This is a genomic window from Citrobacter sp. TBCS-15, from assembly GCF_005280815.1.
Taxonomy (GTDB): domain Bacteria; phylum Pseudomonadota; class Gammaproteobacteria; order Enterobacterales; family Enterobacteriaceae; genus Citrobacter; species Citrobacter werkmanii.
In genome coordinates this window covers 747,001-838,711 of sequence record NZ_SZWK01000102.1, presented here as the reverse complement: position 1 = coordinate 838,711, position 91,711 = coordinate 747,001, and the positions used below count along the sequence as shown (strand labels likewise).

Here is a 91,711-nt window from a genome sequence, read left to right as displayed (position 1 = left end):
CTGCCAGTGGGTCATCCGGCCCATCACGCCGTGGGTGAACTGCACCGCCACGTCATCCAGTTGCCAGGCAACGGGCCTGCCGCTCAGTGGGTCATAGCGGTGTTCCAGCCGACGACCGTTGATGGTTTCAGCGATAACCTGACCATCAGCATCGTATTCAAATTCCACCCGTGAATCCGGGGTACAGGCGCTGATAAGGTGAAATTCCGCATCATAACGGAAGTCGGAGGTGGCGATTATCTGCTCCGCTTCCTCCCGCCGTTGCCTTACCTGTCGCTGAAGAAGCCGGTCACCGCTGTCATAATATTCACGGATAATATGGTTGTCAGGATAGTGTGTGGCAGTACGCCGCCCGGCGGCATCGTACTCATAATGCAGCGTCCGGCCACTGAAATCCGTTTCACTGATAAGCTGACCGGCAGCATCCAGGGTGTAAGTCCAGCGTTCTCCGGCGGCATTGATAACCTGCTTCAGCCGGGTGAGGCCGTCATAAATAAAGCGGTAGCACTGCCCGTCAGGACGCGTCAGTGTTTTCAGCAGGCCAAAGCTACCGTACTCATAGTGCGTGGTTTTTCCTTCACCGTCGGTAAAGCTGGCAACCTGTTTTCCGGAACTGTGATCATATTGTTGTTCCACGCCGTCCGGCAGGGTGAGGTGCGTAACACTCCCGGAGAGGCTGGCGTGTTGGTTACTGTGGCGGTAAGTGGTTTTTTGTTGTAGCGGATCGCTGACGGTCAGCAGGCGTCCAAGCATATCCTGCTCAAGCCGGATTTCTCCCTGCGCCGGATCTGCGATGCAGTTCAGGCGGTGCAGGGGATCGTAGCCATAATGCCAGGTCTCACCGTCCGGCAGTGCCTGTCGTAATACTTCTCCGTGGTCACCGTATTCCCAGTGACGCTGCCGCCCCTGCGGATCGGTCATTTCCAGCAGTCCGCCGTGTTCATCGTAGTGGAACAGCCAGGTTTTATTACCCGGCCCCTGAAAACGGGTCAGATTACCGTGGGCATCATACTCATAGTGCAGCATGATGCCCCCCGGCAATGACAGCCGGGTGATGTCACCGTAGAGGTTATACTGCCAGGTGGTGGTTCGCCCCAGCGCGTCGGTCTGAGACTGCCGTTTACTGTGCGCCCATTCCGTTAGTGTTTCCCTTCCCAGAGGGTCTGCCTCACGAACGACCAGGCCGTCATCGTTATACCAGTAGGTTGTGACGCCGCCTTCTGCATCGTGATAGCGGTTCCTGCGTTCTGCATCGTCGTAGGTAAAACGGTCGTTGAAGTAGCCTTCCGGCGTGCGGGTTTCTGTAACCCGTCCCTGTGCGTCGTAGAACAGATCCACCTGCGTACCGTCGGCATCCCACCAGTGCAGCATCCGGTTTTCCGGACTCCAGGTGTAACCCTTATGACTGAACTGAAAGGTGTCGCATTCTGCCAGCATTCCCTGGTCATCATACTGACAGGTGACCAGTCGCTGTATTTTCCCCTGAGAATAAAGGTCTATTGCGGTAACACGCCCGTTCAGGCTGCTCAGCGTCAGCTCATAACCATCGCTGTGCCGGACGCAGGTCAGTTGCCCCTGCTGGTAAACGAAGCTGATGGTGTTGCCATAGCCGTCACAGATCGCGGACAGGCGGCGTATTGTCCCGTTGATTTCGCCAAAAATCAGCGTCTGGCGGGCCTGACGGTCAAACACGGTGAGTTGATTGTGAATATCACCGGAGAGCACGTAATGGCCCATGTGACTGTTAACCGCGTTTCTTAATTGTCCGTCGTGGGGCAGGGAGTAGACCAGCGTGACGCCTTCATGATCGGTAAAACGGATAGTTTTTGCGTCCAGCTCCAGAAAACGCGACCATTCGTCCATCCATTTGGGTCCGAACAGACCACAGACCTGTGAACTGGTGCGGTGAAAGCGGGAGAGGCTGAGCGGTAACGTACCGGGGAGTGAGAGCACCGAAAGATGCTGGAGAAAATCGCCGGTAACGATATCGACAGGTTCACCCGGCGTACTACAGTTACGAGTGCACTGGCTATTAGCTTTATTGTTTTTAGGTGTTTCCCCTTGAACAGGAAATTGCCCTCCTGGAGCATTTGGGGTTTTTACGGCGGTACTGGCAGCGGCACCTGCGTCTTCCACTGCGTTTGTGGTTTTTGCAGCAGCGGCGGCGGTTTCTGCCGACCGTGTTGCTGCGCCGGCTTCTTCTACTGCCATTTGGGGGCCATTTCTTGCCAGCAATGCGCCCCCCAGCAAAGAACCGATAACCAGTTCACTTCCTTTAACCTGGTCAGTATTCAGCGTTTTCCATGTTTCCGCCGCCTCTCCGCCCATTTGCTGGATAGCTGCATCAGATGCGCCAGGGACCCGACTATAAATATCGCCTGCGTGTAGCATCGCAGCGATAAGCTCACTGTTCATTACTCCGTCAGGTGTATCGTCAGTGACAAAATCAGACACAACATCTTTAATTTTTTGTGTCGCTGCTCTTCTGGACTCCGCTTCCTGAACATAGGACTCGCCGAGCATTTCCAGGAAACCTTTTTCTTTCGCTGTTTCCGGGACAACTGGCGGATTTGCCCCCGTCACCGGAACCTGAGGTATGGCGGGCTGGCCGCAGATAACGCCGGGGGTATTTTTGTTATTCATCCAGCATATATCGCCGTTCCGTAGTATTGGAAAACCACCGGCGGTGACGCTGGCGCTGTGCTCCAGGGGTTCACAGATGCTCCCCACGGTTCCGCTTTTTATGCCGCCGGCAACACCCGGTTCATCTCCTTGTGTCATCGGGGCAAAACTCTGGTCCATTACCACCAGAGGGGTATTGTTTGTCCTGACGGTCGGTACCGGGAGCACGGCCTGTAACAGTTGTGCAGTGACTGGGTAGGGGATCGGGGGCGTGGAGTCTCCGCGTGGCGTTTTACAAACATCCGGACTGAGCGATACCATCGTCCATTGCGGACTCTGGCTGGCAGTGGTGTTTTCGGCCATTATTTTTCTTCCTGAACGGGATTTGTCACGTAACGCGCCTCTATGACGCGTATCGGGGCATGGGTGCTAATGAGGTATCGCCAGGTGATAGACAGTGTCATTTTGTCTAAATCCAGGATCAGGGTGTCTGCATTCATCCACTGGGGGATCAGGGTTCCGTCCGTCATACGCAGTAACACTGCTGCTCTGTGTGGTGGGGTTTGAACGGTTATCCGGCCCTTGGGATGCAATCCCTGTAGCTCAAAGCGCAGTCCTGGAGAGGGCCAGGGTATTTGTTGATCCAGTGGCGCACCATTCCAGTAACCAAAATCGAAGTCTCCCGGTAAACCAGGGTGTCGAGAATCCAGCCAGTGTTGATTGTAGGTTCCCGCTTTTCTCAGCCTTGGCTCCCAGCTACGGGCTAAAAATCCCGTTCCGGCAGGTTGAAATTCAGGCGCAGATGGATCCATCCTGCCATCCAGACAGCGTTGAAATTCATTTAGTGTGAAAGGATGGTCCGGATTCATGATCTGTGGAGCGGGGACGCGTGTCAGTCGGGTAGCATCAACGTACCAGCGTTCTGTATATCCTTGTCCCTGTGGATTGGTTACACACACGGTGTGGGCGAGCGGCGGGCTATCAGTCTGTGGGTGTTCGGCTTGTTGACGGGCAGTAAGCTGATTTTTCGCGGGTACATTTCTGGCGGCATCACTCTCTTTCTCGATTCGACACTCCCCGCCAAAGGCATATTGATAATCCAGGGGGAGAGTAGTGAAGGGGGTGGGATCTGAAAGCGACCATTGTCCGGTCAGTGAGTTACGGAGCAGAAATCGCTCACCAATGACATGAAGTCGCTTATCCAGTAAAACTTGCCCCTCTGGAGTAATAAGCTGAATACCGACATCAACATCTGTTGCGGGAATGTCAGCAGGAGCATTGACGGTTGCGTTGAGAATAACGTCACAAAGCGGCTTGAAGGGAGCCAGATCGTTTTCCTGTAAGACTCTGGAAGCGTTGAGTTCACCTTCATACTCATCCGTCAGGCAAAGAGGCATGGGGGGATTTACCAGTGGCTGTGCCTGGAAAACACCTTCGGCGCACAGCTCCAGCGAAAAGCCAACCTTCAATGCAACAACGTGATATGTCTCATCCTGCTGATCGAGCATTCTGTACTGCATCACGGAGAAAGGGGTGAGATTGCGAAATTCCATTTCAGCGCCTCAGTTGATGTCCACTGGCATACCGTTAATTTGGACTGGTCCCTTGGCACTAAAGTCAAAGGCGGTTCCGATGATGGTGATCACTCCGGAAGCATCCATCGTGATGGAGCTGGCCCCGCAGGTGAAAGTAATGGATGTGGTGGAACTCACTGTCAGTGGTCCACCTACGGTGACTGACTTTAACAGCCCAACCTCTTCGGTCTGCGCCAGAGCGACGGTGGTATTCATCTCCCCGACAACGGTTGTCTGATAGGCCCTCCCACGGTGACTGATTTCAATAACCCAACAGTCTCCCTGCTAGTCAGGCCGGTAAATTCTTTTTTATTTTTCAGCGTGGTGGTTCTCTGATTGCTCAGAACGACCTGCCGTAAATTGTGACCAATCAGTACATTGCGGTCTTTTTTGATTCTGACTTTTTGATCGTTGCCGATATTTTCCGTGTGATCGTGGAGCACAGTCGTACGACGGTCGTGTAATACTTTGGTGTCCATGTCTTTCTGAGCGTGCATGGACAACAACTCATTATCCGTACTATCTTCAAACATCAGTTCGTTATATCCGCTTCCCTGATATGTTTTTGAACGGATAGCCATCTGTGTTTTGGTTCCGGGCAGATCGCCTGGAGAACGGTTAGTCTGGTGGTAGGTTCGTCCCATAATGATGGGCTGATCTGGGTCGCCATTGAGGAAATCAACGATCACTTCCTGCCCGACGCGTGGGATAGCCAGATGACCAAACCCGGCACCGGCCCATGCTTGTGATACCCGTATCCAGCAGGAGCTGTCCTCATTTTTCTGATGATATCTGTCCCAGTGAAATTTCACACGAACCCGACCATGCTCGTCGCAGAAAATTTCTTCTCCTTCAGGACCGGTGACAATTGCGCTTTGCGGGCCATCAACTCTGGGTTTGGGTAAAGGTTGTGACCGCCAGGTTCGATCCGCAGGTATTACAGTAAAATCGTTGGTGAGTGAGGTTCCCTGCCCTTGACTGCCGTGCTGTGCTTGAGGTTGTATTCCCGTCAGCGTACTACCCGCCACTTGCCACTCTCGGTTAAGGTCGGCTGTTGGGTGTCCTGACAAGGTAAAACGTGTACCAGGCCATAGTTTTGGGGAATTACTGGCACAAGTGGCCGTTTCAGCACTGCTGCGCCAGCCATCCATTTTATAGCGGGCAAAATCTTGACCGTGTTGTTGATCTTTAAAACGGCCCGGATAATCAAACAGTTCGTACTGTGACCTCTGGCCGTTAAGATTGTCGGCTTTATGAGTATAGAGTCCTGGCCAACCAGGGACTTTAAAGGTGTAGTCCTGACTCTGTACTGAAGAGTGTGTGACAGTGGCTTCATAGCGGAACACACTAATGGATTCAGGGGTGACTTCCATTGTTGCGTTTGGGTTAAATAGGAGTGGGGTGGATATGGAGTGCAATCCGGCAAAATTGTCGCATAGGGTCAGCGTCTGATGCGGCCCATTAGCACCTGGAGACAGATTTTCAAAAAAGAAGATTCCTTCCTCAGACCACAATCGTGTCAGAAAAGCGAGATCTGACTCATTATATTGTACGCAGAATTCACGTGGCGGGTGGTTTTCATAAAAGTGAGACTTCCACTCTGTTACGCCATTTTCTCTCAGTAGAATATCGGAGATGGTCTGGATGTCCTGTTGCTGGAAAATACGGAAGTTCTTGCGCAAACTACAGCGCCAAAGTGGAGGGGAAATGGTCAGATGATAATTTGTCTGCCACCCATTATTATTTCCCAGGACCATTGCAGTGACAATGCCGTTGATATAGCGTTGTGGAATATTACCTTGCCAGATAGTCAGAACGACATTTTTTTCCAGAAAATCCGAAGCGACTAGATTTAATTTAGTACTGGAAACATTTACGTCCATCACAAACGGACCAGAGTATTGCTGGTAAAGAGTGAAATCTACCACGGCCAGTGCTGTATCTTCCTGACCATCAATATTTAACGTAAAACGCAGTCCTTTTAATGACATATGACCTCCCTAAGGACGGAGAAATACCCGTATTGTTGATGAGTTACATGATATAGACGATGTAACGCATGAATTAAGGTTCGTTTGATATGGGAGCGATGAATGAGTGATAATAAAAATAGAATATTTTCCGAAGAGAATTACTTGCAACTTTTTTGTGACAATTCTCTTTCTTTTTTAGCTTCCAATATCAGACGTAAAGTGCGAAGGAATGAAATTATTCTATAAAATGAGTTGCTGTTTATAGTATATCGACATAAATACAAAACAAATAATTGTAAAAAAAATGTATTAAGCTCCCTCATTAACTGATAAAATTCTGAGTTTTGTATAAGTATTGAAAAAATACCAGCCAATGACAATGATATATTAAAAAGATAAAAATAGCGTATAAAGATCAATCCACTGGTATAGCCTCGTCCTAATCCATAAGGTATAAAAGCAACATATATACCTGCAAATGGGATAATGGATAAGCATAATATTGAGCTCACTTCAACGGGAAGGTTAAAGTGATATATTATCGATGTCCATCCCCATGGGGTCGAGGCTGCCAGTAACATAACGATAATCCCTATTGAAAAAGGGTTGGGACGTGAAAGTCTGAGCCATTGAAGATTGAGTGCATTTTCCTGCTCCGGGGTCGATTGTTTGAGTAACGCCGCCCCTCCATCTTTGATCAAGCAGTCCGTTTGTTTTCCTTCGTCAATTAATCGAAGGAACTGTGTGCCCAATAACACTCTCGCTATATTCATTTAATTAATAGTGTCCACGGACTGTAATAATCCAAAAATATATTCACCAGAGGTGCTAATACTTTCCGGGGAATGTATAACACCACTGACCGCACTACCAGAAACCGCCATTGCGCTGGTCATCGCACTAATGAGTTGTTTTATTAACTCTCCGTGAAATCCTTCTGTAGGATATCGTCTGGGATATTTTCCCGCGCGGACCATTGCTTTCATCGCTTTGTTAGATATTCCCGGGTTAAGTTGTTTTATGATAGCTTCAGTCAGACGAACCCTCTCCATTCTGGGATAACGCTTTAACCAGTCGATCACGTTCATTGAAGAGGTTGATTTCATCATTTTGTATGTCATGACCACTTCTTTTAGCGGACCGGCAAGCGAGACCAGTGAAATTAAATCGAGCGCAGTGGAGGTGGCCGTGTACCATCCCTGCCGATCAATCCAGTCAACATTTTGGGCATCGTTAAGTCCTATATCATACAAACGCCATAGGCCATTAGCACACTGCACTGCTGTGGCAATCGTTCCGGCAGTTGCCAATACAGCCAGAGGAGTACTCATTCCGCCCGTAAGCGGTACGGCTGAAAGAGAAGCAGCACATGCGACAGCTGTGAGTATACAGGCTCCGCAGGATAGTGCCGTTGACGCAATTTCTGCTCCAACTGATGGATCTTTTACGGCTTCTTTGACGCTTTTCTCCATCCCTTCACGAGATAAATACGTGGTTTGAGTCACAATGATATGGGTTATTTGATTCAGTCCCGGAGTGGAGGAGCGTTTTGAGGGGCGAACTAAAAATGAGCGATAACCGTCGTTGTATATAATGCCTGCACCATAAAAATCACGCTGGCAGTCAAGTGCATCAGCCAGTGCGTCGAAATTAAAATCTGTCCCCTGAGTTTGCCCCAGCAAGCGAGACCACTCATATTCAGGCAAATCATTACTTTCAGGATTAAATAAATTAGGCACCTTGCCCTCACATTATCAATTCACTAACTGAATTAGTTGCAATGACCGTACAACGTTACGCTTGTTTTCAGGCACGCTACCGCCGAGGTTTCCGGCGTCTGCCATCTCCCGTATGCAAAACGTAACTCGGTACTGATACTGCTTGTTATGGCTAATGACTTTAAAAACAGCACCCTGCCATGACGGCAGAATGCTGCTGGTTTTGACTTATGCTTCCAGTGGTGCGCGCCAGTCATCAGCCCCTGAAGTACCGGCTGAAACGTGTTCCCACTCAATTTTGCGGTAAGCCAGAGAGACTTTTACCAGTTGAGTGAATTCACGTTTGGTGTCGTCCTGGCAGTGCGGCATGTGACAGTCGATATCCACAATGGTGGAGTCGGTCAGGCGGGTGGTGAAGAAATGTTCCTGCTTACCTTCCACGGAGGTGCGATACCAGTGCAGTTCGGTGGTTGGCAGCATTTCTCCGGAAGCCAGTGCGTTGTACAGCAGTGGAACCGCTTTGTTCAGCGCCACGGTGAAGATAAACGGCTTGTGAGAACGCTGGCCACTGGGCTGACCTGATTGCGGATCGGTCGGGACGGTGACGTTGTGGCTGAATTCCTGCACCAGCATCTGGTCTTCATGGCCCTGAACGTAGATATTGCCGACAGATTCAGCAGTAAATGCGCGATCGGTAATCAGTCCCTGAGTTTGTCCTTTAATTGAGATGTAACACGGTGTTGGCATTTCCTTAACTCCTTTGCATTATTTATATTTATGCTAATTCCCATCAGCACGTTCAATATTTCTTAACAAACACAAAAGCATTGCTCACGCCAATACTTTTGTGTTTGTCCCTGAGTCGCATTCGTTGTGCGGTCGGTAAAAATGATGGTGCTTTTAAATTCATTGCTCATTAGTTCCGGTGCTTCTCTTTTATCTTTCAGCCATAGGTTGTTCTTGAATTAATATTATTTAATCCATTTTTCTCCTGCGCTATAAAATCAAAATAACCATTCATTTATTTTTGTGATGTAATCCTTGTTCGTATTTACTCTAATCATTGTAATTAAACTTTTTCTTATATATTCAGTTAAAACATGTGGTTGTATTGTGTTTTTTTTTGTTTGTATTTAATCCTGCATATACCATATCCCAGATGAAATACTTGATTATGTGTCATTCGTCACGTCGGTGTGTATTATGTGTCGAAGGTTAGGAAAATTGTTTTAAAATTTCATTCAGGGAGTATGATACTCCCTGATCGATGTTTTTGTCATGGCGGATTTTTATTTCCGTTGCTGGCTATTGTCTTTATGGATAATTCTACCATTAATGGTCTGAATAAATATCTATCATCATTTTATGGAATATATACATGAGCAATCATAATGACGGAAGTATAGCGCCTAAGGAACGTATTAATGTCCGCTATGTTCCAAGGACGGATGGTCAGGCGGCTGAAGTGGAATTACCTCTCAGTCTGCTGGTTACCGGGGATTTACTGGGAAGGCCGGATGACACCCCTCTGGATGAACGCCAGCCAGTCGCTGTTGACCGAAATACATTAAACGCAGTACTGGCCCAGTCTGGCATTGAACGGAACGTTTCCGTGCCGTCGGTGCTTAGTGAAAAGGCTGGCGCGCGTATGGATATCAGCCTGAAAGTCAATTCGATGGCCGATCTCTCGCCGGACAGCATCGCCAGCCAGGTGCCTGAGCTGAAAAAAATGCTGGAGCTTCGTGAGGCGCTGGTTGCCCTCAAAGGGCCGATGGGCAATATCCCGGCATTTCGCGCTCAGTTGCAGGCACTTCTGGATAACGAGGAAACCCGCGAACAGCTGATTCAGGAACTGGGGCTGGCCAGCCAGAAATAACTTTGCACAAGGATTTCACTATGTCTTTACAGGAAGAAGTTGCTCCCGTCAGTGCCGCGCCAGAGGCAGGAACGTCATTGCTGGACAATATTATGGCACAAAGCCGTTTCCAGCCTGAGTCTGAAAGCTATGGTATTGCCCGTCAGGGCGTGACCGCATTTATCTCGGCCCTGCTGCAGAATGAAGCTGAGTCAGTCGACATTCTGGCGGTTAACGCCATGATTGCGGATATTGACGAGCGGACAAGTCGCCAGATGGATTTGATCCTTCACGACCCGGTGATTCAGGAACTGGAATCACTGCTGCGCTCCCTGAAATTGCTGGTTGAGCGTACCGATCCGCGCGAAAACATCAAAATTTACCTGCTGCATGCCACCAAAGAAGAGTTGCTGGACAACTTCGAATTCGCCCCGGAAATCACCCAGTCTGGTTTCTATAAGCACGTTTATTCAAGTGGTTACGGCCAGTTTGGCGGCGAGCCAGTGGCGGCAGTTATCGGTAATTATGCGTTTAAAAATAATGCGGCAGATCTGAAATTACTGAAATATGTCAGTGCGGTCAGCGCAATGGCGCATGCGCCATTCCTGTCATCCGTTGCGCCGGAGTTTCTCGGTCTGGATTCCTGGACTGAGCTGCCGGGCATTAAAGATGTTGGCGCGATTTTTGAAGGTCCAGCCTATACCAAATGGCGCGCATTGCGCGAGTCAGAAGACTCCCGTTATCTCGGCCTCACTTCCCCACGTTTCCTGCTGCGTCAGCCATACGCGCCGGGCGACAATCCGGTGAAAAGTTTCAATTACCGGGAAAATGTCAGTCGCAGTCATGATGATTATTTGTGGGGGAATACGGCATTCCTACTGGCTGCCAATATGGCGGACAGCTTTGCGAAGTACCGCTGGTGCCCGAATATCATCGGTCCGCAGAACGGCGGGGCGGTTAAAGATCTGCCGGTTCATCTGTATGACGCGATGGGACAGCTGCAGGCTAAAATTCCGACCGAAGTACTGATCACTGACCGCCGTGAATTTGAGCTGGCGGAAGAGGGGTTCATTACTCTGACCATGCGTAAGGGCAGTGATAACGCTGCCTTTTTCTCGGCTAACTCGGTACAGAAGCCAAAAGTATTCCCCAATACCCCGGAAGGCAAAGAAGCGGAGACCAACTACAAGCTGGGTACCCAGCTACCGTATCTCTTTGTTATCAGCCGCCTGGCGCACTACATCAAAGTTCTGCAGCGCGAACAGATCGGCTCCTGGAAAGAGCGTGGTGATTTGGAGCGCGAACTGAATACCTGGATCCGCCAGTATGTGGCCGATCAGGAAAATCCGCCAGCTGAAGTGCGCAGCCGTAAGCCGCTGCGTCAGGCGAAAATTGAAGTGCTGGATGTGGAAGGTGAACCGGGCTGGTATCAGGTGGCGCTCTCCGTGCGTCCGCATTTCAAATATATGGGCGCCAGTTTTGAACTGTCCCTCGTTGGCCGTCTCGACCGGGATTAATCACCATGACGGAACGGGATATCGGAATGCAGGGAAGTTTGTTTGAGCGGGTGGGGAATGCGGCCAGATCGTCGCGCCGCTTACCGTCGCCAGGGCAGTTGTTACAGTCCATCAGACGCAACCTGGAAAACGTTCTGAATACCCGTTCCGGCAGTTGCTATGGTTCGCCGGAGCTGGGCATTCCTGATCTGAATGATGATGCATTGGTCTCCAGTGATTTCCGTCAGGAAATTGGCCGGGGAATTCGTGACTGCATTCTCCGTTACGAACCCCGACTCTTTGATGTGACGGTAGATGCCGATTCACCGGATGTCAGTGCTCCGCAGGAATTACGTTTTCATATTGTGGCGCAGGTGAGTTTTAACGATGCCAGTGATCTCCTGGAGTTTGAGATCCTGCTGGATAACCGCCAGCGCTACCGGGTGGAGTGACAAAATGGCTTTTGAGGAACGTTACTACCGGGAAGAGCTGGATTATCTGCGCCAGTTAGGCAAGCTGCTGGCAGAGGATAAACCCTATCTGGCCCGTTTTCTGGCGGAAAAGGAAGGCGACCCGGATGTGGAGCGTCTGCTGGAAGCTTTCGCTTTTCTGTCAGGGGGGCTGCGACAAAAACTGGAAGATGAGTTTCCGGAGTTTACACACGGCATCATCCGCATGTTGTGGCCCAACTATCTGCGCCCGATACCGTCCATGACGGTGGTTGAATATAAGCCTGAAAATAATCTCAAAGCCCCAGTTCAGGTTTCACGTGATGAACTGGTCACTACACGCCCAAATAACAACCACTCATCTGGACATAAAGGGGCAATAACAGATGAGGAAGATGCTTTTGTTCCTGTCTGTCATTTTACTCTGGCGCGGGATATGTGGTTGCAGCCGTTGCAACTCCTTGATGTCCGTAACGCCAGTACCTTAAAAGAGGGTATTGTTGATATCGATTTTTACAGGGATACGGGAGTAGCTGCCGGAACGGTAGATTTGAATAAACTCACTTTCTGGCTGGGGAACGACGATGACTATACCCGGCATCAGCTCTATCTGTGGTTCAGTGAACGCCTGATGGATGCGGAATTGATTGCGGGTGAGCGTCGCATTGCGTTACCAGAACTGTGGCTGGAAGCCGCCGGGTTTGAACGTGGTGATGCACTACTGCCGTGGCCTAAAAACGTTCACAACGGCTACCGTGTGCTGCAGGAGTATTTTTGCTACCCGGAAAGCTTTTTTTTCTTTCATCTGCGGGATGTCGCGGCATTACCGGAAGATTTTCCTGCGGGTTCTTTTACATTGCGCCTGCATTTTAATCAGCCGTTGCCGGTGGATATCAAACTGCGCGAGAGTTCATTGCGGCTTTACTGCACACCTGCCGTCAACCTGTTTGTTCACCATGCGGAACCGGTCAGGCCGGATGGAAGTACGCCGCAATATCCGCTGAAAGCCAGCCATCAGCACCCGGATGCTTATGATATTTTCCGGGTTAAATCTGTGGCGGGCCAAAGCGCGGAGACAGATGAGCTCTCTGTAAAAGGGAAGAAAACCCGGTCCTGGCCAGAGTTTGAAAGTTTCAATCACCAGCTTGAATACAGCCGCCAGCGTGAGGTGGTGTACTGGCACCACCGGACAAAAACGTCCCTGTTTCATCGTGGCCTTGAGCATGCCATCGCCTTTGTTCACGCGGATGGTAGGCTGCCTGAGCCGTCCATGCTGGAGGGCGAGGTCATTACTGCTTCGCTGGTCTGTACTAACAGGATGCTGCCTGCGGAGCTGCACACTGGCGATATCTGCGTGGCTGTGGGGAAAAACCCGGCCGTAGCCAGCTTCAGCAATGTCACGCGCCCGACGCGGCCATTGTACCCGGTCACGGATGGCGATATGCACTGGTCACTGATTTCCAGTATGAACCTGAATTATCTCTCTCTCCTGGACCGTGATGCGCTGGTACAGATCCTGCGTACTTTCGATTTACCCGGCATCCATCATCCACAGCAGGCCCGGTTGTCACAGCAAAAACTGGACGCAATTGAGAAAATGGAAACTAAACCGGTGGATCGGTTGTTCAAAGGCGTTCCGGTAAGGGGGCTTGCGACCTCGTTGTGGATCAATCCGGCACCCTTTATCTGTGAGGGTGAGGTTTATCTGTTAGGTGTCGTGCTGTCTGAGTTCTTTGCCCTGTACGCCAGCATCAATTCATTCCACTGCCTGAAAATTATCAATACAGAAAGTCAGGAGGTCTGGGAATGGAAGAGCAGCGGCCAGCATGCCCTGATGTGATATTTCCGGCAGATGTGCGCGGCATCAATTTCTATACCCTGCTGGAGTCGCTCTATCGCCGCTACGGCGAACCGGACAGTGAACCTTCTCTGCGTACCGAGCCGAAAGATGAGGGGGTGCTGTTTAAATCTGATGCCAGCATCGCTTTTCCGGGGAGCGATCTGACGTCGCTCACGCGCAGAGATAACGGGCAGTTCACGCTGACCTCAACATTTCTCGGCTTTTCCGGCAGCCAGTCGCCGCTTCCGGGTTATTACCTTGATCGGATGGCACGGGAATCTGCACAGAACGAAGAAGGGCTGAAAGATTTTCTGGATCTGTTCAGCCATCGCTGGACGCAGTTTGCTTACCACGCCTGGCGTAAGTATCGCTACTACATCTGTTTTCGCAATGGCGGGACGGATGTCTTTTCACAGCGTATGTATTCCCTTGTCGGGCTGGGTAACCGCAGTGCACGCGACAGGCTCGCCATCAACCACAGCAAAATGCTGGCCTATGCCGGAATACTGGCGACGCCGGGGCGTTCGCCGGATGTGGTATGTAATCTGGTATCCCACTGTTTTGATTTGCCGGATGTCACGATTGAGAGCTGGCAACTGCGCAAAGTGGCGATCGAGCCGTCAGAGCAGAACCGGGTGGGGGTACGTAATCCGAAGATACGAACCGACGGACATGTCGCCGGACGCTCTGTGCTGGGCGTCAATTTCACACTCGGCGCGCGGGTACCGGATCGCAGCGGTAAATTCCTGCTGCGGATTAACGGCCTGGATATTGCGCGTTACCTGTCGTTTTTACCGGATGGGGATGATCATCAGGCGCTGAAAATGTTTATTTCGTTTCTGTTGCGTGACCAGCTTGCCTGGGATCTGCAATTGGGTCTGGCACCGGAGCAGGCCAGAAGGATGCGGCTGGGGGATAAATCGTGTTCCCGTCTGGGACGGACCAGTTTTATTGGCCAGCCGGTGGCTTCGCCTTCCGTCACTCTCCACATCAGGGAATAAATTACATGGAGTCATATATGGCTGAGGAAAAATCACAGTCTTCCACACTGTCGCTGACGCTTCAGGTAATGAACGGCAATGAACTGGAAAGCGGTCGCGCCGCAAAATGCCTGTTTTCCGGTGACGGCGGCGAGATAGGCCATGCGGAAGGGTGCCACTGGCCGGTACAGGATCGGGCCGGTTCGGTTGCCGGGCGCGCCTGCGCCATTGTGCTGCATGACGGCGCTTTCTGCCTGCGCAGCCTGATGCCGGGGCTGATGATAAACCTGGCGCCAGTGGCCTCCGACGCTGGGCTGGTACGTCTGCGTCAGGGGGATGAAATCAGTCTGGGCGCGCTGGCATTAAAAGTCTTTCTGCACGAAGGCAAACGCATCAGCTATGACGAGCAGATGGCGACGCCGGAAAGCATTGTGACGCAGCGTGACGGTCTGGTGGAGGCGCTGATTTCTACCGACGGCCAGCCGGAATATCCGGGGCTGCAGCAGCGTCACCAGCTGACGTCCACGGTGGTCAACAGCTTTTCCTCCGACCCTTTACAGGTGTTAGAGAGTGAAAGTCTGACCGCCGCACCGGCGACTTACGGGCAGCGGACCGTGCCGTTGTCGGATCTGCAGGCCAATGGTGGACTGGACACCTCTTTTATGGATCTGCCCCCGGTATATGCGGACCCGCGTGATGAAGATGAGTTTACTGCGGCGCAAACGGCGCAGAAACATCTGGCGGTAACGCCGCTGCTGCGCGGGCTGGGCAGTTCGCTCAGCGTGCACAATTCGCAGGACGCCGACGCCTTTCTGGAAGAGAGCGGACGCGCCCTGCAGGCCGCGATTCAGGGACTGCTGGATTTACAGCACAGCCAGAACAGTCTGTCGGACAAACACCTGCGCCCGCTGGAAGATAACCCGCTGCGCCTGAATCTTGACTACGCCACGGCGCTGGAAGTGATGTTCGCCGAAGGCAAAAGTCCGGTGCATCTGGCGGCACCTGCCGCCATTCGCGAGAGCCTGCGTAACGTCCGCCACCACGAAGAGGCCAACCGGGCGGCGATAGCCGAAGCGCTGCGGGTGATGCTGGAGGCCTTCTCGCCGCAGAGCCTGCTGCGCCGCTTTGTGCAGTATCGCCGCAGCCATGAGCTGCGCCGGGAGCTGGACGATGCCGGGGCATGGGAAATGTACCGCCACTATTACGCCGAACTGGCTTCGGACAGGCAGCAGGGATTCGCCATGCTGTTTAACGAGGTCTATGCCCAGGTGTATGACCGGGTATTGCGTGAGAAGCAGCGGGAACCGGAAGCATGAGACGCTTTTTTGTCATGCTGATGCTGGCGCTCAGCGTCAGTGGCTGCACGATGACCAAAAAGATCGGCCAGGTGATTGCCGATCCCGGTATTCAGGTTGGCGATCTGAAACAGCAGTCTTCTGCGGTCACCCTCACGCTGCTGACCGAGCCGGACAGCAACCTGAACGGCGAGGGCGAGCCTGCCCCGGTTGATGTGCAACTGGTGTACCTGACCGATGACTCAAAATTTCAGGCGGCGGATTACGACCTGATGGCCTCCACGCCACTGCCGGAAGCGCTGGGGAAAAACTATCTCGACCACCAGGATTTTACCCTGCTGCCGGACACGCTCAAAACGCTGCCTGACGTGAGTCTGGATGCAAAAACACAGTTTATTGGCATCGTCGCCTATTTCTCCGACGACCAGGCCAGCGAATGGAAGCAAATCGTGCCGGTGGAAGGAACCGGGCATCACTACCGCCTGCTGGTGCACGTACGCCAGAACAGTATTGAAATGAAGACCGAGGACAAATAACGATGGCCACAATGAAAAACCGGGTGCTCTGGCAGGAAGGGATGTTTGCGCTGCCCCAGCACTTTCAGCAGCAGCAGCGCCATAACGACGCGATGCTGTGCGAGCGGCTGGATGCGCTGGGTGATTTTGCCTGGGGATTTACCGGGCTGTCACTGAATACTGAACTGCTGGCGCAGGGCAAGGTGATGATCGACCGGGCGGCGGGCTGTCTGCCGGACGGCACCGTGTTCCGCATTCCTGAACAGGATCTGCTGCCGCTGCCGTATCAGCCACGGGAACTCACCACACCGGAAAGCCAAGATATTTATCTGGCGCTGCCGGTCGCCACCCATACCATCAGCGAAGTACAGGGCATTCGCAGCGCGGGGCAGAGTTCGGAGCGATACAGCGTGGTGCACACCGATGTCCGCGACGTACACAGCAATGACGGCGATATGCAGTCGCTGACGCTGGGCCAGCTGGGGCCGAAAATCGTCAGTGGCGCAGAGGATCTCAGCGCGATGGTGGTGCTGCCGCTGTGCCGTATCCGCAGTTTTCAGGCCGGTGGCGCGCTGGTACTGGATGATGATTTCATCCCGACCTGCCAGACGCTGCGCGTCAGCCCGGTTCTGAATCGCTTTGTCGGTGACGTGCAGGGGCTGATCGCCACCCGCGCCGCCGATCTGGCGAAGCGTATCGGCTCGCCGGAGCAGAGCGGGATCGCGGACGTTGCCGAGTTTATGATGCTGCAGATGCTTAACCGCTGGCAGATGCATTTTTCGCACCGGGCGCGTCTGCATATCCTGCATCCAGAAACCTTTTATCTGGATCTGGTCAGCCTGCTGGGCGAGCTGATGACCTTTACCGAAAACAGCCGTCTCCCTTGTGTCGTTGAACCTTATGACCATCGCGATTTGACGCAGTCTTTTAAAACGGTGATCCCGGAGGTGCGTCGGGCGCTCAATATTGTCCTGCAACCCCGTGCGCAGAACCTGCCGCTGATCTTTACCGAAGGCGTCTATCTGGCCACGGTCAACGATCCGGGTCTGTTGCAGTCCGGTGTCTTTGTGCTGGCGGTTCGCGCCCGGATGCCACATGCCCAGTTAATCCTCCAGTTTACCCAGCAGTCGAAAATCGCCGCCACCGACAAAATCCGCAATATGGTCAGCGTGCAGGTGCCGGGTATTCCGCTGCGCGCGCTGCCGGCGGCCCCCCGTCAGTTGCCGTACCACGATGGCTATGTCTACTTTGAGCTGGAGAAAGGCAGTTCCGCCTGGCAGGACGTGGTGAAGGCGGGTGCGCTGGCGATGCATATTTCCGGGACCTTCCCGGAGCTGGATATGCAACTGTGGGCGATAAGAGGATAAGACGATGAGCGAATTCGTCCTGCCGTCTGAACCGGACTCCGGTCGCCAGTATCGCCTGGCGCTGCGCGGCAACAGCCTGAATCCGATGATCGATGCCGCCACGCCGCTGCTGGGCATGGTGATGCGCCTGTCGGGGATGAACAGCCTGAATATGCCGGAACACCTGTTTGCGCAGGTGGTGACCGACGTGCAGGCGGTGGAGCAACTGCTGCAGGAGCAGGGCTATGAGCCGGGCGTGATTATGTCGTTTCGTTACATCCTCTGCACCTTTATTGATGAGGCGGCGCTCGGCAACGGCTGGTCAAACAAAAACGAGTGGATCAGGCAGTCGCTGCTGGTCCATTTCCACAACGAGGCCTGGGGCGGGGAAAAGGTGTTTATTCTGCTGGAACGCCTGATGCGTGAACCAAAACGCTATCAGGATCTGCTGGAGTTTTTATACCTCTGCTTTTCACTCGGTTTTCGCGGGCGCTACAAAGTGGCGCAGCAGAGTCAGGACGAGTTTGAACAGATATACCGCCGCCTGCACCACGTGCTGCGTCCATTGCTCGGCGATGCGCCGTTTCCGCTGCTGCACCAGAATCAGGTCGCGCAGGGGGGACGCTACCGGCTGATAAAACGCCTGACTGTCAGGCACCTTCTGCTGGGCGGCATGGTTGTGCTCGCCCTGGTGTATCTGTTTTATCTGCTGCGCCTTGACGGCCAGACGCAGGACATTCTTCACCAGTTAAACCGGCTGCTTGCCAGGTAAGGACACCCATGATTCAGATTGATATCTCCACGCTGGTTAAACGGCTGAACCCGTTCTCCCGTCAGGCGCTGGAAATGGCCGCCACGGCCTGTATGAGCCAGCAGGCCACCGAAATCACCGTCAGCCATGTGCTGACCCAGATGCTGGCCATTCCGCGCTGCGACCTGCGGGTGATTATGGAAAGGGCAGAGATAAGCGTGGATGAGCTGGGACAGGCGCTGACGGTGGAGCATTACGCCACCATGCGCCATACCGACAGCTATCCGGTATTCTCGCCGCTGCTGGTTGAATGGCTGCGCGATGGCTGGCTGCTGGCCTCGGCGGAAATGCAGTCCAGCGAGCTGCGCGGCGGTATCCTGCTGCTGGCACTGCTGCATTCTGCGTCGCGCTATGTGCCGCCTGCCGCAGCCCGGTTGCTGACCGGGATTAACCGCGACCGGTTACGCCAGGATTTTGCCGACTGGACGCGGGAGTCGGCGGAGTCGGTCATGCTGAATGCGGATAAATCGGCTCCCACGGCAGTGCGTTCAGAAGAGAGTCTCCTTGCCCGTTACGCCAAAAACATGACTGAAGATGCCCGTCAGGGACGGCTCGATCCGGTGCTGTGCCGGGACAGTGAAATCGACCTGATGATCGACATTCTCTGCCGCCGTCGCAAGAACAACCCGGTGGTGGTGGGAGAGGCGGGGGTGGGCAAAAGCGCGCTGATCGAAGGGCTGGCGCTGCGTATTGTCGCCGGTCAGGTGCCGGACAAACTGAAAAATACCGATATCATGACGCTGGATCTGGGGGCGTTGCAGGCGGGTGCTTCCGTTAAGGGCGAGTTCGAGAAGCGTTTTAAAGGGCTGATGGCGGAAGTGATTCAGTCGCCGGTCCCCGTCATTCTGTTTATCGACGAGGCTCACACGCTGATTGGTGCGGGCAACCAGCAGGGCGGGCTGGATATCTCCAACCTGCTGAAACCGGCGCTGGCGCGCGGCGAGCTGAAAACCATTGCTGCCACCACCTGGAGCGAATACAAAAAATACTTCGAGAAAGATGCTGCCCTGTCGCGCCGCTTCCAGTTAGTGAAGGTGAGCGAACCGACAGCGGCAGAAGCGACCATTATTCTGCGCGGGCTGGCGGCGGTGTACGAGCAGGCGCACGGTGTGCTGATTGACGACGACGCGCTGCAGGCGGCTGCCACGTTAAGCGAGCGCTATCTCTCCGGGCGTCAGCTGCCGGATAAAGCTATCGACGTACTGGATACCGCCTGCGCCCGCGTGGCAATTAATCTGTCCTCGCCGCCTAAACAAATCTCAGCGCTGACCACCCTGTGCCAGCTGTGCGAGGCGGAGATCCGCCAGCTTGAGCGGGAAATACGGATCGGTCTGCGTCCGGACGGTGGCCGGCGCGATGAGGTTCACGCGCAGTATGAAACGGCACAGGCAGAGCTTCAGGCGCTGGATGCCGCGTGGCATCAACAGCAGGCGCTGGTACAGGAGATTATCGCCCTGCGCCAGGCATTGCTGACGGAAGCAGAGGCGCAGGATGAGGACGATGCGGCAAACGACGACGTGCTACCGCAGGCTGATACCGTACCGGAAGAGACAACCGCGGCTGCGGAACGCCTGGCGTCCCTGAGCGCTGAGCTGGATACGCTGCACCATACGCAGCTGCTGGTATCACCGCATGTGGACAAAAAGCAAATTGCCGCTGTGATTGCTGAATGGACCGGCGTCCCGCTCAATCGCCTGTCGCAGAATGAAATGTCGGTTATCACCGATCTGCCACAGTGGCTGGGCGAGACCATTAAAGGCCAGGACCTGGCGATTCAACATCTGCATAAACACCTGCTGACGGCGCGGGCCGATCTGCGTCGTCCGGGGCGTCCGCTCGGCGCGTTTCTGCTGGCCGGTCCCAGCGGTGTGGGTAAAACAGAAACCGTGCTGCAACTGGCTGAGCTACTCTACGGCGGGCGTCAGTACCTTACCACCATCAATATGAGCGAATTCCAGGAGAAACACACCGTCTCGCGCCTGATTGGCTCACCGCCGGGCTATGTCGGCTATGGCGAGGGCGGCGTGCTGACCGAAGCGATTCGCCAGAAACCCTATTCCGTGGTGCTGCTGGATGAGGTGGAGAAAGCGCACCCTGACGTGCTCAACCTGTTCTATCAGGCCTTCGACAAAGGCGAGATGGCTGACGGCGAAGGGCGACTGATCGACTGTAAAAACATCGTTTTCTTCCTGACCTCCAACCTCGGTTATCAGGTGATTGTCGAACATGCGGATAATCCGGACGTCATGCAGGAAGCCCTGTATCCGGTGCTGGCGGACTTCTTTAAACCAGCGCTGCTGGCGCGAATGGAAGTAGTGCCCTATCTGCCACTGTCACGCGAAACGCTGACTACCATTATTGCCGGAAAACTCGCCCGTCTGGACGGCGTGCTGCGAACCCGCTTCGGCGCAGAGGTGGAGATTACAGCGGGTGTGACCGATGAAATTATGCAGCGCGTTACCCGCGCCGAAAACGGGGCCCGCATGCTGGAGTCGGTTATTGACGGCGATATGCTGCCGCCGCTCTCGTTGCTGCTGTTGCAGAAGATGGCGGCGAATACGGCTGTCGCCCGTATCACGCTGGATGTGCAGGACAGTGTGTTTACTGCCGACGTGGAGGATGCGGTAACAGAGGTAGAATGCACGGTATGAGACCTTCTGCCTGCTGGCTGCTGCCCCTGTTGCTGACGGTTTCACCGGTGTATGCCTGTGAGACGGCGGATGCGCAGACCACGCTTAACGTAATGTCGGCCTGCCGGAAACAGCCTGCCGCCCTGGAGCGTCTGGACTGCTATGACCGCATTCTGTCACCGCAGCCTGACACCGGCTTTGCCGGGGCGCTGGTGAAGGCGCGTTATGACGGTGAGGCGCGCAAAAGAGCCTTTGAGCAGGAGGCGCAGCGCGCGGATAACTCCACGGCGCTGCTGCTGACCCGTACCGAAGGTGAGCATCCGGCGGTGATTATCACCACGCCTGCTATCGGCAGCCTGCCGCCGCGCCCGGTGCTGATGTTCAGCTGTGTCGACAATATCACCCGGATGCAGGTGGCGCTCGCATCACCCCGGCAGGATAGCGATATTCCGGTGACGTTGAAAACAGACAACGGCCAGTTCCGTTCGCACTGGTTTGTCCGTGAAAACGGCTATCTGCTTGAGGCCAGCCGGGGGCTGGCGGGAATTGACGAGATTAAACAGTTGTTCGGTGCAAAAACGTTAACCCTGGAAACCGGGAACGGAAGCAGCGGACAACTGACCTTTAACATTGACGGACTGGCGCAGACTCTCGCGCCGCTGCGTGAAGCCTGCCACTGGGCGGGGGAATAACGATATGGATATACATAACCCGGACGTCTGGCTGGCGCATCTGCTGGAAGCGCTGCCGGAAGAAAAACTGGCCAGTAAACTCAGCGATGAAAACCCGCAGTGGGAATATATCGACGGCGAAATTGTCAAGCTGGGTTCGCTGAACCACGCGCAGCTTGATGTCCCGGAACTCCAGCGGCAGGGACTGCAGCTTCTGGCCTCGGAGAGTAAGGATTTTCGCCTGGTGTCACACCTGCTGCGCACCCTGCAACATGCGGGTAACCCGCTACTTGCGCTCAGCGTACTGACACAATACGTCACCCATTACTGGACCATCGCCTGGCCGCAGAGCGCCGCGAATAAGAAACGCTTTGCCGACCAGATCCTGAAACGTTTTGAACCCGGCATGGGGGGATTTGCTGCCACATCCACCCCGGAGCAGCGTGATGCTCTGCTGGGGGAACTGGCAAAACTGGCACAGTGCTGGCAGGCGTGCGGAATGCCGGAACTGGCGTCTGCCACCGATGACCTGTTCGCGCAGTACCAGCGGATGTTTCGTGACAGTTCACCCGCGATGACTACGTCCACGCAGCCTGCGGGCGACATCACCCGCGCCAGCATCCCGACAGCCGTGCCGGTTCCTGTAGCTACAGCACCTGCGCCGGTGGTGAACATCGACAGCCATGACGATAAAGCCTGGCGTGACACGCTGCTGAAGGTGGCTGGCATTATCTGCGAGCGTCAGCCTGCATCGCCGCAGGGATACCGCCTGCGCCGTCACGCCCTGTGGCAGAACATTACCTCTGCCCCGCAGGCGGAGAGCGACGGTCGCACGCCGCTGGCGGCGGTCTCTGCCGATATGGTCGCTGACTACCAGGCTCGTCTTACCCGTGCGGATATCACGCTCTGGCAGCAGGTTGAGCAGAGCCTGCTGCTGGCGCCCTACTGGCTGGACGGCCATCACCTTTCGGCGCAGATAGCGCAGCAGCTCGGCTACACCGACGTGGCGCAGGCGGTGCGTGATGAGGTTCGTCGTTTTGTGGCGCGTCTGCCTGCGCTTGCTTCCCTGCTGTTTAACGACCGTTCGCCGTTTATCAGCGACGCTACCCGGCAGTGGCTGGCCGATGAGCCGCAGAAACCTGCCGCCGTTGCGGTTGCCACGGATGATATGACGCAGCAGGTCTGGCAGTGCTGGCAGGAGCAGGGGCTGGAGGCGGCGCTGGCGCTGGCTGAAAAGCAGCCCGGTAATACGCCGCGCGCGCAGTTTTATCGCCAGTATCTGACGGCGCAACTGCAGGAAGCCGCTGGCATGACGCAGCTTGCACAATACCATTACCGGATGCTGTTTAAGGCCGGACTGCACACGATGTTGTCCGACTGGGAACCGGCGTTGCTGGAACAGCTGGAAACGAAACTCGCGACGGAAACGACGAGCGAATAAAACAGGAGCGTTTTGTGTTCAGAATACCGACTCCCCGTATACCCCCGCTGTTCAGCGGGCTGGCATCTATGCTCAGACCTGCGATGCCCCGGTTTAAAGTATCCGTGGCCTGGCTGCTGGCGCTGGCGTGGGGGATATTGCTGGTATGGGTCTGGTGGAAAGGCCCGACGTGGCGGTTCTACGAGACATACTGGCTGAAACCGCTGACCAGTCGCTGGCTGGCGACGGCGGTCTGGGTGCTGCTGGCCCTCATCTGGCTGACCGTCAGCGTGGTGAAACGCCTGCAGCGGGTGGAAAAACAGCAGAAGCAGCAGCGTCAGGAAGAGGTGGATCCGCTTACCGTGGCCGTCAACGTTCAGCAGCGTTACCTCGACCGCTGGTTGCTGCGGCTGCAGCGCCATCTGGACAGTCGTCGCTATCTGTGGCAACTGCCGTGGTACCTGGTGACCGGTCCGGCGGGCAGCGGCAAAACAACATTGTTGCGCGAAGGCTTTCCGGCAGATGTGATCTATACGCCGGACGCCAGCCGGGGAGCCGACCAGCAGGTCTTTATCACGCCGTATGTCGGCAGACAGGCGGTGATTTTTGATACTGATGGCGTGCTGGCAGATCCGGATGACGGCAACCAGTTACACCGTCGCCTGCGCGAGCACTGGCTGGGATGGTTGCTGCAGAAACGCACGCGCCAGCCCCTTAACGGCCTGATCCTGACGCTGGATCTGCCTGATTTACTGACCGCCGACAAACGCCGCCATGAGCATCTGGTACAGATGTTGCGTGGCCAGTTGCAGGCGATCCGCCAGTCGCTGCATTCCAGTCTGCCGGTCTATATCGTACTCACCAAGCTGGATCTGCTGGCCGGGTTTGCCGCCTGGTTCCGTGCCCTGGATCGCAACGGGCGCGACAGTATTCTGGGGGTGACGTTCACCCGCAATGCCCATGAACGCGATGACTGGCGTCGCGAGCTGGATGCCTTCTGGCAGTCCTGGGGACAGCAAATGAACCTGGCGCTGGCGGACCAGATGCTCAGCCAGTCCGCCCCGGCGGCACGCAGCGCGGCGTTCAGTTTCTCCCGCCAGATGCTGGGGGGCGGGGAGACAATTGCCCGACTGCTGGAAGCGTTACTGGACGGTGAGCACCAGGATATCTGCCTGCGCGGCGTCTATCTGACCTCTTCCCTGCAGCGCGGACAGATGGATGACATTTTTACCCAGTCCGCCGCCCGCCAGTACGGGCTGGAACAGAGTTCCATGGTTGCCTGGCCGCTGGTTGATACCACGCCGTACTTTACCTGCGAGCTGTTCCCGCAGGTGCTGCTGGCCGAGCCGAATCTGGCCGGGGAAAACCGCCTGTGGCTGGCCCGTTCCCGTCGCCGGATGAGTCTCTTTGCCGGATGCGGTGCGGCGGCAGGGCTGCTGCTTATCTGGGGCTGGCATCACGGGTATAACGAAAACTACCGCGCCGGGCAGACCGTGCTGGCGCAGGCGAAGTCCTTTATGGCGGTGCCGCCGCCGCAGGGCATGGATGACAGCGGTTATCTGCAACTGCCGCTGCTGAACCCGGTGCGTGATGCCACGCTGGCCTACGGCGACTGGGGCGACAGAAGCTGGCTGGCGGATATGGGGCTCTATCAGGGGACGCGGGTCGGGCCTTACGTGGAGCAGACGTATCTTAAATTGCTGGAGCAGCGTTACCTTCCGGCCCTGATGAACGGGCTGGTGAAACAGATGAACAGCGCGCCGCCGGAGTCGGAAGAGAAACTCGCCGCATTGCGCGTCATCCGCATGCTGGAAGACAAGAGCGGGCGTAATGACGCGGTGGTGAAGCAGTTTATGGCGAAGCGCTGGAGCGAGCAGTTTCACGGGAAGCGTGATGTTCAGGCACAGCTGATGTCCCATCTCGATTATGCGCTGGCACACACTGACTGGCATGCGCAGCGCCAGCAGGGTGATGCCGACGCGGTCAGCCTGTGGGCACCTTATGGTAACCCCGTCGCCGCGGCGCAGAAAGAGCTGAGTAAGCTGCCGGTTTATCAGCGGGTATACCAGAGCCTGAAAACGCGGGCGCTGGGCGTACTGCCCGCCGATCTCAGCCTGCGCGATCAGACTGGACCGACGTTTGATCAGACATTTATTTCCACCGGCGACAATAAGCTGATCGTTCCGCAGTTTCTGACCCGTTACGGCCTGCAGAGCTATTTTGTGAAGCAGCGTGAGGAGCTGGTGAAGCTGACCGCCATGGATTCCTGGGTGCTGGCCCTGACGCACAATGTGACCTACAGCGAGGCTGACCGGACGGAAATTCAGCGCCAGCTTATTGAGCAGTATATCAGCGATTACACCGCCACCTGGCGGGCTGGCATGGATAACCTGAATGTCCGGGGATATGAAAATCTGGCGGAACTGACCGGTGCGCTGGAGCAGATTGTCAGCGGCGATCAGCCTTTTCAGCGGGTTCTGACGGCGCTGCGTGACAATACCCGTCCGCCGCTCCTGCCTGAAAAGCTGAGCGACAAGGAACGCGCCCAGGCGCAGGCCGAACCTGACTGGCAACTGCTGAACCGTCTGGGGCATGAGTTTGCGCCCGAAAACAGTACCCTGGAAGAGCAGAAGGACAAAGCCAGCACCCTGCAGGCGGTCTATCAGCAACTGACCGAACTGCACCGCTATCTGCTGGCGATACAGAACGCGCCGGTGCCGGGAAAATCGGCCCTGAAGGCGGTGCAGCTCCGGCTGGATCAGAACAGCAGCGATCCGATTTTCGCCACCCGCCAGATGGCGAAAACCCTGCCTGCGCCGCTTAACCGGTGGGTGGGTAAGCTGGCGGAGCAGGCGTGGCATGTGGTGATGATAGAGGCGGTCCATTATATGGAGGTGGACTGGCGCGACAATGTGGTGAAAACCTTCAACGATCAGCTGGCGGATAAATATCCGTTTAACGCCCGGTCGAAAGAAGATGCCTCGCTGGATGCGTTTGAACGCTTCTTTAAACCGGGAGGCGTGCTGGATACGTTCTACCAGCAGAACCTGCAACTGTTTGTGGAAAACAGCCAGGGGCTGAACGGGGAAGACAGTGTGGTGATCCGTGAAGATGTCCTGAACCAGCTCGATACCGCGCAGAAGATCCGCGACATCTTCTTCAGCCCGCAGAACGGGCTGGGGGCGCAGTTCGCGGTGGAAACCGTGGCGCTGTCCGGCAACAAGCGGCGCAGCGTACTGAACCTGGACGGACAACTGGTGGATTACGCCCAGGGGCGCAACTACACGGCGCATCTGGTGTGGCCGAACAATATGCGCGAAGGCAATGAGAGCAAGCTGACGCTGGTGGGCGCGGGGGGCAACACCTCGCCGCGCAGCATTGCCTTCAGCGGCCCGTGGGCGCAGTTCCGCCTGTTTGGCGCAGGGCAACTCACCAGCGTACAGGACGGTACTTTTACCGCCCGCTTCAGCGTGGATGGTGGCACCATGACCTACCGTGTCCACACCGATACGCAGGACAACCCGTTTGCCGGCGGGCTGTTCAGCCAGTTCCGGCTGCCGGATACGTTGTACTGAGGAGGTGGCGACGATGAGTACGGATATTCAGACGATTATCACCGGCCAGGATCCGCGCGGTCTGCCGGAGTTCAGCGCCATGCGTGAGGAGATCAACAAGGTCAGCCACCCGGCGCAGCCGGAGATGAACTGGACGCTGGTGGAGTCGCTGGCGCTGACCATTTTTAAGTCCAACGGCGTGGATTTGCACACCGCCAGCTACTACACGCTGGCGCGCACGCGTACGCAGGGGCTGGTCGGGTTCTGCGAAGGCGTGGAGCTGCTGGCGGCGATGATTGGCCGCGAATGGGATAAGTTCTGGCCGCAGGGTGGGGCCGCGCGCACGGAAATGCTGGACTGGTTCAACGCCCGGACCGGCAATATTCTGCGCCAGCAGCTGGCTTTTTCCGAAGCGGACCTGCCGCTGCTGTATCGCGTGGAGCGGGCGCTGCAGGTGATTTGCGACAAACTCCAGCAGGTGGAGCTTAAGCGCATCCCCCGGGTGGAAAATCTGCTCTATTTTGTGCAGAACACGCGAAAACGCTGCGAGCCTCAGCCGAGAGAGAAAACGGCAAACGCGGCGGCGAAAACCACGGTTCGCACGTTGATGTATATGCCGGAGAGCATGGAAACGGCTGGCGCTCCCGTACCGCCGTTGCCGGAACTGCCAGAGGTGAGGGTAGTCGTCCCCGAAGAGGCAGCCGCAGTATCGTCCCGGACCCGGGGGATATCGGGAAACACCCTCAAAGGTTTTATCGCCGGGATACTCTGTAGCGCGGTTGTCACGGCTGTCGTCTGGTGGTGGCAGGTTTATCCTCTGCAACAGCAGGTGGCGGCGGCACGTGATACGGCGCAGGGGGCGGCAACAGTCTGGCTGGCATCGCCACAACTGAGCGATTACCCGCAACGGCTACAGCAACTGGCCGGTGCTTCGCCGTTGCAGCCGCTGGAAGCCGGTCAGCGAATGGTCCGGATGGCCGACAGCCGCTGGCCGGAGAGTCTGCAGCAGCAGCAGGCCACCACCACGTGGAACGACACCCTGAAAGGTCGCGCGGTGAACAGCCCGCAGATGCTGGGCTGGCAGCAGACGCGGGCAGATTTGCGTTCGTTTGCCGAACTGCTGGTTCAGCGTGAGCAGGCGAAAGAAGGCTTCACGCTCTCTTATATCAAAACCGTGGTTTACCAGGCTGAGCGCTCGCTGAATCAGGACACGCCGCTGGAATACCTTCTGACACAGTACCAGCAGGCGCAGTCTGCCGGAAAAAATACCGGGATGCTGGAAAAACAGATCAACGAACGGCTGGACGGGGTGCTGAGTCGCTGGCTGCTGTTGTCGCAGAGCCAGACGCCGGAAACGCCGGACGGTAAACCAGGAAAATAAAGGAGTATTGCTATGGCAAATCTTGTGTATCTGACATTAAACGGACAGCTTCAGGGGCTGATTTCAGCAGGATGTTCGTCGCTGGCATCCATCGGAAATAAAGCGCAGCTGGCGCATCTGGATCAGATTATGGTGACAAGTCTCAAACATGGACTGAGCCGGGCGCAAAACGTTAATCATCAAACGCTGGATATGAGTAAACCGGTGGATAAATCTACTCCACTATTGAGCAAGGCGATTAATGAGAATGAATGCCTGACCTGTGATTTTGAGTTTTACCGGACTAACCGGTTTGGGATTAATGAATTGTATTATCGGGTAAAACTGATCAACGCCAGAATAGCCAGAATCACGTTACAGGTGCCTCATACCATCCTCAATAGTCAGGGGCAACCGGAAGAGGTTATTTCGTTCAGCTACGAGAGTATTACTCAGGAGCACTGCGTTGCTGGTACGAGTGCATACAGCCTGTGGAGCGAGCGGATATTCTGATGGCGGTATCTGGAGAACATCACATATCGGATCCTGCGGGGATTGCTGATACTTTTTATAAATGCTATCCGGATGCTGTCAGTGGAATTGAAAATGTCCGCTTAATGAAGGGGAAAGAAATTCCTGACTGGCGGTAAATCAGGGTATGGCTGATAATAAGAAACGTCTTTGCCTGTTACTTAACAGTCAGAGCGGAATTGATATCGCAGGAGTCAGTTCCATTAACGGGCGGCAGGTCAGGGCCCATTTGCGTCGCGGGCAATGGCACGGTTTCTGGTCCGGAAAAAGAGATGGGTTAGAGGACAGGATATTTTCATACCGCTGGCTGCCGCCACAGGTAATTGGCGGCAGACAACGTAAAGGTGTGGCATCTGGTTACTGATAGCGATTTACCATATCCTTAACCACCGCGGCGAATGTTTTCTGCTTTAATTGAACTATTTGCTGGTCTGTCACTGATGTTTTTCCGGTCATCGGTTGAAGGGTATTGTATTCATAGTTTACCGGAGACCAGGTCGCCCATTCTCCAGTTGCTACATCTACCAGGGCGAAACGCACCAGGTAACGCAGCGAGTCTGTACTGGACAATTTTTCGTTTCGATAATCTGACCAGACCAGGGTTTTGGTTGTGGTGTCATATTTACCTGACTGTAGTGTGTCCCAGTATACGATGACTACCTTTTGTTGTCCTTTTGCCGCAATATAACGTAGTGCTTGCATGTAATTCATGTTTTCGCTGGCAACGACTTCTCCTTCTTCACTCTTCACCTTATTACAGGAAATAGCCTTTTGTTTATCCGGGATACCGGAAAATGTCGATATCCGGTAATAGCGACTCATTTCCTGCTGCATGATCATTTCCGGTGCGCGATTGCCAGACTGGACCAGGATGACAGCGGAGTTCAGCGGTACGCTGAATTTCTCACCCTCCAGTGCCGCCTGGATATCTTCTTCTGAAACAGCAAGTGTGGTCTCGTTGCCAAAGATATCTTTATCTGTTAACTGGTTGGAAGCATTTTTACTGATGCCACTCTCCTTTATGGAAACATCCTTTTTCTTTGCGTCAATTGGGGAGCGAACACAGCCACTCAATAAAAATATTGCTGCGCATAAATATATTATTGAACAGGTTTCCATATATTTTCCTGGAATGTATGATGGGAATTCATGCAATTATAAAACTCCGATTGTTATTATATCCTGTTATTGATAAATCCAGGAGGATTGTTTTAGTATTCATGAATTATATGAAATGTTATATTTTGATATGAACTGATTATTATTGGTGTGTCTGGTGTCAATTTTATCATTTGATTTTTATTTGCCAGTGGTGTTCCTGTGTGTATTAACTAACGATGATGTTGAGTTCCTCTGGAAGATAAAACAGGAGAATGTGATATGCGTTTTCTTCCTTATCACAGTAACAATTCCGTCATGCCGCTCTGGGTAACGATTGATGAAACCGTTAATAGAATAAAAAGAAAACAAATGAAGGAGTTTCAGACAGTGAGATATGGCGTTATGCGCTATATGGGAACCCAGCGTCGCACTGTGGAGTGCGTACGAGCTCTTCTTAAAATATAGCGGTGAGGGGGGGATTGACTCGCTTCGCTCGCCCTGCGGGTAGATTCCTCGCGGGCTCGTCATCTGTCCAGCTGGCTGCGCCAGTTGTCGAACCCCGGTCGGGGCTTCTCATCCCCCCGCAGGTGTGCAATATGCGAAAAAAAAGCCCGTACTTGCGTACGAGCTCTTCTTAAAATATGGCGGTGAGGCGGGGATTGACTCGCTTTGCTCGCCCCTTCGGGGCAGCCCGTTCGCGACGCTCCCGGTCTGTCCAGCTGGCTGCGCCAGTTGTCGAACCCCGGTCGGGGCTTCTCATCCCCCCGCAGGTGTGCAATATGCGAAAAAAAAGCCCGTACTTGCGTACGAGCTCTTCTTAAAATATGGCGGTGAGGGGGGGATTCGAACCCCCGATACGTTGCCGTATACACACTTTCCAGGCGTGCTCCTTCAGCCACTCGGACACCTCACCATATTGTTGTTCCTGTGCTACCGGAACGGGCGCTAATTTAGGGAAATACCGCCCCGGCGTCAATCAACTTTTTGAAAAAAACGTGCATTTACACAAACTTCAAACAATCTGGAGCTTAAATAAGCGGGAATTGTTTTTTTTGCCAGCACCCTAAAATTTGCTACTCTGAGGTTCCCTCGAAAAATGATGATAATAAGTGCGAGAAAGTTCCGCATAGCAATGCTCAGGAGAAAAGATGGACATAATTTTTTATCACCCAACATTCGATACAAGCTGGTGGATTAATGCTCTGGCAAAAGCAATACCAGGCGCGAACGTCCGTGAGTGGAAAGCGGGTGATAATGCGCATGCTGACTATGCGCTGGTTTGGCATCCGCCGGTTGAAATGCTCGCGGGGCGAAAATTAAAAGCCGTATTTGCACTGGGTGCGGGCGTCGATTCCATTCTCAGTAAACTAAACGCTCACCCGGAGATGTTGGATACCTCGATCCCGCTTTTTCGTCTGGAAGATACGGGTATGGGCCTGCAAATGCAGGAATATGCGGTAAGTCAGGTGCTGCACTGGTTTCGTCGCTTTGATGATTACCAGGCATTAAAAAAACAGGCGAAATGGCAACCTTTACCAGAGTATACCCGCGATGAGTTCACCATCGGGATTATGGGGGCTGGGGTTTTAGGTGCGAAAGTTGCCGAGAGTTTACAGTCATGGGGGTTCCCGCTGCGCTGCTGGAGTCGTACGCGTAAATCCTGGCCTGGCGTGGAAAGCTTTGCTGGTACCGAAGAGCTGGGCGCGTTTTTGAGCCAAACTCGCGTGCTTATCAACCTTCTACCCAATACGGCAGAAACCGTGGGCATCATTAACGCAGGTTTACTCAGCCAGTTACAGGATGGCGCTTATGTGCTGAACCTGGCGCGCGGCGTTCATCTCAAAGAAGACGATCTTCTGGCATCGCTGGACAGCGGCAAGGTGAAAGGCGCCATGCTGGATGTCTATAGCCGTGAACCGCTGCCGGAAACCAGCCCGCTATGGAAACATCCGCGAGTGGCGATGACACCGCACATCGCCGCTGTTACCCGTCCGGCGGAAGCGGTGGATTATATCTCCCGTACGATTTTGAGTCTGGAAAGTGGCAAAGCCGTTACGGGTCAGGTCGATCGCGTACGGGGGTACTAATGCTAACCCGGCAAGTGCCGGGTTTCCGCTAATAAATGGCGGCGATACCTGCTATCCTTGACGGAAAATGACTACAGGAGAGAGTTATGTATCCCGTTGACCTGCATATGCATACCGTCGCCAGCACCCACGCCTACAGCACCTTAAGTGATTACATCGCTGAAGCCCGTCGCAAAGGCATCAAGCTGTTTGCCATTACCGATCATGGACCGGACATGGCGGATGCGCCTCACCACTGGCACTTTATTAATATGCGCATTTGGCCTCGAATCGTGGACGGCGTAGGGATCCTGCGCGGAATTGAAGCGAATATTAAAAATATTGAAGGTGAAATTGACTGCTCAGGTCCGATGTTTACTTCCCTGGATTTGATTATCGCAGGCTTTCATGAGCCGGTTTTCGCTCCACACGATAAAGACACGAATACGCAGGCGATGATAGCCACCATGGCCAGTGGCAACGTACACATTATCAGCCATCCCGGGAATCCGAAATATCCCGTCGATATCACTGCGATTGCTCAGGCCGCGGCAAAATATCAGGTTGCGTTGGAAATCAACAACTCTTCGTTTTTGCATTCACGTAAGGGCAGTGAGGACAATTGCCGCGCGGTTGCTGCGGCTGTGCGTGATGCCGGCGGCTGGGTCGCGTTAGGGTCAGATTCACATACCGCTTTCACCTTAGGAGATTTCGGTGAATGCCGTAAAATTCTGGATGATGTGAATTTCCCGGAAGACCGAATTTTAAACGTTACGCCAAAACGCCTGCTGACGTTTCTGGAATCGCGAGGCATGGAGCCGATCGCGGAATTTGCTGAACTGTAATTGTTACTAACTGGAATATATCAATGAATGAGTTTTCTATCCTGTGTCGTGTACTGGGCTCGCTGTTTTACCGCCAACCTCAGGACCCTATACTGGTTCCTCTGTTTACCCTGATTAGCGAAGGTAAACTTTCCGCCAACTGGCCGCTGGAACAGGACGAACTGTTGGCTCGTCTGCAGAAGAGTTGCGATATGCCTCAGTTGGCTGCGGATTACAACGCGTTATTTGTGGGAGACGATTGTGCGGTGCCGCCTTATCGTAGCGCCTGGGTAGAAGGGGCGAAAGAATCGGATGTGCGTGCATTCCTTTCTGCCCGGGGAATGCCGCTGGCAGATACGCCGGCAGATCATATTGGCACGCTGTTGCTGGCGGCTTCATGGCTTGAAGATCAGTCTGCGGAAGATGAAAGCGAAGCGCTTGAAACCTTGTTTGTGGACTACCTGTTACCCTGGTGCGGCACGTTTCTGGGGAAAGTTGAAGCGCATGCGAATACCCCATTCTGGCGTACTATAGCGCCTCTGACGCGCGATGCTATTGGTGCGATGTGGGACGAATTGCAGGAAGATACAGACGAATAAATGTGATTTTAATCACATTAAACTGCAACTCAATTTATCAACTTGCATAAATTGTGTGCGCGATCGCATTCCCATGCCGTTTTTCTGCTAAAATGCGCGGCATGAATATACTTCTCTCAATTGCAATCACAACGGGCATTCTCTCCGGGATCTGGGGATGGGTGGCCGTTTCTCTCGGTTTACTCAGCTGGGCTGGTTTTCTGGGCTGCACAGCCTACTTTGCCTGTCCGCAAGGTGGGTTGAAAGGGCTGTGGATCTCGGCGTGTACGCTGCTAAGCGGTGTTGTGTGGGCGTTGGTGATTATTAACGGCAGTGCGCTTGCCCCACATATGGATATTGTTGGCTATGTCATGACGGGAATTGTCGCGTTTATGATGTGTATACAGGCAAAGCAATGGTTGCTTTCATTTGTGCCGGGCACATTTATTGGTGCTTGTGCAACGTTTGCAGGGCAGGGAGACTGGCGACTGGTCGTGCCATCTTTGGCGTTGGGCCTGGTATTCGGCTATGCGATGAAAAATAGCGGATTGTGGCTGGCGTCACGCCGTGAAAGTCGGATATCGCCGACGTTGACCAATAAATAAAAAGCGTGAGGATCCCCTCACGCTTTTTATGCCGTAACGATCTATCAGGATTCTGGCGGTACCGACATATGGCGGTATTTAACCAGGATGTCATTATCAACTTGTTTCTTATCCTGCAAATCCCACAATCCGCGATCTATCCCGTCATTAATCAGGAAGATAACGCCGGTTTCAATTGCTGACATCAGGCAAAGCATAACCGGTTCGTTAGAGGTATAACCAATTTCACCCTCCAACAGACGCTGGTAGTCAATGAAGCGGAACACCCCAGCCTGCACTTCATAAGACAGAATGGTTTTGCTGGTATTCACCGATGAGAGGATTTCACCGGTACTGACGTTAACCACGCGCAGGTTTACCGCTATCTGGTCAAGCTGGTATTGCGTATCGGCGCCAATACCGAAATAGCGCGCGCCGACTCCCCCTGATTTAACGTTGCTTTCATAACCGATAATTGACCCTTCCACCATGACGTTTGCAGCGGTCAGGGACTGGAGTGGGATCCGGTTATTAATGGCAACCGTACCGTTTTCCTGAGCCGCGCGAATGATTTTTCGTTCGTTAAGCAAGTTCTGTAACCCCTGACGTTCCAGCGGGACGAACCAACGAGAATCTTTCAATGCGGTGACGAGCATAGCCGTGGCGCTTTGCGGAACGGCGGTAGAGAAGTTACTTGCCGGGTAAGGTTTAAACTGGCCAGTCTCATCCTGAATGTTGTATACCGACACAAATATCTTACCTGTAGGCATAGGTAGATGCGTCAAATCTTTATAGCTTTGGGCTCGGGGCATTAACGTCGGCTTAGCGGCCTCTTGAGGCGGGGCGGTTAAGCATCCGCTGAGTAAAATTACTGCCACCATGATAAGTAAGCGCTGCATGATTTTTTCCTTTCGTGGCTATAATTTAGAAATCGGTTGACTGATTTTGCAAACCCGAAACTTCAATAGTCGACGTTTTCCCTGTTTTCCTGTCCGTGACATTCAATTGCAGTTGCCCATCCCGGTTGGCGATATCAATGATAAAATCATTGGTTACCATCCTCCCCGGTTTACCGGTATTGATATTAGTGAGTAAACCACCGAGTATTTGCGACTGAATAGCTTGAGTAAAATTATCCAGTGCTGATGGGACTTCAACCCCGAAATCATCACCACTCGGATCTTTATACGAGTTCTGCGCCTGGGCGCTATTTAATAAAAAAGAACCGTTGTTTGGATTGCCACCAAAGTTTGGGTTGCGGAACTGGAACGTCATGTTTCCGGCCCAACTTAATGGTGAAATTAGCATGAGCAAAACCACTGCATGTTTGACACGCATGAAAGCCTCCGGACAAAATCATGTTTTAGAATTCATCACGCGCTAAATCGCTTGTGCTTAATAGTGTTTGATCTATTTGCCGGCGATTTAATGCTTCCTCAGTTTCTGCCAATGCGAAGACCACTATTTTGTCGAAGTCTCTTTTCGTCGGGAATAAAAAGGTCTGGAAGATAACGTCCTGATTGACCGTTATAGTAATCCAACTTCCCCAACGTGCACTGGGCCTTTCATTAATGGTTAAGTTTCCTGTGTACTCGCTTTCCCACTTGTCACTAAAGGCCCTATAAAAATCATGGCCAATGGAAGAGACCGTGTGGTCAGTCAATAGTCCGGGAACCTCCACTTCTACAGCTGCGTGTAGATTCCCGGCAGCAAGGACTAAATTTGCTGCCACAATCCAGGTCAAATAGCGTTTCATGGCTTTATCGCCTGAGGTTATCATTGGCCCACGAAACCGCCTGCGTACGATTTTTGACAGCTATCTTTTTGAAAAGGTTATAAAGATGTGTTTTCACCGTATTTTCACTGATAAATAGTGAGCGCGCGATTTCAATATTTGAGGCACCGATACGTAGTTTATTAAGGATCTCTTTTTCACGGTGAGTCAGTAATGCCGACTCCGTGCTGTTGTAACGATAGTTACCGGAATGTGTGATCAGGTAGCTGGCGAGCTTTTGCGAAAAGTAGCATTCGCCGCGCAGCACACCTTGCAAGCCGCTGACTACACGTTGTTCATCTTCGGTTGCGTAAAATACACCATTGATATGCGGCCAGTTTTCAATATCCCGATAGGGATAATCATCTGGGGTATTCAACAATAAAGTCTTTATATTGTTGTTTTTTCTGCTCAAATTATCTTGCCAGTAATGGATCAGTTTTTTATCTGCCTCCATCATATCCATTAAAACAATGCAGCTGGAGGAAATATCATCCAGAGATCGTTGAATATTATGCAATTTTCCGGTTAGCGCCAGTGATTGCTTTAAGTGCTGTAATAACGCAGTTGCCTGCAGCGAAGGTTTAGTGATCAACAATAATGTATGACCATGAATACTATGGACTTCATTAAACATGATGAAACTCCACTTTTTTTAGTCGCACACCTGACAGCTGTCTCTACTAAAATAGAGGCACCAGAAGTACTGACAGATGTTGCACTGCTGTGTAGAAATAAAATATCGACCCAACGGGGTAAAAATATCAAAATAAATGGACTTCAACTGTTTTCAATCTAGCTATTACAAATCTTAAAGCAAGTGTTAAACATGTTACATAATGTAAATTTATATATTAAAATGTGATTTTTGGGTTTTAATTGAGTTTAGATTTGATAGTAAAGTTGTACATTTTAGGCTTATTGCATAGATTTAAAAAATCATACAAATTATAATATCTCATTGATTTAAAATAAAAAAAATTAAAATTTTTCGGCTTTGAATTCCTGATGAATTCAGGTTGTCTCGCCTGAGTTTAAGTTGGACAATTTTAGATTGAAAAAAATGACGCTTGTCACGACTTGTACCGATGTCTATCGCAGCACGATGCTACGAAGCCCGGAAATGGAGGGGGATGCGCTTTTTCTGCCTCTGCATAGAAATTCACTCTTAAGGCTTTAAAAGAAATTAAATTCAAGGCGGTAACGGTATTGTTTGTTGTTAATTAATACTTTGGGGTGAATCCAAATATAAAAATACCACTGGCGGGTGAGTTATTTAAAATGTTTCAACGGACATACTCTTCATCGTAACGTGGCGTTAACAAATGTAAGTCATGTTAACAACAATTTGAGTGGTAACTAATTTAACTTCATGTACGACCAGGTCCAGGGTGACAACATGAAAAACAAGTTGTTATTTATGATGTTTACAATACTGGGTGTGCCTGGGATTGCATCCGCAGCAAGTTATGATTTAGCTAATTCAGAATATAACTTTGCGGTAAATGAATTAAGTAAGTCTTCATTTAATCAGGCAGCCATTATTGGTCAGGTCGGCACTGCGAACAGTGCAAATATTCGTCAGGGCGGCTCGAAGCTACTGTCGGTCATTTCGCAAGAAGGTTCTGGTAACCGGGCGAAAACAGACCAGACGGGATCATATAACTTTGCATATATTGATCAGGTGGGTAGTTCCAATGACGCGAGTATTAAACAAGGTTCTTATGGTAATACAGCGGTAATTATCCAGAAAGGCTCTGGTAATAAAGCAAATATTACCCAGTATGGTACACAAAAAACAGCAGTTGTGGTGCAGAGACAGTCGCATATGGCAATTCGCGTAACTCAACGCTAATCCATTAACGACTTTTAAATCAATCCGATGGGGGTTTACCATGAAACTTTTAAAAGTGGCAGCATTCGCAGCAATCGTAATTTCTGGCAGTGCTCTGGCTGGTGTTGTTCCGCAATGGGGCGGCAATCATCATGGCGGCGGTAATAACTATGGCCCAGATTCTTCAATGAGCATCTACCAATATGGGACAGGCAACGTAGCGAATGCTCTGCAAAGTGATGCGCGTAAATCAGATGTCACCATCACACAACACGGGCGTGGAAACGGGGCTGTTGTAGGTCAAGGTGCTGATGACAGTACCATTAACCTGAAACAGACCGGCTTCCAGAACAGCGCCACTATCGATCAGTGGAATGCAAAAAATGCTGATATTAGCGTGACCCAGTTCGGTGGCCGTAACGGTGCGTTGGTTAATCAGACCGCTTCTGATTCCAATGTGCTGATTCGTCAAGTTGGCTTTGGCAACAACGCCACAGCTAACCAACACTAATTCAGTTTTCTGACTGATAATAAACAGGGCGTGAGCCCTGTTTTTTTTCGGGAGAATATGATGCATACGTTATTACTCATTGCCGCGCTGGCAAATCAAATAACATTCAATACGACCCAGCAAGGCGATATGTACACCATTATTCCACAGGTGACGTTAACTCAACCCTGCGTATGTGAGGTACAAGTTCTTGCCGTTCGTAAGGGGGAGGGGGGACAAAGCCAATCGCAGCAGAAAACAAGCCTTTCGGTCCCCGCTAATCGGCCGATTGAACTAACTAAACTGAGCTTTAATATTTCACCTGGGGATTCGGTCAAAATTATCGTTACCGTTTCGGATGGGCAGTCTCTGCATCTGTCACAACAATGGCCTGACTCAACCAGTCAGCCATAATTTTTGCCGTATTTGCATTAAGGGTGTGGCTGGGAATGCGGTGCTGTTCTATGAATATAGAAACGTACAACGTTTTATTTGATCGTAGCTCGCAGCGGTGAAGGATCATTCAGATCCCTCAAGGATGACTAATCATTGAGGAACCCTTATGTGTACATTTTTTAAACGTATTTTTAGCGCCAGTTTTTGTACGTTATCTTTTTTTACTCTCCCCGCAGTGGCACAGCAAATCTCGTCTGGCGGGGTTATTCATTTTCGCGGTGCAATAGTTGAAGCGCCCTGCGACGTTAGCACTCGACAACAACAGATCGAATTGTCTTGTATACGTAATGGCTCTACCCGTAATACCCTCTACAATCATCAACAGGTCACGACAGCCCCTCAGAATGTGCAGCAAATTGCCACTGTAAAAATGCATTACCTCAATGAACAGAAAAACATGGCGATTCTGAACATTGAATATAAATGAACCATTCTGGCTTAGACATGCAAACTTGTGGTTAAAAAGTGAGATTTCAAGGAAAACCCTGCTGTACACTTAACGAATCGTGTTTTGTCAGGGGGAATTTATGCAATCACGTGTGCATGTGTTACACGGCGATATTACGACGATCGCAGTTGATGTGATTGTCAACGCGGCGAATTCAACGCTACTGGGAGGCGGTGGTGTTGATGGCGCGATCCACCGCGCTGCCGGACCTGCATTGTTGGAGGCGTGTAAACAGGTTATTCAGCAACAGGGACAATGCCCGACCGGGCATGCCGTTATCACGCTGGCGGGGGCACTTCCTGCAAAAGCGGTTATTCATACCGTAGGACCCGTCTGGCAAGGTGGAGAGCATCATGAGGCTGAACGTCTCGAAGAGGCCTATCTGAATACGCTGCAACTGGCCCTGGCCAATGGGTATCAATCCATTGCATTTCCGGCAATCAGTACCGGAGCCTACGGATATCCCCGCGCAGCAGCGGCAGAAATCGCGGTAAACACGGTGTTGAAATTTATTACCCGTCGTACGCTTCCAGATCAAATATACTTTGTTTGTTTTGACGAAGAAAACGCTCAACTCTACAAGAGACTACTTGCCCAGCAAGGTGACAATAACGGACTGATATGACACGACTTGAGCGGGCTATCACGCCACTTTGCGCTAACCACCCTGGAGAATGTGGCATTCTTACGTTGGGTGACAGCCTGGATGCCTTTGCTGCTCGTTATCGGCTAACAGAAATGGCGGAACGTACACTGGATGTGCAGTACTACATCTGGGAGAACGATATGTCCGGGCTATTGCTGTTTTCTGTCCTGTTGGCGGCGGCGAAACGTGGCGTGAAGGTCCGCTTGCTGTTGGATGACAACAACACGCCGGGTCTTGATGACACGCTGCGGCTACTGGACAGCCATCCTAATATACAAGTTCGTCTGTTTAATCCCTTTTCCTTTCGTATCCTGCGCGCCCTCGGCTATTTGACCGATTTTGCCCGGCTTAATCGGCGTATGCACAATAAAAGTTATACCGCTGACGGTGTGGTGACCATCGTGGGCGGGCGTAATATTGGTGATGCCTATTTTGGGGCGGGTGAGCAACCGCTGTTTTCCGATCTGGACGTCATGGCTATTGGGCCAGTTGTCAAAGATGTTGCGGATGATTTTGAGCGTTACTGGCACTGCCGTTCTGTTTCAACGTTACAAAACGTACTTGAGATGTCGGCGTCAGATTCCTTGCAGCGTATCGAACTGCCTGAATCCTGGTATAACGATGATATTACTCGCCGCTATCTGCACAAGCTGGAGACCAGCCAGTTTATGACCAGTCTTGATCAACAGTCGCTGCCGCTGATTTGGGCGAAAACGCGTTTGCTGAGTGATGATCCTGCCAAAGGTGAAGGGAAAGCGCCGCGCCATTCGTTATTACCACAGCGTTTGTTTGATGTGATGGGGTCGCCTGGCGAGCGAATTGATATTATTTCCGCCTACTTTGTGCCAACTCGCGCTGGGGTGGCACAGCTTTTGAGAATGGTAAGGAAAGGCGTCAAGATTGCTATTTTAACCAATTCGCTGGCGGCGAATGATGTGGCTATTGTTCATGCGGGCTATGCGCGATGGCGAAAGAAACTGCTGCGCTACGGCGTAGAATTATACGAACTTAAACCTACCCGCGAACACGTTTCAGTAGTCCACGACCGCGGATTAACCGGTAATTCAGGTTCCAGCCTGCATGCAAAAACCTTCAGTATTGACGGCCGAAAAGTATTTATCGGCTCGCTTAATTTTGATCCCCGTTCAACGCTGCTTAATACGGAAATGGGGTTTGTGATTGAGAGTGAAGTGCTGGCTGAAGTGATCCATAAACGTTTTATGCAGAGCCAGCGTGACATGGCCTGGCAACTACGCCTCGACCGCTGGGGCAGAATTAATTGGGTGGATCGCGCTTCCGGCAGCGAACAGGTACTGAAAAAAGAACCCGCCACAGGATTCTGGAAGCGGGTTCTGGTGAAGCTTGCATCTGTGTTACCCATTGAGTGGCTGCTCTGAACCACGTAATGAGAGAAAAATTAACCGGCCACAGCTTTATTTTTATCTTGCTTAACGGGCGGTTTACCCGAGAAGAGAAACTTCAGCACCGGTATGCGTAAATGGATTTCGTACAGTATCACCGCAATCCCGACCACAAACAGCAGGCCGCAGAAAAAGCCCAGCAGATTCGATGAGATATGCGGTGTGATATACGCGCCAAAAAACAGCGTCAAAGGGTGATGCACTAAATAGATAAACAGCGATGCGTTGACAAAATAGGTCACGCGAGCCGACTGGAAATTCAACAAACGGTGACCAAGCGAAAAGACGACGTTCACCATCCACAGCCCCATGACCATGGTGATGACGTATTCGGTTTCATACATCCACGCATCGCCATTGCCATAACGTTGATTAAGCAGGTACGCGACAAACGCCAATGCTGCGCCTATCGTGCAGCCGCGCGATGGCGTGGTAAACAGCGCTTTCAGAGTAGGATTGATAAACGCCAGTGCGCCGAGCATAAAGAAAGGCACATAGAACAGCGTTTGCATAACAATAAAATTAAACATGCCATCGCTGAGAATTGAAGGGTAGAGGATGAAAATCGCCCTCCTGACGGCGGCATAACCGATACCCAATAAAATAAAAATCAGCGTTAATTTGCTCATCGACACAGAAGAGGGGTTAGCCCCTTCGCTACGCATTGTCTTATTTTTCATCTGGGTAAATACCCACATGCTTACGGTCGTTAAAACCACCAGAACCAGTAAAAACCACAGATGGGAAATAAGCTCCCAGGCCAGCGTGTTGTACTTTTCGTACCCGCTGAGAGTATGCCAGCTGTCTGCTTTGCCCTTCACGTATTGCAGCATGATAAATTGCGGCAGCGTCAGCAATGGAATCGCCGTCAGCATGGGGATTCCCACGCGTTCTACACGTACTTTCCACCACCGCTTTAGCGGATAGCGCAAAAATAACATGTACGAAAAGTAACCCGAAATAACAAAGAAGACCTGCATGCGAAATGCATGGATAAAATCGTTAAAAAGGGTCAACCACCACGATGGCTCTGCGCTGTTCACGTGCCAGGTATGGGTGGAATAGATCAGAGAAATATGGAAGGGGATCCCTAACAACATTAGCCAGGCACGGATGGAGTCAAGAAAATATTCACGTGGTGGTGATACAGAGCTCATAGACAGTTACGTATTCTCAGACTTTTCGTCTTATCCCTAAGACGAATAATGGTTACATTCGAGGCCAACCCTACACGAAGTCCAACAACCTGTCTCCAGGATAAGCACGCAAAGTGAAAACAGCAGACAAAGCTGCTTAAAGCATGAGCCAGCGCGCGAACAATACAGGGATTCAGTTGTCGGAATGCCCGATTATCCATTAAAATGGATCGGATCAATATAAGCACACAAAGGGGGAAGTGCTTACTAATTATGAAACATAAACTACAAATGATGAAAATGCGTTGGTTGGGTGCAGCAGTCATGTTAACGCTGTACACATCATCGAGCTGGGCGTTCAGCATTGATGATGTTGCAAAACAAGCTCAATCCTTAGCCGGTAAAGGCTATGAGGCGCCAAAAAGTAACTTGCCCTCCGTTTTCCGCGACATGAAATATGCGGATTATCAGCAGATCCAGTTTAATCGCGATAAAGCCTACTGGAGCAATCTCAAGACCCCATTTAAGCTCGAATTCTACCACCAGGGTATGTACTTCGACACGCCGGTCAAAATCAACGAAGTTACCGCCACTGCGGTGAAAAGAATCAAATATAGCCCGGATTACTTTAATTTTGGCGATGTTCAGCATGATAAAGACACGGTAAAAGATCTCGGTTTCGCCGGGTTCAAGGTGCTGTATCCGATCAACAGCAAAGATAAAAACGATGAAATCGTCAGCATGCTCGGTGCCAGCTATTTCCGTGTTCTCGGCGCAGGCCAGGTCTACGGTCTTTCTGCGCGCGGTCTCGCGATCGATACCGCTCTGCCTTCTGGTGAAGAATTTCCCCGCTTCCGTGAGTTTTGGATCGAACGTCCGAAACCGACTGACAAACGTTTAACCATCTACGCCTTGCTGGATTCTCCGCGCGCAACCGGAGCGTATCGCTTTGTCATTATTCCGGGGCGCGACACGGTTGTTGATGTTCAGTCCAAAGTTTACCTGCGCGACAAAGTGGGCAAGCTGGGCGTGGCGCCGTTAACCAGTATGTTCCTGTTCGGCCCAAACCAGCCATCTCCGGCAACGAACTATCGTCCGGAACTGCATGACTCTAATGGTTTGTCTATTCACGCTGGCAACGGCGAGTGGATTTGGCGTCCGCTGAACAACCCGAAACATCTCGCGGTGAGCAGCTTTGCCATGGAAAACCCGCAAGGTTTCGGTCTGTTGCAGCGTGGTCGTCAGTTCTCGCGTTTTGAAGATATTGACGATCGTTACGACCTGCGTCCGAGCGCCTGGATCACGCCAAAAGGTGACTGGGGCAAAGGTAAGATTGAGTTAGTTGAAATTCCGACTAACGATGAAACGAACGATAATATCGTCGCGTACTGGACGCCGGATCAACTGCCTGAAGCGGGCAAAGAGATGAACTTCAAGTACTCCCTGACGTTCACGCGTGATGAAGACAAGCTTCATGCGCCGGAAAATGCCTGGGTACAGCAGACTCGTCGTTCTACGGGTGATGTTAAACAATCCAATCTGATTCGTCAGCCAGACGGTACTATCGCGTTTGTGGTGGATTTTACCGGCGCAGACATGAAAAAGCTGCCGCAGGATACCCCGGTTACCGCACAAACCAGCATTGGCGACAACGGCGAGATCGTTGAAAACACCGTGCGTTACAACCCGGTCACTAAAGGTTGGCGTTTGATGCTGCGCGTGAAGGTGAAAGACGTGAAGAAAACCACTGAAATGCGAGCAGCTCTGGTCAATGCCGATCAGACGTTGAGTGAAACCTGGAGCTACCAGTTACCTGCCAATGAATAAGACAACTGAGTATATTGACGCAATGCCGCTTTCGGATATCGAAAAAGCGGCACTGCCGAAAACTGACATCCGCGCCGTTCATCAGGCGCTGGATGCCGAGCATCGTACTTACTCGCGCGAAGATGATTCACCGCAGGGTTCAGTGAAAGCTCGCCTTGAGCAAGCATGGCCAGATTCTCTGGCGAAAGAACAGTTGGTTAAGGACGATGAAGGACGCGATCAGCTTCAGGCGATGCCAAAAGCAACGCGTACTTCGATGTTCCCCGATCCCTGGCGTACCAACCCGGTTGGTCGTTTTTGGGATCGTCTGCGTGGACGTGATGTGACTCCGCGTTATCTTTCGCGTTTGACGAAAGAAGAACAAGAGAGCGAGCAAAAATGGCGTACCGTTGGCACAATCCGCCGCTATACGCTGTTGATCTTAACGCTGGCGCAAACGGTCGTAGCAACCTGGTATATGAAGACAATCCTTCCGTACCAGGGTTGGGCATTCATAAATCCGGTCGACATGATGGGGCAGGACCTGTGGGTGTCCTTTATGCAACTGCTGCCCTACATGCTACAGACCGGCATTCTGATTTTGTTTGCCGTACTTTTCTGTTGGGTCTCTGCGGGGTTCTGGACCGCGCTGATGGGCTTCCTGCAACTGCTGATTGGGCGAGATAAGTACAGTATCTCCGCCTCAACGGTAGGGGATGAACCACTGAATCCTGAACACCGTACCGCACTGATTATGCCTATCTGTAACGAGGACGTTGACCGCGTATTCGCGGGGCTGCGCGCCACGTGGGAGTCGGTTAAAGCAACGGGCAACGCTGAGCATTTTGATGTTTACATCCTGAGCGACAGCTACAACCCAGATATCTGCGTAGCGGAACAAAAAGCGTGGATGGAACTGATTGCTGAAGTGCAGGGCGAAGGGCAGATTTTCTACCGTCGTCGTCGTCGTCGTGTGAAGCGCAAAAGCGGCAACATCGATGACTTCTGCCGCCGTTGGGGGAATCAGTACAGCTATATGGTAGTGCTCGACGCTGACTCCGTGATGAGCGGAGACTGTCTCAGCGGTCTGGTACGTCTGATGGAAGCAAATCCGAACGCCGGGATTATCCAGTCTTCGCCGAAGGCTTCCGGTATGGATACGCTGTATGCGCGTTGCCAGCAGTTCGCGACCCGTGTTTATGGCCCGTTGTTTACCGCCGGGCTTCACTTCTGGCAGTTGGGTGAATCGCACTACTGGGGTCATAACGCCATCATTCGCGTGAAGCCGTTTATTGAACACTGTGCGCTGGCGCCGTTACCAGGTGAAGGCTCATTTGCCGGTTCGATCCTCTCCCATGACTTCGTGGAAGCGGCATTAATGCGTCGTGCCGGCTGGGGCGTGTGGATCGCTTACGATCTGCCGGGTTCTTATGAAGAGCTGCCGCCAAACCTGTTGGATGAACTCAAGCGTGACCGTCGCTGGTGCCACGGTAACCTGATGAACTTCCGTCTGTTCCTGGTCAAGGGGATGCACCCGGTTCACCGCGCGGTGTTCCTGACCGGCGTTATGTCCTATCTGTCAGCGCCGTTATGGTTCATGTTCCTCGCGCTGTCTACCGCCTTGCAGGTAGTCCATGCGTTGACGGAGCCGCAGTATTTCCTGCAACCGCGGCAGCTATTCCCGGTATGGCCGCAATGGCGACCTGAACTGGCGATCGCGCTGTTTGCCTCCACCATGGTGCTGCTGTTCCTGCCGAAGCTGCTGAGCATTTTGCTTATCTGGTGTAAAGGGACGAAAGAGTACGGTGGATTTATTCGCGTCACGCTGTCGCTGCTGCTGGAGGTTCTGTTCTCTGTGCTGCTGGCGCCGGTGCGTATGCTGTTCCATACCGTTTTCGTGGTGAGCGCATTCCTCGGTTGGGAAGTGGTGTGGAATTCGCCGCAGCGTGATGACGATTCAACCCCGTGGGGGGAAGCGTTTATGCGTCACGGTTCTCAGCTACTGCTGGGGCTGGTGTGGGCTGTGGGTATGGCCTGGCTGGATCTGCGTTTTCTGTTCTGGCTGGCGCCGATTGTCTTCTCGCTGATCCTCTCGCCGTTTGTTTCCGTAATTTCCAGTCGTTCTACGGTTGGGTTACGAACCAAACGTTGGAAGCTGTTCCTGATCCCGGAAGAGTACTCTCCGCCACAGGTGTTGGTGGATACAGATAACTACCTGGTGATGAACCGTAATCGTACGCTGGACGACGGCTTTATGCATGCGGTGTTTAACCCGTCGTTTAACGCGCTGGCGACGGCAATGGCGACTGCGCGCCACCGCGCCAGTAACGTTCTTGAGATTGCACGCGACCGTCATGTGGAGCAGGCGCTGAACGAAACGCCGGAGAAACTGAATCGCGATCGTCGCCTTGTGCTGTTAAGCGATCCGGTGACCATGGCGCGTTTACATTATCGCGTCTGGAATTCACCTGATAAGTATTCTTCGTGGGTGAATTACTATCAGGGTCTGACCCTGAATCCGTTAGCGCTCAGGAAAAAATAAGCGTTCTGTAATGTGAAAATACCGGCCTGGTGCCGGTATTTTTTTATACTTAATAAAAAGAGTCATGGGGTACCAGATGCGAATAGTGGCAGTGGCGATAATGGTCTTGTTCCTGAGCGGATGCGGCAGCATTATTAGCCGGACCATCCCAGGACAAGGGCACGGCAACCAATACTATCCAGGCGTACAGTGGGATGTCCGGGATTCCGCATGGCGCTACGTCACCATCCTCGACCTGCCGTTTTCGCTGGTGTTTGATACGCTGCTGTTACCGCTCGACATTCACCATGGACCTTACGAGTAATTATCGCTCATCCCATTCATCGGCTGCGGTCTGACCCTCTTCGGTATCAAGGGGAGGCTCCAGCTGAAATTCACCTTCGTCCCATTCGTGAAGCGTGTTTTCTTCCTGCCACTCCTGACGAATTTCAATCTCATCATAATCACCATCAAAAACGCTTTGCGCCGCTTCACCGCTTAGCATTGGCAGACATTCACCATCGACATCATCCTCATCGGCAAAGAATTCTGCTTGCCACATAATGTCGCCATCCTGTAGCACGTATTTTTGTACGCTTAGCTGCTGAACACTGGCATCGTCAGCCTCCAGCCCCGGGTTATCTGCCAGAAACACTTCACGAGCAGCATCAATAGCCTCTTCCAGCGTGGCATAAAAATACATGTCATTCTTTGCCATAATCTTCTCCTAAGGTGAACAATAAATGGTGATGATTCAATCTATAGACCTCGATCCGCGGAGCGTCAAACCCATTGACTGCAGAGCTAACCCAAATGAATGCCAGCCGTTGGTAGCGACGACAAGGTTTTATGATGACGTCTTCGATTGGTATGGAAAAATTTACAATGCGAGATACTGAAGTTGGCGTAATGGACGACCGCGAATTTGAGAAAAAAAGGTAATGTGTGTGGTTAGCTGTGGCGTAATGAAAATCAAATAAATAAACGATACTGTTATATAAATGAATCTTCAGATTTAATACGTATTTATTCGAGTTTTTGATTGTGCCAATGCCCATTGTTCTGATGAGAGGATGTCTAACCTTATTAAAATAAAGGAAAAAATATTTATTAATGTGAAAAAATCACAGAGGTAATTATTGAGGGGTACTGAACTCAAGAAGCGTAAAAGTAATGACTAAGTATCCGCCATGTGCAACATCTGTTAATGGCGTGAGGCGTTTTAAAAAAAGATACTTAATAATAGATGATTAATACCGGGTGTTATAAATGGATAAAAAATCATTAAATAATAAATGAATAAATATCACTGAAGTTGTACGGCTATATAGATTGCAAATGCTTATGCTTTATTATATAAAATGCCAACTCAAGAATACTCCTAAGGATGTTATGGAAAACAGTAATTCAAATAACAGGAAGTTGATGGCGTTCTATATAACTTGCTTAATCAGCTATATTCTTGGTGGGTTATGTCTTACGCAGTTTAAATTAACAATACAGAGCGTTCCGCAAACAATATATTTGATTATCATAGTAGGCTTGTTCTTTTTATATGGAATTATTTTCCTTTTTATGTTGTTTCAGTATTTATGCAGGAAAGATCTAACGTGTCTTATGATCTTAGGCATGGCGTTTCTTAGCAATAATATTTTCTTTGTGGAAACTATTTATATCGTTCAGGATTTAATTAATGATCACACTTCGATAGAAAAAAGAACTAACGATATCGCTATATTCTATTATTTTCGCCAACTTAGTTTTATTGCCTTGTTATTTGTATCCTTGAAATCTTATAAAGCATCTTCGACAGTAATTGAAACTAAAGAAAGAGAACCATGCTATATAGCGGTAGCGTTTTTAATAATGTTGGCTATCGCTGTACTGGCGCATAGCCTGGCCAGTTATAATCCGGGTATGACCCTTGAGATTACGAGCTTAAAACCCGACAACGTAACCGTACACTGGCATATTGGCTACATTTATTCACTGATTGTTGCCTGGGGGATGGTTCTGCTATATTTGGTCATTAAAACTAAAACACATAATATTTTATGGAAAAGTATCGGCTTACTGTGTTGCTCAGGAATATTAACTAATGTACTGCTATTAAGCTTAGATGAATATAGTATGTATATTTGGTATATCAGCAGAGGGATTGAGGTGATCAGTACCCTTTGTATAATATCGATATTAATGTATAACACTTTTATTATTCTAAAAAAAGAAACGGATTCGGCTATCAAAGATGCCATGACCAAAATATACAACCGAAAGCTGTTCTATAGATCGTTAAAAACATCGCTAGCGAAAGGCGTGGTTTGCGTAATGGTCCTGGATATCGACAAATTTAAACGAATTAACGATACCTATGGGCATCAGGAGGGGGATCGGGTAATAATAAGTATTGTTGATATAATCAACAAGTCAATTAGAGACTCGGATATCTTTGCACGCATTGGCGGTGAAGAGTTTGCTATTCTTCTTAAGTGCAAGGATAAAGATGAAGTTCTTGTCGTTGCAGAACGAATCAGAAGAAATGTTGAGCATGGAACGACCATACCCAATGCCTATGATTTAAAAGAAAAGATGACGATCAGCATCGGTGTATATTGTAGCAAAGCTGATGATGATTCGGCGGATAAAGTTGTTTCTTATGCCGATGCTGCGTTGTATGACGCCAAAAACTCTGGCAGGAATAAGGTGTGTTACTATTATCATTAAAAGTAAAATGAATACTGCCTGAAAACGCAAAGTTTACTCTTCGGATTCAGGCAATATAGACAAATCATCCAGCGAGCTCAACGCTTCGGCGACGGCGCAGGCTATTCCACGAGTAGATCGCGTTAAACAGTACAACCCCCGCGGTCACGCAGAAAACCGCGCGAAAGCCGTAATTGGCGGATATTGCCGCCCCCATTAATGGTCCCGTTACGTTACCGATGTCGCGAAATGACTGGTTGTAACTGAAAATACGCCCGGCAACTTGATTGGTTGAGTTATAGACCAGCAGCGTTTGCACCGCCGGGAGCAGAGCGCCATCGGCAGCACCCAATAAAAAACGCAGAACGCCCAATTGCCAGGGCGTATGTACAAATGACATTGGAATCAGCAATAGCACGGAAATAATCAGTGCGACGATCAGGATCTTCTCCGGGCCAATCCGGTCACCGAGTTTGCCAAGCCTTGGGGCACTGATTAACGCCGCTACGCCGGGTACGGAGGCAATCATCCCACTAATGAACGCGATATTACTGACGTTTCCGGCTAATTCCCGCACGTATAACGTCAGGATTGGCGCAATGGAACCGGTCGCCACCTGAATGATTAAGGTGGTGACAAACAGGCTCAGCACCAATTTGGGATTTTTTAACGAGGCCACGACTTCACGTATGTGCAGCATCTCTTTCTTGCTTACCGGCTGAAAACGCTCGCGGATAAAAAATAGCGTCAGGATAAAACAGACCAGCAGTACGCTGGCGGTAATGAAGAATACGGGACGCAATCCATACTGGTCAGCGAGTAGTCCACCTGCCAGCGGCCCGAGCAGTGCGCCACTGACGCCGCCGGTAGAGAGCGTTCCCAGCGCCCAGCCGCTTTTATTGCGTGGAACCTGGGTGGCGATCAACGCATTGGCGTTGGGAATGAAACCGCCGAGCAGACCCAACAGCGCGCGCAAAACCAGGAACTGCCAGATATTTTGCGCCAGCCCCATCAGCAGCATCACAATAGCCATACCCAACGCGGAACGCAGCAGCATGATTTTTCGCCCTTTGCGGTCGGCAAGGCCACCCCAGAAAGGGGAGGCGATAGCTGAAAACAAAAAGGTGATGCTGAACACCAGACCTGACCACATGTTCAGGGCGCTATGGCCCGTGACGCCGAGACTCTCAACGTACAAGGGCAAAAAGGGCATGACCAGGCTAAATGCTGCGCCGGTTAAAAAACAACCCAACCAGGCAACGGTGAGGTTGCGTTTCCAGTTTATGGGGGCATCTGAGGGTGACATAACGATCCGCAGTGTGAGGCGCTGTATGCGCTATCGATTGAATATAAGTAAGCAGACTAATTATGCGCCCGGTTGATAGTTGCTGCAATGCGGATAGCAGTTAAACCTAAAGCGAGTAAGGAGGGGTTGCAGCCCACTGGACTGCAACCGCGTGTTAGTACAGGGAAGGGGCGCCTTCAGGACGAGTCTTGAAGCGACGATGCAGCCACATATACTGTTCTGGGGCCATCATGATGCATTGTTCAACGATCTTATTCATCCATGCAGCCGTGGTTTCCGCGTCGTCTAACGGCGGTGAACACTCTGGCGGTAGCATAATCAGTTGATACCCTTTACCGTCGGGCTTACGGCGAGGAACAAATGGCACCAGGCAGGCATTCGACATGCGTGAAAGCATCCAGGTCCCGGAGGTCGTAGCGGCCTGTTCAACGGCAAACAGCGGTACAAACACGCTGGCGCGAGGGCCGTAGTCATGATCCGGTGCGTACCAGACCACTTCGCCTTTTTTCAACGCTTTAATCATTCCTTTCAGGTCTTTACGATCAAGCATTGATTTATTAGAGCGCATGCGGCCCCAGGTCTGTAACCAGTCGAGCAGTGGGTTGTCATTAGGACGATACACACCGATACCTGGCTCCTGCAAACCAAACTGACGCGCACCCAGTTCCAGGGTCAGAAAGTGTAGGCCGACTAACAGGATCCCCCGCTTTTGCGCCTGAACGTCACGGATATGTTCCATACCAATCACTTCTGTCCAGCGTGAAATGCGCTTATCGGACCAAAACCAGGCCATCCCGGTTTCCATCACGCCCATGCCGACGGACTCGAAGTTCCTGACGACCATCTGCTGGCGTTCCTGCTCACTCATCTGCGGGAAGCACAGCTCCAGATTACGTGAAACGATTTTTGCCCGGCGTTTCATCAAACGTAACGCCAGACGACCTAATGCACAGCCCAACTTATAAAGTACCGGGTAGGGTAACTGCACGATTAACCAAAGGATGCCAATACCCAGCCAGGTTAACCAATAACGTGGATGCAGTAGTGCAGCCGAAAACTTGGGTAAATTCGTCATGTCTATCCTGTCTTCAAACGACCAATTCCCTGTATTGTCGCATTTTTTCGCGCGTATCAAAAATTTGTGACGGGAGAACGGTGATTAAATCGGCAATTGTTGTTGTGTTTTTATCGTGAAGTATGAAATGTAGCGTAAAATGTGTGGATGTAAATTGGCGATATTTGCTTTATGATGCCGCCGATTTTCATTTACTCCCAATTTGCAGGATACGTACACCATGCCAGTGTTACACAACCGCATTTCGAACGACGCGCTCAAAGCCAAAATGCTGGCCGAGACTGAGCCGCGCACGACGATCTCGTTTTATAAATATTTCACCATCGATGACCCGCAACATACGCGTGATGCGCTGTACCAACTGTTCACTGCGTTGAATGTGTTCGGGCGTGTATATCTTGCCCATGAAGGCATTAACGCGCAAATTAGCGTGCCGCAAAGCAACGTGGATGCATTCCGCCAACAGCTGTATGCGTTCGATCCTGCCCTGGATGGATTACGCCTTAATATCGCCCTGGACGATGACGGAAAATCATTCTGGGTGCTACGCATGAAAGTTCGCGAACGCATTGTGGCGGATGGGATTGATGATCCTGACTTTAACGCCAGCGACGTGGGTGACTACCTGAAGGCGGCTGAAGTGAACGCCATGTTGGACGACCCTGACGCGGTATTCATTGATATGCGCAACCACTATGAATATGAAGTGGGGCACTTCGAGAATGCGCTGGAGATCCCGGCAGACACGTTCCGTGACCAGTTGCCGAAAGCGGTTGAAATGATGCAGGAGCATAAAGATAAAAAGATCGTTATGTACTGCACGGGCGGGATCCGCTGTGAGAAGGCCAGCGCCTGGATGAAGCACAACGGATTTAGCAAAGTCTGGCACATTGAGGGGGGTATTATTGAATATGCCCGCAAGGCGCGTGAACAGGGGCTTCCGGTACGTTTCATCGGCAAAAATTTCGTTTTTGATGAGCGTATGGGCGAAAGGATCTCTGAAGATGTTATCGCGCATTGTCATCAGTGCGGAACCGCATGCGACAGCCACACTAATTGTAAAAATGATGGCTGCCATCTGCTGTTTATTCAGTGCCCGGCTTGCGCGCAGCAGTATAAAGGCTGCTGCAGTGAGCTGTGCTGCGAAGAGAGTGAGTTGCCAGAAGAAGAGCAACGACGTCGTCGCGCCGGGCGTGAAAATGGCAACAAAATCTTTAATAAATCCCGCGGTCGTCTGAATACCAAACTGGGTATTCCGGATCCCGCGCAATAAAATTTTGCCGGATGATGGCTGTCACCTCATCCGGCAACACTCATACGTTACTTCTGCTGCACACCTTCCACTGAGATGATTAAATCGACTTCCTGCGAAGCAGGGCCGAGATCGGTGGTGATGTTGAAGTCCTTCAGCTTAATTTTGCCTTGCGCTTCAAAACCGGCGCGCGTGCCACCCCATGGATCGCCACCCTGACCGATCAGTTTCGCATCCAGTGTAACCGGTTTGGTGACGCCGTTCAGGGTCAGATTACCGGTGATATCGAGGTCGTTCCCCTCTTTCTTCACGCTGGTGGAGCTAAAGGTCGCCTGCGGGAATTTGGCCACGTTAAGGAACTCTGCGCTGCGCAGGTGTTTGTCACGTTCGGCGTGATTGGTGTCAACACTGTTGGTGTTGATGGTGACGTTGACCTTATCGGCAGCAGGATTTTTTTCATCAAAGGTGAATGTACCGTCGAAATCTTTAAACGTGCCATACAACCAGCTGTAACCCAGGTGCTGAATACGGAAATTAACAAAGGCATGCTGTCCCTCTTTGTCAATTTTGTAATCTGCCGCCATGGCTGAGCCGGCCGTGAATAACAGAGAGGCGAGTGTCAATCCCAGCAGGTTTTTTTTCATTTTAAGCTCCATAGTCAGATGACGATTTTCCCAACATGCGCTTCAGGGTATCGTCGTGATCGATAAAGTGATGTTTCAGGGCCATAAGCCCATGAAGAAGCGATAAAACCACCACGCTCCATGCAAGCCACAGGTGCAAGCTGCCGGCAAGATCGGCCTGAGCGCCCGCGTTGGCAAGAGTGGCGGGAATATCGAACCAACCAAATACGCTTATCGCTTTGCCATCTGCGGTCGAGATCAGATAACCGCTGATAACAATCGAAAAGAGCAGGGCGTACAGTGTAAGGTGGCCCATTGCCGCTGCGATGCGGGTTAAGCGGGAATAGCTTGTCAGCGCAGCAGGAGGAGGGGAGAACAACCGCCAGACAACGCGGATGACCAGCCCCATCATGAGCAGGATTCCGATGCTTTTATGCAGTTCAGGGGCCTGGTGATACCAGCCATCGTAATAGCTGAGCGTGACCATCCATAAACCCAACGCAAACATGCCATATACAGCAATCGCAACCAGCCAATGTAACGCGACTGACACCACGCCATAGCGCTGTGGACTATTAGTGTATTGCATAAGAACACCGCGGAATATTTCAGGAGTGAATAAAAATGGCGTGTAAAAGACATTAATGCAACTAATAAATAACAATGGTGATGATATTTATTTTTAAATCAATTAAATTGATTGAGTATGAACATAATCATCAAATGATTAGAGAGAATGTGCGAGGGGATGGCTTTATTACACGGTGCGAATGGGGTTTTTCTTTTTCAGTTTATTGCAATGAAAATTAAGTAATTATCAGTTTTTGTCAATTAATGTCAGCGAGATACGATCAGAAAAACATAATATATATCACATCCATAATTGCCAGCAGCGACCATAAAATAATGTAAAGCATAAGATGCTCACGAATATTATTTACCAGATAATGAAAGATGCGCCGCATCAATGTTATTCCTGTCATTAAAAATGGCCTCACCATGAGGCCATTAATGCATTATTACTTAAAGCGACTCAACCTGAATGGCGTCAGGTCAAAGGCTGGCGCTTTGTCCTGCGCAAAATCTGCTGCGATTTCCCCCAGTACGGAGGCAAACTTAAAACCATGCCCGCTCAGACCGGTGATGATCAGGGTATTGTCATGCTCAGGTAGCGTATCAATGATAAAGTCTTCATCCGGCGAATTATCGTAAGTGCAGGATGCACCGTGCAGACAACAGCCAATGCCTGGCAGAACTGTACGCAGGAATGGGAAGGCTTCGGAGCCATCGCTGGCCACCGCAGCAAACGGCTTGCGCTCTTCGGCAGCGTGAATTGCCTGTCCGCCGTTGTGCTTACCAATTTTTAGTTCATCGTTTTCTGCCGGAAAACCGTAGAACTGATCGCCATTTGGTAATTCGCCGGTAAAGGCCGGGAAGTTATTTTTAACGCTGTAGCGCCCATCGGCCTGATACCATGCGAACACTTTGCGCACTGGCTGTATCGGCAGTTCCGGTACTAATGCCTGCACCCATGTCCCGGCACTGACCAGGGCTTTTTTGGCGTGGTAGTCACCGTCGGCGGTTTCTACCGTGACGCCATCATCACTATGATGAATAGCCGTGACCGGGCATTTAAACAGCTGTGCGCAGCCCGCTTCTTCAGCCAGGCGGATCCAGGTTTTAATCGCTAACTCACTACGCAAAAAGCCTGACTCAGCTTCAAACAGACCAATATAATTTTCAGGTACGCGAATCTCGGGCCAGCGAGCCATGATGGCGGCGGCATCAAGATGTTCGACGTTGAGTTGCCACTGTTTCGCGCTTTGCGCTGCGGTAGCTAAGAAGGTTGAATCAGCCGGACCTAGGTTGATCACACCGGAGCGAACAAAAATCGGTTCTTCATTTTGGGTCGAAAGTTCATCCCACAATGTCTGCGCGCGCAGCACTAGCGGAACGTATTTTTCACCTTCGCCATATGCATGACGAATTAATCGTGTGTCGCCGTGGTGGCTACCCTGTTGATGCGGTGGCATATGTGCATCGATCATCAGAACGTTCAGACCGGCGCGAGTGGCATAGTATCCGGCTGCGGCACCCACGGAACCGCTGCCAATAATGATTAAGTCGTATTTCATCCGCTTCTCTCTGCAATCGCGATAGTAGCAGGGTAAATAACTGACCCGGAATATTCAACCTGGAAATAAGAAAGGCACCGTTAAGGTGCCTTTTGATGGTTGGATGTATCAGATTTAATGGCGCTGATACTCATTTACCTGGTAATCGCCGGATTCAATTTTGGCGATTCCTGCTTCTAATATCGAAATAAATTGCCTGGCAACATCAGTGGTTAACCAGAGCGTTTGTCCAACTTCAGTCCCATCCGGGTCCGGTCGATTCGGGGTCTGGTAGTGCAAACGCAGCATCAGCGCATCGTAGCTATCAACGGTGCTGATGTCCCATCCTACAAGCGGATGAGTCTGAATGACTTCATTATTCTTTTCCATCATGCCCCCTAATTCGTGTTACTAGACAACGGTTTTCGAGGTTCAATGCATTTTTTTTCTGAAGCAACTTCAGTATATCAATAAATAAGGGTATTCATTGAAAATTTAAAGAGGGCTGCGCATAAATTTTTGGTTTTCAGCGTTATCTGACTAATAAAACAACATGTCATTCATTTTTTTTTAGCAAGTTGCACAATTATTTTGTTGTTCTGGTTAAAAGATGACCAGGAAATTAATATTAAATTAAATGCCGGCAAGGTTGAATCTGCATTTGTTTTAAAAACTGTGCGTATAAAAAAGCCGGGGCGACCCGGCAAACAAACATCACTGCATATCATTATTTATTCGTTGATAAACCAGTCATCCGCGCTTTCCCAGGTCTCCTGCAGGATCTCGCTGATGCGTTCTTTATCCTCTTTGGTCGCGCCAATTACCGACAGATTGTTAGCCCCGGCATAACGGACAGTAACGTTACCTTCGTTATCCGGAAAATGATGATGAATACGACGGGAGAGTTCACCTGCCAGTGCGTCAATCGCACCGGCAGGCAAAGGTGAAGTTTTGGCAATAGTGACTTCAATACGCATAATAGCCCCCTGTTGAATATACTGTTTATTTATACAGTTATTCAAATCAGTTGGCTACACTTTTTTTAGCTTTTTACTGACCAGTGTACCGTTTCGCCACCCAGGAAAGGCACCAGTGTGTCATCTGCCAGCGCAATGCTCTCCGGGACATGGTGCTCCACGCGTTCAAGCTCAATAAAAGTCTCATTCACCGGCAGACCATAGAATTGCGGGCCATTGAGTGAGCAGAAGGCTTCAAAATGGCTCAGCGCATTCATCTCTTCAAATACGGTGGCATAGCTGCCCAGCGCGGTCGGGGCGTTAAAACACCCGGCACAGCCGCAACTGGATTCTTTGCGATGACGCGCATGTGGCGCTGAGTCGGTACCAAGGAATGCACGGCTAAATCCGCTGGCGACCAGTTCACGCAGCGCCTGTTGGTGGACGTTACGTTTAAGGATTGGCAGACAATACAGGTGCGGGCGAATGCCGCCGACCAGCATGTGGTTGCGGTTAAACATTAAATGCTGTGGCGTAATAGTGGCGGCGAGAAGCTCGTTACCGTCGCGCACATATTCGGCAGCATCTTTAGTGGTGATATGTTCAAACACCACTTTCAGCGCAGTCAAACGCTGACGCAGCGGTTCCATCACTGTCTCAATAAAGCGTGCTTCGCGATCGAAAATATCAATATCCGCATGCGTCACTTCACCATGCACCAACAGCGGCATACCCAATTTTTCCATCCGTTCCAGCACCGGCATGATGGCGTCAATAGAGGTTACGCCATGCGTTGAGTTGGTGGTGGCATTAGCCGGGTAGAGTTTCGCGGCGGTGAACACGCCTTCGTTGAAACCACGCTCCAGCTCATTGGGATCCAGCGTATCCGTTAAGTAGCAGGTCATTAAAGGTGTGAAGTCGTGTCCGGCAGGTACCGCGTCAAGAATGCGTTGGCGATAAGCGATAGCTGCATCTACTGTGGTGACGGGCGGTGCCAGGTTCGGCATGACAATGGCGCGGCCGTAAATTTCACTGGTATAGGGCACGACAGTTTTTAACATGTCGCCATCGCGAAAGTGAAGATGCCAGTCGTCTGGGCGGCGGATCTTTAAAACCTGGGATGGTGCAGTCATCAATATGCTCCGGCTGAGGATTGTCTTTTTTGCCGGAAACAAAGGATAAGCGGAAACGTTTTCGTTTGCACGAAAAAAAAGGGCGCATCAGCGCCCTCTGGTTTATTAGTCGGTGAAGGGGATAATGATTTCGCCCGGTTTCACTTCTATACCTTTCGCCAGTTTTTTCGCCAGCGCTTCACCCTGGCTGCTGTCATCCTGCAGAATGTAGGCAGGTTGTTGGTTAAAGTAATTACGCAGCGATTGGTTTAAATACGGCATCAGCGTTTGCAGTACCGACTGCATTTTTTCTGGTGTCACGGTCGCGTCCACGACTTCCATCTCTTGCAAATAAATCGCGCCTTTCTCTTTATTGAAGACCGGTAAGGCTTTGAGCTTCAGCTTCATGGTGGCTTTCTGACTGCCAAACAGGGAATTCATGTCCAGGTTGGCATCACCCGTCAGAGTCACTTTATTAGGCTCTTCACGCCCTATCTGACTGGCCAGATTGCTCAGTACGATGTGTGCTTCAGCAACGCCGGGCAAACCGATATCTTTTGAAAAGTTATTATGCTTCGCCAGCGCCTGATTAATCTCTTGCTCGCTAACCGTGTATTGCGTAAGTTGATTACAACCAACCAACAGGCCGCCGACAATCAGTGCAGCGGCAAAAAAAAGCTTTTTCATGGGGTTCCTCAACATGATGCTTGTGGCGTAATCGTGACACAAAGCATCATCGAGTACCAGCGCCCCGGGCACCAGCAGAAAAAACTGAAAAGTGCCCGAGCGTCGGATTAGCTATCAGGCGTCGGGTTCCAGCATGCCGCGCGTTGGGCGTTTGTGGCTGAATTGCCAGCCCAAAGCCAGGAAGGTGATGAAGCCGATAATACCGAGCATCATCCATGGCAATTCAGGCTGCGCCAGGGCTTTGCCCATATCAAACAGCCAGCCGCCGCCGACATAACCAATTGCGCCGCCGATGGCGAGGCCCAGTCGGCTGAAGCCCATGTAACTTCCTCGAGCCCGTGCATTGGCCAGCGAGGCGCTCAGGGTCTCACGCGCCGGTTCGGCGATGATCGAGCCAATATAGAAGGTGCAGATCAGCGTGAATAGCTGCTGTAGATTGCCGACCAGACCGATGGGCATCATGCTGAGAGACATTACCAGCAGACCGGCCATCAGGCGATGTTCAAGGCGAAAACGTTTTTCACTCCAGCGGGCAATCGGGTAGAGCAGCGTTAACGAGAGGCATGCTTCGATGGCATACATCCATTTCACCGCGGCAGGCGAGCCAGCGATGTCGTTCACCATGATTGGCAGCATTAACATCACCTGTACCGCCAGCATGTAATAACCCGCCAGCGTCAGAACATAGGTGACAAAACGTTTGTCATGCATCACGTGGCCCATCCCTTCGCGCACCGGAATTTTCACCGTCGACAATTTCCATGCCGGGAGTAGCCAGGCGTTAAACGCCGCGCACAGAACAAACAAAATGGCTCCTGTCGCGCAGACCAGGCGAAAATCGTACTGTAGCAGCCAACTGCCAAGTAATGCGCCAACCACGGCGCCTGCGCTATCCTGCATCATCAGGATAGAGAAAAAACGCCCGCGCTTTTCCGGGCGGATCAGTTTGACCACCAGCGCCGAGCGGGGAGGGTCGAACAGCGTGCCGCCCAATCCGGAGAGAAAACAGGAAAACCATAGCAGCCACGGCTCGTGGGCAATACCCATGGTGGCGAACCCGGCGGCGCGCATCAGCATACCGGTGACGATCATTGGTTTTGCGCCGAAACGGTCAGCAATAGCGCCGCCAAAAATACCCAGACCCTGCTGAATAAATTGACGCAATCCTAACGCGATCCCGACCATAACGGCAGCCCAGCCCATTTGGTCGACGAAGCGAATTGAGATCAGCGGGAAAACGACGAAGAAACCCAGCACGACCAGCATATTATCGATGAGAAGGAAGTATTTACCCAGGTTCCTTGCCTGCGAGACTTGCGACATTTCCCCTCCCGGGAAAAACTCGTCACTCTGGTTAGAGTTTAAAAGATAAGCACCTCCTATTCTGCGGTGTCGTCATCGCTTTTCCCACCCTTGGCGGGACAATATTTTTTTATCAAAAGTCCGTCTTGATAGAGAGTTTTCATCAAAATGTGTGAATAATTCAAAAAATGGCAATTTGCTCTTTTCAAAGGGCATATTTGCACAGGTATAGTATCGCGAATAGCGTATTGAAGACGTTACGGGAAGGAGTAGGTATAGAATGTTTGGCTATCGCAGTAACGTGCCAAAAGTGCGCTTAACCACGGACCGCCTGGTCGTGCGTTTGGTGCACGAGCGTGATGCCTGGCGTCTGGCAGATTATTACGCAGAAAATCGTCATTTCTTAAAACCCTGGGAACCTATTCGCGATGAAAGCCACTGTTATCCCTCCGGCTGGCAGGCGCGTCTGAGTATGATCTCTGAGTTTCATAAACAAGGCACCGCGTATTATTTTGCGCTGCTCGATCCGGAAGAAAAAGAGATTATCGGCGTCGCGAATTTCTCGAACGTAGTGCGGGGATCTTTCCACGCCTGTTATCTCGGCTATTCCATTGCGCAAAAGTGGCAGGGGCAGGGGCTGATGTACGAAGCCTTAACCTCGGCCATTCGTTATATGCAGCGCACGCAGCATATTCACCGCATTATGGCGAACTATATGCCACACAATAAACGTAGTGGTGACTTGCTGGCGCGGCTGGGTTTTGAAAAAGAAGGGTATGCCAAAGATTACCTGCTGATTGACGGGCAGTGGCGCGATCACGTGCTGACGGCGTTGACCACATCAGAATGGACCCCTGGCCGCTAAGTTTCAGGTTAGCCTGAGTAATGGAGAAAACGATGAAATACGAATTAACCGCCACCGAAGCACGCGTGATTGGCTGTTTGTTAGAGAAACAGGTCACCACGCCGGAACAATATCCGCTTTCTGTCAATGGCGTCGTCACCGCCTGCAATCAAAAAACGAATCGTGAACCGGTGATGAATCTATCGGAATCGGAAGTGCAGGATCAGCTTGATAACCTGGTGAAGCGGCATTTTCTGCGTACGGTGAGCGGCTTTGGAAATCGCGTCACGAAATATGAGCAGCGTTTCTGCAACTCTGAATTTGGCAATCTGAAACTCAGTGCGGGCGAGGTGGCGCTGGTTACCACGCTGTTGCTGCGTGGCGCGCAAACGCCGGGCGAACTGCGAAGCCGTGCATCGCGAATGTACGAATTCAGCGATATGGCTGAAGTGGAGTCGACGCTGGAAAAACTGGCGACCCGTGAAGATGGTCCTTATGTGATCCGTCTGGCGCGCGAGCCGGGTAAACGTGAAAGTCGCTATATGCACCTGTTTTGCGGTGATGTTGATGAGCCCATCGCTGCGGCAGATGAACTCCCGGTTGCGTCTGGCGATCTGCAGGCGCGCGTTGAAGCCCTGGAAACAGAAGTCGCGGAACTTAAGCAGCGGCTGGATTCTTTGTTGGCGCACCTGGGAGACTAACGTGAATAAATTACGTATCGGCGTTGTCGGTCTGGGTGGCATTGCACAAAAAGCCTGGCTGCCCGTACTGGGCAGTTCCGCTGACTGGACGCTGCAAGGCGCGTTTTCGCCTTCGCAGGAAAAAGCGCTGCGTGTCTGTGAGACCTGGCGCATACCCTACGTTGACTCCCTGGTGAATCTGGCGAAAACCTGCGACGCGGTTTTCGTCCATTCCAGCACCGCGACGCACTTTGCGGTAGTCAGTGAACTCCTGAATGCCGGGGTCCATGTGTGTGTGGATAAACCGCTGGCAGAAAACCTGCGTGAGGCTGAACAACTGGTCGAGCTGGCCGCGCGGAAAAAACTGACGTTGATGGTCGGCTTTAACCGCCGATTTGCGCCACTGTATCAGGATCTTAAGGCGCATCTGGGCAATGCAGCGTCTGTACGTATGGATAAGCATCGTTCGGACAGCGTGGGACCGCATGACCTGCGTTTCACCCTGCTGGACGATTATCTGCACGTGGTCGATACCGCGCTGTGGCTGGCGGGCGGGAACGCGCAGTTAAATAGCGGCACTCTGCTGACTAATGACTCTGGCGCAATGCTTTATGCCGAGCACCATTTTTCTGTCGATCAGCTACAGATTACAACCAGCATGCATCGCCGGGCCGGTAGCCAGCGTGAGAGCGTTCAGGCGGTGACCGATGGGGGCCTGATTGACGTCACGGATATGCGGGAATGGCGGGAAGAACGCGGGCAAGGTGTTGTACACAAGCCGATAGCAGGCTGGCAAACGACCTTAGAACAGCGAGGTTTTGCCGGATGTGCGCGGCATTTCATTGAGTGTGTGCAAAATCAGACGGTTCCTCAGACGGCAGGCGAGCAGGCGCTACTGGCCCAGCGTGTTGTCGAAAAGCTATGGCGGGAGGCGATGGCTGAATAACCCCCTGTAACAACTGGCGGTAGTAATTCATTGTAATCCAGGTACTATATGCCAACTCAAAATAACACCTCTTTTCAACCATAGGCTGGCTTGTAGGCCTGATAAGACGCTGCGGCGTCGCCATCAGGCACAGTGACATTGCCGGATGGCGATGTTGGTTATACGGGGATTTGCCTCAGGGTCTGGAATACAACATAGATGAATTTATTAAAGTCGCTGGCAGCCGTCAGCTCGATGACGATGTTTTCACGTGTGCTGGGTTTTGCGCGTGATGCGATTGTCGCCAGAATCTTTGGCGCAGGGATGGCGACCGATGCCTTTTTTGTGGCCTTCAAACTTCCAAACCTGCTGCGCCGAATTTTTGCTGAAGGCGCATTTTCTCAGGCGTTTGTGCCTATTCTGGCTGAATACAAAAGTAAGCAGGGTGAAGATGCTACCCGCGTGTTTGTTGCCTATGTATCCGGGCTGCTGACGCTGGCGCTGGCCGTGGTGACGGTTGCCGGGATGCTGGCTGCGCCGTGGGTGATTTTAGTCACTGCACCTGGGTTTGCCGACACCGCTGACAAATTTGCGTTGACTACCCAACTGCTGCGGATCACCTTTCCTTATATCCTGCTGATTTCACTGGCCTCGCTGGTCGGCGCAATCCTTAACACCTGGAACCGCTTTTCTATTCCGGCGTTTGCGCCGACCTTTTTGAATATCAGCATGATCGGTTTTGCGCTGTTTGCCGCGCCTTATTTTAATCCTCCGGTGCTGGCGCTGGCGTGGGCCGTGACCGTTGGTGGCGTGCTGCAGCTGGTTTATCAACTGCCACATCTGAAGAAAATTGGCATGCTGGTGCTGCCCCGCGTGAACTTCCGCGATGCGGGGGCGATGCGCGTCGTCAAGCAAATGGGGCCGGCGATACTCGGGGTTTCCGTCAGCCAGATTTCACTGATCATCAATACCATATTCGCCTCGTTTCTGGCCTCCGGCTCGGTTTCATGGATGTACTATGCCGATCGTCTGATGGAGTTTCCGTCCGGCGTGCTTGGCGTGGCGCTGGGGACCATTCTGCTGCCATCGCTGTCCAAAAGCTTTTCCAGCGGGAATCATGATGAGTATTGTCGTCTGATGGACTGGGGGCTGCGTCTGTGTTTTCTGCTGGCATTACCCAGCGCCGTGGCATTGGGCATTTTGGCTAAACCGCTGACGGTTTCTCTGTTCCAGTACGGTAAATTTACCGCCTTTGATGCCGCCATGACCCAGCGCGCGCTGGTGGCATACTCGGTCGGTTTGATTGGTTTGATCGTGGTGAAAGTTCTGGCCCCTGGTTTTTACTCGCGCCAGGATATTAAAACGCCGGTGAAAATTGCGATTGTGACGCTGATTATGACTCAGGTGATGAACCTGGCGTTTATCGGGCCGCTGAAGCATGCCGGGCTGTCGCTGTCGATTGGTCTGGCGGCATGTCTGAACGCTTCACTGCTTTACTGGCAACTGCGTAAACAGAAAATCTTTACTCCGCAACCGGGCTGGGCCTGGTTCCTGGCGCGTCTGGTGATTTCCGTACTGGTGATGTCAGCGGTGCTGTTCGGAATGCTCTATATCATGCCGGACTGGTCGCAGGGAACGATGTTGTGGCGTTTACTGCGTCTGATGGCCGTCGTGGTGGCTGGGATTGCAGCTTACTTCGCCGCACTTGCTGTGTTGGGCTTTAAAGTGAAAGAGTTTGTGCGCCGGACGGCGTAACAGATCATTGCCGGATGGCGGCGTTATGCCGTATCCGGCCTGCAGAACGCGCTGGCCTGAAAGCTGCGAACGATCAGGCTGGCATTAAATAGAGAATTTTTTCCCGCCGCGGTGCGCAGCAGAAGTTTGACCGTTTGCGCCATACAGCGCCGGTTCCTGGTGCGGTTTCAGCACTTGTATCGCTTGTTGATTGCGCTCAATCTGCCCTTCCAACAGCCAACCGTTGTGCTGGTTGAGGTCACGCAAATGCTGCGTTTTTTGGGTGATCGTCTGCCAGCGTTCAGCAATCTCATCGTTGGCGCTGCGCGTGGCGTCATGCTCCAGACGGCGTTGCTGCTCCAGATAATCAAGGGTTGCCAGCAAAGAGCTTTTTTCTTCTGTAATACGCTGTAGCTGGCTACCGTTGATATATCCTGCGGAGAGCTGCTGCTGCTCAGCATCCATTACCGTTTTCAGGTCATTGAGGACGGTTGTCATCTGATCAAGTATTTCTGACAAACGAGTCATACTTTATTTACTCTGTAAGTAGCTCTGCGCCTCGCGGATCAGCGAGTCGGCAATTTTTCCAGTGTCCATCTTCAGCTCACCGTTACGGATCGCAGTTTTCAATGCTTCGACGCGTTCCATATTGATGTCATTGGTGCCGGGCTGCATCAGTTTGGCCTGGGCGTCGCTCAGCATGACGCTGGTGCTGTTTGTCGCGGTGGTTTTTTCCTTCCGCGCTTTTTGTACCGGCGCATCGCTGGTTTCACGTGGCTGAACGGTACTGACTGGCTTCAATGGTGAGGTACGATCAATGCTCATTTTGTTTATCCTCATCGAGGGGTTACGCTATAGCGGCCCGCTGTAATCATTGGTTGTTTATCTATCGGCACACGCTAAAAAATCTTTAACCTATTATAGGTTAATAAGAATATTCCCATCAGAATCGACGATGCCGCTCACCACCTGGCCTGAAATCATCCGCACTCGCGCATTCTGTGCGACGGCGGCATTGTTCAGTGCTTTACCTTCGGCATTCACCCGAAAACCATCGCCGTTGGCGATAACCAGTACGCGTTGACCGGCTTTGATCCGCCAGGCCTGGCGCAACATTGAAAGCTGTATCGGCTGACCTGGAACCAGATCGCGTAGACTCACCGCGTCCTGCACCTGATTCAAATCTAACACGGCGCGCGGCGGCAGTTGGTCCAGCCGACCTCGCTTTAACGTCACGCTGGCCGAGGTTAGCGCGCTGCCCCGAGCGACGGGCGCGGCGGCAACCACATAGTTTCCCGTGGCCTGCACATTCACCTGCAGATAACGTTTCTCGTTGGCGCAGCGGGCCAGCACGTTCACATTCCCCCACAGTTTCGCGTTGCCTGACACGCTTAATGCGGGTTGTTCGCAACTGGGCAATAGGTTAGGCGACGTACGGATAGTGACGACCACCTCATCGCTAAATCCGGCCAGACGTTGGGAAAACCATGTCGTCAGCTGTGAATTCAGGTCTTGCGCCAGCGTCATAGGGCTGAACAGCAGTGCTGCCACAACTATTCCACGTTTAAACGTTTGCATCAAAACCTCGCGCTTTTTCAGGTAGTGGCAGGATTTTACCTGTGTGACGCAGTCATCAACGCAACAAATAGCGACGCATTTTGCGTTTATTCCGGCGATAACGCGCGCGTAATGGGATTTAAGCTGTCGGCTGAATTTTGTCATTTGCGGAGGAGATATGCTCGATAAGCTCGACGCCGCCTTACGTTTTCAACAGGAAGCGCTGAATTTGCGCGCCCAGCGCCAGGAAATATTGGCGGCCAACATTGCCAATGCCGACACGCCGGGGTATCAGGCGCGCGATCTGGATTTCGCCAGTGAATTGAAAAAAGTCATGGTGCGTGGACGGGAACAAACCGGCGGCGTCTCGTTGACGCTGACCTCTGCACAACATATTCCGGCCCAAACCGCTTCTGCTCCCGCTACGGAATTGCTCTATCGCATTCCTGACCAGCCGTCTCTGGATGGCAATACGGTGGATATGGACCGGGAGCGTACGCAATTTGCCGACAATAGCCTCAAATATCAAATGGGGCTGACCGCGCTGGGTGGACAAATCAAAGGCATGATGAACGTGCTGCAAGGAGGGAACTAATTCGTGGCGCTGTTAAATATTTTTGATATCGCAGGCTCTGCGCTGACGGCGCAGTCTAAGCGTCTGAACGTGGCGGCCAGCAACATGGCGAATGCGGATAGCGTCACCGGACCCGATGGCCAGCCGTATCGCGCCAAGCAGGTTGTTTTTCAGGTTGATGCCGCGCCAGGTGCAGCTACAGGCGGCGTAAAAGTGGCTGACGTTATTGAAAGCCAGGCGCCGGATAAGCTGGTCTATGAGCCGGGTAACCCGCTGGCCGATGCGAACGGCTACGTAAAAATGCCGAATGTGGACGTCGTCGGCGAGATGGTTAACACCATGTCAGCCTCGCGTAGCTACCAGGCAAACGTCGAAGTGCTCAACACCGTGAAAAGCTTGATGCTCAAAACGCTTACGTTAGGCCAGTAAAGGAGGCGCATATGTCTATTGCTGTAACCATGAATGACCCGAGCAATACAGGCGTTAAAGCCGCCACCGGGAATAGCTCCCTGACGGGCAGTAATGCCGCTGACCTGCAAAGCAGTTTTCTGACGCTGCTGGTCGCACAGTTGAAAAACCAGGACCCAACCAATCCGCTGCAAAACAACGAACTGACCACCCAACTGGCGCAAATCAGTACCGTAAGTGGGATTGAGAAACTGAACACCACGCTGGGGTCTATTTCCGGGCAGATCGATAACAGTCAGTCGCTGCAGGCCAGTACGCTGATTGGCCATGGTGTCATGATCCCCGGCACCACCATCCTGACCGGTAAAGGTACGGAAGAGGGTGCGAAAACGACCACGACGCCGTTTGGCGTTGAGCTGCAACAGCCGGCAGATAAGGTCACCGCAACGATTACCGATAAAGACGGCAAAGTGATACGCACTATTGATATCGGCGGCTTGAAAGCCGGTGTTCATACCTTTACCTGGGACGGCACCATGACCGATGGCACGGATGCGCCAAGCGGTTCTTATAACGTCTCAATTGCTGCCAGCAATGGCGGAACGCAACTGGTGGCGCAGCCGCTTCAGTTTGCGCTGGTGCAGGGTGTTATTCGCAGTAACGGCGGTAATACGCTGGACCTGGGCACCTATGGAACCACCACCCTCGACGAAGTACGGCAAATAATCTAAGCCCACACACTTATCAGGAGTAAGTCATGGCCTTTTCTCAAGCGGTCAGCGGTCTGAACGCTGCAGCGACCAACCTCGATGTCATTGGTAATAACATCGCCAACTCCGCTACCTACGGTTTTAAATCTGGTACGGCTTCTTTTGCCGATATGTTCGCCGGTTCTAAAGTGGGACTGGGGGTTAAAGTTGCGGGTATTACCCAGGATTTTACCGATGGTACTACCACCAACACCGGACGCGGACTGGATGTGGCTATCAGCCAGAACGGATTTTTCCGCATGGTAGACAGCAACGGCTCTGTATTCTACAGCCGTAACGGTCAGTTCAAGCTCGATGAAAACCGCAATATCGTCAACATGCAGGGGCTGCAACTGACAGGTTATCCTGCTACCGGTACACCGCCGACAATACAGCAAGGTGCTAACCCGGCGCCGATCACTATTCCGAATACGCTGATGGCGGCGAAAACCACGACTACCGCGTCAATGCAGATCAACCTGAATTCCACTGACAAGGTGCCAACCAAAACTCCGTTTAGTCCAAGCGACGCGGACTCCTACAACAAAAAAGGCACCGTTACCGTTTTCGATAGCCAGGGTAACGCCCATGACATGAACATTTTTTATGTCAAAAACGCAGAGAGCAACACCTGGGAAATTCATACTCAGGATGCTTCAACTGGCGAAGCTGCAAAACCAGCCGGGTTTATGAAGTTTAACAACAATGGTGCGTTTTTAGGGATTAGCGCCACGGCAACTGGTACGCCAGGAGCAACGGACATCAACATCGAAACAGGGCAGATTAACGGTGCAGATACCGCAAAATTCTCCCTGAGCTTCCTGAACTCCATGCAGCAGAACACCGGCGCCAACAACATCGTCGCCACGAATCAGAACGGCTACAAGCCGGGCGATCTGGTCAGCTATCAGATTAACAATGACGGTACCGTGGTCGGTAATTACTCCAACGAACAGCAACAGGTACTGGGCCAGATCGTGCTGGCAAACTTTGCCAACAACGAGGGGCTGGCGTCTCAGGGCGACAACGTCTGGGCTGCTACACAGGCTTCTGGCGTGGCGCTGCTGGGTACCGCAGGCGAAGGTAACTTCGGCAAACTGACCAACGGTGCGCTGGAAGCATCAAACGTGGATTTGAGTAAAGAACTGGTGAATATGATCGTCGCTCAGCGTAACTATCAGTCGAACGCGCAGACTATCAAAACCCAGGATCAGATCCTCAACACGCTGGTCAACCTGCGCTAAGCGCCTGACGGGATGGCTTAATGGATCACGCAATTTATACCGCTATGGGCGCGGCCAGTCAGACGCTGAATCAACAGGCGGTGACGGCCAGCAACCTGGCAAACGCCTCCACGCCAGGGTTTCGTGCGCAGCTCAATGCGCTGCGTGCGGTTCCTGTAGAAGGATTGTCTTTACCGACGCGTACGCTGGTAGTGGCCTCCACGCCAGGGGCCGACATGACGCCGGGCCAGATGGACTATACCTCCCGCCCGCTGGACGTGGCGCTGCAACAAGATGGCTGGTTGGCTGTGCAAACCGCGGACGGTAGCGAAGGGTATACCCGTAATGGTGCCATTCAGGTAAGCCCTACGGGTGAACTGACTATTCAGGGGCATCCGGTAATCGGTGAAGCCGGGCCGATAGCCGTACCGGAAGGTTCCGAAGTCACCATTGCGGCTGACGGGACGATCTCGGCGCTTAACCCTGGCGATCCGGCCAATACGGTTGCGCCTGTTGGGCGTTTGAAACTGGTCAAGGCGACGGGGAATGAAGTGCAACGTGGTGATGACGGTATGTTTCGTCTGACCCAGGCCGCGCAGGCTACCCGTGGTGCGACGTTACAGGCCGACCCCAGCATTCGCGTTATGTCGGGCGTGCTGGAAGGCAGTAACGTTAAGCCGGTTGCCGCGATGAGCGACATGATCGCCAACGCTCGCCGTTTCGAAATGCAAATGAAGATTATCAGTAGCGTGGATGATAACGCGGGCCGCGCCAACCAACTGCTGTCGATGAGTTAACACAGGACATTTTATGATCAGTTCATTATGGATCGCCAAAACCGGCCTGGATGCGCAGCAAACCAACATGGATGTGATTGCCAACAACCTGGCAAACGTCAGCACCAACGGATTTAAGCGCCAACGTGCGGTGTTTGAAGATCTGTTGTATCAGACGATTCGCCAGCCTGGCGCCCAGTCTTCTGAACAAACCACACTGCCTTCCGGTTTGCAGATTGGTACCGGTGTGCGTCCGGTGGCAACCGAGCGTTTACACAGCCAGGGTAACCTGTCGCAAACCAATAACAGTAAAGATGTGGCGATTAAAGGCCAGGGCTTTTTCCAGGTCATGCTGCCTGATGGTACGTCAGCTTATACCCGTGACGGTTCTTTCCAGGTGGATCAGAACGGTCAACTGGTGACCGCGGGTGGTTTTCAGGTTCAGCCTGTCATCACTATCCCGGCTAACGCGCTCAGCATCACCATTGGACGTGACGGGATAGTCAGTGTGACCCAACAGGGTCAGGCTGCGCCTGTTCAGGTCGGGCAGCTTAACCTGACCACCTTTATGAACGACACCGGCCTGGAAAGTATTGGTGAGAATCTGTACACCGAAACGCAGTCATCCGGCGCGCCAAATGAGAGTACACCGGGGCTGAACGGCGCGGGTCTGCTGTACCAGGGGTATGTTGAAACCTCTAACGTCAACGTGGCGGAAGAGCTGGTAAACATGATCCAGGTTCAGCGCGCTTACGAAATCAACAGTAAAGCGGTATCGACTACCGATCAGATGCTGCAAAAACTGACGCAACTCTAAAGTGGGGTCCGGTGGGGTGAGAGCCTCACCGGCACACGGATTTTGAAGATGACCGCAATGCGAAAATACGCGCTTCACCCATACCCAATTTTAGCCCTGCTGGTGGTTTCACTGACAGGGTGCGCCTGGATCCCAGCCACGCCGCTCGTGCAGGGCGCGACGTCTGCTCAACCCGTTCCAGGCCCGACGCCGGTGGCGAATGGCTCAATCTTCCAGTCGGCGCAGCCGATTAACTACGGTTATCAGCCGCTCTTCGAAGACCGCCGTCCGCGCAATATTGGCGATACGCTGACCATCGTATTGCAGGAAAACGTCAGCGCGAGCAAAAGTTCCTCAGCAAACGCCAGCCGCGACGGCAAGACCAACTTTGGTTTTGATACCGTACCGCGCTACCTGCAAGGGCTGTTTGGTAACGAACGTGCCGACGTAGAAGCCTCCGGTGGGAACACCTTTAACGGTAAAGGCGGCGCGAACGCCAGCAATACCTTCAGCGGTACGTTGACCGTGACGGTCGATCAGGTACTGGTGAATGGCAATTTACATGTCGTGGGTGAAAAACAGATCGCCATTAATCAGGGCACTGAGTTCATTCGCTTCTCCGGGGTTGTTAACCCACGCACCATCAGTGGCAGCAACTCCGTACCGTCAACTCAGGTTGCGGATGCGCGTATTGAGTACGTCGGCAACGGCTACATCAATGAAGCGCAAAATATGGGCTGGTTGCAGCGTTTCTTCCTTAACTTGTCGCCGATGTAAGCGAGGTACCTGGTGTTTAAATCTCTTGTTGGAATGGTACTGGTACTGGCAACCGCCTTTGCGCATGCCGACCGTATTCGTGACCTGACCAGCGTGCAGGGCGTGCGGGAAAACTCGTTGATAGGTTACGGGCTGGTGGTCGGGCTGGATGGTACTGGTGACCAGACCACACAGACGCCGTTTACGACGCAAACGCTCAATAACATGCTGTCGCAGTTGGGGATCACCGTACCAACCGGCACCAATATGCAGCTGAAAAACGTGGCGGCGGTGATGGTTACCGCGCAGTTCCCAGCTTTTGGTCGCCAGGGGCAAACCATTGACGTGGTGGTCTCTTCCATGGGTAACGCCAAAAGCCTGCGCGGCGGCACGCTGCTGATGACCCCGCTGAAAGGGGTCGATAGTCAGGTATATGCCTTGGCGCAGGGGAATATTCTGGTTGGCGGTGCGGGCGCGGCTGCGGGTGGCAGTAGCGTGCAGGTTAACCAGCTCAATGGTGGACGCATCACCAATGGCGCGACCATCGAACGTGAGTTGCCCAGCCAGTTCGGCGGTGGCAACACCATTAATCTGCAGCTCAATAATGAAGATTTTACTATGGCGCAGCAGATCACCGACACAATCAACCGCTCGCGTGGCTTTGGTAGTGCAACGGCGCTGGATGCCCGGACCATACAAGTGCGTGTGCCAAGCGGCAACAGTTCGCAGGTACGTTTCCTTGCCGACATCCAGAATATGGAGGTGAACGTCACGCCGCAGGACGCGAAAGTCATTATCAACTCGCGTACGGGATCTGTGGTCATGAACCGTGAAGTCACGCTGGATAGCTGTGCCGTGGCGCAGGGTAACTTGTCGATTACGGTAAACCGCCAGGCAAACGTCAGCCAGCCGGATACGCCGTTTGGCGGCGGACAGACCGTGGTGACGCCACAAACGCAGATCGATCTGCGCCAGAGCGGCGGCTCGCTGCAAAGCGTACGTTCCAGCGCCAATCTGAACAACGTCGTGCGCGCGCTGAATGCGCTGGGGGCGACGCCGATGGATCTGATGTCCATTCTGCAATCGATGCAGAGCGCGGGTTGCTTACGCGCCAAACTGGAAATCATCTGATGATTGGTGACAGCAAACTGCTGACCAGCGCCGCCTGGGATGCGCAAGCACTGAACGAACTGAAAGCGAAAGCGGGTCAGGATCCGGCGGCGAATATTCGCCCCGTGGCCCGTCAGGTTGAAGGGATGTTCGTACAGATGATGCTGAAAAGCATGCGTGAAGCGTTGCCGAAAGATGGCGTGTTTAGCAGCGATTCAACGCGTTTGTATACCAGCATGTATGACCAACAAATTGCGCAGCAGATGACCGCAGGTAAAGGTCTGGGACTGGCTGAAATGATGGTTAAGCAGATGACGCAAGGGCAAGCGCAACCTGCTGATGATGTGCCACAGGTGCCGATGAAGTTCCCGCTGGAAACGGTGACCAGTTATCAAAACCAGGCGCTGACGCAACTGGTACGCAAAGCCATCCCGAGGGCGACGGAAAGTAATGATGAGCCGCTATCGGGCGACAGTAAAGACTTCCTCGCTCAGCTGTCGCTGCCGGCAAAACTGGCGAGTCAGCAAAGCGGCGTTCCGCATCATCTGATTCTGGCGCAGGCGGCGCTGGAGTCCGGATGGGGCCAGCGGCAAATTCGCCGGGAAAACGGCGAACCGAGCTTCAACATTTTTGGCGTGAAGGCTTCGGGAAGCTGGAAGGGACCAACGACCGAAATCACCACCACCGAATATGAAAACGGCGAGGCGAAAAAGGTGAAAGCCAGATTCCGCGTCTATAGCTCTTACCTTGAGGCGCTGTCGGATTATGTCGGGCTGATTTCCCGTAACCCGCGCTATGCGGCGGTGACCGCAGCCGCAACCGCTGAGCAAGGGGCGCAGGCCCTGCAAAATGCCGGTTACGCTACCGACCCTAACTATGCGAAGAAATTAACCAGCATGATCCAGCAGTTGAAATCGATGAGTGAAAAGGTGAGCAAAACTTACAGCACCAACATCGATAATCTCTTTTAAATAGCTCAAGTCTACCGATCTGCTGCCGATAATAACGAGTATTGAAGGATTACAAGGAACCTCCATGTCCAGCTTGATTAATAACGCGATGAGTGGACTCAGCGCAGCGCAGGCCGCGTTGAACACTGCCAGTAATAACATCTCCAGCTATAACGTCGCCGGATATACACGGCAAACGACAATTATGGCGCAAGCGAACAGCACGCTGGGTGCGGGGGGCTGGGTAGGCAATGGCGTCTATGTTTCTGGCGTACAGCGCGAGTATGACTCGTTTATCACCAATCAGCTACGGGCAGCGCAAAACCAGAGCAGCGGTCTGACGACGCGTTATGAGCAAATGTCGAAAATCGACAACCTGCTGTCCAGCAAAACCAGTTCGATTTCAACCTCAATGCAGGATTTTTTTACCAGTCTGCAAACTCTGGTCAGTAATGCTGAAGACCCGGCGGCACGCCAGGCGCTGATTGGTAAAGCTGATGGTTTGGTTAATCAGTTTAAAACGACCGATCAGTATCTGCGTGATCAGGATAAGCAGGTTAATACCGCTATCAAAGCCAGCGTCGATCAGATCAACAACTACGCTAAACAAATCGCCAGCCTTAACGACCAGATTTCTCGTATGACTGGTGTCGGGGCTGGCGCATCCCCTAATGATTTGCTCGATCAGCGCGACCAACTGGTCAGTGAACTGAACCAGATTGTCGGCGTGGAAGTCAGCGTTCAGGACGGCGGCACTTACAACGTAACCATGGCGAATGGTTATTCACTGGTACAGGGCAGCAATGCGCGCCAACTGGCGGCAGTGCCCTCCAGTGACGATCCTTCGCGTACCACCGTTGCGTATGTAGATGGCGTTGCCGGAGCGGTTGAGATCCCTGAGAAATTGCTGAATACCGGTTCATTGGGTGGACTGCTCACCTTCCGTTCGCAGGAGCTGGATCAAACGCGTAACACGCTGGGCCAACTGGCGCTGGCATTTGCCGATGCGTTTAACACCCAGCATAAAGCAGGTTTTGATGCCAACGGCGATAAGGGCGAGAATTTCTTCGATATCGGCAGCCCGGTAGTGCTCAGCAACACGAAGAATAAAGGGACTGGTTCGCTTGATGTCAAAATGACGGACAGCTCTGCCGTGCAGGCAACAGATTATAAAATTGTGTTTGATGGCAAAGACTGGCAGGTGACTCGACTTGCCGACAACACCAGTTTTAAAGCCACCGTCACCGGTGGGAAAATGTCTTTTGACGGGATGGAGATCACCGTTAATGCTGGTGCGAAAGCGAATGACAGTTTCACCGTGAAACCGGTGAGCGACGCCATTATAGAAATGAAAGTCAAGGTGACAGACGAGTCGAAAATCGCCATGGCGTCAGAGAAAAATACGGATCCTACTGCAGATACAGGTGCAAGCGATAACCGTAACGGTCAGAAACTGCTGGATCTGCAAACCAAAGAAACTGTTGGTAATAAAACCTTTAACGACGCTTACGCCACCCTGGTGAGCGACGTGGGCAACAAAACGGCGACGCTGAAGACCAGCAGTACCACGCAAAACAATGTGGTCAAGCAACTTTATAACCAGCAACAGTCGATTTCCGGGGTAAACCTCGACGAAGAATACGGTAATTTGCAGCGTTATCAGCAGTATTACCTGGCTAACGCACAGGTATTGCAAACTGCGAATGCGTTGTTTGATGCATTGATTAACATTCGCTAAGGGAGAGGGACACAATGCGTATCAGCACCCAGATGATGTACCAGCAGAATATGCGTGGCATCACTAACTCTCAGGCTGAATGGATGAAGTTCGGCGAGCAGATGTCGACCGGCAAACGCGTGATCAGCCCGTCTGACGATCCGATTGCCGCCTCGCAGGCCGTCGTGCTTTCTCAGGCTCAGGCGCAGAACAGCCAGTATACGCTGGCGCGCACATTCGCTACGCAGAAAGTCTCGCTGGAAGAGAACGTACTGAGCCAGGTAACAACGGCTATTCAGGCTGCGCAGGAGAAAATTGTTTATGCCGGGAATGGTACATTAAGTGATGATGACCGTGCATCGTTGGCCACTGATTTGCAGGGGATCCGCGATCAGCTGATGAACCTGGCGAACAGCACCGATGGCAATGGTCGCTATATTTTTGGTGGCTACAAAACAGAATCCGCGCCGTTTGCGCAGGCTGATGGTTCCTACAGTGGCGGTACCACAAATGTGACCCAGCAGGTTGATGCTTCCCGTACCATGGTCATTGGTCACACGGGCGATAAAATCTTCGCCAACCTGACCAGCAACGCCGTACCGGAACCACCGGGTAGCACTCAGGAAAAGAACCTGTTCAAAATGCTGGATAGCGCGATTGCAGAGCTAAAAATTCCTATTGCGGGTGATGATGTGGCAAAGGAGAAAGCCGCAGCAGCTATCGATAAAACCAATCGTGGCCTGAAAAACTCACTGAATAACGTGCTTTCCGTTCGCGCAGAATTAGGTACCCAGCTTAGTGAATTAAGCTCGCTGGATTCATTGGGAGCCGATCGTGCGTTAGGGCAAACCCAACAGATGAGTAACCTGGTGGATGTCGACTGGAATGCGGCGATTTCGTCCTACGTCATGCAGCAGGCCGCACTTCAGGCTTCTTATAAAACATTTACCGACATGCAGGGAATGTCGTTATTCCAGCTTAATCGGTAATAACCCTTTTTGAACATATCTTGAAACTGGGTATGTTTGTCTGCCCGCTCCCTTAACACCCCGGAGCGGGCATTTTTTTAGGCTACCGTTGTTTTACTAATCGCCAGATTTCCCGTCAGTCTTATCACCAGCGCCAGCGCACCACTGATGGTTGCCAGCGTCACCACTCCTTCCCAGTTTGCCAGCGCATAGACCTGACTCCCGAGAACCGACCCCAGCGCCATACCAATGAACACCATAGTAAACAGCAGCGCATTCAGACGACCCCGGGCCTGAGGCTCCAGGCTATAAACCAGGTTCTGGTGGGCAACCAGGCTGGATTGCAATCCGAGATCAAAACCAACCGCCGAAAGAGCAATCAGCAGCCACTGCCCCTGTACTGGCAGGGCGGGTAACAAGAACATCAGTGCGAAAGAGACGGTTACCAGCAAAGCACCTAACTGCGTCACTTTTGCTGCGCCCACTTTATCGGCAAGATGACCTGCCAGCGGTGCAGCAAGCGCACCGGCGGCTCCCGCGATACCAAACGCGCCCGCCATAGCGCTACCCATGTGGTAATGTTCAGATAACATCACCGCCAGCGTGGACCAAAAAGCGCTAAAAGCTATGGACAGAAAGCCCTGTGCCAGCGCCGCGCGGCGCAATGCGGGATACCGTTGCCAGAGCTGCGCCATAGAGAGCATCAATGACGGATAGCTCAGTGTGGAATGGGCCGTAAAACGAGGCAGCGCCTTCCACATAATTACGGTAATCATGGCAATACTGGCGGCGGCAAGTTGGTACATCTCACGCCAGCCAAACGCTTCACCCACCAGTCCGCTGACGGTACGCGAGAGTAAAATCCCCAACAGCAGACCAGTCATCACCGTGCCCACCGTTTTTCCTTGTTTGCCTTCCGGCGCCAGAATAGCCGCCGCGGGAACGATATCCTGCGCCATCGTTGCCGCCATGCCCATCAACAGGCTCACTATTAGCAGTGAATGCAACTGCCCGGTAAAACTGCATGCCAGAAGCAGTACGGCAAGAGAGATACTTTTCAGCAGGATTAATGTCCGGCGGTCATAACGATCGCCCAATGGCAATAAAAACAAAATACCAAGCGCGTATCCCGCCTGGGTCAGCGTTGGAACCAGTCCCATGCCGGTGATACTTAAGTTCAGATCCTGACCCATTAAAGGCAGAAGGGGCTGGGCATAGTAGATAGCAGCGACACTGAATCCGGCACCTGATGCCAGAACGAAAATGACCCAACGGGAAAGTGCGGTGTGTGTGTTCACAAATGATTCCTCAATCACAGGATGTGCGGCTATTTTTATCCTTCTGCGGGTGGTGCGGTAGCGAGCGCAGTGGTAAAACAGTTATACGCCGGGCGTATGAAGAAACTGATATGATAAAAACTGAACGTATAGATAGGGTGGAGCTAATGCGCACGTTTGTGCGCATCGTTGAAGCAGGATCGCTTTCGGCAGCGGCAAAACAGATGGGAACAACGCAAGCGACCGTAAGCCGACGGTTACAATCCCTGGAAACTCTGCTGGGAGTGAAACTGATCATGCGTACCACGCATGCGATGAAATTAACCGACGATGGAGAGCGTGGTTACCAGCACGCCAAAAATATCATCGATGCCTGGCTGGCGCTGGAAGATGGACTTAATGTCACGGAAGATGAACCGGTGGGGACGTTGCGCGTACGAGCGCCGCATGCGTTTGGACAGCAACAGCTCCTTGAGCCGCTTTTGCAGTTTCTTTCACGCTATCCACAGTTATCGGTGGAGTGGATGCTTAACGACAAAACCGTTGATTTTCTCAGCGATAATATTGATTGCGCGATTCGGGTTGGTGCGGAAGTCGATCCGGCCACGGTTTCTGTTTTACTGGCTGAAGTTCCCCGTAGCATGGTGGCGAGTCCTGTATTGCTGGAGCAATATGGTGAAATTTCGCACCCTGAGCAGTTATCCGTGCTGCCGTGGATTGCAGTGAACACATTTTTTCAGCATAGCGTTTCGTTGCTACACCAGGCGCGTAATGAACCTGTCACGCTGACTATTTCACCCAGATTAAGTACTGACAGTATTTATGTGGCAAGAAATGCCGCGCTGGCCGGGCTGGGAGTGACGATTGTTTCAAGCTGGATGGTTGAAGAAGATATCGCCAACGGACGTTTAGTTATGCTGCTACCCGAGTGGCGGGCGGCATCGTTGCCGGTGCATCTGGTTTATCCCTGGGCGCGTTACTATCCGACACGGTTGCGCAAATTTTTAGCGTTAATGAAGGATGTCATGCCGCAATTAACCGGGATGAAACGCGTAGAGCCGATATAAAAAAGCCGACCCTAAGGTCGGCTTTGAGGTTGATTATGGCTTATTCAACCGGCTGCGGGCGTGTTGCTGGCGCAGTGGCCTGATGCGTGGCGCTGTGTCCACCCGCAGCGCCTTTACCTTCAAAGGCGAACGCCGGGCGCTGCCAGTCGCTGTGACGCGGCGCTTCTGGCACATATTCCGGCGCCGGAGCGCGGGTCATCGGCGCAGTCGCATGGCTGTGAAGGTGTTCGGCGTCAACGCTTGTTGCGACAACTTCAGCCTTAACGACCTCAGCTTCTGCAACCGGCGCGGCAACAACTTCCTGCGGCGCAGCGACTTCTTCCACAGTCGGCGCTACTTCCGCAACTTCTTCAACTACCTCCGGCTGTGAGACGACGATTTCCGCAGGCTCTTCAACCGCGACTTCAGCTACAGGTTCAGCTTCAGCGGCGATTTCTTCAGCTACAGGCGCGTCAGATTCAGCGATAATTTGCGGTTGTTCTTCAACCGGGGTCGCAATGACTTCCGGATGCGTGGTTTCAACAACGGCAATCTGAGGTTCCGTTACAACTTCCTCTGGCTGCACGGCTTCAACCGGCGCAGGAGTGTCCACAATGTGCTCAACGGCAGCCGCAGCAACCTGAGGCTCTACCGCGACAGAAGCAGTTTGCTCCTGGCGAATTTCCTGCTCGCGTTGGTCTTCAACTTGCTGATCCTGCGGACGAGCAACAGGGTAGCTGATCCATACTTTACCGGACGCTAATTCAGGAGAAGCACAGGCGACGGTCAGCGGCATTGGAGACTGAACCGGATAACGCTCGTCACGATAACGACGACGACGCTGTCCACTTACGCGCAGATGGCGAGGGGAACGGCGGGAACGACGCGGCATACCGTTGGAGTCACGCGCTTCGCTGTTGTCTTCCTGCTCAGGTGCGACAACGGCTGGCAGATCAACTTTCGCCAGTTCGGTACGCGAAGCCGGTACGGACTGCTCAACGGGTTGAGCGACAACGACCTCAGCTGCCACCGCGGCAGTTGCCACTTCGGCTTCAACCGCCGCGCTGTCCGTGTAACGAACTTTTTGGTTCAACTGACGCTGTTTACGACGAGTCTGAGGCTGACGTACGCGCTCTTCCTGCTCGGTATCCTGCGCTGGCTGTTCAGCCAGGTTCAGCTCTTTAACTTCCTGCTGCGCCTGACGCTTGTCATCGTTGCGGCGGCGGTTGCGCTCACGACGTGGAGTCTGCTGCTCATCACCTGATTTCGCTTTGTCTGCGACATCACTGGACTGCTGGCGATTATCGCGTGCTTCCGCATTTTGCTGCTGGGCCTGACGACGGTTACGACGATTGTCATCGCGGTTTTCGCCGTTTTCTGCACGTTCGTTACGGTTATCACGATCGCCACGGCTATCACGGTTATCACGACGATCGTTGCGATCGCGGCGATTATTTTGACGCGGTTTACGGCGGTCCTGCTGACGTTCCGTCTTCTCTTCAGCTTTCGGTGCGGGTTGTTCAACCGGCTTCGCTTCTTCGTTACCGCCGAAGATAGACTTCAGTGCGCTGAAGAAACGGCTAATCAAACCTGGCTGAGAGGCTGTTGCTGCGGTGGCGGCAGCAGCTTTAGGCGCGGCGGCTTTAACAACGGGCTCTTGCACGGTTGGAGCTGGCGGCACGTCTGGCATAGCAAAGGTCGCGAGTGCTGGTTGCTCTGGCTGCTTACGCTCGACATACTCTTGTTCTGACGGCAGCTCCATTGCTTCCTCGTGCAATTTCGGCAGCAAGTAGCTCAGGGTTGGCGTTTCTTCGCCTTTGCGGACGCGCAGCACGGAATAGTGCGGCGTTTCCATCTGATCGTTTGGCACGATCACACAGCGTACGCCATTCTGACGCGTTTCTATAGCGTTGACCGCAGTACGCTTTTCGTTGAGCAGATAAGAGGCAATCGGCACAGGAACGATCGCGTGAACTTCCTGGGTATTCTCTTTTAGCGCTTCTTCTTCAATCAGACGCAGAATAGACAGCGACAGCGATTCGTTATCACGTACGGTACCGGTGCCGGAGCAGCGCGGGCAGACGTGATGGCTGGATTCACCCAGCGACGGGCTCAGACGCTGACGGGACATTTCCAGCAGGCCGAAACGAGAAATATGGCTGATCTGAATACGCGCTCGGTCCTGACGCACGGCCTCACGGAGACGGTTTTCCACCGCACGCTGGTGGCGAACCGGTGTCATATCGATAAAGTCGATAACAATCAGGCCGCCGAGGTCGCGCAGACGCAGCTGACGAGCAATTTCATCGGCTGCTTCCAGGTTGGTGTTGAATGCGGTTTCTTCGATGTCGCCACCGCGCGTAGCGCGTGCGGAGTTGATATCGATAGCGGTAAGGGCTTCAGTGCTGTCGATGACGATGGAGCCGCCGGACGGCAGACGCACTTCGCGCTGGAACGCAGACTCAATCTGAGATTCAATTTGATAGTGGCTGAACAGCGGGATTTCACCGGTGTACAGTTTGATTTTGCTGCTGAAATCTGGACGACCCAGCGCGGCGATATGCTGACGCGCCATCTCCATGACTTTTGGGTTATCGATGAGAATTTCGCCGATATCCTGACGTAAATAGTCACGGAACGCGCGAACGATGACGTTGCTTTCCTGGTGGATCAGGAATGGAGCAGGGCGGCTGTCAGCGGCTTTTTGAATGGCTTCCCAGTGTTTCAGGCGGAAGCTCAGGTCCCACTGCAGCGCTTCGGCGGATTTGCCGACGCCTGCGGTACGCACGATAAGCCCCATGCCATCAGGCAATTCCAGGCTTGCCAGCGCTTCTTTTAATTCGGTACGATCGTCGCCTTCAATACGACGGGAGATGCCGCCCGCGCGCGGGTTGTTCGGCATCAGAACCAGATAACTACCCGCCAGGCTGATAAAGGTGGTCAGCGCAGCGCCTTTATTGCCGCGTTCTTCTTTATCGATCTGAACGATGACTTCCTGACCTTCACGCAACACATCTTTAATGTTGGGACGACCATGGGAGTTGTAGTTAGCGGGGAAGTATTCGCGGGCAATTTCTTTTAACGGAAGGAAACCGTGACGTTCAGCGCCGTAATCAACAAAAGCAGCTTCCAGACTCGGTTCAATACGGGTAATTTTACCTTTATAGATGTTGGCTTTTTTCTGTTCGTGTCCAGGACTTTCGATATCCAGATCGTACAGACGTTGCCCATCTACAAGGGCGACACGCAACTCTTCCTGCTGAGTCGCGTTAATTAACATTCTTTTCATCGTAACTTACTCATTATTCTTACATTGACGACTAAGCTGCGGGCAGAGTAATGCCTTTCCGGGTGTGAACCGATGGCCTCGTGTCTATTCGCGTCGCCAACCTCACGGTTATCGTCAGCTCAAAGAGGCGCAGAGTGTCGGTTGCCTGTATTTCATACGGAAACACAGCGCAATTATCAGGGGAACAGTCTGGGTGTTACTCTCCAGAAAAGCTTCCTTATTACCGGTAAGGACTGCAACCCGCAGCCCGCTAACTGCCTGAAAGATCAATACGTCTTACGCCATTGCTGCGTTGATGATCGGTCGGGCAAAATTGGGTCATTCCGGAAAAGGTCTTGTTTTAACAAGATTCAACACGGAAACAACCTCATTATTCCACTGCTAACCTTGTTATAGCAAGATGACTTTTGCCATTTATCACCCGGTTACTCACAGTTTTTTCACTTCCGCGTAGTGATTGGTTTAATAACCACCAAATCGGCTATGTCAAACTTAAGTAATAGGGTATAGCAGTTAATATAAGCATAGAAAAATGTGTGGCGCGAATCTTGATGGCTATTTAAAATCGGCCCCCATGAAAACAGAGACTCCAGCCGTAAAAACAGTTGCCATTACTGCCGACGAAGCAGGGCAACGCATCGACAACTTTTTGCGTACTCAACTCAAGGGTGTGCCGAAAAGTATGATTTATCGCATTTTGCGTAAAGGCGAAGTGCGGGTGAATAAAAAGCGCATTAAACCCGAGTACAAACTCGAAGATGGGGACATCGTGCGTATTCCACCTGTGCGTGTCGCCGAACGTGAAGAAGAGGCTATTTCCCCAAATCTGCAGAAGGTTGCGGCGCTGACTGATGTCATTTTGTATGAAGATGACCATATTCTGGTGCTTAACAAACCTTCAGGAACGGCCGTACATGGCGGAAGCGGATTAAGCTTTGGTGTTATTGAAGGCTTACGCGCGTTACGTCCGGAAGCGCGTTTCCTCGAACTGGTGCATCGCCTGGACCGGGATACCTCCGGTGTGCTGCTGGTTGCTAAAAAACGCTCAGCTTTACGTTCGTTGCATGAGCAGCTGCGTGAAAAAGGGATGCAGAAAGACTATCTGGCGCTGGTGAGAGGCCAGTGGCAGTCGCATGTCAAAACCGTGCAGGCGCCGCTGTTGAAGAATATTCTGCAAAGCGGCGAGCGTATCGTGCGGGTGAATCAGGAAGGCAAGCCGTCGGAAACACGCTTTAAGGTAGAGGAGCGCTATGCGTTTGCCACGCTCGTGCGCTGTAGTCCGGTGACAGGGCGTACGCACCAGATTCGTGTGCATACCCAATATGCCGGGCATCCGATAGCCTTTGACGATCGCTATGGCGACCGCGAGTTCGATAAGCAACTCGCGGATACCGGACTGAACAGGCTGTTCCTTCACGCCGCGGCGTTAAAATTCACCCATCCGGGGACGGGCGAAGTGATGCGTGTTGAAGCGCCGCTGGATAAGCAGTTGAAGCGCTGCCTTGAGGTGTTACGCAGCAAAGCCTGATGCGCGTTGCTTATCAGGCCTACAAATCGCGTTATGTGCTGTAGGCCTGACAAGACGCATCGCGTCGCCATCAGGCAGATTAACTAGGCGTTCAGCGGGTTCATCTCTTCCCGGCGCAGCATTTGACACAATGCGATCAGCGGCAGGCCGATCAGCGTATTTGGGTCGCGGCCCTCAAGACGCTCAAAGAGAGCAATACCTAACCCCTCACTTTTAAAACTACCGGCACAATGTAGCGGGCGTTCTTTGCGCAGGTAATCATCAATTTCCGCTTCGCTTAAATGCCGAAAATGAACATCGAACGGCTCGACCTCAGTTTGTAAATGTCCGGTAGCTGAATTATAAAGCGCCAGTCCGGTGTAAAAAGTCACAATATTGCCACGGGCTTTGAGTAATTGTTGGCGCGCATTTTCTTCTGTTAATGGTTTGCCGGTTATTTCACCATCAAGAACACAAATTTGATCGGAGCCAATAATCAGATGCGCTGGATAACGGTGAGCGAGAGATTGCGCTTTTTGTTGCGCCAGTCGCGAGACTAAATGGCGTGGCGCTTCGCCGGGTAACGGCGTTTCATCCACCTCGGGAGCCGCGCATTCGAACGGAATTGCCAGTTTTTCAAGTAAAGCGCGACGCCAGGGAGAGGTCGAGGCAAGTATAAGTTGAGGCATATTTTTCCCCTCGCATATAGCGTATTGATGAGAGCCATTTTAAACTATGGACTTCGTCCTACAAGCTGGCTGTATTGGCTTGTCTTGAGCGATTTTAAGTCGATGACCCGCAATGTGTGCGAATTATTGGCAAAAGGCAACCTCAGGCTGCCTTTTTCTTTGACTATATGACGTTACAAAGTTAATATGCGCGCCCTATGCAAAAGGTAAAATTACCCCTGACTCTTGATCCGGTTCGTACGGCTCAAAAACGCCTCGATTATGAAGGTATCTATACTTCTGATCTGGTTGAGCGCGTCGCCGATTCTGTAGTCAGTGTGGACAGTGATGTGGAATGCTCCATGTCGTTCGCTATCGATAACCAGCGCCTTGCCGTTATAACCGGCGATGCAAAAGTGTCGGTTACGCTCGAATGTCAGCGTTGCGGGAAACCGTTCCCACTTCATGTTCACACAACATATTGTTTTAGTCCTGTCCGTTCTGACGAGCAGGCTGAAGCACTCCCGGAAGCGTATGAGCCGATTGAGGTTAACGAGTTCGGTGAAATCGATCTGCTTGCAATGGTTGAAGATGAGATTATCCTCTCCTTGCCGGTAGTTCCGGTGCATGATTCTGAACACTGTGAAGTGTCCGAGGCGGACATGGTCTTTGGTGAATTGCCTGATGAAGCGCAAAAACCAAACCCATTTGCCGTATTAGCCAGCTTAAAGCGTAAGTAATTGAGGAGTAAGGTCCATGGCCGTACAACAGAATAAACCAACCCGTTCCAAACGTGGCATGCGTCGTTCTCATGACGCTCTGACCGCAGTCACCAGCCTGTCTGTAGACAAAACTTCTGGTGAACAACACCTGCGTCACCACATCACTGCCGACGGTTTCTACCGTGGCCGTAAGGTAATCGCTAAGTAATCACGCATGACTCAATGGATTTCCCGCTTCGGTGAGAAAGACAGAGAGCGCAAGCGTGATGAAGCTTAGTGAGGCTTTCCCCGGGTAACTGGGGAAACACCTAACCGGGCAGCGACGATACCTTGACACGTCTAACCCTGGCGTTAGATGTCATGGGGGGAGATTTTGGCCCTACCGTGACAGTGCCTGCAGCATTGCAGGCACTGAATTCTAATTCGCAACTCACACTTCTTTTAGTCGGGGATCCCGATACAATCACGCCATTACTTGCCAAAGCTGACTTCGAACAACGTTCACGTCTGCAGATTATCCCTGCTCAGTCAGTTATTGCCAGTGATGCCCGGCCCTCGCAAGCTATTCGCGCCAGTCGTGGAAGCTCAATGCGTGTTGCCCTGGAGCTCGTGAAAGAAGGTCGAGCGCAAGCCTGTGTGAGCGCCGGTAATACGGGCGCGCTAATGGGACTTGCGAAGTTATTGCTCAAACCTCTTGAAGGTATTGAGCGTCCTGCGCTGGTGACGGTTTTACCGCATCAACAAAAGGGCAAAACGGTGGTGCTGGATTTAGGCGCTAACGTGGATTGTGATAGCACGATGTTGGTGCAATTTGCCGTCATGGGCTCGGTCCTGGCAGAAGAAGTCGTTGGGATTGCTAATCCTCGCGTTGCGTTGCTCAACATCGGCGAAGAAGAAACTAAAGGTCTCGACAGTATTCGGGATGCTTCTGCAGTGCTAAAAACAATCCCTTCCATTAACTATATAGGCTATCTTGAAGCCAATGAGTTACTGACTGGCAAAACCGATGTGCTGGTCTGTGACGGCTTTACCGGCAATGTCACATTAAAGACGATGGAAGGTGTTGTCAGAATGTTCCTTTCACTGCTGAAATCTCAGGGTGAGAGCAAAAAACGGTCGTGGTGGCTGCTTTTATTAAAACGTTGGTTACAAAAAAGCCTGACAAGGCGATTTAGTCACCTCAACCCCGACCAGTATAATGGCGCCTGTCTGTTAGGATTGCGCGGCACGGTGATTAAGAGTCATGGTGCGGCTAATCAGCGAGCATTTGAGGTCGCGATTGAACAGGCAGTGCAGGCGGTGCAGCGACAAGTTCCTCAGCGAATTGCCGCTCGCCTGGAATCTGTATACCCAGCTGGATTCGAACTGCTGGACGATGGCGAAAGCGCAAACTCACGGGCGCACAGATAACAGTGCGTTTGTGAATGCTGCCAGCGTACCGGCGTTTTGCTCGTGGCGGTATATAACCAAAAAGTGACTGAGCGTACATGTATACGAAGATTATTGGTACCGGCAGCTATCTGCCTGAACAAGTGCGTACTAACGCCGATTTGGAAAAAATGGTCGAGACGTCTGATGAGTGGATCGTCACTCGTACAGGTATCCGTGAACGCCACATTGCAGCGCCAAATGAAACAGTTGCGACGATGGGCTTTGCCGCCGCAAACCGTGCACTGGAAATGGCGGGCATCGACAAAGAAGAAATTGGTCTGATTGTGGTTGCCACCACATCATCCACACACGCATTTCCAAGCGCGGCATGCCAGATCCAAAGTATGCTGGGGATCAAAGGCTGTCCGGCGTTTGACGTTGCGGCCGCTTGCGCGGGTTTTACCTATGCCCTGAGTGTTGCTGACCAGTACGTTAAGTCTGGCGCAGTGAAGCATGCGCTGGTCGTGGGGTCTGATGTTCTGGCTCGTACCTGTGATCCAACCGATCGTGGAACGATCATTATCTTTGGTGACGGCGCGGGCGCGGTGGTACTGAGCGCATCCGAAGAGCCGGGTATTCTCTCCACGCATCTGCACGCTGATGGTCGCTACGGTGAGTTGTTGACGCTGCCTAACGCCGATCGCGTAAATCCGGATAACCCGATTCATCTGACGATGGCGGGTAACGAAGTATTTAAAGTCGCGGTGACCGAGCTTGCCCACATCGTTGATGAAACGCTTGAAGCCAATAATCTCGACCGTTCTGCGCTGGACTGGCTGGTGCCGCATCAGGCAAACCTGCGCATTATCAGCGCGACAGCGAAAAAGCTGGGCATGTCGATGGATAATGTCGTCGTTACACTGGACAGACATGGCAATACGTCCGCGGCTTCCGTACCGTGCGCACTGGACGAAGCCGTCCGCGACGGGCGTATCAAAGCCGGGCAGTTGATATTGCTTGAAGCCTTCGGGGGTGGATTCACCTGGGGCTCCGCGCTGGTTCGTTTCTAGTATAAGGATTTTAACATGACGCAATTTGCATTTGTGTTTCCGGGGCAGGGTTCCCAGACCGTTGGGATGTTGTCTGAAATGGCAGCAAGCTACCCAATTGTTGAAGAAACTTTTGCTGAAGCATCAGCTGCGCTGGGCTATGATCTGTGGGCGCTGACTCAGCAAGGTCCGGCAGAAGAACTGAATAAAACCTGGCAGACGCAGCCAGCGCTATTGGCTGCGTCTGTCGCGCTGTATCGCGTATGGCAGCAGCAGGGGGGTAAAACACCTGCGCTGATGGCAGGTCACAGCCTGGGCGAATACTCTGCGCTGGTATGTGCGGGCGTAATGGGTTTTGCCGATGCCGTCCGTCTGGTTGAACTGCGCGGCAAATTCATGCAGGAAGCCGTACCGGAAGGTACTGGCGGCATGTCTGCGATTATTGGTCTGGACGATGCCTCTATCGCTAAAGCGTGTGAAGAGTCTGCCGAAGGGCAGGTCGTTTCTCCGGTTAACTTCAACTCGCCGGGCCAGGTAGTTATCGCCGGGCATAAAGAAGCCGTAGAACGTGCAGGGGCTGCCTGTAAAGCCGCTGGCGCCAAGCGTGCGCTGCCGTTGCCGGTCAGCGTGCCTTCTCACTGCGCGCTGATGAAGCCTGCCGCTGAGAAACTGGCCGTTGAATTGCAAAAAATCACTTTCAACGCGCCGACTGTTCCAGTTGTGAACAACGTCGACGTGAAGTGTGAAACTACCGCAGACGCGATTCGCGATGCGCTGGTGCGTCAACTGTACAGCCCGGTTCAGTGGACCAAAACCGTTGAATTTATGGCATCGCAGGGCGTAGAGCACCTGTATGAAGTGGGGCCAGGTAAAGTTCTCACCGGTTTGACGAAACGTATTGTTGACACCCTGACCGCTTCGGCACTGAATGAGCCGACAGCGCTGTCTGCGGCGCTAGAGCAATAAAAGAGGAAGCCCATGAATTTTGAAGGAAAAATCGCGCTGGTAACCGGTGCAAGCCGTGGAATTGGCCGCGCAATTGCTGAGACACTCGTTGCCCGTGGCGCGAAAGTTATCGGTACTGCAACCAGTGAAAACGGCGCGCAGGCCATTAGCGATTACTTAGGTGCAAATGGTAAAGGTCTGATGTTGAATGTGACCGATCCGGCATCTATCGAATCTGTTCTGGAAAATATTCGCGCAGAATTTGGTGAAGTCGATATTCTGGTCAATAATGCCGGGATTACTCGTGATAACCTGTTAATGCGCATGAAAGATGACGAGTGGAACGATATCATCGAAACCAACCTGTCATCTGTTTTCCGTCTGTCAAAAGCGGTAATGCGAGCTATGATGAAAAAGCGTCATGGGCGTATTATCACTATCGGTTCTGTGGTTGGTACCATGGGAAATGCGGGTCAGGCTAACTACGCTGCGGCGAAAGCAGGTCTGATCGGCTTCAGTAAATCACTGGCGCGCGAAGTTGCGTCCCGTGGTATTACTGTAAACGTTGTTGCTCCGGGCTTTATTGAAACGGACATGACGCGTGCGCTGTCTGACGATCAGCGTGCGGGTATCCTGGCGCAGGTTCCTGCGGGTCGCCTTGGTGGCGCTCAGGAAATCGCCAGTGCGGTTGCATTTTTAGCTTCTGACGAAGCAAGTTACATCACAGGTGAGACTTTGCACGTCAACGGCGGGATGTACATGGTTTAACCACGATTGAAAAATATTTGCGTTATTAGTGGGAATGGCCTCAAAATAACGTAAAATCGTGGTAAGACCTGCCGGGATTTAGTTGCAAATTTTTCAACATTTTATACACTACGAAAACCATCGCGAAAGCGAGTTTTGATAGGAAATTTAAGAGTATGAGCACTATCGAAGAACGCGTTAAGAAAATTATCGGCGAACAGCTGGGCGTTAAGCAGGAAGAAGTTACCAACAATGCTTCCTTCGTTGAAGACCTGGGCGCAGATTCTCTTGACACCGTTGAGCTGGTAATGGCTCTGGAAGAAGAGTTTGATACTGAGATTCCGGACGAAGAAGCTGAGAAAATCACTACCGTTCAGGCTGCCATTGATTACATCAACGGCCACCAGGCGTAAGTGAACATCTCCAGGCGGTCATTCGACCGCCTGAGTTTTATCTTTTTATCCCACTTGAATTATTTTCCCTCCCTGGAGGACAACCGTGTCTAAGCGTCGTGTAGTTGTGACCGGACTGGGCATGTTGTCTCCTGTCGGCAATACCGTAGAGTCTACCTGGAAAGCTCTCCTTGCCGGTCAGAGTGGCATCAGCCTGATCGACCATTTCGATACTAGCGCCTATGCAACGAAATTTGCTGGCTTAGTAAAGGATTTTAACTGTGAAGACATTATCTCGCGCAAAGAACAGCGCAAGATGGATGCTTTCATTCAATATGGAATTGTCGCTGGCGTTCAGGCCATGCAGGATTCTGGCCTCGAAATTACGGAAGAGAACGCCCACCGTATTGGCGCCGCTATTGGCTCCGGTATTGGCGGCCTCGGTCTGATCGAAGAAAACCATACCTCTTTGGTAAACGGTGGACCACGTAAGATCAGCCCGTTCTTCGTTCCGTCGACGATTGTTAACATGGTGGCAGGTCACCTGACCATCATGTACGGCCTGCAAGGGCCAAGCATCTCCATCGCGACCGCCTGTACTTCAGGCGTACATAACATCGGTCATGCCGCACGTATCATTGCATACGGTGATGCAGACGCGATGGTTGCGGGTGGTGCTGAAAAAGCCAGTACGCCGCTGGGCGTGGGTGGCTTTGGCGCGGCACGTGCGCTGTCTACGCGTAATGATAACCCGCAAGCGGCAAGCCGCCCATGGGATAAAGAGCGTGATGGCTTTGTGCTGGGCGACGGCGCAGGCATGGTGGTACTGGAAGAGTACGAGCATGCGAAAGCGCGCGGCGCAAAAATCTATGCTGAAGTTGTTGGCTTTGGTATGAGCAGCGATGCTTACCACATGACGTCACCACCGGAAAACGGTGCAGGCGCTGCGCTGGCAATGGTCAATGCACTGCGTGATGCGGCTATCGAAGCGGGTCAGATCGGCTATGTCAACGCGCATGGTACGTCTACTCCTGCAGGCGATAAAGCTGAAACCCAGGCAGTGAAATCTGTCTTTGGCGATGCAGCGAGCCGTGTGATGGTAAGCTCAACCAAATCCATGACCGGGCACCTGTTAGGCGCTGCGGGCGCGGTAGAGTCTATTTTCTCTATCCTGGCGCTGCGCGATCAGGCTATTCCGCCAACCATCAACCTGGATAACCCGGATGAAGGTTGTGACCTGGACTTCGTTCCTCACGAAGCGCGTCAGGTGAGTGGTTTGGAATATGCTCTGTGTAACTCCTTCGGCTTCGGTGGTACCAACGGTTCTTTGATCTTTAAAAAGATTTAAGTCCCGTCAGGTGATGCGTTAGCATCGAAATAAAACTGAAAAGGTCCGCTTGTCGGGCCTTTTTTTTATTCGGTTTTTCGCCCTTGTCCTGTGTTACTCATCCTGCCAAACTAGCGGACCAGATATAAGGAGCCTCCATGTTCTTAATTAATGGCCGCGAGCAAAATCTGCTGGCCGCAAGCGATCGAGCGACTCAATTTGGTGATGGTTGTTTTACTACCGCGCGAATTATCGACGGTGAAATTTGCCTCTTTGCAGCGCATCTTGCGCGTTTACAAGACGCTTGCCAAAAGTTGCTGATCTCTTTCGAACAATGGTCAGAGCTGCAAGATGAAATGAAAATGCTGGCGCAAGGACATGCGCGTGGCGTATTGAAAGTCATTATTAGCCGCGGTAGCGGCGGTCGGGGTTACAGCGGCGCAAATTGTCACAACGCCACCCGTATTCTCTCTGTTTCAGCCTGGCCCGAACATTACGATCGTTGGCGCCATGAAGGGATTACGCTGGCGTTGAGTCCAGTGCGTCTGGGCCGTAATCCGCTGCTTGCCGGACTTAAGCATCTGAATCGCCTGGAGCAGGTATTGATTCGCTCTCATCTTGAGCAGACGGATGCCGATGAAGCGCTGGTTCTTGACAGCGAGGGATGGGTTACGGAATGCTGTGCGGCTAATTTGTTCTGGCGTAAAGGTAATGTGGTTTACACTCCCCGGTTGGATCAGGCCGGAGTGAACGGCATTATGCGACAATTCTGTATCCGTATGCTGGCACAATCACCGTTCAGTCTTGTCGAAGTGTATGCCGGGTTGGAGGAGATTATGCAAGCCGATGAAATCGTCGTCTGTAATGCATTAATGCCGGTTATTCCCGTGCGGAGCTGTGGCGGCACGTTGTTGTCTTCACGTTTGTTATTCGATTTTTTAGCCCCACTTTGTGAGCACCCGAATTAGTCATGAAAAAACTGTTACTCGTTGTCCTGTTATTGCTGGTTGTGCTGGGCATTGCCGCGGGAGTGGGAATGTGGAAAGTTCGCCATCTGGCGGACAGTAAGTTATTGATTAAAGAAGAGACCATTTTTACGCTGAAAGCGGGTACAGGCCGTCTGGCTCTCGGTGAACAGCTGTATGTGGATAAGGTTATCAATCGTCCGCGCGTGTTCCAGTGGCTGCTGCGTGTGGAGCCTGAGCTGTCGCATTTTAAGGCGGGTACCTATCGCCTGACGCCCGACATGACGGTGCGAGAGATGCTGCTACTGCTGGAAAGCGGTAAAGAGGCGCAGTTCCCGTTACGTCTGGTGGAAGGGATGCGCCTGAGTGATTACCTCAAACAACTGCGCGATGCGCTCTATATCAAACATACGCTGAGTGACGATAACTACGAGACTGTCGCTCAGGCGCTGAAGCTGGAAAACCCGCAGTGGGTGGAAGGCTGGTTCTGGCCCGATACCTGGATGTATACCGCCAATACGACCGACGTAGCACTGCTAAAACGTGCGCATCAAAAGATGGTTAAAGCGGTGGATACTGTCTGGGAAGGGCGCGCTGATGGTCTGCCTTATCAGGATAAAAATCAGCTAGTGACAATGGCCTCGATTATTGAAAAAGAAACTGCGGTCGCCAGCGAGCGCGACCAGGTGGCCTCGGTCTTTATTAACCGCTTACGTATTGGCATGCGTTTACAAACCGATCCGACGGTGATTTACGGCATGGGGACACGGTATAATGGCAAATTGTCGCGTGTGGATTTAGAAACGCCAACCGCCTATAACACCTACACCATCACCGGGCTGCCGCCAGGCCCGATTGCCATGCCGGGAGAGGCCTCGTTGCAGGCTGCCGCACATCCGGCAAAAACGCCGTATCTCTATTTCGTGGCAGATGGTAAAGGCGGCCACACATTTAACACCAATCTTGTCAGCCATAACCGGTCAGTACAGGATTACCTGAAAGTGCTTAAGGAAAAAAATGGGCAGTAACTATATCGTCATCGAGGGCCTGGAAGGCGCCGGAAAAACCACTGCGCGTAATGTGGTGGTAGATACACTTGAGCAACTCGGTATTCGTGACATGGTTTTTACCCGCGAGCCTGGTGGAACGCAGCTCGCTGAGAAACTAAGAAGTCTGGTGCTGGA

Annotated in this window: 85 protein-coding genes, 1 tRNA gene, 1 other RNA gene and 3 pseudogenes (1 of these 90 cut by a window edge); 58 read left to right on the top strand and 32 right to left on the bottom strand. The window is 52.2% G+C overall.

The window, feature by feature from the left end; translation table 11 throughout:
• The 6 genes and pseudogenes from FDW96_RS10865 to FDW96_RS10840 all read right to left on the bottom strand — a co-directional run.
• Nucleotides 1–2,985 (bottom strand): PAAR-like domain-containing protein (locus FDW96_RS10865; RefSeq protein WP_137365671.1); only part of this gene is annotated, 2,985 nt, incomplete at its 3' end.
• The gene (locus tag FDW96_RS10860; protein WP_137365670.1) at nucleotides 2,985–4,175 is read right to left on the bottom strand and encodes a DUF2169 domain-containing protein; all 1,191 of its coding nucleotides are present in this window, start codon (nucleotides 4,173–4,175) and stop codon (nucleotides 2,985–2,987) included. The genes FDW96_RS10865 and FDW96_RS10860, both read right to left, overlap by 1 nt.
• A 9-nt stretch (nucleotides 4,176–4,184) precedes the next feature.
• Nucleotides 4,185–6,187, bottom strand: a pseudogene (locus FDW96_RS10855) (type VI secretion system Vgr family protein).
• A 140-nt stretch (nucleotides 6,188–6,327) separates the two neighbouring features.
• Entirely contained in the window at nucleotides 6,328–6,942 is a 615-nt protein-coding gene (locus tag FDW96_RS10850; RefSeq protein WP_137365669.1) for a hypothetical protein, read from the bottom strand.
• Nucleotides 6,943–7,908, bottom strand: coding sequence for a hypothetical protein (locus FDW96_RS10845; RefSeq protein WP_167371254.1), 966 nt, complete (start codon nucleotides 7,906–7,908; stop codon nucleotides 6,943–6,945). It abuts the gene before it with no gap.
• A gap of 207 nt (nucleotides 7,909–8,115) precedes the next feature.
• Nucleotides 8,116–8,634: an Hcp family type VI secretion system effector gene (locus FDW96_RS10840; RefSeq protein ID WP_137365668.1), complete on the bottom strand. Its 519-nt coding sequence runs from the start codon at nucleotides 8,632–8,634 to the stop codon at nucleotides 8,116–8,118.
• A 631-nt stretch (nucleotides 8,635–9,265) separates the two neighbouring features.
• On the opposite strand from FDW96_RS10840, the gene tssB reads away from it, so the two are divergent.
• Genes tssB through FDW96_RS10765 form a run of 15 tightly spaced genes read left to right on the top strand, consistent with a single transcriptional unit; the run spans nucleotide 9,266 to nucleotide 28,622 of the window.
• Entirely contained in the window at nucleotides 9,266–9,763 is a 498-nt protein-coding gene (gene tssB / locus FDW96_RS10835; RefSeq protein WP_042309289.1) for a type VI secretion system contractile sheath small subunit, read from the top strand.
• A gap of 20 nt (nucleotides 9,764–9,783) precedes the next feature.
• Nucleotides 9,784–11,259, top strand: coding sequence for a type VI secretion system contractile sheath large subunit (gene tssC / locus FDW96_RS10830; RefSeq protein ID WP_137365667.1), 1,476 nt, complete (start codon nucleotides 9,784–9,786; stop codon nucleotides 11,257–11,259).
• 5 nt (nucleotides 11,260–11,264) lie between these two features.
• Nucleotides 11,265–11,690 (top strand): type VI secretion system baseplate subunit TssE, encoded by a 426-nt coding sequence (gene tssE / locus FDW96_RS10825; protein ID WP_052511188.1) that lies wholly within the window; start codon nucleotides 11,265–11,267, stop codon nucleotides 11,688–11,690.
• Nucleotides 11,691–11,694: 4 nt separating this feature from the next.
• The gene (gene tssF, locus FDW96_RS10820; protein ID WP_079224712.1) at nucleotides 11,695–13,527 is read left to right on the top strand and encodes a type VI secretion system baseplate subunit TssF; all 1,833 of its coding nucleotides are present in this window, start codon (nucleotides 11,695–11,697) and stop codon (nucleotides 13,525–13,527) included.
• The gene (gene tssG, locus FDW96_RS10815) at nucleotides 13,494–14,528 is read left to right on the top strand and encodes a type VI secretion system baseplate subunit TssG (protein WP_061381793.1); all 1,035 of its coding nucleotides are present in this window, start codon (nucleotides 13,494–13,496) and stop codon (nucleotides 14,526–14,528) included. The genes tssF and tssG overlap by 34 nt, the downstream gene beginning before the upstream one ends.
• Nucleotides 14,529–14,545: 17 nt before the next feature.
• Nucleotides 14,546–15,823, top strand: a complete 1,278-nt coding sequence (gene tagH / locus FDW96_RS10810) for a type VI secretion system-associated FHA domain protein TagH (RefSeq protein WP_079224710.1) — start codon at nucleotides 14,546–14,548, stop codon at nucleotides 15,821–15,823.
• Nucleotides 15,820–16,338, top strand: a complete 519-nt coding sequence (tssJ, locus tag FDW96_RS10805; protein WP_042309280.1) for a type VI secretion system lipoprotein TssJ — start codon at nucleotides 15,820–15,822, stop codon at nucleotides 16,336–16,338. The genes tagH and tssJ overlap by 4 nt, the downstream gene beginning before the upstream one ends.
• A 2-nt stretch (nucleotides 16,339–16,340) precedes the next feature.
• Nucleotides 16,341–17,684, top strand: a complete 1,344-nt coding sequence (gene tssK, locus FDW96_RS10800; protein ID WP_137365666.1) for a type VI secretion system baseplate subunit TssK — start codon at nucleotides 16,341–16,343, stop codon at nucleotides 17,682–17,684.
• Nucleotides 17,685–17,688: 4 nt separating this feature from the next.
• Nucleotides 17,689–18,435, top strand: coding sequence for a type IVB secretion system protein IcmH/DotU (gene icmH, locus FDW96_RS10795; RefSeq protein WP_137365665.1), 747 nt, complete (start codon nucleotides 17,689–17,691; stop codon nucleotides 18,433–18,435).
• A gap of 8 nt (nucleotides 18,436–18,443) precedes the next feature.
• Entirely contained in the window at nucleotides 18,444–21,125 is a 2,682-nt protein-coding gene (gene tssH / locus FDW96_RS10790) for a type VI secretion system ATPase TssH (RefSeq protein ID WP_137365664.1), read from the top strand.
• Nucleotides 21,113–21,796, top strand: coding sequence for a type VI secretion system-associated protein VasI (gene vasI, locus FDW96_RS10785; protein WP_137365663.1), 684 nt, complete (start codon nucleotides 21,113–21,115; stop codon nucleotides 21,794–21,796). The genes tssH and vasI overlap by 13 nt, the downstream gene beginning before the upstream one ends.
• Nucleotides 21,797–21,800: 4 nt before the next feature.
• The gene (tssA, locus tag FDW96_RS10780; protein WP_137365662.1) at nucleotides 21,801–23,216 is read left to right on the top strand and encodes a type VI secretion system protein TssA; all 1,416 of its coding nucleotides are present in this window, start codon (nucleotides 21,801–21,803) and stop codon (nucleotides 23,214–23,216) included.
• A gap of 14 nt (nucleotides 23,217–23,230) precedes the next feature.
• Entirely contained in the window at nucleotides 23,231–26,770 is a 3,540-nt protein-coding gene (gene tssM / locus FDW96_RS10775; protein WP_137365661.1) for a type VI secretion system membrane subunit TssM, read from the top strand.
• Nucleotides 26,771–26,783: 13 nt separating this feature from the next.
• Nucleotides 26,784–28,130 (top strand): VasL domain-containing protein, encoded by a 1,347-nt coding sequence (locus FDW96_RS10770; RefSeq protein ID WP_137365660.1) that lies wholly within the window; start codon nucleotides 26,784–26,786, stop codon nucleotides 28,128–28,130.
• A gap of 12 nt (nucleotides 28,131–28,142) precedes the next feature.
• Nucleotides 28,143–28,622, top strand: coding sequence for an Hcp family type VI secretion system effector (locus tag FDW96_RS10765; RefSeq protein WP_137365659.1), 480 nt, complete (start codon nucleotides 28,143–28,145; stop codon nucleotides 28,620–28,622).
• A gap of 375 nt (nucleotides 28,623–28,997) precedes the next feature.
• On the opposite strand, the gene FDW96_RS10760 is transcribed toward FDW96_RS10765, so the two are convergent.
• From FDW96_RS10760 to FDW96_RS10745, 3 genes are all read right to left on the bottom strand, one after another.
• Nucleotides 28,998–29,759 carry a hypothetical protein gene (locus FDW96_RS10760; protein ID WP_137365658.1) on the bottom strand — a complete coding sequence of 254 codons (762 nt, stop codon included), beginning with the start codon at nucleotides 29,757–29,759 and terminating at the stop codon, nucleotides 28,998–29,000.
• Between the two features lie 444 nt (nucleotides 29,760–30,203).
• Nucleotides 30,204–30,339, bottom strand: a non-coding RNA gene (locus tag FDW96_RS10750) — RtT sRNA.
• 227 nt (nucleotides 30,340–30,566) lie between these two features.
• Nucleotides 30,567–30,654 (bottom strand) — tRNA-Ser (locus tag FDW96_RS10745).
• A gap of 235 nt (nucleotides 30,655–30,889) precedes the next feature.
• On the opposite strand from FDW96_RS10745, the gene ghrA reads away from it, so the two are divergent.
• The 4 genes from ghrA to FDW96_RS10720 all read left to right on the top strand — a co-directional run bounded on the left by ghrA (nucleotide 30,890) and on the right by FDW96_RS10720 (nucleotide 33,814).
• On the top strand, nucleotides 30,890–31,828 hold the full coding sequence (gene ghrA / locus FDW96_RS10735; protein ID WP_042309261.1) for a glyoxylate/hydroxypyruvate reductase GhrA: 939 nt from the start codon (nucleotides 30,890–30,892) through the stop codon (nucleotides 31,826–31,828).
• Between the two features lie 86 nt (nucleotides 31,829–31,914).
• Complete coding sequence (locus tag FDW96_RS10730) at nucleotides 31,915–32,652, top strand: phosphatase (RefSeq protein WP_042309259.1); 738 nt, start codon at nucleotides 31,915–31,917, stop codon at nucleotides 32,650–32,652.
• Nucleotides 32,653–32,675: 23 nt separating this feature from the next.
• Nucleotides 32,676–33,230 carry a molecular chaperone gene (locus FDW96_RS10725; RefSeq protein ID WP_042309256.1) on the top strand — a complete coding sequence of 185 codons (555 nt, stop codon included), beginning with the start codon at nucleotides 32,676–32,678 and terminating at the stop codon, nucleotides 33,228–33,230.
• Nucleotides 33,231–33,331: 101 nt separating this feature from the next.
• A complete protein-coding gene (locus tag FDW96_RS10720; protein ID WP_042309254.1) occupies nucleotides 33,332–33,814 on the top strand; it encodes a DUF1097 domain-containing protein in 483 nt (160 codons plus the stop codon).
• Between the two features lie 44 nt (nucleotides 33,815–33,858).
• On the opposite strand, the gene csgG is transcribed toward FDW96_RS10720, so the two are convergent.
• From csgG to csgD, 4 genes are read right to left on the bottom strand one after another with little or no spacing between them, the layout of a single operon-like run.
• A complete protein-coding gene (gene csgG, locus FDW96_RS10715; RefSeq protein WP_003036082.1) occupies nucleotides 33,859–34,692 on the bottom strand; it encodes a curli production assembly/transport protein CsgG in 834 nt (277 codons plus the stop codon).
• A gap of 25 nt (nucleotides 34,693–34,717) precedes the next feature.
• Nucleotides 34,718–35,131 (bottom strand): curli production assembly/transport protein CsgF, encoded by a 414-nt coding sequence (gene csgF / locus FDW96_RS10710; RefSeq protein ID WP_042309252.1) that lies wholly within the window; start codon nucleotides 35,129–35,131, stop codon nucleotides 34,718–34,720.
• Between the two features lie 25 nt (nucleotides 35,132–35,156).
• Nucleotides 35,157–35,549: a curli production assembly/transport protein CsgE gene (csgE, locus tag FDW96_RS10705; RefSeq protein ID WP_042309250.1), complete on the bottom strand. Its 393-nt coding sequence runs from the start codon at nucleotides 35,547–35,549 to the stop codon at nucleotides 35,157–35,159.
• Between the two features lie 4 nt (nucleotides 35,550–35,553).
• On the bottom strand, nucleotides 35,554–36,204 hold the full coding sequence (gene csgD / locus FDW96_RS10700; protein ID WP_042309248.1) for a biofilm master transcriptional regulator CsgD: 651 nt from the start codon (nucleotides 36,202–36,204) through the stop codon (nucleotides 35,554–35,556).
• 762 nt (nucleotides 36,205–36,966) lie between these two features.
• Here csgD and csgB point away from each other — a divergent pair.
• The 6 genes and pseudogenes from csgB (at nucleotide 36,967) to FDW96_RS10670 (ending at nucleotide 40,838) form a co-directional block, all read left to right on the top strand.
• Entirely contained in the window at nucleotides 36,967–37,422 is a 456-nt protein-coding gene (csgB, locus tag FDW96_RS10695; RefSeq protein WP_079224689.1) for a curli minor subunit CsgB, read from the top strand.
• 40 nt (nucleotides 37,423–37,462) lie between these two features.
• Entirely contained in the window at nucleotides 37,463–37,912 is a 450-nt protein-coding gene (csgA, locus tag FDW96_RS10690; RefSeq protein ID WP_137365656.1) for a curli major subunit CsgA, read from the top strand.
• A gap of 60 nt (nucleotides 37,913–37,972) precedes the next feature.
• The gene (gene csgC / locus FDW96_RS10685; protein ID WP_042309242.1) at nucleotides 37,973–38,305 is read left to right on the top strand and encodes a curli assembly chaperone CsgC; all 333 of its coding nucleotides are present in this window, start codon (nucleotides 37,973–37,975) and stop codon (nucleotides 38,303–38,305) included.
• A gap of 148 nt (nucleotides 38,306–38,453) precedes the next feature.
• Nucleotides 38,454–38,774: a type 1 fimbrial protein gene (locus tag FDW96_RS10680; RefSeq protein WP_042309240.1), complete on the top strand. Its 321-nt coding sequence runs from the start codon at nucleotides 38,454–38,456 to the stop codon at nucleotides 38,772–38,774.
• A gap of 100 nt (nucleotides 38,775–38,874) precedes the next feature.
• A pseudogene (ymdB, locus tag FDW96_RS10675) lies at nucleotides 38,875–39,402 on the top strand (O-acetyl-ADP-ribose deacetylase); the annotation flags it as partial.
• Nucleotides 39,350–40,838, top strand: a pseudogene (locus FDW96_RS10670) (phospholipase D family protein). The pseudogenes ymdB and FDW96_RS10670, both read left to right, overlap by 53 nt.
• A gap of 20 nt (nucleotides 40,839–40,858) precedes the next feature.
• On the opposite strand, the gene mdoC reads toward FDW96_RS10670, so the two are convergent.
• On the bottom strand, nucleotides 40,859–42,019 hold the full coding sequence (mdoC, locus tag FDW96_RS10665; protein WP_042309234.1) for a glucans biosynthesis protein MdoC: 1,161 nt from the start codon (nucleotides 42,017–42,019) through the stop codon (nucleotides 40,859–40,861).
• Between the two features lie 270 nt (nucleotides 42,020–42,289).
• On the opposite strand from mdoC, the gene mdoG reads away from it, so the two are divergent.
• From mdoG to FDW96_RS10650, 3 genes are all read left to right on the top strand, one after another.
• On the top strand, nucleotides 42,290–43,825 hold the full coding sequence (mdoG, locus tag FDW96_RS10660; protein WP_087857802.1) for a glucans biosynthesis protein MdoG: 1,536 nt from the start codon (nucleotides 42,290–42,292) through the stop codon (nucleotides 43,823–43,825).
• Nucleotides 43,818–46,346: a glucans biosynthesis glucosyltransferase MdoH gene (mdoH, locus tag FDW96_RS10655; RefSeq protein WP_042309231.1), complete on the top strand. Its 2,529-nt coding sequence runs from the start codon at nucleotides 43,818–43,820 to the stop codon at nucleotides 46,344–46,346. Before mdoG ends, mdoH begins: the two co-directional genes overlap by 8 nt.
• A 76-nt stretch (nucleotides 46,347–46,422) precedes the next feature.
• Complete coding sequence (locus FDW96_RS10650) at nucleotides 46,423–46,650, top strand: YceK/YidQ family lipoprotein (protein WP_038639644.1); 228 nt, start codon at nucleotides 46,423–46,425, stop codon at nucleotides 46,648–46,650.
• On the opposite strand, the gene FDW96_RS10645 is transcribed toward FDW96_RS10650, so the two are convergent.
• On the bottom strand, nucleotides 46,651–47,028 hold the full coding sequence (locus FDW96_RS10645) for a MysB family protein (RefSeq protein WP_038643106.1): 378 nt from the start codon (nucleotides 47,026–47,028) through the stop codon (nucleotides 46,651–46,653).
• A gap of 689 nt (nucleotides 47,029–47,717) precedes the next feature.
• On the opposite strand from FDW96_RS10645, the gene FDW96_RS10640 reads away from it, so the two are divergent.
• Nucleotides 47,718–49,049 (top strand): sensor domain-containing diguanylate cyclase, encoded by a 1,332-nt coding sequence (locus FDW96_RS10640; RefSeq protein WP_079226180.1) that lies wholly within the window; start codon nucleotides 47,718–47,720, stop codon nucleotides 49,047–49,049.
• 64 nt (nucleotides 49,050–49,113) lie between these two features.
• Here FDW96_RS10640 and mdtG read toward each other — a convergent pair whose 3' ends face one another.
• Together mdtG and FDW96_RS10630 are read right to left on the bottom strand one after the other, a co-directional pair.
• Complete coding sequence (gene mdtG, locus FDW96_RS10635; protein ID WP_042309229.1) at nucleotides 49,114–50,334, bottom strand: multidrug efflux MFS transporter MdtG; 1,221 nt, start codon at nucleotides 50,332–50,334, stop codon at nucleotides 49,114–49,116.
• A 154-nt stretch (nucleotides 50,335–50,488) separates the two neighbouring features.
• Entirely contained in the window at nucleotides 50,489–51,409 is a 921-nt protein-coding gene (locus FDW96_RS10630; protein ID WP_038639653.1) for a Kdo(2)-lipid IV(A) acyltransferase, read from the bottom strand.
• A 220-nt stretch (nucleotides 51,410–51,629) separates the two neighbouring features.
• On the opposite strand from FDW96_RS10630, the gene FDW96_RS10625 reads away from it, so the two are divergent.
• Nucleotides 51,630–52,682, top strand: a complete 1,053-nt coding sequence (locus FDW96_RS10625) for a rhodanese-related sulfurtransferase (protein WP_079224684.1) — start codon at nucleotides 51,630–51,632, stop codon at nucleotides 52,680–52,682.
• A gap of 47 nt (nucleotides 52,683–52,729) precedes the next feature.
• On the opposite strand, the gene FDW96_RS10620 is transcribed toward FDW96_RS10625, so the two are convergent.
• The 9 genes from FDW96_RS10620 to mdtH form a co-directional block, all read right to left on the bottom strand.
• Nucleotides 52,730–53,305: a YceI family protein gene (locus FDW96_RS10620; protein ID WP_079224682.1), complete on the bottom strand. Its 576-nt coding sequence runs from the start codon at nucleotides 53,303–53,305 to the stop codon at nucleotides 52,730–52,732.
• A 1-nt stretch (nucleotide 53,306) separates the two neighbouring features.
• Nucleotides 53,307–53,873: a cytochrome b gene (locus tag FDW96_RS10615; RefSeq protein ID WP_061381779.1), complete on the bottom strand. Its 567-nt coding sequence runs from the start codon at nucleotides 53,871–53,873 to the stop codon at nucleotides 53,307–53,309.
• Between the two features lie 262 nt (nucleotides 53,874–54,135).
• A complete protein-coding gene (locus FDW96_RS10610) occupies nucleotides 54,136–54,249 on the bottom strand; it encodes a YceO family protein (RefSeq protein ID WP_003036148.1) in 114 nt (37 codons plus the stop codon).
• A gap of 54 nt (nucleotides 54,250–54,303) precedes the next feature.
• A complete protein-coding gene (solA, locus tag FDW96_RS10605) occupies nucleotides 54,304–55,419 on the bottom strand; it encodes an N-methyl-L-tryptophan oxidase (RefSeq protein ID WP_079224680.1) in 1,116 nt (371 codons plus the stop codon).
• Between the two features lie 114 nt (nucleotides 55,420–55,533).
• The gene (bssS, locus tag FDW96_RS10600; RefSeq protein ID WP_003036154.1) at nucleotides 55,534–55,788 is read right to left on the bottom strand and encodes a biofilm formation regulator BssS; all 255 of its coding nucleotides are present in this window, start codon (nucleotides 55,786–55,788) and stop codon (nucleotides 55,534–55,536) included.
• Between the two features lie 341 nt (nucleotides 55,789–56,129).
• The gene (dinI, locus tag FDW96_RS10595; protein ID WP_006685106.1) at nucleotides 56,130–56,375 is read right to left on the bottom strand and encodes a DNA damage-inducible protein I; all 246 of its coding nucleotides are present in this window, start codon (nucleotides 56,373–56,375) and stop codon (nucleotides 56,130–56,132) included.
• A gap of 65 nt (nucleotides 56,376–56,440) precedes the next feature.
• Entirely contained in the window at nucleotides 56,441–57,487 is a 1,047-nt protein-coding gene (gene pyrC, locus FDW96_RS10590) for a dihydroorotase (protein ID WP_042309218.1), read from the bottom strand.
• A 105-nt stretch (nucleotides 57,488–57,592) separates the two neighbouring features.
• On the bottom strand, nucleotides 57,593–58,153 hold the full coding sequence (locus FDW96_RS10585) for a lipoprotein (protein WP_079224678.1): 561 nt from the start codon (nucleotides 58,151–58,153) through the stop codon (nucleotides 57,593–57,595).
• Between the two features lie 114 nt (nucleotides 58,154–58,267).
• On the bottom strand, nucleotides 58,268–59,476 hold the full coding sequence (mdtH, locus tag FDW96_RS10580) for a multidrug efflux MFS transporter MdtH (protein WP_038639676.1): 1,209 nt from the start codon (nucleotides 59,474–59,476) through the stop codon (nucleotides 58,268–58,270).
• Between the two features lie 259 nt (nucleotides 59,477–59,735).
• Between mdtH and rimJ the strand changes: the two genes are divergently transcribed.
• The 4 genes from rimJ to murJ all read left to right on the top strand — a co-directional run bounded on the left by rimJ (nucleotide 59,736) and on the right by murJ (nucleotide 63,659).
• The gene (rimJ, locus tag FDW96_RS10575) at nucleotides 59,736–60,320 is read left to right on the top strand and encodes a ribosomal protein S5-alanine N-acetyltransferase (protein WP_006685101.1); all 585 of its coding nucleotides are present in this window, start codon (nucleotides 59,736–59,738) and stop codon (nucleotides 60,318–60,320) included.
• A 32-nt stretch (nucleotides 60,321–60,352) separates the two neighbouring features.
• The gene (locus FDW96_RS10570) at nucleotides 60,353–61,000 is read left to right on the top strand and encodes a YceH family protein (RefSeq protein WP_042309211.1); all 648 of its coding nucleotides are present in this window, start codon (nucleotides 60,353–60,355) and stop codon (nucleotides 60,998–61,000) included.
• Nucleotide 61,001: 1 nt separating this feature from the next.
• Entirely contained in the window at nucleotides 61,002–61,925 is a 924-nt protein-coding gene (locus FDW96_RS10565; protein ID WP_137365654.1) for a Gfo/Idh/MocA family protein, read from the top strand.
• A 198-nt stretch (nucleotides 61,926–62,123) separates the two neighbouring features.
• Nucleotides 62,124–63,659, top strand: coding sequence for a murein biosynthesis integral membrane protein MurJ (murJ, locus tag FDW96_RS10560; protein ID WP_137365653.1), 1,536 nt, complete (start codon nucleotides 62,124–62,126; stop codon nucleotides 63,657–63,659).
• An 84-nt stretch (nucleotides 63,660–63,743) separates the two neighbouring features.
• On the opposite strand, the gene flgN is transcribed toward murJ, so the two are convergent.
• The 3 genes from flgN to flgA form a co-directional block, all read right to left on the bottom strand.
• Complete coding sequence (flgN, locus tag FDW96_RS10555) at nucleotides 63,744–64,166, bottom strand: flagella biosynthesis chaperone FlgN (protein WP_069323314.1); 423 nt, start codon at nucleotides 64,164–64,166, stop codon at nucleotides 63,744–63,746.
• A 3-nt stretch (nucleotides 64,167–64,169) separates the two neighbouring features.
• A complete protein-coding gene (flgM, locus tag FDW96_RS10550; protein WP_042309206.1) occupies nucleotides 64,170–64,463 on the bottom strand; it encodes a flagellar biosynthesis anti-sigma factor FlgM in 294 nt (97 codons plus the stop codon).
• 93 nt (nucleotides 64,464–64,556) lie between these two features.
• The gene (gene flgA, locus FDW96_RS10545; RefSeq protein WP_042309340.1) at nucleotides 64,557–65,216 is read right to left on the bottom strand and encodes a flagellar basal body P-ring formation chaperone FlgA; all 660 of its coding nucleotides are present in this window, start codon (nucleotides 65,214–65,216) and stop codon (nucleotides 64,557–64,559) included.
• A 157-nt stretch (nucleotides 65,217–65,373) separates the two neighbouring features.
• Here flgA and flgB point away from each other — a divergent pair, with 157 nt between their 5' ends.
• The 11 genes from flgB (at nucleotide 65,374) to flgL (ending at nucleotide 75,243) form a co-directional block, all read left to right on the top strand.
• Entirely contained in the window at nucleotides 65,374–65,790 is a 417-nt protein-coding gene (flgB, locus tag FDW96_RS10540; RefSeq protein ID WP_038639692.1) for a flagellar basal body rod protein FlgB, read from the top strand.
• 3 nt (nucleotides 65,791–65,793) lie between these two features.
• Nucleotides 65,794–66,198 carry a flagellar basal body rod protein FlgC gene (gene flgC / locus FDW96_RS10535; protein WP_006685091.1) on the top strand — a complete coding sequence of 135 codons (405 nt, stop codon included), beginning with the start codon at nucleotides 65,794–65,796 and terminating at the stop codon, nucleotides 66,196–66,198.
• Between the two features lie 11 nt (nucleotides 66,199–66,209).
• Nucleotides 66,210–66,908: a flagellar hook assembly protein FlgD gene (gene flgD, locus FDW96_RS10530; protein WP_042309204.1), complete on the top strand. Its 699-nt coding sequence runs from the start codon at nucleotides 66,210–66,212 to the stop codon at nucleotides 66,906–66,908.
• A 26-nt stretch (nucleotides 66,909–66,934) separates the two neighbouring features.
• The gene (gene flgE / locus FDW96_RS10525) at nucleotides 66,935–68,170 is read left to right on the top strand and encodes a flagellar hook protein FlgE (protein ID WP_042309201.1); all 1,236 of its coding nucleotides are present in this window, start codon (nucleotides 66,935–66,937) and stop codon (nucleotides 68,168–68,170) included.
• Nucleotides 68,171–68,190: 20 nt separating this feature from the next.
• Complete coding sequence (locus FDW96_RS10520; protein ID WP_038639704.1) at nucleotides 68,191–68,946, top strand: flagellar basal body rod protein FlgF; 756 nt, start codon at nucleotides 68,191–68,193, stop codon at nucleotides 68,944–68,946.
• A 13-nt stretch (nucleotides 68,947–68,959) separates the two neighbouring features.
• A complete protein-coding gene (gene flgG, locus FDW96_RS10515) occupies nucleotides 68,960–69,742 on the top strand; it encodes a flagellar basal-body rod protein FlgG (protein ID WP_137365652.1) in 783 nt (260 codons plus the stop codon).
• 57 nt (nucleotides 69,743–69,799) lie between these two features.
• Complete coding sequence (flgH, locus tag FDW96_RS10510) at nucleotides 69,800–70,498, top strand: flagellar basal body L-ring protein FlgH (RefSeq protein WP_016152630.1); 699 nt, start codon at nucleotides 69,800–69,802, stop codon at nucleotides 70,496–70,498.
• A gap of 33 nt (nucleotides 70,499–70,531) precedes the next feature.
• Nucleotides 70,532–71,608 (top strand): flagellar basal body P-ring protein FlgI, encoded by a 1,077-nt coding sequence (locus FDW96_RS10505; RefSeq protein ID WP_087857787.1) that lies wholly within the window; start codon nucleotides 70,532–70,534, stop codon nucleotides 71,606–71,608.
• Nucleotides 71,608–72,558: a flagellar assembly peptidoglycan hydrolase FlgJ gene (gene flgJ / locus FDW96_RS10500; RefSeq protein WP_137350377.1), complete on the top strand. Its 951-nt coding sequence runs from the start codon at nucleotides 71,608–71,610 to the stop codon at nucleotides 72,556–72,558. Before FDW96_RS10505 ends, flgJ begins: the two co-directional genes overlap by 1 nt.
• Before the next feature lie 64 nt (nucleotides 72,559–72,622).
• On the top strand, nucleotides 72,623–74,275 hold the full coding sequence (flgK, locus tag FDW96_RS10495) for a flagellar hook-associated protein FlgK (RefSeq protein ID WP_042309197.1): 1,653 nt from the start codon (nucleotides 72,623–72,625) through the stop codon (nucleotides 74,273–74,275).
• Nucleotides 74,276–74,289: 14 nt separating this feature from the next.
• Entirely contained in the window at nucleotides 74,290–75,243 is a 954-nt protein-coding gene (flgL, locus tag FDW96_RS10490; RefSeq protein ID WP_061381769.1) for a flagellar hook-associated protein FlgL, read from the top strand.
• Between the two features lie 77 nt (nucleotides 75,244–75,320).
• Here flgL and FDW96_RS10485 read toward each other — a convergent pair whose 3' ends face one another.
• Entirely contained in the window at nucleotides 75,321–76,520 is a 1,200-nt protein-coding gene (locus tag FDW96_RS10485; protein WP_061381768.1) for an MFS transporter, read from the bottom strand.
• Between the two features lie 110 nt (nucleotides 76,521–76,630).
• On the opposite strand from FDW96_RS10485, the gene FDW96_RS10480 reads away from it, so the two are divergent.
• A complete protein-coding gene (locus tag FDW96_RS10480; RefSeq protein WP_038639724.1) occupies nucleotides 76,631–77,566 on the top strand; it encodes a LysR family transcriptional regulator in 936 nt (311 codons plus the stop codon).
• Nucleotides 77,567–77,606: 40 nt separating this feature from the next.
• On the opposite strand, the gene rne is transcribed toward FDW96_RS10480, so the two are convergent.
• Entirely contained in the window at nucleotides 77,607–80,834 is a 3,228-nt protein-coding gene (gene rne / locus FDW96_RS10475; RefSeq protein WP_137365651.1) for a ribonuclease E, read from the bottom strand.
• 574 nt (nucleotides 80,835–81,408) lie between these two features.
• On the opposite strand from rne, the gene rluC reads away from it, so the two are divergent.
• On the top strand, nucleotides 81,409–82,362 hold the full coding sequence (gene rluC / locus FDW96_RS10470; protein ID WP_169742015.1) for a 23S rRNA pseudouridine(955/2504/2580) synthase RluC: 954 nt from the start codon (nucleotides 81,409–81,411) through the stop codon (nucleotides 82,360–82,362).
• Nucleotides 82,363–82,445: 83 nt separating this feature from the next.
• On the opposite strand, the gene FDW96_RS10465 is transcribed toward rluC, so the two are convergent.
• Entirely contained in the window at nucleotides 82,446–83,030 is a 585-nt protein-coding gene (locus tag FDW96_RS10465) for a nucleoside triphosphate pyrophosphatase (RefSeq protein WP_042309189.1), read from the bottom strand.
• 197 nt (nucleotides 83,031–83,227) lie between these two features.
• Here FDW96_RS10465 and yceD point away from each other — a divergent pair, with 197 nt between their 5' ends.
• The 11 genes from yceD to tmk form a co-directional block, all read left to right on the top strand.
• Nucleotides 83,228–83,749 carry a 23S rRNA accumulation protein YceD gene (gene yceD, locus FDW96_RS10460; RefSeq protein WP_003036239.1) on the top strand — a complete coding sequence of 174 codons (522 nt, stop codon included), beginning with the start codon at nucleotides 83,228–83,230 and terminating at the stop codon, nucleotides 83,747–83,749.
• 16 nt (nucleotides 83,750–83,765) lie between these two features.
• On the top strand, nucleotides 83,766–83,939 hold the full coding sequence (gene rpmF, locus FDW96_RS10455) for a 50S ribosomal protein L32 (RefSeq protein ID WP_003036242.1): 174 nt from the start codon (nucleotides 83,766–83,768) through the stop codon (nucleotides 83,937–83,939).
• A gap of 122 nt (nucleotides 83,940–84,061) precedes the next feature.
• On the top strand, nucleotides 84,062–85,141 hold the full coding sequence (gene plsX, locus FDW96_RS10450; protein ID WP_072014758.1) for a phosphate acyltransferase PlsX: 1,080 nt from the start codon (nucleotides 84,062–84,064) through the stop codon (nucleotides 85,139–85,141).
• Between the two features lie 77 nt (nucleotides 85,142–85,218).
• A complete protein-coding gene (locus FDW96_RS10445; protein ID WP_006685075.1) occupies nucleotides 85,219–86,172 on the top strand; it encodes a beta-ketoacyl-ACP synthase III in 954 nt (317 codons plus the stop codon).
• Between the two features lie 15 nt (nucleotides 86,173–86,187).
• Nucleotides 86,188–87,117, top strand: a complete 930-nt coding sequence (fabD, locus tag FDW96_RS10440) for an ACP S-malonyltransferase (protein ID WP_042309182.1) — start codon at nucleotides 86,188–86,190, stop codon at nucleotides 87,115–87,117.
• A 12-nt stretch (nucleotides 87,118–87,129) separates the two neighbouring features.
• On the top strand, nucleotides 87,130–87,864 hold the full coding sequence (gene fabG / locus FDW96_RS10435; protein WP_042309180.1) for a 3-oxoacyl-ACP reductase FabG: 735 nt from the start codon (nucleotides 87,130–87,132) through the stop codon (nucleotides 87,862–87,864).
• A gap of 155 nt (nucleotides 87,865–88,019) precedes the next feature.
• A complete protein-coding gene (gene acpP, locus FDW96_RS10430; protein ID WP_000103754.1) occupies nucleotides 88,020–88,256 on the top strand; it encodes an acyl carrier protein in 237 nt (78 codons plus the stop codon).
• 85 nt (nucleotides 88,257–88,341) lie between these two features.
• Nucleotides 88,342–89,583 carry a beta-ketoacyl-ACP synthase II gene (gene fabF, locus FDW96_RS10425; RefSeq protein WP_003036260.1) on the top strand — a complete coding sequence of 414 codons (1,242 nt, stop codon included), beginning with the start codon at nucleotides 88,342–88,344 and terminating at the stop codon, nucleotides 89,581–89,583.
• 137 nt (nucleotides 89,584–89,720) lie between these two features.
• A complete protein-coding gene (pabC, locus tag FDW96_RS10420; RefSeq protein ID WP_137365650.1) occupies nucleotides 89,721–90,530 on the top strand; it encodes an aminodeoxychorismate lyase in 810 nt (269 codons plus the stop codon).
• Nucleotides 90,531–90,532: 2 nt separating this feature from the next.
• Nucleotides 90,533–91,555, top strand: a complete 1,023-nt coding sequence (yceG, locus tag FDW96_RS10415) for a cell division protein YceG (RefSeq protein WP_137365649.1) — start codon at nucleotides 90,533–90,535, stop codon at nucleotides 91,553–91,555.
• Nucleotides 91,545–91,711 carry the beginning of a dTMP kinase gene (tmk, locus tag FDW96_RS10410; RefSeq protein WP_137365648.1) on the top strand. The gene runs 475 nt beyond the window's last position, so the window shows 167 of its 642 coding nt (coding positions 1–167); the start codon lies at nucleotides 91,545–91,547; the stop codon falls past the right edge of the window. The genes yceG and tmk overlap by 11 nt, the downstream gene beginning before the upstream one ends.

What these genes read in the sequence shown, in the direction of transcription:
- dinI (WP_006685106.1), bottom strand. Translation starts at nt 56,375, where the DNA reads ATGCGTATTGAAGTCACTATTGCCAAAACTTCACCTTTGCCTGCCGGT.
- flgH (WP_016152630.1), top strand. Translation starts at nt 69,800, where the DNA reads ATGCGAAAATACGCGCTTCACCCATACCCAATTTTAGCCCTGCTGGTG.
- flgJ (WP_137350377.1), top strand. Translation starts at nt 71,608, where the DNA reads ATGATTGGTGACAGCAAACTGCTGACCAGCGCCGCCTGGGATGCGCAA.
- FDW96_RS10620 (WP_079224682.1), bottom strand. Translation starts at nt 53,305, where the DNA reads ATGAAAAAAAACCTGCTGGGATTGACACTCGCCTCTCTGTTATTCACG.
- tssE (WP_052511188.1), top strand. Translation starts at nt 11,265, where the DNA reads ATGACGGAACGGGATATCGGAATGCAGGGAAGTTTGTTTGAGCGGGTG.
- flgL (WP_061381769.1), top strand. Translation starts at nt 74,290, where the DNA reads ATGCGTATCAGCACCCAGATGATGTACCAGCAGAATATGCGTGGCATC.
- FDW96_RS10770 (WP_137365660.1), top strand. Translation starts at nt 26,784, where the DNA reads ATGAGTACGGATATTCAGACGATTATCACCGGCCAGGATCCGCGCGGT.
- tssH (WP_137365664.1), top strand. Translation starts at nt 18,444, where the DNA reads ATGATTCAGATTGATATCTCCACGCTGGTTAAACGGCTGAACCCGTTC.
- csgB (WP_079224689.1), top strand. Translation starts at nt 36,967, where the DNA reads ATGAAAAACAAGTTGTTATTTATGATGTTTACAATACTGGGTGTGCCT.
- tssC (WP_137365667.1), top strand. Translation starts at nt 9,784, where the DNA reads ATGTCTTTACAGGAAGAAGTTGCTCCCGTCAGTGCCGCGCCAGAGGCA.
- FDW96_RS10625 (WP_079224684.1), top strand. Translation starts at nt 51,630, where the DNA reads ATGCCAGTGTTACACAACCGCATTTCGAACGACGCGCTCAAAGCCAAA.
- flgN (WP_069323314.1), bottom strand. Translation starts at nt 64,166, where the DNA reads ATGACTCGTTTGTCAGAAATACTTGATCAGATGACAACCGTCCTCAAT.
- tssA (WP_137365662.1), top strand. Translation starts at nt 21,801, where the DNA reads ATGGATATACATAACCCGGACGTCTGGCTGGCGCATCTGCTGGAAGCG.
- mdoG (WP_087857802.1), top strand. Translation starts at nt 42,290, where the DNA reads ATGATGAAAATGCGTTGGTTGGGTGCAGCAGTCATGTTAACGCTGTAC.
- FDW96_RS10860 (WP_137365670.1), bottom strand. Translation starts at nt 4,175, where the DNA reads ATGGAATTTCGCAATCTCACCCCTTTCTCCGTGATGCAGTACAGAATG.
- flgB (WP_038639692.1), top strand. Translation starts at nt 65,374, where the DNA reads ATGCTCGATAAGCTCGACGCCGCCTTACGTTTTCAACAGGAAGCGCTG.
- FDW96_RS10850 (WP_137365669.1), bottom strand. Translation starts at nt 6,942, where the DNA reads ATGAATATAGCGAGAGTGTTATTGGGCACACAGTTCCTTCGATTAATT.
- pyrC (WP_042309218.1), bottom strand. Translation starts at nt 57,487, where the DNA reads ATGACTGCACCATCCCAGGTTTTAAAGATCCGCCGCCCAGACGACTGG.
- flgM (WP_042309206.1), bottom strand. Translation starts at nt 64,463, where the DNA reads ATGAGCATTGATCGTACCTCACCATTGAAGCCAGTCAGTACCGTTCAG.
- tagH (WP_079224710.1), top strand. Translation starts at nt 14,546, where the DNA reads ATGGCTGAGGAAAAATCACAGTCTTCCACACTGTCGCTGACGCTTCAG.
- FDW96_RS10630 (WP_038639653.1), bottom strand. Translation starts at nt 51,409, where the DNA reads ATGACGAATTTACCCAAGTTTTCGGCTGCACTACTGCATCCACGTTAT.
- FDW96_RS10610 (WP_003036148.1), bottom strand. Translation starts at nt 54,249, where the DNA reads ATGCGGCGCATCTTTCATTATCTGGTAAATAATATTCGTGAGCATCTT.
- rne (WP_137365651.1), bottom strand. Translation starts at nt 80,834, where the DNA reads ATGAAAAGAATGTTAATTAACGCGACTCAGCAGGAAGAGTTGCGTGTC.
- csgD (WP_042309248.1), bottom strand. Translation starts at nt 36,204, where the DNA reads ATGTTTAATGAAGTCCATAGTATTCATGGTCATACATTATTGTTGATC.
- pabC (WP_137365650.1), top strand. Translation starts at nt 89,721, where the DNA reads ATGTTCTTAATTAATGGCCGCGAGCAAAATCTGCTGGCCGCAAGCGAT.
- acpP (WP_000103754.1), top strand. Translation starts at nt 88,020, where the DNA reads ATGAGCACTATCGAAGAACGCGTTAAGAAAATTATCGGCGAACAGCTG.
- FDW96_RS10725 (WP_042309256.1), top strand. Translation starts at nt 32,676, where the DNA reads ATGAATGAGTTTTCTATCCTGTGTCGTGTACTGGGCTCGCTGTTTTAC.
- FDW96_RS10640 (WP_079226180.1), top strand. Translation starts at nt 47,718, where the DNA reads ATGGAAAACAGTAATTCAAATAACAGGAAGTTGATGGCGTTCTATATA.
- csgE (WP_042309250.1), bottom strand. Translation starts at nt 35,549, where the DNA reads ATGAAACGCTATTTGACCTGGATTGTGGCAGCAAATTTAGTCCTTGCT.
- flgD (WP_042309204.1), top strand. Translation starts at nt 66,210, where the DNA reads ATGTCTATTGCTGTAACCATGAATGACCCGAGCAATACAGGCGTTAAA.
- FDW96_RS10465 (WP_042309189.1), bottom strand. Translation starts at nt 83,030, where the DNA reads ATGCCTCAACTTATACTTGCCTCGACCTCTCCCTGGCGTCGCGCTTTA.
- tssB (WP_042309289.1), top strand. Translation starts at nt 9,266, where the DNA reads ATGAGCAATCATAATGACGGAAGTATAGCGCCTAAGGAACGTATTAAT.
- FDW96_RS10615 (WP_061381779.1), bottom strand. Translation starts at nt 53,873, where the DNA reads ATGCAATACACTAATAGTCCACAGCGCTATGGCGTGGTGTCAGTCGCG.
- tssJ (WP_042309280.1), top strand. Translation starts at nt 15,820, where the DNA reads ATGAGACGCTTTTTTGTCATGCTGATGCTGGCGCTCAGCGTCAGTGGC.
- FDW96_RS10720 (WP_042309254.1), top strand. Translation starts at nt 33,332, where the DNA reads ATGAATATACTTCTCTCAATTGCAATCACAACGGGCATTCTCTCCGGG.
- FDW96_RS10445 (WP_006685075.1), top strand. Translation starts at nt 85,219, where the DNA reads ATGTATACGAAGATTATTGGTACCGGCAGCTATCTGCCTGAACAAGTG.
- FDW96_RS10680 (WP_042309240.1), top strand. Translation starts at nt 38,454, where the DNA reads ATGTGTACATTTTTTAAACGTATTTTTAGCGCCAGTTTTTGTACGTTA.
- yceD (WP_003036239.1), top strand. Translation starts at nt 83,228, where the DNA reads ATGCAAAAGGTAAAATTACCCCTGACTCTTGATCCGGTTCGTACGGCT.
- csgC (WP_042309242.1), top strand. Translation starts at nt 37,973, where the DNA reads ATGCATACGTTATTACTCATTGCCGCGCTGGCAAATCAAATAACATTC.
- FDW96_RS10480 (WP_038639724.1), top strand. Translation starts at nt 76,631, where the DNA reads ATGATAAAAACTGAACGTATAGATAGGGTGGAGCTAATGCGCACGTTT.
- csgA (WP_137365656.1), top strand. Translation starts at nt 37,463, where the DNA reads ATGAAACTTTTAAAAGTGGCAGCATTCGCAGCAATCGTAATTTCTGGC.
- tssG (WP_061381793.1), top strand. Translation starts at nt 13,494, where the DNA reads ATGGAAGAGCAGCGGCCAGCATGCCCTGATGTGATATTTCCGGCAGAT.
- FDW96_RS10585 (WP_079224678.1), bottom strand. Translation starts at nt 58,153, where the DNA reads ATGAAAAAGCTTTTTTTTGCCGCTGCACTGATTGTCGGCGGCCTGTTG.
- flgG (WP_137365652.1), top strand. Translation starts at nt 68,960, where the DNA reads ATGATCAGTTCATTATGGATCGCCAAAACCGGCCTGGATGCGCAGCAA.
- solA (WP_079224680.1), bottom strand. Translation starts at nt 55,419, where the DNA reads ATGAAATACGACTTAATCATTATTGGCAGCGGTTCCGTGGGTGCCGCA.
- csgF (WP_042309252.1), bottom strand. Translation starts at nt 35,131, where the DNA reads ATGCGTGTCAAACATGCAGTGGTTTTGCTCATGCTAATTTCACCATTA.
- fabG (WP_042309180.1), top strand. Translation starts at nt 87,130, where the DNA reads ATGAATTTTGAAGGAAAAATCGCGCTGGTAACCGGTGCAAGCCGTGGA.
- rluC (WP_169742015.1), top strand. Translation starts at nt 81,409, where the DNA reads ATGAAAACAGAGACTCCAGCCGTAAAAACAGTTGCCATTACTGCCGAC.
- bssS (WP_003036154.1), bottom strand. Translation starts at nt 55,788, where the DNA reads ATGGAAAAGAATAATGAAGTCATTCAGACTCATCCGCTTGTAGGATGG.
- mdtH (WP_038639676.1), bottom strand. Translation starts at nt 59,476, where the DNA reads ATGTCGCAAGTCTCGCAGGCAAGGAACCTGGGTAAATACTTCCTTCTC.
- FDW96_RS10840 (WP_137365668.1), bottom strand. Translation starts at nt 8,634, where the DNA reads ATGCCAACACCGTGTTACATCTCAATTAAAGGACAAACTCAGGGACTG.
- flgK (WP_042309197.1), top strand. Translation starts at nt 72,623, where the DNA reads ATGTCCAGCTTGATTAATAACGCGATGAGTGGACTCAGCGCAGCGCAG.
- csgG (WP_003036082.1), bottom strand. Translation starts at nt 34,692, where the DNA reads ATGCAGCGCTTACTTATCATGGTGGCAGTAATTTTACTCAGCGGATGC.
- icmH (WP_137365665.1), top strand. Translation starts at nt 17,689, where the DNA reads ATGAGCGAATTCGTCCTGCCGTCTGAACCGGACTCCGGTCGCCAGTAT.
- tssF (WP_079224712.1), top strand. Translation starts at nt 11,695, where the DNA reads ATGGCTTTTGAGGAACGTTACTACCGGGAAGAGCTGGATTATCTGCGC.
- FDW96_RS10760 (WP_137365658.1), bottom strand. Translation starts at nt 29,759, where the DNA reads ATGGAAACCTGTTCAATAATATATTTATGCGCAGCAATATTTTTATTG.
- FDW96_RS10650 (WP_038639644.1), top strand. Translation starts at nt 46,423, where the DNA reads ATGCGAATAGTGGCAGTGGCGATAATGGTCTTGTTCCTGAGCGGATGC.
- flgA (WP_042309340.1), bottom strand. Translation starts at nt 65,216, where the DNA reads ATGCAAACGTTTAAACGTGGAATAGTTGTGGCAGCACTGCTGTTCAGC.
- FDW96_RS10505 (WP_087857787.1), top strand. Translation starts at nt 70,532, where the DNA reads ATGGTACTGGTACTGGCAACCGCCTTTGCGCATGCCGACCGTATTCGT.
- vasI (WP_137365663.1), top strand. Translation starts at nt 21,113, where the DNA reads ATGCACGGTATGAGACCTTCTGCCTGCTGGCTGCTGCCCCTGTTGCTG.
- FDW96_RS10765 (WP_137365659.1), top strand. Translation starts at nt 28,143, where the DNA reads ATGGCAAATCTTGTGTATCTGACATTAAACGGACAGCTTCAGGGGCTG.
- mdtG (WP_042309229.1), bottom strand. Translation starts at nt 50,334, where the DNA reads ATGTCACCCTCAGATGCCCCCATAAACTGGAAACGCAACCTCACCGTT.
- FDW96_RS10570 (WP_042309211.1), top strand. Translation starts at nt 60,353, where the DNA reads ATGAAATACGAATTAACCGCCACCGAAGCACGCGTGATTGGCTGTTTG.
- FDW96_RS10645 (WP_038643106.1), bottom strand. Translation starts at nt 47,028, where the DNA reads ATGTATTTTTATGCCACGCTGGAAGAGGCTATTGATGCTGCTCGTGAA.
- mdoC (WP_042309234.1), bottom strand. Translation starts at nt 42,019, where the DNA reads ATGAGCTCTGTATCACCACCACGTGAATATTTTCTTGACTCCATCCGT.
- fabD (WP_042309182.1), top strand. Translation starts at nt 86,188, where the DNA reads ATGACGCAATTTGCATTTGTGTTTCCGGGGCAGGGTTCCCAGACCGTT.
- murJ (WP_137365653.1), top strand. Translation starts at nt 62,124, where the DNA reads ATGAATTTATTAAAGTCGCTGGCAGCCGTCAGCTCGATGACGATGTTT.
- ghrA (WP_042309261.1), top strand. Translation starts at nt 30,890, where the DNA reads ATGGACATAATTTTTTATCACCCAACATTCGATACAAGCTGGTGGATT.
- tssK (WP_137365666.1), top strand. Translation starts at nt 16,341, where the DNA reads ATGGCCACAATGAAAAACCGGGTGCTCTGGCAGGAAGGGATGTTTGCG.
- flgE (WP_042309201.1), top strand. Translation starts at nt 66,935, where the DNA reads ATGGCCTTTTCTCAAGCGGTCAGCGGTCTGAACGCTGCAGCGACCAAC.
- FDW96_RS10730 (WP_042309259.1), top strand. Translation starts at nt 31,915, where the DNA reads ATGTATCCCGTTGACCTGCATATGCATACCGTCGCCAGCACCCACGCC.
- mdoH (WP_042309231.1), top strand. Translation starts at nt 43,818, where the DNA reads ATGAATAAGACAACTGAGTATATTGACGCAATGCCGCTTTCGGATATC.
- FDW96_RS10520 (WP_038639704.1), top strand. Translation starts at nt 68,191, where the DNA reads ATGGATCACGCAATTTATACCGCTATGGGCGCGGCCAGTCAGACGCTG.
- rimJ (WP_006685101.1), top strand. Translation starts at nt 59,736, where the DNA reads ATGTTTGGCTATCGCAGTAACGTGCCAAAAGTGCGCTTAACCACGGAC.
- yceG (WP_137365649.1), top strand. Translation starts at nt 90,533, where the DNA reads ATGAAAAAACTGTTACTCGTTGTCCTGTTATTGCTGGTTGTGCTGGGC.
- rpmF (WP_003036242.1), top strand. Translation starts at nt 83,766, where the DNA reads ATGGCCGTACAACAGAATAAACCAACCCGTTCCAAACGTGGCATGCGT.